The 115,343-nt window shown below is 67.1% G+C and carries 97 protein-coding genes and 1 riboswitch (2 of these 98 running past the window's edge); of the genes, 44 read left to right on the forward strand and 53 right to left on the reverse strand.

Going from position 1 to position 115,343, the window contains the following annotated elements; all coding sequences use genetic code 11:
* Positions 1-456, reverse strand: the 5' portion of a protein-coding gene (locus AC3A5K_RS03865; protein ID WP_487616176.1) for an NAD-dependent epimerase/dehydratase family protein. 426 nt of this gene lie to the left of the window's left edge; only the first 456 of its 882 coding nucleotides appear in the window; its start codon is at positions 454-456; its stop codon lies off the left edge, out of view.
* A 65-nt stretch (positions 457-521) separates the two neighbouring features.
* On the opposite strand from AC3A5K_RS03865, the gene AC3A5K_RS03870 reads away from it, so the two are divergent.
* Entirely contained in the window at positions 522-1,280 is a 759-nt protein-coding gene (locus AC3A5K_RS03870; RefSeq protein ID WP_487616177.1) for an AraC family transcriptional regulator, read from the forward strand.
* Positions 1,281-1,577: 297 nt separating this feature from the next.
* On the opposite strand, the gene AC3A5K_RS03875 is transcribed toward AC3A5K_RS03870, so the two are convergent.
* Complete coding sequence (locus AC3A5K_RS03875; protein WP_487616178.1) at positions 1,578-2,339, reverse strand: class I SAM-dependent methyltransferase; 762 nt, start codon at positions 2,337-2,339, stop codon at positions 1,578-1,580.
* 153 nt (positions 2,340-2,492) lie between these two features.
* The gene (locus AC3A5K_RS03880) at positions 2,493-3,083 is read right to left on the reverse strand and encodes an NADPH-dependent FMN reductase (protein ID WP_487616179.1); all 591 of its coding nucleotides are present in this window, start codon (positions 3,081-3,083) and stop codon (positions 2,493-2,495) included.
* Here AC3A5K_RS03880 and AC3A5K_RS03885 point away from each other — a divergent pair, their 5' ends adjacent.
* Positions 3,084-4,088, forward strand: a complete 1,005-nt coding sequence (locus tag AC3A5K_RS03885) for an FHA domain-containing protein (protein WP_487616180.1) — start codon at positions 3,084-3,086, stop codon at positions 4,086-4,088.
* Between the two features lie 156 nt (positions 4,089-4,244).
* On the opposite strand, the gene AC3A5K_RS03890 is transcribed toward AC3A5K_RS03885, so the two are convergent.
* On the reverse strand, positions 4,245-4,691 hold the full coding sequence (locus tag AC3A5K_RS03890) for a winged helix-turn-helix transcriptional regulator (protein ID WP_487616181.1): 447 nt from the start codon (positions 4,689-4,691) through the stop codon (positions 4,245-4,247).
* Between the two features lie 45 nt (positions 4,692-4,736).
* Here AC3A5K_RS03890 and AC3A5K_RS03895 point away from each other — a divergent pair, with 45 nt between their 5' ends.
* Positions 4,737-5,291, forward strand: a complete 555-nt coding sequence (locus AC3A5K_RS03895) for an FMN-dependent NADH-azoreductase (RefSeq protein WP_487616310.1) — start codon at positions 4,737-4,739, stop codon at positions 5,289-5,291.
* A gap of 122 nt (positions 5,292-5,413) precedes the next feature.
* Here the strand turns inward: AC3A5K_RS03895 and AC3A5K_RS03900 are convergent, their stop codons facing one another.
* From AC3A5K_RS03900 to AC3A5K_RS03910, 3 genes are all read right to left on the reverse strand, one after another.
* The gene (locus AC3A5K_RS03900; RefSeq protein WP_487616182.1) at positions 5,414-5,692 is read right to left on the reverse strand and encodes a hypothetical protein; all 279 of its coding nucleotides are present in this window, start codon (positions 5,690-5,692) and stop codon (positions 5,414-5,416) included.
* Positions 5,693-6,433: 741 nt separating this feature from the next.
* On the reverse strand, positions 6,434-9,316 hold the full coding sequence (locus AC3A5K_RS03905; protein WP_487616183.1) for a S8 family serine peptidase: 2,883 nt from the start codon (positions 9,314-9,316) through the stop codon (positions 6,434-6,436).
* A gap of 283 nt (positions 9,317-9,599) precedes the next feature.
* Positions 9,600-9,872 carry a hypothetical protein gene (locus tag AC3A5K_RS03910; RefSeq protein WP_487616184.1) on the reverse strand — a complete coding sequence of 91 codons (273 nt, stop codon included), beginning with the start codon at positions 9,870-9,872 and terminating at the stop codon, positions 9,600-9,602.
* Positions 9,873-10,213: 341 nt separating this feature from the next.
* Here AC3A5K_RS03910 and AC3A5K_RS03915 point away from each other — a divergent pair, with 341 nt between their 5' ends.
* Positions 10,214-11,143, forward strand: coding sequence for a helix-turn-helix domain-containing protein (locus AC3A5K_RS03915; protein WP_487616185.1), 930 nt, complete (start codon positions 10,214-10,216; stop codon positions 11,141-11,143).
* 49 nt (positions 11,144-11,192) lie between these two features.
* Here the strand turns inward: AC3A5K_RS03915 and AC3A5K_RS03920 are convergent, their stop codons facing one another.
* From AC3A5K_RS03920 to AC3A5K_RS03980, 13 genes are all read right to left on the reverse strand, one after another.
* The gene (locus AC3A5K_RS03920; RefSeq protein WP_487616186.1) at positions 11,193-11,864 is read right to left on the reverse strand and encodes a glutathione S-transferase family protein; all 672 of its coding nucleotides are present in this window, start codon (positions 11,862-11,864) and stop codon (positions 11,193-11,195) included.
* A gap of 404 nt (positions 11,865-12,268) precedes the next feature.
* Positions 12,269-12,640 (reverse strand): YajD family HNH nuclease, encoded by a 372-nt coding sequence (locus AC3A5K_RS03925; RefSeq protein ID WP_487616187.1) that lies wholly within the window; start codon positions 12,638-12,640, stop codon positions 12,269-12,271.
* A 200-nt stretch (positions 12,641-12,840) separates the two neighbouring features.
* On the reverse strand, positions 12,841-13,521 hold the full coding sequence (locus AC3A5K_RS03930; RefSeq protein WP_487616188.1) for a hypothetical protein: 681 nt from the start codon (positions 13,519-13,521) through the stop codon (positions 12,841-12,843).
* A gap of 100 nt (positions 13,522-13,621) precedes the next feature.
* Complete coding sequence (locus AC3A5K_RS03935) at positions 13,622-13,891, reverse strand: hypothetical protein (RefSeq protein ID WP_487616189.1); 270 nt, start codon at positions 13,889-13,891, stop codon at positions 13,622-13,624.
* 661 nt (positions 13,892-14,552) lie between these two features.
* On the reverse strand, positions 14,553-15,086 hold the full coding sequence (locus AC3A5K_RS03940; protein WP_487616190.1) for a hypothetical protein: 534 nt from the start codon (positions 15,084-15,086) through the stop codon (positions 14,553-14,555).
* Positions 15,087-15,319: 233 nt separating this feature from the next.
* Positions 15,320-15,709 carry a hypothetical protein gene (locus AC3A5K_RS03945; RefSeq protein ID WP_487616191.1) on the reverse strand — a complete coding sequence of 130 codons (390 nt, stop codon included), beginning with the start codon at positions 15,707-15,709 and terminating at the stop codon, positions 15,320-15,322.
* A gap of 15 nt (positions 15,710-15,724) precedes the next feature.
* Positions 15,725-16,072: a hypothetical protein gene (locus tag AC3A5K_RS03950; RefSeq protein WP_487616192.1), complete on the reverse strand. Its 348-nt coding sequence runs from the start codon at positions 16,070-16,072 to the stop codon at positions 15,725-15,727.
* A 47-nt stretch (positions 16,073-16,119) separates the two neighbouring features.
* On the reverse strand, positions 16,120-16,446 hold the full coding sequence (locus AC3A5K_RS03955; RefSeq protein WP_487616193.1) for a hypothetical protein: 327 nt from the start codon (positions 16,444-16,446) through the stop codon (positions 16,120-16,122).
* A gap of 60 nt (positions 16,447-16,506) precedes the next feature.
* A complete protein-coding gene (locus AC3A5K_RS03960) occupies positions 16,507-17,403 on the reverse strand; it encodes a restriction endonuclease (RefSeq protein WP_487616194.1) in 897 nt (298 codons plus the stop codon).
* A gap of 217 nt (positions 17,404-17,620) precedes the next feature.
* Positions 17,621-18,841 (reverse strand): phosphorylase family protein, encoded by a 1,221-nt coding sequence (locus AC3A5K_RS03965; RefSeq protein WP_487616195.1) that lies wholly within the window; start codon positions 18,839-18,841, stop codon positions 17,621-17,623.
* Position 18,842: 1 nt separating this feature from the next.
* The gene (locus AC3A5K_RS03970) at positions 18,843-19,304 is read right to left on the reverse strand and encodes a hypothetical protein (protein ID WP_487616196.1); all 462 of its coding nucleotides are present in this window, start codon (positions 19,302-19,304) and stop codon (positions 18,843-18,845) included.
* Positions 19,285-22,236 (reverse strand): hypothetical protein, encoded by a 2,952-nt coding sequence (locus AC3A5K_RS03975; RefSeq protein WP_487616197.1) that lies wholly within the window; start codon positions 22,234-22,236, stop codon positions 19,285-19,287. The genes AC3A5K_RS03970 and AC3A5K_RS03975 overlap by 20 nt, the downstream gene beginning before the upstream one ends.
* 376 nt (positions 22,237-22,612) lie before the next feature.
* Positions 22,613-26,311 (reverse strand): methylmalonyl-CoA mutase family protein, encoded by a 3,699-nt coding sequence (locus tag AC3A5K_RS03980; RefSeq protein ID WP_487616198.1) that lies wholly within the window; start codon positions 26,309-26,311, stop codon positions 22,613-22,615.
* A 579-nt stretch (positions 26,312-26,890) separates the two neighbouring features.
* On the opposite strand from AC3A5K_RS03980, the gene AC3A5K_RS03985 reads away from it, so the two are divergent.
* Positions 26,891-27,085 carry a hypothetical protein gene (locus AC3A5K_RS03985; RefSeq protein WP_487616199.1) on the forward strand — a complete coding sequence of 65 codons (195 nt, stop codon included), beginning with the start codon at positions 26,891-26,893 and terminating at the stop codon, positions 27,083-27,085.
* Positions 27,086-27,095: 10 nt separating this feature from the next.
* Here the strand turns inward: AC3A5K_RS03985 and AC3A5K_RS03990 are convergent, their stop codons facing one another.
* The 3 genes from AC3A5K_RS03990 to AC3A5K_RS04000 form a co-directional block, all read right to left on the reverse strand.
* On the reverse strand, positions 27,096-27,686 hold the full coding sequence (locus AC3A5K_RS03990; protein ID WP_487616200.1) for a DUF488 domain-containing protein: 591 nt from the start codon (positions 27,684-27,686) through the stop codon (positions 27,096-27,098).
* Between the two features lie 551 nt (positions 27,687-28,237).
* A complete protein-coding gene (locus AC3A5K_RS03995; RefSeq protein WP_487616201.1) occupies positions 28,238-30,313 on the reverse strand; it encodes a C1 family peptidase in 2,076 nt (691 codons plus the stop codon).
* Positions 30,314-31,016: 703 nt separating this feature from the next.
* Positions 31,017-31,781 (reverse strand): 3-oxoacyl-ACP reductase, encoded by a 765-nt coding sequence (locus AC3A5K_RS04000; RefSeq protein ID WP_487616202.1) that lies wholly within the window; start codon positions 31,779-31,781, stop codon positions 31,017-31,019.
* Positions 31,782-31,880: 99 nt separating this feature from the next.
* On the opposite strand from AC3A5K_RS04000, the gene AC3A5K_RS04005 reads away from it, so the two are divergent.
* From AC3A5K_RS04005 to AC3A5K_RS04015, 3 genes are all read left to right on the forward strand, one after another.
* Positions 31,881-33,443, forward strand: coding sequence for a phospholipase D family protein (locus AC3A5K_RS04005; protein ID WP_487616203.1), 1,563 nt, complete (start codon positions 31,881-31,883; stop codon positions 33,441-33,443).
* 321 nt (positions 33,444-33,764) lie between these two features.
* Positions 33,765-34,865, forward strand: coding sequence for a Glu/Leu/Phe/Val dehydrogenase dimerization domain-containing protein (locus AC3A5K_RS04010; protein ID WP_487616204.1), 1,101 nt, complete (start codon positions 33,765-33,767; stop codon positions 34,863-34,865).
* A gap of 148 nt (positions 34,866-35,013) precedes the next feature.
* Positions 35,014-36,171, forward strand: coding sequence for an isovaleryl-CoA dehydrogenase (locus tag AC3A5K_RS04015; protein WP_487616205.1), 1,158 nt, complete (start codon positions 35,014-35,016; stop codon positions 36,169-36,171).
* Positions 36,172-36,409: 238 nt separating this feature from the next.
* Here AC3A5K_RS04015 and AC3A5K_RS04020 read toward each other — a convergent pair whose 3' ends face one another.
* Positions 36,410-39,244 carry a S8 family serine peptidase gene (locus AC3A5K_RS04020; protein ID WP_487616206.1) on the reverse strand — a complete coding sequence of 945 codons (2,835 nt, stop codon included), beginning with the start codon at positions 39,242-39,244 and terminating at the stop codon, positions 36,410-36,412.
* A 206-nt stretch (positions 39,245-39,450) separates the two neighbouring features.
* On the opposite strand from AC3A5K_RS04020, the gene AC3A5K_RS04025 reads away from it, so the two are divergent.
* From AC3A5K_RS04025 to yeiP, 14 genes are all read left to right on the forward strand, one after another.
* On the forward strand, positions 39,451-40,626 hold the full coding sequence (locus AC3A5K_RS04025; RefSeq protein ID WP_487616207.1) for a thiolase family protein: 1,176 nt from the start codon (positions 39,451-39,453) through the stop codon (positions 40,624-40,626).
* 125 nt (positions 40,627-40,751) lie between these two features.
* Entirely contained in the window at positions 40,752-41,087 is a 336-nt protein-coding gene (locus tag AC3A5K_RS04030; RefSeq protein WP_487616208.1) for a hypothetical protein, read from the forward strand.
* Between the two features lie 225 nt (positions 41,088-41,312).
* On the forward strand, positions 41,313-41,672 hold the full coding sequence (locus AC3A5K_RS04035; protein ID WP_487616209.1) for a hypothetical protein: 360 nt from the start codon (positions 41,313-41,315) through the stop codon (positions 41,670-41,672).
* Between the two features lie 176 nt (positions 41,673-41,848).
* Positions 41,849-43,456, forward strand: coding sequence for a carboxyl transferase domain-containing protein (locus AC3A5K_RS04040; RefSeq protein WP_487616210.1), 1,608 nt, complete (start codon positions 41,849-41,851; stop codon positions 43,454-43,456).
* Between the two features lie 221 nt (positions 43,457-43,677).
* Positions 43,678-44,265: a bactofilin family protein gene (locus AC3A5K_RS04045; protein ID WP_487616211.1), complete on the forward strand. Its 588-nt coding sequence runs from the start codon at positions 43,678-43,680 to the stop codon at positions 44,263-44,265.
* 2 nt (positions 44,266-44,267) lie between these two features.
* Entirely contained in the window at positions 44,268-44,672 is a 405-nt protein-coding gene (locus AC3A5K_RS04050; protein WP_487616212.1) for a hypothetical protein, read from the forward strand.
* A gap of 38 nt (positions 44,673-44,710) precedes the next feature.
* Complete coding sequence (locus AC3A5K_RS04055; RefSeq protein ID WP_487616213.1) at positions 44,711-45,256, forward strand: hypothetical protein; 546 nt, start codon at positions 44,711-44,713, stop codon at positions 45,254-45,256.
* Between the two features lie 294 nt (positions 45,257-45,550).
* A complete protein-coding gene (locus AC3A5K_RS04060; RefSeq protein ID WP_487616214.1) occupies positions 45,551-46,333 on the forward strand; it encodes an enoyl-CoA hydratase-related protein in 783 nt (260 codons plus the stop codon).
* Between the two features lie 73 nt (positions 46,334-46,406).
* A complete protein-coding gene (locus tag AC3A5K_RS04065; RefSeq protein ID WP_487616215.1) occupies positions 46,407-48,386 on the forward strand; it encodes an acetyl/propionyl/methylcrotonyl-CoA carboxylase subunit alpha in 1,980 nt (659 codons plus the stop codon).
* Positions 48,383-49,288: a hydroxymethylglutaryl-CoA lyase gene (locus AC3A5K_RS04070; protein ID WP_487616216.1), complete on the forward strand. Its 906-nt coding sequence runs from the start codon at positions 48,383-48,385 to the stop codon at positions 49,286-49,288. Before AC3A5K_RS04065 ends, AC3A5K_RS04070 begins: the two co-directional genes overlap by 4 nt.
* A 14-nt stretch (positions 49,289-49,302) precedes the next feature.
* Positions 49,303-51,861, forward strand: coding sequence for a sensor domain-containing protein (locus AC3A5K_RS04075; protein ID WP_487616217.1), 2,559 nt, complete (start codon positions 49,303-49,305; stop codon positions 51,859-51,861).
* Positions 51,862-51,924: 63 nt separating this feature from the next.
* Entirely contained in the window at positions 51,925-52,695 is a 771-nt protein-coding gene (locus AC3A5K_RS04080; RefSeq protein WP_487616218.1) for an SDR family oxidoreductase, read from the forward strand.
* Positions 52,695-53,285: an aspartyl protease family protein gene (locus AC3A5K_RS04085; protein WP_487616219.1), complete on the forward strand. Its 591-nt coding sequence runs from the start codon at positions 52,695-52,697 to the stop codon at positions 53,283-53,285. The genes AC3A5K_RS04080 and AC3A5K_RS04085 overlap by 1 nt, the downstream gene beginning before the upstream one ends.
* A complete protein-coding gene (yeiP, locus tag AC3A5K_RS04090) occupies positions 53,282-53,848 on the forward strand; it encodes an elongation factor P-like protein YeiP (protein WP_487616220.1) in 567 nt (188 codons plus the stop codon). Before AC3A5K_RS04085 ends, yeiP begins: the two co-directional genes overlap by 4 nt.
* Positions 53,849-54,029: 181 nt before the next feature.
* Here yeiP and AC3A5K_RS04095 read toward each other — a convergent pair whose 3' ends face one another.
* The 3 genes from AC3A5K_RS04095 to AC3A5K_RS04105 form a co-directional block, all read right to left on the reverse strand.
* On the reverse strand, positions 54,030-55,913 hold the full coding sequence (locus tag AC3A5K_RS04095) for a DUF7844 domain-containing protein (RefSeq protein ID WP_487616221.1): 1,884 nt from the start codon (positions 55,911-55,913) through the stop codon (positions 54,030-54,032).
* Positions 55,914-56,114: 201 nt separating this feature from the next.
* On the reverse strand, positions 56,115-56,414 hold the full coding sequence (locus AC3A5K_RS04100; protein ID WP_487616222.1) for a DUF2388 domain-containing protein: 300 nt from the start codon (positions 56,412-56,414) through the stop codon (positions 56,115-56,117).
* 70 nt (positions 56,415-56,484) lie between these two features.
* On the reverse strand, positions 56,485-57,873 hold the full coding sequence (locus AC3A5K_RS04105; RefSeq protein ID WP_487616223.1) for an FAD-binding oxidoreductase: 1,389 nt from the start codon (positions 57,871-57,873) through the stop codon (positions 56,485-56,487).
* 127 nt (positions 57,874-58,000) lie between these two features.
* On the opposite strand from AC3A5K_RS04105, the gene serA reads away from it, so the two are divergent.
* On the forward strand, positions 58,001-59,233 hold the full coding sequence (gene serA / locus AC3A5K_RS04110) for a phosphoglycerate dehydrogenase (RefSeq protein ID WP_487616224.1): 1,233 nt from the start codon (positions 58,001-58,003) through the stop codon (positions 59,231-59,233).
* Positions 59,234-59,472: 239 nt separating this feature from the next.
* Here serA and AC3A5K_RS04115 read toward each other — a convergent pair whose 3' ends face one another.
* The gene (locus tag AC3A5K_RS04115) at positions 59,473-60,063 is read right to left on the reverse strand and encodes an NUDIX hydrolase (RefSeq protein ID WP_487616225.1); all 591 of its coding nucleotides are present in this window, start codon (positions 60,061-60,063) and stop codon (positions 59,473-59,475) included.
* 198 nt (positions 60,064-60,261) lie between these two features.
* Here AC3A5K_RS04115 and AC3A5K_RS04120 point away from each other — a divergent pair, with 198 nt between their 5' ends.
* From AC3A5K_RS04120 to AC3A5K_RS04150, 7 genes are all read left to right on the forward strand, one after another.
* Positions 60,262-61,773 (forward strand): amino acid permease, encoded by a 1,512-nt coding sequence (locus AC3A5K_RS04120; protein ID WP_487616226.1) that lies wholly within the window; start codon positions 60,262-60,264, stop codon positions 61,771-61,773.
* A gap of 96 nt (positions 61,774-61,869) precedes the next feature.
* Positions 61,870-63,180, forward strand: coding sequence for an amino acid permease (locus tag AC3A5K_RS04125; protein WP_487616227.1), 1,311 nt, complete (start codon positions 61,870-61,872; stop codon positions 63,178-63,180).
* Positions 63,177-63,425: a hypothetical protein gene (locus AC3A5K_RS04130; protein WP_487616228.1), complete on the forward strand. Its 249-nt coding sequence runs from the start codon at positions 63,177-63,179 to the stop codon at positions 63,423-63,425. The genes AC3A5K_RS04125 and AC3A5K_RS04130 overlap by 4 nt, the downstream gene beginning before the upstream one ends.
* A 29-nt stretch (positions 63,426-63,454) precedes the next feature.
* On the forward strand, positions 63,455-64,102 hold the full coding sequence (locus AC3A5K_RS04135) for a methylthioribulose 1-phosphate dehydratase (RefSeq protein ID WP_487616229.1): 648 nt from the start codon (positions 63,455-63,457) through the stop codon (positions 64,100-64,102).
* 109 nt (positions 64,103-64,211) lie between these two features.
* Complete coding sequence (locus AC3A5K_RS04140; RefSeq protein WP_332077037.1) at positions 64,212-64,766, forward strand: 1,2-dihydroxy-3-keto-5-methylthiopentene dioxygenase; 555 nt, start codon at positions 64,212-64,214, stop codon at positions 64,764-64,766.
* A 344-nt stretch (positions 64,767-65,110) separates the two neighbouring features.
* Positions 65,111-65,800 carry an acireductone synthase gene (gene mtnC / locus AC3A5K_RS04145; RefSeq protein WP_487616230.1) on the forward strand — a complete coding sequence of 230 codons (690 nt, stop codon included), beginning with the start codon at positions 65,111-65,113 and terminating at the stop codon, positions 65,798-65,800.
* Positions 65,801-65,825: 25 nt separating this feature from the next.
* Entirely contained in the window at positions 65,826-66,695 is an 870-nt protein-coding gene (locus AC3A5K_RS04150; RefSeq protein ID WP_487616231.1) for a C13 family peptidase, read from the forward strand.
* A 465-nt stretch (positions 66,696-67,160) separates the two neighbouring features.
* Here AC3A5K_RS04150 and AC3A5K_RS04155 read toward each other — a convergent pair whose 3' ends face one another.
* Together AC3A5K_RS04155 and AC3A5K_RS04160 are read right to left on the reverse strand one after the other, a co-directional pair.
* Positions 67,161-67,748 carry a YdeI/OmpD-associated family protein gene (locus AC3A5K_RS04155; protein ID WP_487616232.1) on the reverse strand — a complete coding sequence of 196 codons (588 nt, stop codon included), beginning with the start codon at positions 67,746-67,748 and terminating at the stop codon, positions 67,161-67,163.
* Complete coding sequence (locus AC3A5K_RS04160) at positions 67,745-69,325, reverse strand: calcineurin-like phosphoesterase C-terminal domain-containing protein (RefSeq protein WP_487616233.1); 1,581 nt, start codon at positions 69,323-69,325, stop codon at positions 67,745-67,747. The genes AC3A5K_RS04155 and AC3A5K_RS04160 overlap by 4 nt, the downstream gene beginning before the upstream one ends.
* 154 nt (positions 69,326-69,479) lie before the next feature.
* On the opposite strand from AC3A5K_RS04160, the gene AC3A5K_RS04165 reads away from it, so the two are divergent.
* Positions 69,480-71,297, forward strand: coding sequence for a sensor domain-containing diguanylate cyclase (locus AC3A5K_RS04165; RefSeq protein ID WP_487616234.1), 1,818 nt, complete (start codon positions 69,480-69,482; stop codon positions 71,295-71,297).
* 18 nt (positions 71,298-71,315) lie between these two features.
* On the opposite strand, the gene AC3A5K_RS04170 is transcribed toward AC3A5K_RS04165, so the two are convergent.
* Positions 71,316-74,102, reverse strand: a complete 2,787-nt coding sequence (locus AC3A5K_RS04170; RefSeq protein WP_487616311.1) for a bifunctional diguanylate cyclase/phosphodiesterase — start codon at positions 74,100-74,102, stop codon at positions 71,316-71,318.
* A gap of 287 nt (positions 74,103-74,389) precedes the next feature.
* Between AC3A5K_RS04170 and AC3A5K_RS04175 the strand changes: the two genes are divergently transcribed.
* The 4 genes from AC3A5K_RS04175 to AC3A5K_RS04190 are packed head-to-tail and all read left to right on the forward strand — an operon-like array spanning position 74,390 to position 78,292.
* The gene (locus AC3A5K_RS04175; RefSeq protein WP_487616312.1) at positions 74,390-74,956 is read left to right on the forward strand and encodes an RNA polymerase sigma factor; all 567 of its coding nucleotides are present in this window, start codon (positions 74,390-74,392) and stop codon (positions 74,954-74,956) included.
* Positions 74,953-75,906 (forward strand): hypothetical protein, encoded by a 954-nt coding sequence (locus AC3A5K_RS04180; RefSeq protein ID WP_487616235.1) that lies wholly within the window; start codon positions 74,953-74,955, stop codon positions 75,904-75,906. The genes AC3A5K_RS04175 and AC3A5K_RS04180 overlap by 4 nt, the downstream gene beginning before the upstream one ends.
* Positions 75,907-75,914: 8 nt before the next feature.
* Positions 75,915-76,517: an IMPACT family protein gene (locus tag AC3A5K_RS04185; RefSeq protein ID WP_487616236.1), complete on the forward strand. Its 603-nt coding sequence runs from the start codon at positions 75,915-75,917 to the stop codon at positions 76,515-76,517.
* Positions 76,517-78,292, forward strand: a complete 1,776-nt coding sequence (locus tag AC3A5K_RS04190; RefSeq protein WP_487616237.1) for an ABC transporter transmembrane domain-containing protein — start codon at positions 76,517-76,519, stop codon at positions 78,290-78,292. Before AC3A5K_RS04185 ends, AC3A5K_RS04190 begins: the two co-directional genes overlap by 1 nt.
* 552 nt (positions 78,293-78,844) lie before the next feature.
* Here the strand turns inward: AC3A5K_RS04190 and AC3A5K_RS04195 are convergent.
* Together AC3A5K_RS04195 and AC3A5K_RS04200 are read right to left on the reverse strand one after the other, a co-directional pair.
* Positions 78,845-82,045: a multidrug efflux RND transporter permease subunit gene (locus AC3A5K_RS04195; RefSeq protein ID WP_487616238.1), complete on the reverse strand. Its 3,201-nt coding sequence runs from the start codon at positions 82,043-82,045 to the stop codon at positions 78,845-78,847.
* A 6-nt stretch (positions 82,046-82,051) separates the two neighbouring features.
* The gene (locus tag AC3A5K_RS04200) at positions 82,052-83,269 is read right to left on the reverse strand and encodes an efflux RND transporter periplasmic adaptor subunit (protein ID WP_487616239.1); all 1,218 of its coding nucleotides are present in this window, start codon (positions 83,267-83,269) and stop codon (positions 82,052-82,054) included.
* A 260-nt stretch (positions 83,270-83,529) separates the two neighbouring features.
* Between AC3A5K_RS04200 and AC3A5K_RS04205 the strand changes: the two genes are divergently transcribed.
* The 3 genes from AC3A5K_RS04205 (at position 83,530) to AC3A5K_RS04215 (ending at position 88,770) form a co-directional block, all read left to right on the forward strand.
* The gene (locus AC3A5K_RS04205; RefSeq protein ID WP_487616240.1) at positions 83,530-84,303 is read left to right on the forward strand and encodes a TetR/AcrR family transcriptional regulator; all 774 of its coding nucleotides are present in this window, start codon (positions 83,530-83,532) and stop codon (positions 84,301-84,303) included.
* Positions 84,304-84,314: 11 nt separating this feature from the next.
* A complete protein-coding gene (locus AC3A5K_RS04210) occupies positions 84,315-85,502 on the forward strand; it encodes an efflux RND transporter periplasmic adaptor subunit (RefSeq protein ID WP_487616241.1) in 1,188 nt (395 codons plus the stop codon).
* 88 nt (positions 85,503-85,590) lie between these two features.
* Complete coding sequence (locus AC3A5K_RS04215; RefSeq protein ID WP_487616242.1) at positions 85,591-88,770, forward strand: efflux RND transporter permease subunit; 3,180 nt, start codon at positions 85,591-85,593, stop codon at positions 88,768-88,770.
* Positions 88,771-88,947: 177 nt separating this feature from the next.
* Here the strand turns inward: AC3A5K_RS04215 and bioD are convergent, their stop codons facing one another.
* On the reverse strand, positions 88,948-89,634 hold the full coding sequence (gene bioD / locus AC3A5K_RS04220) for a dethiobiotin synthase (protein WP_487616243.1): 687 nt from the start codon (positions 89,632-89,634) through the stop codon (positions 88,948-88,950).
* Positions 89,631-90,407: a TMEM175 family protein gene (locus tag AC3A5K_RS04225; RefSeq protein ID WP_487616244.1), complete on the reverse strand. Its 777-nt coding sequence runs from the start codon at positions 90,405-90,407 to the stop codon at positions 89,631-89,633. Before AC3A5K_RS04225 ends, bioD begins: the two co-directional genes overlap by 4 nt.
* On the opposite strand from AC3A5K_RS04225, the gene AC3A5K_RS04230 reads away from it, so the two are divergent.
* From AC3A5K_RS04230 to btuB, 3 genes are all read left to right on the forward strand, one after another.
* A complete protein-coding gene (locus tag AC3A5K_RS04230; RefSeq protein ID WP_487616245.1) occupies positions 90,406-90,888 on the forward strand; it encodes a GAF domain-containing protein in 483 nt (160 codons plus the stop codon). The two genes, AC3A5K_RS04225 and AC3A5K_RS04230, sit on opposite strands and share 2 nt — an antisense overlap.
* Positions 90,885-91,256, forward strand: coding sequence for a TfoX/Sxy family protein (locus AC3A5K_RS04235; RefSeq protein WP_487616246.1), 372 nt, complete (start codon positions 90,885-90,887; stop codon positions 91,254-91,256). The genes AC3A5K_RS04230 and AC3A5K_RS04235 overlap by 4 nt, the downstream gene beginning before the upstream one ends.
* A gap of 84 nt (positions 91,257-91,340) precedes the next feature.
* Positions 91,341-91,567, forward strand: a riboswitch (cobalamin riboswitch).
* Positions 91,568-91,695: 128 nt separating this feature from the next.
* A complete protein-coding gene (gene btuB, locus AC3A5K_RS04240) occupies positions 91,696-93,579 on the forward strand; it encodes a TonB-dependent vitamin B12 receptor (protein WP_487616247.1) in 1,884 nt (627 codons plus the stop codon).
* Positions 93,580-93,646: 67 nt separating this feature from the next.
* Here btuB and AC3A5K_RS04245 read toward each other — a convergent pair whose 3' ends face one another.
* Positions 93,647-93,853, reverse strand: a complete 207-nt coding sequence (locus AC3A5K_RS04245) for a cold-shock protein (protein ID WP_487616248.1) — start codon at positions 93,851-93,853, stop codon at positions 93,647-93,649.
* Between the two features lie 97 nt (positions 93,854-93,950).
* Entirely contained in the window at positions 93,951-94,706 is a 756-nt protein-coding gene (locus AC3A5K_RS04250) for an S-methyl-5'-thioinosine phosphorylase (RefSeq protein WP_487616249.1), read from the reverse strand.
* 400 nt (positions 94,707-95,106) lie between these two features.
* Between AC3A5K_RS04250 and AC3A5K_RS04255 the strand changes: the two genes are divergently transcribed.
* Complete coding sequence (locus tag AC3A5K_RS04255; RefSeq protein WP_487616250.1) at positions 95,107-98,163, forward strand: TonB-dependent receptor; 3,057 nt, start codon at positions 95,107-95,109, stop codon at positions 98,161-98,163.
* A 211-nt stretch (positions 98,164-98,374) separates the two neighbouring features.
* On the opposite strand, the gene AC3A5K_RS04260 is transcribed toward AC3A5K_RS04255, so the two are convergent.
* From AC3A5K_RS04260 to AC3A5K_RS04285, 6 genes are all read right to left on the reverse strand, one after another.
* Entirely contained in the window at positions 98,375-98,935 is a 561-nt protein-coding gene (locus tag AC3A5K_RS04260; protein ID WP_487616251.1) for a hypoxanthine-guanine phosphoribosyltransferase, read from the reverse strand.
* A complete protein-coding gene (gene nagZ, locus AC3A5K_RS04265) occupies positions 98,932-99,918 on the reverse strand; it encodes a beta-N-acetylhexosaminidase (protein WP_487616252.1) in 987 nt (328 codons plus the stop codon). Before nagZ ends, AC3A5K_RS04260 begins: the two co-directional genes overlap by 4 nt.
* Positions 99,919-100,186: 268 nt before the next feature.
* The gene (locus AC3A5K_RS04270; protein WP_487616253.1) at positions 100,187-100,690 is read right to left on the reverse strand and encodes a CYTH domain-containing protein; all 504 of its coding nucleotides are present in this window, start codon (positions 100,688-100,690) and stop codon (positions 100,187-100,189) included.
* Between the two features lie 12 nt (positions 100,691-100,702).
* Entirely contained in the window at positions 100,703-102,040 is a 1,338-nt protein-coding gene (gene rlmD / locus AC3A5K_RS04275; RefSeq protein ID WP_487616254.1) for a 23S rRNA (uracil(1939)-C(5))-methyltransferase RlmD, read from the reverse strand.
* Positions 102,041-102,161: 121 nt separating this feature from the next.
* Positions 102,162-102,761 carry a YdbL family probable chaperone protein gene (locus tag AC3A5K_RS04280; RefSeq protein ID WP_487616255.1) on the reverse strand — a complete coding sequence of 200 codons (600 nt, stop codon included), beginning with the start codon at positions 102,759-102,761 and terminating at the stop codon, positions 102,162-102,164.
* A gap of 38 nt (positions 102,762-102,799) precedes the next feature.
* Complete coding sequence (locus AC3A5K_RS04285) at positions 102,800-104,881, reverse strand: hypothetical protein (protein WP_487616256.1); 2,082 nt, start codon at positions 104,879-104,881, stop codon at positions 102,800-102,802.
* 33 nt (positions 104,882-104,914) lie between these two features.
* Between AC3A5K_RS04285 and AC3A5K_RS04290 the strand changes: the two genes are divergently transcribed.
* Positions 104,915-105,622: a response regulator transcription factor gene (locus AC3A5K_RS04290; protein WP_487616257.1), complete on the forward strand. Its 708-nt coding sequence runs from the start codon at positions 104,915-104,917 to the stop codon at positions 105,620-105,622.
* Between the two features lie 4 nt (positions 105,623-105,626).
* On the opposite strand, the gene recO is transcribed toward AC3A5K_RS04290, so the two are convergent.
* The 10 genes from recO to rpoE all read right to left on the reverse strand — a co-directional run bounded on the left by recO (position 105,627) and on the right by rpoE (position 114,906).
* Positions 105,627-106,349, reverse strand: a complete 723-nt coding sequence (recO, locus tag AC3A5K_RS04295) for a DNA repair protein RecO (protein ID WP_487616258.1) — start codon at positions 106,347-106,349, stop codon at positions 105,627-105,629.
* A gap of 21 nt (positions 106,350-106,370) precedes the next feature.
* Positions 106,371-106,805 (reverse strand): GFA family protein, encoded by a 435-nt coding sequence (locus tag AC3A5K_RS04300; protein WP_487616259.1) that lies wholly within the window; start codon positions 106,803-106,805, stop codon positions 106,371-106,373.
* A gap of 13 nt (positions 106,806-106,818) precedes the next feature.
* Positions 106,819-107,724 carry a GTPase Era gene (gene era, locus AC3A5K_RS04305; RefSeq protein WP_487616260.1) on the reverse strand — a complete coding sequence of 302 codons (906 nt, stop codon included), beginning with the start codon at positions 107,722-107,724 and terminating at the stop codon, positions 106,819-106,821.
* A gap of 63 nt (positions 107,725-107,787) precedes the next feature.
* Positions 107,788-108,471 (reverse strand): ribonuclease III, encoded by a 684-nt coding sequence (gene rnc, locus AC3A5K_RS04310; RefSeq protein ID WP_487616261.1) that lies wholly within the window; start codon positions 108,469-108,471, stop codon positions 107,788-107,790.
* On the reverse strand, positions 108,455-108,835 hold the full coding sequence (locus AC3A5K_RS04315; RefSeq protein ID WP_487616262.1) for a DUF4845 domain-containing protein: 381 nt from the start codon (positions 108,833-108,835) through the stop codon (positions 108,455-108,457). Before AC3A5K_RS04315 ends, rnc begins: the two co-directional genes overlap by 17 nt.
* A gap of 32 nt (positions 108,836-108,867) precedes the next feature.
* Positions 108,868-109,662, reverse strand: a complete 795-nt coding sequence (gene lepB, locus AC3A5K_RS04320) for a signal peptidase I (RefSeq protein WP_487616263.1) — start codon at positions 109,660-109,662, stop codon at positions 108,868-108,870.
* Between the two features lie 60 nt (positions 109,663-109,722).
* Positions 109,723-111,519 (reverse strand): translation elongation factor 4, encoded by a 1,797-nt coding sequence (lepA, locus tag AC3A5K_RS04325; protein WP_487616313.1) that lies wholly within the window; start codon positions 111,517-111,519, stop codon positions 109,723-109,725.
* A 201-nt stretch (positions 111,520-111,720) separates the two neighbouring features.
* Complete coding sequence (locus AC3A5K_RS04330; RefSeq protein ID WP_487616314.1) at positions 111,721-113,274, reverse strand: Do family serine endopeptidase; 1,554 nt, start codon at positions 113,272-113,274, stop codon at positions 111,721-111,723.
* 100 nt (positions 113,275-113,374) lie between these two features.
* Complete coding sequence (locus AC3A5K_RS04335) at positions 113,375-114,283, reverse strand: sigma-E factor negative regulatory protein (RefSeq protein ID WP_487616264.1); 909 nt, start codon at positions 114,281-114,283, stop codon at positions 113,375-113,377.
* On the reverse strand, positions 114,280-114,906 hold the full coding sequence (gene rpoE / locus AC3A5K_RS04340) for an RNA polymerase sigma factor RpoE (protein ID WP_487616265.1): 627 nt from the start codon (positions 114,904-114,906) through the stop codon (positions 114,280-114,282). The genes AC3A5K_RS04335 and rpoE overlap by 4 nt, the downstream gene beginning before the upstream one ends.
* A 260-nt stretch (positions 114,907-115,166) precedes the next feature.
* On the opposite strand from rpoE, the gene AC3A5K_RS04345 reads away from it, so the two are divergent.
* A protein-coding gene (locus AC3A5K_RS04345; RefSeq protein ID WP_487616266.1) for a 3-hydroxyacyl-CoA dehydrogenase NAD-binding domain-containing protein crosses the window boundary here: on the forward strand, positions 115,167-115,343 show its 5' end (the start). It continues 1,905 nt past the right edge of the window; 177 of the gene's 2,082 nt are visible here — the first part of the coding sequence; its start codon is at positions 115,167-115,169; its stop codon lies off the right edge, out of view.

Below are 115,343 nucleotides of genomic sequence, written 5' to 3' on the forward strand. Positions count from 1 at the left end.
ATAGGCGTCCACAGGCGCGCACGCGTCATCCTCGTGCGCCAGGCCGCCGCCCTTCGGGCCGTAGACGAGACATGTACTCGTGAACAGGAATTTCGACACGCCTGCATCGCGGGCACTCAGCGCGAGATGCCGCGTGCCGACTTCGTTCACCGCGTGCGCTTCTTCAGGCGTTGCGCCGCGGAAGAACGCGGCGCAATGCACGATCGTGTCCACCCCGGCCACTGCTACAGGCAGAGACGCAGCCTCCAGCAGATCACCGGTCACGAGCGTCACGCCGTGAGCGGTGAGCGCCGACGCACGCGCCGGGTCACGCACCAGCGCACGCACGCTGTATCCCTGTTCTACCAGCCGCTTTGCAAGCCGGCTCCCTACTTTTCCGGTCGCGCCGGTCATCAGAATGTTCATGGGACGCACGATAGTCGCCACGTACAGCGCCGCATTGGAGAAAACGGCCATCGCCTTGCACCTTGCGAACGCCCGCTGTCGGGCCTAGAACTGTCGGCATGCATCCACGCCCCGCTATGCCCATCCACCGCGCCGCGACGTCCGCTGCGCGCGAGCTGTGTCCGGTCATCGCGACGACAGTGCGTCACTTCCGGCACGACATGCAGCGCATTGCGGTGCCGCAGGTGGAAGCGCAGCTGGTGGTGCGCTTCGGGCCGGGCATTCCGGGCGGGCTCGACATCCATGCGATGGGCGTGCGCCCGCATGTCCAACGCAAGTTCATCCGCGGCGGACAGCGCGCCGTGCTCGCGCGGCTGCAGCCGGGGACCTACGAACGGACGCTCGGGATCTCCGCCGGCGAATTGGCTGGACGGATGTATCCGCTCGACGACCTGTGGACGCGCGCGAACGTGCAGGCGCTGCTTGAACAGCTCGCTGGCGCAGTGGATGCGGACGCTGCCTGTGCGCTGCTGCAAGCGACAGTCTCGGGATACGCCGCGCGCAACACTTTCGCCCGTACCGCATCACCATTGCTGCAGGCCGCACTGGACCAGCTGCAGGTTTCTGACGTGACCCGGTCGGCACGGGCGCTGGGTGTGAGCGAACGGCAGCTGCGCCGGATCCTGCACGAGGGTCTGGGCATCGGCCCCAAGACATTTTCCCGGCTGATGCGGTTCGAGCATGCCGTGCGGGCGGCGCAGTCGGCGCGCACGATCAACTGGTCGAGCATTGCAGTCGATGCGGGCTATTACGACCAGGCGCATCTCATCGCCGACTTCCGCGCCATCGCGGGCAACACGCCGCGCATGTTCATGGCCGAACTGGCGTGCAGCTAGCGTCGGCAGGCATGCCCAGGACGTGTAAGACGATGACGGTTCCAGACTGTTGATCCCGCCTTCCCACGTCGTATGGCGCGCTCCCCGGCTTCGATGGCGCAATCAGCGCACCGCCGATGTCCCAGCGCCGCAGCCCAGACCCTTCCAGAACGGGTCGCCCGGCAATCGCTAGCCCGATGCAGGACAGACCGCTGAGGATTCGTCGCGCACGTGTTTTCAACACAAGCGGCGTTTCGTTGCCCCTGTATCGCACCGTTGCAGCCCGCACAAGTCATACGCCCACGCCTCTCCAGCGCATCAACGCTTGCGAAACACCACCACGTGCTGCCACGGCAAAGTATCGGCCGTGCGCTCCCAGACCAGCGGATGCAGGGCGGCTTCGCGTCGGATCTGCGCTTCGCTCATTTTGTGCAACGGTTTGATCGGTACGTCGTCATCTTCGGCGCGGTATTCGACGAACACGAGGCGGCCGCCCGGACGCAGCGCACGCACCAGCGCGCCCAGCACCTCGTGCGGATATTCCAGCTCGTGGTAGACGTCGACCATCAAGGCCAGGTCCACGGATTCCGGCGCGAGGCCCGGATCGGACGTGCCGGCCTGTACCGGCACCAGATTGTCGAGGCCCGGTTGCGAGGCCAGTTGCGTGAGCATCGCCACCATCTGCGGCTGCACATCCACTGCGTAGACCACGCCATCGGGCGACACCAGCGGCGCCATCCTGCGCGCGTAGTAGCCCGTGCCTGCGCCGATGTCGGCGACTGCCATGCCCGGCTGCAGCGCCAGCTCCTGCAGAAGGACACTCCCGCGCTCTTCGCGTTCGCGTTCCTCGCGCTCCAGCCACGCTGCGCCCTGCCAGCCCATCACCGCCGAAATCTCGCGACCCTGGTAGGTCTTGCCGATGCCGTCCGCGCTGCGACGCACGGTCGAATAGATCGGCGCATCCGCCGGCGTCTGCACGCCTGTCGACGGCGCCGGAACGGCTGCGGACGGTGGCTTCGAACAGGCTGTGCCGACACACAGCAGCAGCGCGACTGCGGCACTCGAGGTGATCTGGCGCATGGACTGTCGCTTCCGGCCGGCGCCGCGCATTGCGGCGCTTCGGAGACTAACCACGCCGTCTGCGCGACGTGGTGATCGCCGCGCGTTCATCGAGCTGAGGCACCGCGCGCAACCGGCGCGGATGCCTGCGCCCACGCGGCGCTGCCCCGCGACTCAGTAAGGCGGCGCCTTGCGCGCCTTCTGCAGACGGGCCGCCTCGGTCCACCAGAGCAGGTCGTCGGCAAAACGCGCAAAGCTTGTTTCGAGTGACGCTCCGGCCGCATCGATCGGCGTGCCGTCAGCGTCCAGCGTCCTGGCGATGGGACCGACGTTCACCGTGCTGGAGATGACCACCATGCCCATCTCCGACAGGGTGCCGTGCCAGGCAACGCTTCCGCGTGCGCCGGCCAGACGGCCTGCCGAATAGCTGACGATGCCGGCGGGACGCCAGAACCATTCTTCCAGGAAGTGATCGGTCAGATTTTTCAGGCCCGGCTGCATGCCCCAGTTGTATTCGCCGGTGACGAAGACGAAGCCGTCGGCATCGCGGATCTTGCCGGCCAGCGCCTCCATCGCCTCCGGCGCCTGGCCCTGCGGATACTCCTTGTACATGCGGTCGAGCATCGGCAGGTCCACGGCCCTGGCATCGATCAGTTCCGCATCGACGCCGCGTGCCTGCAAGCTGCGCACGCAGTAGTCGGCCAGGCGGATGCCCATGCGGTCGGCGCGATAGGAGCCGTAGAACACCAGGATGCGTTCGGACATGTGCGTGCCTCGACGGGGTTGCGAAGATCCGGGCTGCAGCATCGCATCACGGGCAGCGTGCCGGGGCGAAGGCCGCTTGCGGCATCGGCGCGCTTGCGATGCGGACCCCAATCGGCCATCCATCTCGCCCCGGTTTTCACATGGCGCGTGGCTAGAATACGCGCGGTTGTCGGCGCTCCAGCCCTCACCGATTCGCAGGGGGCGAAGATGAAGCTGGTGTTTCCCAACGGTGAGAATGGCCAGGTGCTGCTGAGCGCAGGCGTCAACCGGATCGGCTCGACGCCGGGCAATGCAGTCGTGCTCACTGGAGACGGCATACACGCCCTCCACTGCGAGATCCATCTCACCGGCGCCGGCGCGAACCTGCAGGTGCCACAGGGCGGCGGTCCGGTGTCGGTCAACGGCAGGCCCGTAGCCGACCTCATGGCGCTGCGCAGCGGCGACCAGATCGACATCGGCACCATCGTCGCGAAGTTCGCCCCGCTCGAGCCCGCACGCAGCGCGTCTGCGCCCCGCATGGAGCTGGATGCCGACGACGACACCGGCGCCACCCGCGTGCGCATGGCAGTCCCGAAGTTCGTCCTGCGCGGCATGTCAGGCGCGGTTGCCGGCAAGGTGTTTCCGGTCGCAGGCCCGGTGGTCATCGGCCGTGCGCCGGATTGCGACATCACCGTGCCGGCAGACGAAATATCCCGGCGGCACGCCCGGCTCAAGCCGGTCGGCGATGGCCTGTCGGTCGAGGACCTGGATTCGTCCAACGGCACCTTCATCAACGCCAGGCGCGTACAGCAGGGCTTCCTCAACCCGGGCGACGAACTCCAACTCGATGCCGTGCGCTTCATGCTGATCGCGCCGGGCATGGAAATCTCCCAGCAGAGCCTTCGTGCGCAGCCCGCCGATGCGGTGCCACCGCCGCAGATCGCGGCGAGAAAGTGGTTGCCGGTCATGCTGACGGTCGCAATGGTGCTGGTGGTCGCAGCGCTGGTGGTGATGCCAGGCTGGTGACGCCCCCGGGCGCGTGCGCCCGGCGCCGGGCCGTCGCTGAAATCCGGCGCCACGCCCGACACGAGAACCGCTCAGGTGCGCGTCTGCAGCCGCGGTCGAGATGCACGCTTCAAGCCGTGCACCGCATCCCAAGGCGGAATGCCCGGTCAACCGCGCTCAGTCTTCCGGATCGCGCTCGGGGTGCTGCGCATCGAATGCATGCCGTGATGCTTCCACCACCGCGCGGTTCGCAATCGCCCACTCGCCAAGCGCGCTGACTGGCGCCAGCAGCGACCGGCCCAGATCGGTGAGCGCGTAGTCGACCCGCGGCGGAATGGTCGGAGTCACGGTCCGCAGGATCAGCCCGTCGCGTTCCAGCCCGCGCACCGTCAAGGTCAGCATGCGCTGCGAGATGCCCGATATCTCGCGCTTGAGTGCGTTGAAGCGGCGCGGCCCCTGACCCAGCTTGCCGATGACGAGGATGCTCCACTTGCTGCCCACGCGCGCCAGCACATCGCTGACGTGCATGCAGCTTTCGATGGTGGGTGCCGTCGGGTTGGTCACAGCCATGTGCCTCCGGTTACCGGCCTGTGCCGTCTTGTGGAGGCTCACCTTGTAGCGCATCGTCGCCCCGGGCACAAATCGTAACCGAGGCACAAAATAAAACTACTGCATCTCGACAGCGCTATTACCGGCGACGCGTCCGTCAGCCGCCGACTCACCGCCGGCATCGTGGCGCATCTCGAAGCGGCCAATCCCACACTCGACGTCACCTATCGAGACCTGGGCGCCGACCCGCTCGACCACTTCACGCTCAACGCCCCGCCGCCGACCGATGCGCCCACATCCGAGGTCGCGCAGTTCCTGGCCGCCGACATCGTCGTGATCGGTGCGCCGATGTACAACTTCACCGTGTCGAGCCAGCTCAAGGCCTGGATCGACCGCATCGTGGTCGCCGGCAGCACGTTCCGATACGGAGATGCGGGTGTGGTCGGGCTGGCGGGCGACACGCGCGTCATCGTCGCGGTCGCACGCGGCAACCGTTACGCCGGCGACGCGCCCGCCGCCCATCAGGAGCACGCCGAAACCTGGCTGCGAGCGATCTTCGGCTTCATCGGCGTCACGCCCGAATTCGTCATTGCCGAAGGCCTGCTGCTCGGACCCGAGGCCAAGGACGCGGCAATGACGGAAGCGCGGTCTTCGATCGACGCACTGGCGGCTTGATGCAGGCGACGCGGACCGTTGAACGTCCCTGACGCAGCAGTCATGCACTGAGCGGCTACCCGGCGGGTTCCGCCGGTGAGAACGACGCGCCGGACGCTACCAGCGCCAACCGCATTCGCTCGTCAGTCCCGCCTCAGACGCCGCGCTGCGTCAGCCGCAGTCTGCAGAACGCGCACGTAATCCTCTCTGGCGGCCGGGGCCTGGCTGGCGACGTTCTCTAGCCCCTCGACATACGCCGCCACCAGCGTCGTCGCGTTGTACTGATCGGCCAGCTCGGCCATCGAATGCGCGACGGCATCATTCAAGTGCCAGTGCACGTTGACGCCCTTCTGGGCCTCATTGGCGAGGTCGACGATGCGCAGCAGATGCGGCGTCACCAGGCCAACAACGGTCGTTCTCATTGCTTCAATCCTTCGTCGGAACTGCGGAAGGCTAACCAAACCGTGGCTGGATTGCTCGATCTTGAAAAAGCGAAGCGCGCGGCGGCGCCAGGCTCGCTGATCAAGGGACGCGTCGGTGCAGTTTCGGACGCTGGCGCCCGCACACTGCGGACCCTTCGATTTTCCTGGCGGAAACATGCTGTGCGCGGGGCCGAAAGCGCAACTTGGTGTGCCCGGTGTCCCGCGGCACATCGCGCAGCGTGGGAACAACCGGCTGCCCTGTGTCCTCGGCGACCGGGACCGGCTCGACCTGCTTCATCTGCCGCGGAATCCGTGCCCGCGACTGGCGTGAAATAAATCTCTCATCGGCTCGACTGAAGCTCCAAGCCGGCCTACGCCCCTCAGCTCAGGAACGCGTCTTTTCAAGCCGCGCCTTCAGATCCGCAAACGGATTGGAGGTCGCTGCGGCTGTTGCGTCTTCTGCGTTCCGCGCGCTGACGCCGGTGTGGTCGAGCTGACGCTTGAGGACGCAACCACTTCCAACGATGATCGAAGCCACGCCAAAGCAATTTGCAGGGCTTGGCGAGCCAGGCCGTCGAAGAATTCGGTACAAGTCGGATCCCTGAACCCGATCCCGTTTCTGCCCCGCTTCCCACAAGGCTGACAAGTAATCTGGCGCGTTATTCCGTCATTGACCGAAAAGCCGGCCAGCCGCCGGCACTCAGTTCGGCGAAGCCGGCCAATGGCCGGCTCGCCCCATGATCAGAATGCTGCCGAGTACCGCAGCGCGACTTGCTTCAAATCGCCACGCGGCCCGAACCGCTGGTCGTAGCCGAATGACAGCTGCGAAGCACGGCTGATCCTTGACTGCAGAGAAACACCGAACAGGCCACCGGAACGCGCCGGTTCGAAAGCATCCAGCGGCGACCAGCTGTCCAGCGCCACGAAGCTGGCCTGCGACTGCAGGCCGTCGCTGGACAGCAGCTGCTGCCACTCGGCGTAGGCGCGCAGCGACCAGCTCTGCCAACCGCGCTCTGCACGCAGGCCAGCAAGGGCCTGGCTGCGAGTCGCCACATTGTCCCGCGTGCGCAGACCGAACCCCAGCCCACCCTGCTCGTTGAAGCCATCGCTGGACACACGCGCATACTCCGTGCCCAGATACGGGATGATCGCCCCGCTCAACGCATTGAAGCGATAACCCGATTCCACGCTGGCAGCGCTGAACCCGCCTTCGTAACGCGCATTGACGCCGTACTGGCCCGCGCCAAGAAGAAGCTGGCGCTCGACATCACGCGCGTAGCGGCCAGCTCCGAACTGGGCAAGTGCGTAACCGCGCTGCCCTAGCGACCAGCCTGCATACAGCTGGGCTTGCGACTGGCGGTCCTGGCCGCGGTCATGCCCCCATGCCCGGCTGCTGTGGCTGCGGGTCTCTCCAAAGGCAAAACCCACAACGCTGCTGCCCATCAGTGCGTCCTGGCCGATCATCCAGCCACGCGTATCGCCGTTACTGCCAGCAAAGCTACCCTGTCCCACTTCACCCAGCTGGCTCTGCCAGCTGCCGTGCAGGCGCGGCGTGTTGCGCACGTCATCGAAGCGCGACGAGAGTGCGCGCCGGCTCATGTCGATACTGTCGAAGGTCATCGTCGAAGCGCGTGCATGTGCCTGTCCGGACAAACTGTCCAGGCTGGCCTGCAACGCGCCAGCCCCATGCACTTGCTGCAGCTGCCCAGCACCGTCGGAAAAACTGGCCGGAACGATGCCACCGGCATCACCATCGAGCAGGCCGAAGGCCGACTCCACGCGCGCCGCCGTGCGCAATGCAGCGCCGCCGATGTTGGCCTGCTGAGTGGCCAGGGTGACGTCGATGCGGTCGGTGGTGAGCACGACATCGTTGGGCGAGTACGACAGCGACGCAGAGATCAAAGTACCGGGAAAAAGGCCGCTCGTGACTTCGTCAAAAGTGCCGATCAGGCCTTGCCCAGCGGTCAATACGGTCTGCCTGCGGCCGTCGGCAGCGACGTAGCCGCGAAGAATGTTGGACACGTGGACATCGCCGCCCTGCAGCGTGGCTGTGCCCGTAATGTCGAGCGGACTGCCGCCCAGCGCGACCATCAGACGCGCGCCGCTGCGGTGCAGATAGTTGCCGTCGATTGTGGCCTCGATGTTCGCGTCGTGCATGACCACCGACGCGCCGTTGTCGACGTTGCCCTTGACCCGGCTCGTGCCCATGAACTGCAGCGCAGCGTTGATCGTGTTGGCCGGCTGAGGCACCACCACCACGTCGGACGTGATGGACCCGCCATCGCGCAGCGCTAACGTGCCGCGCTCGATCCGCGTATCACCCGTGTAGGTGTTGGTGCCCGACAACCCCAGCGCACCCGGCCCTTGCTTGATCAAGCCGCCACTGCCGCTGATGTCGTTGCTCCACGCTGAATTCAGGCCGAGGATCGTGTTGTTGACCGTGACGTCGCCCCATTCGAACTTCGCGGGGCCATTGATGGCCTTGGCGATGTTGAGCAAGCCGTAGCCGAAGGTGCTGTCCGCGCCGGGCGCGCCCAGATCGGTGGCGGTGCCCAGCAGGGTCTGACGTACCAGGTCGTTGTCGAAATAGGGGTACTTCTGCCACACCAGCGCCGCAGCGCCGGACACCTGCGCAGCCGCGAACGATGTGCCGTAATTCCACAGATACCTGGGTGTGCCGCCGTTGGCCCCGGTGTACGCCGGGTCGACGAACACGGCCGCACCGGGTGCGGCCAGACAATAGTTGGCGGCCACGCCGCAAGCGTTGGCGTAGGACGCCAGCGTGCCTGGATCGGTGGAGTCCACCGCGGTCACACTGAGCCAGCCGCGCGCCAGGTCGGTTGCGGGCAAACTGCCATTGGCACCGGTTTGGCTGGGCAGCGCCGCCATGCTGGACGGGTCGGCCTTGGATTCGTTGCCGGTAGCGAATACCACCAGCCCGCCGCCATTGATGAACGGCCGATACTCCTGAGCGATGGCCGACGTGGCGGCCGGGTTGGTCCAATACAGACCGCCCCATGAGTTGTTCATGATCTTGACGCCGGCCGCCATGAGATCCGCGTGGACCCGGGCGAGGCCCAAGGCGCCACTGACCTCATTGCCGTTGCCGCTGCCGTCATCGGCGGGCGGCTTGTCAGCGACGATCCGTGCAGAAACGATTTCTGCGCCCGGAGCGATGCCGCCCGGCCACGCGCCCACGGCGGTGCCCGCAGCCAGCTCCGCTACCGAAGTGCCATGTCCAAGCACGTCGTCGACGCCGAGGTTGTTGGTACCCGGATCGACGTAATTGAGATTGCCGACCACGCGTCCAGCCAGAGTCGGATGACCCCGCATGACGCCCGAGTCGATCACGCCGATACGCACGCCCGCCCCGGTCAGCCCGGCGGTCCTGGCGGCCCCCGCCTGGGTGACGGTCAGGTGCGCGTCGATGGCCGGTTCGGCCGGCCTGTCCGGCTGCGGTGTCGGTGTGATGGGCGGCGCCGGAGGAGGTGGCGGCGGCGTAGTGGGAGGCGTCGCCGGCGTGCCCGGATTATCCGCCCGCACGTTGCTGCCACCGCCACATGCGCTCAATGCCACGGCCAGCGCACTGACCAGAACTGCCCTGTTTAAAACAACCTGCTTCATCCTTGCCCCCACGTAGTGAACATCACAGTCAGTGCCCGCCATCCCCGGCGGACACTCGTTTTCAGCTTCCCCCTGCTCGGGGGCATCCGCCGAAGTTTGAACGGAATCGCACCGGCTTCCCGTACTGAAGCTCCGCAGCCGACGCACCGCTAACGGCGCGTCGTCCGACGATGCGGTACACGCATCAACCCAGTCCTACGCCGTCCCCGGGCGAGCCTGTGTCAGCACTGGCGCGGCGTCAGAACAGGAAAGCGCAGCTGACTCCGTTTCTCGGCAGAGTGAATCAGTATCCGGATTGCGAGGCTGCGGCTGCGCCCGGCACGAACTGTTGGCCAATTGCCGTCAGGCGTCGGTTGAACTCGTCCAGCGCGGGTTCGCGAAGATTCCGGCAGCTGCGATAGCTGCACTCCAGCGTCGCGACGATGGCGTATCCGCCCGACGGCAAAGGCCGCTTGATCACGCGGCCGTACATCGTGCCCTTCCGGGATGTGTCACCCGCCACATAAGTCTCGATCACGGAGTCGTTCTGGTTGCTGACCCGCATCCCGGTCGCCACCTCGATTTCCTCGATTGCCGCCAGTCACATCGCCAGGCACTGCCGGTCTTCAACGCACACGGGCGTCGGCTCTGCTGTCTGCGCGTAGGCAGGTGTCGCAACCGACAACAGCCCCACGACCACGGCCGCAGCCAACATTGAAGTCGTCTTCATCGTCATCCCCTGAATTTTTCGCAGGCCTCCCCTTTCACACGCGTGCGATGGCCAGCCGCACCCGGCAGAAGCATAATCCATCGTCGCACTCAAGGAAGCATCCTTTACTCGAGTCGCGCATGTCGGCACGTCGCTCGAACTTGTCACCGCGCTTGGACAGGACGGCATCGCAACCGTATCGTCAGCCGATGCCCGGATTCGAGCTCACAGCTGATGCATTGCGGCCCTATGACCGCGCCAGCCTCGTGGGCCAGCGTGCACTGCCTGGCAGGACGCTGGCGAGCAGCGCCAGCACAGGCTGGCGCTCCGCGCTGATCGAGCAGATGCACTGGCCCGCCGGCACCACCGCGTTCGAGACGCGGCCCTCGTCGGATCTGCGCATTTCGATGGTGCTGCGCGGCGCGCACCAGACCGAGGTGCGCGTGGACGGCCAGTGGTGCAAGACGGAAGCGAACGTCGGCGCGATCGCAGTGACGGCAGCCGGCGATGTGGACGAGCTGCGCTGGCGAAGCGAGGTGCCGATCGAGACCATCCATCTCTTCATCCCGGCCGACACCATCTCAGCAGCGGCCTGTCAGCTCACGACAACGGGTATGCCGCTGCAGCGCGCAGTTCCGTCACTGTCGTTCGCCGATCCCGCAGTCGCGGGCGTACTGACGGGTTTGCTCTCGGCTGCGAAGCGCGGCGCGCCGGATCTGTACGGGCGGGAGACGGTGCGTTGGCTGTCCACGCATCTTCTGCTCACGCACAGGCTTGCTGCGGCAGGCAAGACGGCCGGCCCTTACGATCCCCGCATTGCACGCGCCATCGCCTGCATCCAGCAGAGGTATGCCGACCCGCTGTCGCTGGAACAGCTGGCAGCGGTGGCCTGCATCAGCAAGTTCCACTTCTCGCGGCTGTTCCGGCTTGAAACCGGCATGTCACCCCATGCGTATCTCCTCCGGGAACGCTTGAAAGCCGCACGAACGCTGCTGGCCACCTCCGACACGTCCATTGCACGGATCGCAGTCTGCACCGGCTTTGTTCGCACATCGAACTTTGCGGTTGCCTTTCGAGGCGCAACCGGGATGACTGCGTCCGAGTACCGGCAACGTCGCGCGGAACGCTCGCCCGCCTGATCCGTCCTGGCGGGGATCTGCCGTGCGGCGCTGCCGGCAACCCGCGGTCTCAGTTGTCGACGCGCGAGGCCAGCGATTCCATCATCAGACCACTGCTCGGACGCGCGGCCATGCGCGCCAGCCACGCGGTGACATTGGGGCGCTGCGGCGCTGCGATCCATGGGATCTCTCCGGTCGCAATATTCGCGCCCATAAAGCCATACAGCAGAATGTCGGCCATCGTCACGTCATCGCCCGCGATGAAGTCTCGGCCTCCGAGGTCGTTGTCCAGTTGGTTGAGGCCGCTGTCGGCCAGCAGCCGATGCGAGCGCCGCGCTTCCGGCATCAGGATGCGGTGGCCGCGATACGCGTTTTCCGCCGCCTCGGTGCCGCGCCACCACGACACGAATGGCATCACAATTTCCAGATAGGCCCGACGGGTCCACATGTGGATGACCGCGCGTTCCTCCGGCGTCTCGCCAAACAGGCGTCGACCGCCACGTGCGATCTCGTCCAGGTAGCCGCAGATCGCCGTGATCTCGGTGATGATCGTTCCGCTGTCGAGGCGCAGCGCGGGAACCTCGCCTCTCGCATTGATGTTCCGCAGATACGCCGGGCGACGGTTCTCCAGACCGATGAGATCGATGGTTTCCACGTCGAATCGCAGCCCTTTGCGCTCATGCACGAACAGTCGGACGACGACCGGGTTCGGACCCGGCGCGTTGGCGTCATAGAGGATCATCCAGCTCTCCTGTCAGTGATCGGCCTGCCGGGCTGCGCCTCGGTGCGAGCCACCAGCCTTCAGCGACACGGCCTTGGAGAACAAGGATGGATGCGGCATCAGAATGCCGCGCGGCAGATGGCGGAGAACCGCAAGAATTCGATCAGGATCCGCAACAAATCGAAATGCATCAGGGCTTCGGAGCAAAGACGCCGCAGCGTGGAAGCCTCGGCCCGAAGGACGACTCCGGCAGGACGTGGAAGAAAGCTTCCAAAGCGGAGCGTGCTTTATCGAGTTCCACCGCTTTGCTGCGGATGCAATCACAGCGTTTGGGAGGAGACCGCATGTGCCGCGACGTGCATCAGGTGGACCGGCCACCGGGACATCTCTACCGAAACCCCGGTGCTTATCTTCAGCCTTCCCGGTCAGACGCGGCTCTTTTCAAGCCGCGCCTTCAGATCCGCAAACGGGTTCGACGTCGCCGCGGCTGGTGCGTCCTCCGCGTTCCGTGCGCTGACGCCGGTGTGGTCGAGCTGCCGGGAGTGCTCGTTGTCGTGGCAGTACACGCACAGCAACTCCCAGTTGCTGCCATCGGCCGGATTGTCGTCGTGGTTGTGGTTGCGGTGATGCACCGTCAGCTCGCGCAGATTGACGCGCGTGAACTCGCGCGCGCAGCGGCCGCAGATCCACGGGTACATCTTCAGCGCCCGCTCACGATAGCCGGCGTTGCGCTGCTCGGCACTGCGGCGCGCCTCGGCGACGATGCGGTCTAGCTTGGACGGGTCGGGGGTGGGCATGGGCAGAGTCTAGCGCCGCAACGGCGCCAGGTTCACGCGTTTGCGGAACTGCCTGCCGACGCGGCGCGTTCCCATGCATGCCTCGCGAATTGCGCTCGATCGCTCCGGAGACCTGCGGCCCCAATCCGCGTGTTGCTTTACGCAAAGTCGATCGCGGTCTTTTCGTCGAGTGCACCAAACCCCACGCACTGCTGTCCGAATCAGTCGTCGCCCTTCCCCGCCTCGCGACTCTGCGCAAAATCCGGGAAGGTCTCCGCCATCGAATCCTTGTCCGGCAGGATGTAGAACACGCCGCCCTTCTCGAATGTCGGCTGGACAACCAGCTCGTAGAAGCCGGTGTCGACGTTGATGCAACCGTGGGTGACGCGGTTGTCGTCCGGCGTCGGCGATGCGAGGCGTTCCCCGCGTCGCTCGGCCGGCGTACCGCTCGCGGTGGGGTGCAGCGAGACCGCCGAATCGTAGTCCACCCAGAGCACACGCCCGGCGTCGATCGATGGGCCATAGCCGCCCACGAAGCGACCGGCCGGCGTGGTGCGATCACGCCCCGGAATTTCACGCAGCGCAAGACCTGCGATGCCGGGCGCTGCATGGTCGCCGACCGCCGACCCGAACAGCCCGGGGGCCGCGCCCTGCAGCTTGCCGTCGCCGCCAAATACCAGCACCTGCGCTGCGGCCTTGTCCATCACCATGAACGGATAGCCGTGGTTGTCATTGGCGGCGATGACCCAGCCCGCAAGCTCGATCACCGTGTCGGAGACCTCCTGGCCGGGCGGAAGCTGGTTGGCCGAGGCGGCCTGTGGCGCCACGGTGTCCTCGGCCATCGCCACCCCGACGCTGGCGGATGACAACGCGAGCAACAGCGCCGTGTGGAAGACCCGCATCGCAGGGTGTGTGGACGTGGCGATGGGACAACTCCTCGAAAAGACGGGTGACACACCGGGACCCGTGGCCAGCAGGCCAACGGGTCCCGGTCCGATCAGATCAACCGCGCGGCGTGCGACGCGGTGCGGTTTCAAGCTGCTGGACGCGACGTTCCATCTGATCCAGACGCTGGTTGGCCTGCGTCGCCGACTGGTTGGCGGATTCCGCGCTCTGGGCCGCGCCCTGCACCCGCGTGTCGAGGGTGTCCAGGCGCGAGTCGATGCGTGCGAAGTCTTCCTTGTAGGTGGCGCAACCGCCAAGTCCCACGGCTGCGACAAGCGCCACACCAATCATCTGTGCCGTCTTCTTATGCTGCTGGGTAAGCGACATTCGAGTTCTCCTGCTTCGGGGGGAGACCGGAATATAGCGGCGTTTTTGCCATGAATACCGTGCACCTTCAGGCGAGATTGGAATACATAAACGGCATGTGAAATGTGCTGATTTACGCACCTAGGGCGTCCCCTAGATGCCGGAAATAACGCGTTGTGCTGTGCAATTCGGACAGGAAGGCTGAGCGGAGTCAGGTTCACTTCTCCGACGCTCCGATCATTCGACCGGCCAGCCATCTACAGACCCGACCGATGCGCGCACCGCATCCGGAACGGCACGCTGCGTGCTGACCTGCCAGCGCTACATCGAACTCAATCCGGTACGTGCCCGCATCACCGACGATGCGGCCGCCTGGCGCTGGTCCAGTTACGCCGCCCATTTAGGTGACGCAAAGGATCGATGCTGACGCTCCCCCGGCATGGCTGGCACTCGATTCCGATCCGCTCATGCGCGCACGCCGCTGGCGGGACACTGCTCAATGAAGCCGTGACCGAAAAAGACCTCACCGCGATCCGCGAGCACCCTCAAAAAACAGCACGCTTGGGGCCGCGACGACTTCCGCACCATGGTCGAAGCCAAGAGGAAGCGCTTCGCAGGCGTCCGACCTGCTCCTCGACCAACCAAGACGGATAAAGGAACCTGACCTCGTTCTTGCCCGCTGTCATCGGTAATACCGAGCCAATCTGAGAAAGAAGTAGGCCCCGGGAAGAAGCAGCGCCGATATCCAGAAAGTCAAAAAGAAAATTGCTGCAACAGTTAGATCACTACGCGATGCGAACTCAAGAAACGCGGCCGTTCTTAAACTAGTTGCCGAACTGACGCCAAGCGCCAGAAACAGCATCACAGGCGCGCCTGCGCCCAAAACCAAACACGCCAACGACAGCCGCCAATACTCCATTGGCACCATGCTGGGAGCGGTCCAGGTCAAGCGCCTTCGAAACCATGCAAGATTTGCAAGCAGCACCGGCACATACAGAAAAAGCATCCCAAAGAACAAGCTTGGCATGTAGTCGAGGGCACGATTTCGCGACCAAAGGGCTTGGAACCTCGCCTGATCCGGGAGCAGTGCGTCGTGCACTATACCGGTCAGGTCGATGCCCAATACGGCCATCGCGATAGCGGCCACGAGGTAGAGGTAGAGCGCGATCGCCATGACATCCAACTTTCGATGCGCAAAGGCTTTGAACTTACGCATGTGCTGGCTCAATTCTAGTTTGGCCCGGTTGAGCAAAGCATTTAGGTCACGTGATTCAAGCTAGTGGCTCACTACTTATGAGTGGACTTGCCCTCTATATTGCCGGCCGCATGTCGTCCCCTGACCGGCTTACGTCGCCGCTCGCGCGGCGTCATCCTAGATGAGTGAACTTGACCCCGTTGTTGGATACGGCATGGGTAAGTCAAATCGATTCGGGCGCAAAACGAAGCCGATCAGTCTTCGACGGCGGTGATACGGCCGTCTTCAACTTTCCAGAGGCCGTTCTTTACGGTGGTGACGTAGAACGGCTTCCCCTTCCAGAGACTCCAGAACACGTGGATCTCGGTCGGAGCTGGGTCGAGCAGATGCGTGACGATCATGGCGACTGCGTTGGGTGCTGGATTGAGGTCAATGCAGCTCCGCGTGTAGGGACGCCACGCCGTCACCACATCGCCTTCCGTTTCTACACGGTTCGAGCCGCCCAGCCGCACCACGCCTTGCGAAGGTCGCGGAATCAAGAAGACCACCCACTGCGCCTCCACGCTCGACGGCAGCACCACCGTGTCGTAAGCGTCTCCGCATCGCGGCAAATCGAATGCCAATGCCGTCGTGCGGGCCTGCACGGCCGCTCTCTCGTTCTAGGACAGCTCGGCCGGAGCCGGCAGTGCCTCGATTGGCGCCGCGAGTACGCCGTCGGTCGAGACCGCTGCCCGATAGAGCGCAGCGGATGCGTCATCCAGCAGGGTGACGTGGATCTGTCCCCCGTAGCCCAGGGTGATCTCGCCTGCCACGCGATCGTCCTCGCGCATGGTCTGATCAGCATCCATCGCCGCGCGCACCGCTTCGATCGCTCGATAATGCGTGTAGATCGTCCGGCCGGACGCTTCAGCCGATGCGTTGGCGTCTGCATCGCTGATTTCCGAATCGTCGCGGGCTAGCGCAGGCCAGCACACCAGCAGTGCCCCGACCAGAAGCGCCGTGCGCACGTGCCGGCAAGCGAGCGCAGCCGACTGATCAACGCGGGACCATCTCGTCATCTGGGCAGCCTCATGGACTGGCTGCGCATTGGAAGTCGATCGCCGTTCTCTTCGATGATGGTCCAGCCGTCGATCTGGGACGCCTCGAGCACCGTTACCTTGCGCTGCAACCCCCACCAGCTGGTCTGAGTGACCAGCACACGGTCCGAACCTTCGAACAGAAGATCGCTCGATTGCCACGTCGAGGTCAGCGCAATCAAGCCAACGGCTAGCAGCATGACGAAAATCGTGCCGATCAACGTGTCGAAGAACCTGCCGATGGCGCTACGGCCCTCCGTGGCCGGGGATGCTGCGATGTGACCCTGCTCTGCATGTGCGTTCATCTCGTTTCCTGGGTGAAGCGCTGTGATGCGCCCGGTGGACCGAAGGCGCGGAATCCGTTCTCACATTTCGGGTGTCGAAGCGCGCAGCACCTCCATCGCGGCATCTGCCTTGCGCTGAGACTCGCGCACTTCTGCAAGGGTTGGCTTCGGGCGTGCCGCGTGTTCGACGCAGCGGTCGACACTGGTACCGGTTCGCGGATCGTGGTCGATGCAGAAGCTCGCGACTGCGGGCGTGGACGCGACGGCCGAGCGCGACGGCACGAACTGGGGCGCTGGCGCGGGACGCTGGATGGCCGCTGTCGCAGGTCGGCCGACGGCCTGCAGGCTCTGGTCGAGATTCCGACTGAGCGCCTGGATGACCTGATAGGCGACCAGCAGCATCACTACGAGAGCAAAGCCCTTCAGCGCCAGCGTTGCGGCGGTGGCCTTGGCCCAGGACGTTGCCGCCTTGCGGCCGGCCGGCAAGGCGCGATCCATGGCAGCGTGCAGCAAGTGTTCCCCGACCTGCGCGGCCAGACTGTCGGCGGTGCGTGTTGCGGGCGGCGCTTCCGGCAACGGCCCCAGCATGGCGCGAAGCTCGTCGCCGTCGATCAGCTGCACCAGCCCGTTGCGGGTCGCGGCCTCGATCGCGGCTTTGGTGAACTCACCGCTGGTGACGAGGATCGCGGCATCGGCGCGCGCGTTGACCATCAGCCCGATCAGCTGATGCACCTCGTTGTGCGGCACCTTGTAGGCGTTCCAGTGCTTCACCTGCACCAGGACTACCCGTCCTTCGCGTTGCAGCTTCAGATCGACACCGCCATCGAACCGACCAGCCGATGCGCCCGTCCCCACATGCTCGACCTGATAGCCCGACTCCCGGTAGTACGCGGCGAGCAGATGCTCAAGCCGGTCCCACCGCACCCCTGTCAACGCATCGTCCCGACGATGCGTCACCCGCTTCAATCCCTGTCGCATGCCGTCCCCCTGGCTGGCCTACGTCGCCGCTTGCGCGGCGTCATCCTAAATAAGTGAACCTGACCCCGTCATTTTTCTCGACCAAGCACGACGAGTAAGTGAACCTGTACCGTTATCGATTATTTCCAAAAAATCACTATCGGAACGGCAGCGCCGTAAATGGATAGACCTAACGATGCAATCTCAGATAAAGGACCTCGCGAGATCGGGCTCAGGCTTATGCGAGGAAAGTATGACCGTAACTCCTAAGGATTGTGGCAAGCGCATTCGCACTAGTGAATGCGGCGTAGTGCTGCCAGGAATCCTCTTTATGCTCATCCGCAAAGTCGCAAACCGACTTCACGCAGAAACTTGTGGTGCGACCTCCACTCCAAGAACGAGCAGCGGCCATAACACCAAAAGACTCCATCTCAATGGCTAAAGTCTTCCTGTTGACCTCCACAATCCTCTGCACGACCTCAGCATCAGCTACCACTGGCGCACCGCAAGCCATAGGTGCAATTCGCATATTCAGCGAGTGAGAAGGTTTCGAACCCGGATACTGGCTCTTAATTAAATCAAGTGAAGCGCGATCTTGCTGCAACTGCTGAAAAGCTGCAAGAACCGGCTCAGGTGTAGCTATAGAAACCGGCTCGGGCGCAAAGGGTCTACCACTAGCACCCACCAACTTTCCAGACTCCCAACTCCAAACCTCAGAAGCAGCGACAATGTCCCCCAACTCGCAACCCCCTCTAACGCCTGCGCAAATGCCTGACATGCAAATAATTCGCGGGCGTAATGTAGAAACAAATTTTGACGCGAGAACTGCTGCGCTCACTGGCCCCATTCTCAGCGAACACCCCGCAGCAACTGACAGTCTAGTGCCGTCGACAGTCTCTATCTCGCCTAAGCGATAATACGTAGACTCATCAAGCCTTATGGGCTCCTGCCACTCCAGCGGAAGGCTCAAGATCGCCTCGAGCTCAGGAGCCGCCAACGCGGTCAAGATGCAGACATCTACGAGAGGCGCCCTTCGATAATCAGAGAGGGATCTACTTAGATGCTCCACAAACTTAGAAATACGATCTTTCCAACTGGCGTCAGCCGTGGATAGCAAAGTCCAAAATCTCTCTCTGAAGTCTGCATCGAAAGTTTCAGATAAATCTTGATAACCCGTGACGCCGATTACGTACTTTGGATGGGGGTAAAGGTCATAATCCATAACCTCTCTCAGAAGCGTTGATCCAGCATCCCGAACTAGCTCGCCATCTGGATAGGTAGGCAACGCAATATCAAGCACAAGAAGATCAAAAGAACCCGATGCCAGCTCTTTCCTTGCCTCGATCAGCGACCCTGCCTCGACAACCACCGCGCTCTGATCCCCTCGCAGAACTGATCCAACGACATCTGCACGCTTTGTAAGTTCATCTTCAACAACAAGAACTCTCAATTGCGACATTTTATACACTTCCCACAATTAATTTGAGCTCGTTCGCCAGATCATGCCTCCACTTTTCGGAACCGGCGCCGTATCGAATCAATGCTACGAAGTTATCTGGAAAGTCAGTTCGTATCAGAGCTTCGAGTTTGTCGATATCCAGTGATGCCTCGCCTTCACCGAACTGAAGGAACTGCGTAAGAACCACGACCTTAGTGGTCATATCCAATGATTCTATATGCTGAATCACAGATATCCCTCCAAATCCTTGAGGCCGCCCCCCCGACTCCCCAGGACCGACGTCGAAAGTCGGCAGCGACATATCCAGAATAACCGCCTCTATGTCAGGAAAGGATTCAAGCTCCCGCATGGAGGATGATATAGATCTAGAAAAAATAGTTTCGCAGGCCGGGAATTCCTGTCTGAGCAGGAGATCAACACTCTTCCGCTTAAACTCATCATCTTCAACGACAAGAATCTTCATTCACGAACTCCTCGTAGACATCGCGCAGCAGAAGAGGCATAAGCAAATCAACCCGAAAACGCTCGCCATCCAGATCAAAACTAATATTAGATCGCCCCTCGAAAACAGTCGATTCCCCCAGACGACGTAGCTTGAAAAAACCTGTCCCTCCTTCACCTGCGACACGCTTCCTAAACTCACCTGACTCGAGCTGATTTCTTATCCTCTCTAGCTTCTGCTGTGATTCAGCTACGTCAGATATAGAGACATCATTTTCTATCGAGAAGAAAAGCATTCCTCGATCAGAAATAGAAACATCAATTCTGATTTCGACCGGATTATCAACCCCAGAGTGTAAGTACACATTATCAAAAACAATGAATAAAGCATCAGCAAGAACGAATGCGCCTGACTGAGCTGTGAGAGACGGTATTCTGCCGTCGATCTTTAGGTGAGTTACAGGTTGAAATGTAGGACGAGCATTAGTTGTCAACTTTTCGCCCATCTTGACAATCTGTTCAATCGTATAACTTCTATCAGAGGCTTCCTTTCCTAAAGGCCGGAACCAGATCGAAACTTTGTCCGCAGCGATCGCGAGATTGGTTCGAGCTCTACCAAGCGCATCTGAAATAACACGCATTGCAGGATCCTCGCTGAGAACCTCGAGATTAACTCTCAATTCTTGCAAAGTTCGATCCAAATCCGCCTTAAGGCTTTTCGAAATTTCAGATCTAATTCTGTCTAACGCCGGGTTAAGCGAAGTCTTAAAGTTAGAAACACATATCTCCACTAAATCCGGCAAAGACGTACTCTCTGACATACTTCCCTTCAGCCCGTTTATCAGAACCAACGGGACCGCATCATCAAATGCCCCATCCGGCTTACTTTCCGTTCTGATCTGAAGTAGGTCCTCAACGATAAATCCTATCCGATGATCCACTTCCTCCGAGAATTCGCGGAAAAGATTATCTAGGATCGCCGATTTCTGGGGCCCGATTACATCCCTCGTTTGATCCCAGCGATCGATCTTTGCATAATCAACTCCGTCCACCTTAGAACAGATTACGGAAAGCTCCTCCAAAGCACCTCGAAGGTGACCCGCAAAACTGCCGTGCCTTATCCTCAGACTCAGAAATGCGTTCAGTCCAAAAACTGGGTTTGAGTAGAACTGTCGAGACAACCTTTGCACTATATCTGTGAGCAGTCGGTCAGCTTCGGTTTTCGGCCGCCCCAAGAGAACGGGCGGGATTGCAGCGCCTTCCTCAGCCATCTGGATGCTAAGAAGAGCAGCCTGAATTTCTGCGGCCTCCGGAACTGATGATCCACGTAAGGACATGTATCTTAGGTAGTCTTCTGACAAGTACTCCTGGGCCCACTTAAGCAACCCGTCCGCACTTACGAATAGTCGACTACTGTCGAAGTGACGCACGCCCTCTTCCAACTCGAGGCCAAAAGTAATCTGGCGGATCTCATCCAAGTACTGATTGCCGTGTTCTGGATCTAACAAGGTCAATTCCTGGCAGATTCGCATCCTCTCTTCTGAAAGCGCTCTTGAGCTACCAATATTAGTGTTAACTTCCATCACGCTTTCAACGCAAGCGCGCCTCAGAAAGCAGATCATAAGACCCTCAGAGTCATTTAGTTCTGACAGGTCTGAATAATTTTCAAGCCCACTTACTCTCAGAATTCTGAGGGCGCATTGCTGCAAATGCCTATGCAAACGCTGCCGCTCAGATTCACTATGAATTTGACGTAATGCAAAACTTAAAGATATTGCCAACTCTAAAGTTGAAGACTTTGCTTTTAATTCCCCCCACGCCTTGTTAACCAAGAGCTCAGCCAACGCAAACTCATCCGCGGACCCCGGGTATTTGACAATACAGCTTACGGCTATGCAGATTGCCGACCACCAATCACCGCCATCCGCCTCAACTAAAAACCTAGATTTTGAAGAGGACACCTTATCGAAGTAATCGCCGAACTCAAGCTGAGCACACAGCTCTTTTACAAGTAGAGAATCTGCTCCGGGTGCGGATATTTGATCAAACATCCTTTCGCGGTCTTGCAAACCCTCACTCCAGATTGTTTCGACCCCACATGTATTTCTAAGAGCCTCTCGAAGGCGGCTAGATTGGAAATGCCCCTTCGCGACAACGGCCTCCGAATAGGTTCCGACAATCGTTCCCAGCGGGATGAAGCCGAAGGCCAACGCATACTTTCGAGCCTCTTGAAAGCTATCTGGGGCCGCCTCATCCCTGCTTGAAAGCGAGGTTAGAAGCCTAGAAATCTGAGTTGGTGCCTCTGAACTCGCCGCTTTACTACCAGAGCGAGTGGCAGTTAGCAGCTTAGTAACTTCGCGCGCAGATTGCAGAACCGAAGGAAGATCGCCACTATTCTCGATGTATCTTGCGATTCTCGGATCAGAAATCCCATCAAATCTCGCAAAAGATTTAAGGGATACATCAAAGCCAGACCCGATCCACCCCATAAATCCGCTTTCGACAACAAATACTACTGCTTCGTAAAGGTCAATTATGGAGCCCGTGCCTGCCACGGTAAGAAGAGTTACATAATCATCTTTGCTCTTTGGATGAGTTCCAAGAGCCACCCACCTCAAATATACTTCCCAATCTTGGTCAAGCCGCCAATCGGCAATTATCTCTTCTGCTCTCGCAAGATATCCATTAATGGACACCGCATCTTCATTTCTTTGGCTACACAGGTGAGCGATGGCTATGGGCAGACCTGCATGTGTCTTAATAAGTTCGGCTGTATATTCCTTCTGAGCTTCCTGGCCTTTACATCTATGCAGCACGGCTAATCGTGAGGCAATCAGCCAACCAGAAAGGCCGAATTGCTTTTCTATTAGATCAAGTTCCGCTAATGCTTGGGGCCACCGCTCTTCAATAATCAATGATTGAAGGCGACGCTTCCCCTCCAAGAAACTGTTCAACGAGCTCTTCCATCGCTCGACTTGCGCGAACGCCCACTCGACCTCTAATTTTAGAGGGAGCGATGAATATGGCTTCACAGCGAGAACCGTCTTTGACTGCCTTAAAATCCCAGCCAGAATAGGATATCGAGCTTTTGAGGGAGTGCGGTAAACTGCTGTCACATAAGTCGAGATCTTTGCTAGTGGAGTCCTAGCTCTCAATTCACCTAGAGCTCGCCGTCCTCTGCCGTGGCTTAATGATGCCCTAAGATAATTAAGATCACTATCGACCTTGCGCTTTTTTGCCATCAGTCGTCCCTGAAATTATTATTCAATATTCGTTAGATTGTCCATAAAAGCCCGTTTTCGACAGATATCTGTCTGCACTACTGGGCTCTCACATATTCCTTCGGTACTCCCCACCCACGTCATACAACGCATGGCTGATCTGCCCCAGGCTATGCGTCTTCACTGCTTCCATCAGTGCTTCGAACACATTGCGCCGTTCCCGCGCAGCGTTCTGAAGATACGCCAGACCATGCCCGTCATGGACCATCGGCGCCTGTTCGTCGGCGTCGGCTTGGTGGGCGTGTGAGGTCTCGCCCTTCGGCGCGAGGGCATTGCGGCCTTGCTGCCAGTTGCGGACGTTCTCGATCTGCTGGCCCTTTTCTTCTTCGGTGCTGCGAATCAGTTCGATCTCGGTGGCGATCTCGCCGGCGTGTTCCTTGGGCAGGAACATGTTCACGCCCACCAGGGGCAACGAGCCGTCGTGCTTCTTGTGCTCGTAGTACATGGACTCTTCCTGGATCTTGCCGCGCTGGTACATGGTGTCCATGGCGCCCAGCACGCCGCCGCGCTCGCTGATGGCTTCGAACTCCTTGTAGACGGCCTCTTCCACGATGTCGGTGAGGTAGTCGACGGCGAAGCTGCCCTGCCAGGGGTTCTCGATGAAGTTGAGCCCCATTTCCTTGTTGATGATCATCTGGATGGCGACGGCGCGGCGCACGCTTTCTTCCGTCGGCGTGGTGATGGCTTCGTCGTAGGCGTTGGTGTGCAGGCTGTTGCAGTTGTCGAACAGCGCGTAGAGCGCCTGCAATGTGGTGCGGATGTCGTTGAACTGGATCTCCTGCGCGTGCAGGGACCGGCCGCTGGTCTGGATGTGGTACTTCATCATCTGGCTGCGCTCGTTGGCACCGTAGCGCTCGCGCATGGCGCGCGCCCAGATGCGGCGGGCGACGCGGCCGATGACGGTGTATTCCGGGTCCATGCCGTTGGAGAAGAAGAACGACAGGTTGGGCGCGAAGTCATCCACGCGCATGCCGCGCGCGAGGTAGTACTCGACGATGGTGAAGCCGTTGCTCAGGGTGAAAGCGAGCTGGCTGATCGGGTTTGCGCCGGCTTCGGCGATGTGATAGCCGGAGATGCTGACCGAGTAGAAATTGCGGACCTTGCGGTCCACGAAGTACTGCTGGATGTCGCCCATCATCCGCAGCGCGAACTCGGTGCTGAAGATGCAGGTGTTCTGGGCCTGGTCCTCTTTCAGGATGTCGGCCTGCACGGTGCCGCGCACGGTGGCGAGGGTGCGGGCCTTGATGTCGGCGTAGGTGTCGGCGTCCACCATCTGGTCGCCGGAGACGCCCAGCAGGCTCAGGCCAAGACCGTCATTGGTGGGCGGCAGTTCGCCGTGATAGCGCGGGCGCTCGCGGCCTTCGAACAGCTTGGCGAGTTTGGCTTCGGCCTCCTTCCAGCGGGCGTCGTCCGCCTTGAGGTACTTCTCGATCTGCTGGTCGATGGCGCAGTTCATGAACATCGCCAGGATCATCGGCGCGGGGCCGTTGATCGTCATCGACACCGACGTGGTGGGCGCGCACAGGTCGAAGCCGGAGTAGAGCTTCTTCATGTCGTCGAGCGTGGGGATGTTGACGCCCGAGTTGCCGATCTTGCCGTAGATGTCCGGGCGCGGCGCCGGGTCTTCGCCGTACAGGGTGACGCTGTCGAAGGCGGTGGACAGGCGCGCGGCCGGCTGGCCGACGGACAGGTAATGGAAGCGGCGGTTGGTGCGCTCGGGCGTGCCCTCGCCCGCGAACATGCGGATCGGGTCTTCGCCAGTGCGGCGGTACGGGTACACGCCGCCGGTGTAGGGATAGCTGCCCGGCAGGTTTTCCTTGCCCAGGAAGGTCAGCAGCTCGCCCCAGCTCTTGTAGGTGGGCGCGGCGATCTTGGGGATCTTCTGGTGGCTCAGCGAGTCGCGGTAGTTGTCGACCTTGATCGACTTGTCGCGCACCTGGTACTCGGTGAATTCGTCGGTGATGGATTTCAGGCGCTGCGGCCATTCGCGCAGGAGTTTCAGCGATTCGCTGCTGAGAGCCTGGATGGCGTCGTTGTAGCGCTGGCGCAGGGTGAGCAGCGAACGGTCGACGGTGCTGGACGCGACGACGCCTGCCTGTTCGGGTTCGGCGGGCACGGCCGGAGACGGGCTGTCGACAACGGCAGCAGGCGCCACGCCGCCCGCCCCGTTGACGGGCGCAGGCGCGGCGACACGTTCGGGCGCAACATCATCGGAGTGGTAGAGATCGAGCGCCTTCGGCAGCTGGTCGTCGCCCAGTTCCTGCAAGGCCTGCCACATGGCCTGGGCGCGGTCGGCAGCTTCGGCCTGGCGCTCGATGTCGCTGTTGATGCGGCGGCCTGATTCGGCGATCTCGGCCAGATAGCGCACGCGCGCGCCGGGGATCAGCACGGTGGCGCGCGGCTCCTTGAGCGAGGTGTCGAGGCCGGGCTGGAAGCTGCACTGGCCTGCGTTGCCGGCGCCGGTCTTCTCGCGCAGCAGGCGGCACAGGTTGTCGAACATCCAGGTCACGCCGGGATCGTTGAACTGGCTGGCGATAGTGGGATACACCGGCACGTCGGCATCGGCGGTCTGGAACGCGACGCGGTTGCGCTTCCACTGCTTGCGGATATCGCGCAGGGCGTCCTCGGCGCCGCGCTTGTCGTACTTGTTGAGCACGATCAGCTCGGCGTAATCGATCATGTCGATCTTCTCGAGCTGGCTGGCCGCGCCGTAATCGCTGGTCATGACGTACATCGGGAAATCGACGAGATCGACGATCTCCGAGTCCGACTGGCCGATACCGGCGGTTTCGACGATGACGAGATCGTAGGCGAGGCTCTTGAGAAAGCCGATGCAGTCCTTGAGCACCGCATTGGTGGCGACATTCTGGCGACGCGTGGCCATCGAGCGCATGTAGACGCGATGGCTGCGCAGCGAGTTCATGCGGATGCGATCGCCGAGCAAGGCGCCACCGCTGCGGCGACGCGTGGGATCGACCGAGATCACGGCGATGCGCATCTGCGGGAAGCTGGCGAGGAAGCGGTTGAGCAGCTCGTCGGTGACCGAGGACTTGCCCGCGCCGCCGGTGCCGGTGATGCCGACCACGGGCGTGGTCGGGGGGGATTGGGGATTTGGGATTTGGGATTTGGCAGAGCGGCTTGCCCACCCCTTGCGCATCAGGGCGAGTTCGGATTCGGAGTAGACGCCGTCTTCGAGGGCGCTGAGGACGCGGCCGATGCCGATTTCGTCTTCGATGTCGGGCGCCTGCTCGGCCGAATCCCGGCTTCCGGCCGCCGCATCACGCGCCGCACCTGCGCGGCCCACGACGTCCTCGATCATTTCGACCAGGCCCATCTTCATGCCGTCGTTCGGGTGATAGATACGCTCGACGCCGTAGCCCTGCAGCTCGCGGATTTCCTCGGGCGTGATCGTGCCGCCGCCGCCGCCGAAGACGCGGATGTGGCCGGCGCCGCGTTCTTTCAGCATGTCGACCATGTATTTGAAGTACTCGACGTGGCCGCCCTGATAGCTCGACAGCGCGATGCCGTCGGCATCCTCCTGCAGCGCCGCACGCACCACGTCCTCGACGCTGCGGTTGTGGCCCAGATGGATGACCTCCGCGCCCTGCGACTGGATGAGCCGCCGCATGATGTTGATGGCCGCGTCGTGCCCGTCGAACAGGCTGGCGGCGGTGACGAAGCGCAGCGGCGAGGCGTCGGACTGGGCGGCGGTGGCGGTGGAATCGATCTGGCTGGCCGGCGTGCTCATGGCGCGCTCCTGCGGGTACAAAAGAGGCGTCGATTGTAGCGGCGGGGGCCTTGACGTTTTCAGTTGAAAATATGCTGCGGTGCGGCAATTTTCAGGGATTCGAGGGCGTTGCGGTGTGGGCTGTGTCAGGCCGCCCAGCAAGGGTTCGGCGCCCCGGCGTGCGCCGGTCAAGCCGGTTTGCTTCGCGTGTCTGGCGGGTCGCTGTGCGCTTATGCCGTGAGGTCGCGGTACGTGCGATACGCGACGCGACCCGGCGTGGCGTGGCGTCGAACTGAGGATCAACATGGCCCCCGCTCGACCAGACATGTGTCAGTTGAAGCCGCCGGGGCGACGACTGAAGATGCCAAGGCGCTTTCCGTCATCCAGCGAAAGACGGGATACCGCTTGATGGTGCGCGACTCCCCTCGCAGACGAAGGAAACACGCAAGTTCAGCCCGCCGCCCTGGGCGCTTTCAACAACCGAACGCCTGCTCACGCCAGGTCCCGGCCACTTCCGCGACGACCGCGATTGCGGACGGCATCTCCCCTGGCCTCCCGACAGACGCATCGCGCGCAAAACCCACCCGGCAGACCCCGCCCATGACCCCACTCGACAAACCTCTCAAGCGCGAAGTCCGCATCGGCGAAGACGCCTATTCGCTGACCATCGATCCCGACGGGCTGAAGCTCGTCCCCAAAGGCAAGCGCAAGGGCCTCGAACTGCGCTGGACGGATCTGGTCAGCGGCGATGCCGCGTTGGCGACTGCGTTGCAGGCGTCACTGGACGCGCCCTGAGCCGTCCGACTCAGAACAAGCCCGCCTGCGCCGGCGGATAGACGAGATCAGCCCCGGCAGGCCGCGCATCCGGATGCATCACGTGCGGCTGCACCTTGCCGATGTCCAGGATGTGGCAGACCTCGACGCCGCGATAGGTCAGCAGATCGGCGATCAGACGCCGGTGGCAGCCCCACCACAGCGCCTCGGCGCACATCAGCGCGGTGAGGCTTTGTGCGGCGACGGCGAGCGTCCGCGACAGACCATCAGCGAATTCATCGCTGGTCATGTGATCGGCGTAGCCCTGGAACGCGTTGCTGCGCCATGCGCCGTTCGGTGAGCCCGGCTGGGCGCGGCGACGACCGCCGAGTTGCGGCAGCCAGTGGTAGCCGATGCCGGCAGCCGTCAGCTGCTCCGCCATGGTCTCGCTGGCGAACCAGGGATAGCGACGCGAGCCCGGGAACCGGCGCACGTCGACGATGGCCTCGATGCGCCAGTGGAGGAGCAACGCGAGGAAATCGTCCCAGGACCGCGTCGAGTGACCGATGGTCCAGAGGGTGTCGATGTGGCTGCCTGAATCGGAACTGGGCATGGCAGGGTTGATCTGCGACGGGGGTGCCATTGGACTCGACGGGATGTCTGACGGGCGTCAGTCGGGTGTTGTGCGATGGCCCACGCTGGTAAGGGGCAGCCCGCCAAGGCGGCAGTGTTCTTGACGCAGGCGGCGCCCCGATGCATCTGCGACGCCTCGAAACACGAAAATGAGAACGGGCCCGGCATGGCCAGACATGCGTCTGTTGAAAGCCGCTGGGGCGACGGCAGGAAGACACCAGGACTCCGTTGACTTTGCGCAGACGAACCTTCGGTCTATCCGCAAGCGCTTTTGAAAGCCGGACGGCTGACCGTCCACTTTGGCCTTCACGCTGAAGGCTCTAGCACCACGAATCAACTTGGAGGCAGCGCTGATCGAGTCTGTCCGTTTCATCATTTCCGCAAAAGCAGGAATCCAGGGGCTCCCAGTCCATTGAAAGCGAAAGCACTGGATTCCCGCCTTCGCGGGAATGACGAACTTCAGCATTTGCATTGACCTCCCGTCGCTCCGTCGGCTTTCGACAAGCGCATGTCTGGTCACGCCGGAGCCAGCGACTTGCGCGTCGGGTCAAACGGCCCAGATCATCGCCGGCCCGTTTGCGCTAACGCTTCGTCCAACCGCGCCCGGCAATCCGCCAACCCCGCCTCCGACCGGTGGATCCGCACCGGCGCCGTCGTGCTGCGCTCGCCGAGAATCCGGCACAGCGTCGCCTGCAGCGTCGCAGCGTCATCGTCGAAGCCGCCGTGGCTCGTCGCCGCGCTGCCATCCGCCGCATGCGCGAGATCGCCCTGTACCGGCGCCTGGATCCAGTCGAGCTTGCCGGTCGCCAGCAGGTCGCGGATGGCGCCGTTGGATTCGATGAAGCGCGCCATGCCCAGCAGCGGCGTGCCATGCCGGTATTCGGGGCGCACCCAGCTGCGGGCGCGCGCCTCGAAGGCGTGGGCGATGAGGTACAGCAGCGACTTGTTGTAGATGCGGGCGCAATGGTCGTCCTGTTCCGCGCGGTCGCTCAGGGTGAAGAGTCCGGCGTGCGCGATCCTCCCGTCCGCCAAGGCGGGCGCGAAACTCTCTTCGAACAGCGCCATCGTCATCGCCGGCGCCCACAGGTTGAGGCTGGCGATGCGCTGACCGAGGCCCTGCATGCTGGCGGCGGGGCCTGCGAAGACCAGGCCGTCGGTGGTGAGCAGTTGCGCCAGCGGCGCGAGCAGGATCGCGCCGGCGCTGTGGCCGACGAGATGCAGTTCGACGGTGGGATCGGCCTGCATCCATTCGCCCAGCAGACGCGCGACCTGCGCGGCGCCGCCGGCTTCGGTGAGCTGATCGCCGTTGCGGATGACGGCCGTCGTCGCAAGGCGCGCGTTCTCCTTCATCTCGTCCCACATCGCCTTGCCGCCGAGCGCGCGCGCCAGCGGCTCGATGGTGTCGTCGATGCGATCCAGCAGCAGGCCCTTGGCCTCGTCCAGCAGGCCCTGGGTGCGCGGGCGCACGGCATCGCGCAGCAGATTGCCGAGCGTGCTCCAGACATCGGTCTTCCAGACGAAGCACAGCGGATAGATCTGTTGCGGCAGCATCAGTTCGCGCAGGTCGGCGACGCGCTGGATCGCGGCCTGCTCGGGCACGAGTCCGCCGTGCGCGTAGAGCATGACGCGCTTCTTCGGCCAGTCGCGGGTGATGCGCGGCAGGTCGTCGCGGATGAGGTTGCGTACGGCGTCCTGGCTGGTCCCGAAGCGCCCGCCGGTGCGCAGGCGGCCGTCGTTGCCGAGGCTGACGATGTGCGGCCGCAGGTCGGCCTGCGCGTAGCCGTTCGACTGCCGCGCCAGCGCGGAATTGCTGGCCGCCACCGCCTGCACGCGCTGCAGGCGCACCGGCACGGCGAGACGCGCCACCCAGACGTCGGTGCCCCGCTGCAGCCATTCGTCGTAGCTGATCCAGCCGTAACCGCGTTTGCCCCAGGCGGTGCCCCAGGAATTCTGGATCCAGAAACCGTCGCGGTCGTAACCGACGATGGCGAAGGCGTGATAACCGCTGACCGGCTGTTCGGTCCATGCGACCACCCCGGTTTTCGGCGGCGACAGCCAGCCGTCGTGCACGGCGGCGGACGCGTAGAGCACGCCGACTTCCGCGAACGCGGCGTGCATCGCCACCAGGTCCTTGTGGTTGACGCGGTAATAGGCGCCGAGCGGATGCGCCTGCGCGGCGCGCGCGCGTTCTTCGGTGTAGACCTCGTGCAGCGGGCCGGTGGTGTCCGGCCAGCAGTCTTCGGCGCAGACGCCGTGTCGGTGCCAGCCCTTCATCGCGCCGCGGCAGCTGGAACCGTCGTAGTCCTCGCCTTCCCACTCGTCGTAACGGCGCGCCATGTCGTAGAGCATGCGGGTGCTCATGCGCGCGGTGACCGGCTCGGGCTGGCGCCGGCGCAGCAGCGTATGCGCGACGGTCGCCAGGCCATAGGCGGTGCAGGCGCCCGCTTCGCCCTGGTCGAGCACCGGCACGCCGAGCCGGCTGAAGCGCGCCAGGGGCATCTCGCTGGGCACGTCGACCAGCGTGGGTTCGAACATGCGGTCGCGGAAATCCGCGGTGTCCGGGCGCGCGTCGAGCAGCCGCGGCGTGGGGGTGGAATCGCGTGGCGCCCTGCGTGCGCCGGTCTGTCGGGTCGCCATGCTGCTTCCTCCGTGCCTGCGTTGAACGCAGCCGGCGTCTGACACCGGCCTGACGGATCCCCCGGGCGCAGTGTGCACCCGTTGGATGACGTGAAGCGGACAGGCTGGACCTGGCGGGTCGCAGGTGCCGCGACGGGGGCTGGGAGGCGTGCAGTGGGCGGTGCGGGCGTTTGGGTGGGCATTCGTCGCAGGCTGCCGGCCGTCCTCGGCGCCGATTTCGGGTGCGACTGCGCCTTGGAGATTTCCCCGGAGTAGCCTCTCGTGCGCAAGCGCGCTCCTACAGGCGTGGCGACGGCCACCGGGTCCGAGGGATACGCAGGTCGTGCGGGTCAGCCGTGGGCCTTCGTCCGCCGGACTGGGCGTTGGAGACTTTCTCTTCTGGGACGCGCTGGCGATCCGCGCGGCCCTGGCGGTGCATCGCGAGGCAGCTGCGCGTGAGGCGCCGAGGATCGCCCGTCAGTGCGGAAGATGAAGCGGTGACCTGAGCACCGATGCAGGCGCGCGCTTGCGCGCGATGAGGATTCTCTGAGGAACGCCCTCGCGCGCAAGCGCGCTCCTACCGGTGCGCCGTGCGCGCATCGGGTGGACGCGGGTGGCGACGCTCCGGGCCGCGCAGACAGGACGCCCTCCATTCAACCCATGACGCGCCATCTCGAGCGGCCGACCCGATAACCAGCGTCCGTCAGCGCTTCGGCGTGCCCCGTCAGTCCTTGACCAGCCCGCCATCGACGACCAGATTCTGCCCGGTCACCGCCCGCGCCCAGGGCGAGGCGAAGAACAGCACGGCGTCGGCGAATTCGGCCGGTGTGGTCACGCGGCGCAGCGGCGTGGCGGCGGCGATGTAATCGAACACCGCCTCGGGCGTGACGGCGCTGGCATCGGTGGTGCGCAGCAGGCCGCCAGACACCATGTTGACGGTGATGCCGTCGGGGCCGAGATCGGCGGCCAGGGTGCGAGTCAGCGACAGCAGCGCGGCTTTCGCGGCGGTGTAGTCGTGATACGGCACGACGGGATTCTGGAACAGGTTGGTGCCGATGTTGACCACGCGTCCGCCACCGGCCGCGCGCATGCCCGGCAACGCGGCCTGCACGGTATTGAGCGCGCCGCGCACGCTGCCTTCGAACTGCGCGGCAAACCGCGACCAGATGATGGCATCCGCGTGCGGCCGGGCGTCGCCGTCGAAACGGAAATCCGCCAGCGCGTTGTTGATGACCGTGGTCACGGGCGCGCCGAAGTGCGTGGCCGCCTGGTCGAGCACGGCGCGCACCGCATCGGCGTCGGTGACGTCGCCCTTCACGGCCAACGCACGGCCCGGCCATTCGCCGGCCAGAGCCTCGGCGGCGTCACGGCTGCGATGGAAATTCACCACCACCCGCGCGCCCGCGTCGAGAAAGGTCCGGCTGATGGCCGCGCCCAGTCCGCGCGCGCCGCCGGTCACCAGCACCACCTGTTCCGACACGTCCACCATGGCCCTGCTCCGTCTGCGAAAGCCCGGCAGTATCGCAGCCACCGCACGGCGGCAGGACGAATCTGCGATGCTTGCACGGATGACCCGACCGTCCAGACCATGAAGAAACGCGTCAAGAAAATCGTGGGCTGGGGCCTGTTCACCCTGCTGGTCATGGCGATCAGCAGCATTTTCATTGCAGACCGGCTGCTGCCGCCGGCCACCGGACGACCGAGCACCACGCTGCCACTGGCCGATGACGCCACGGCACTGGACCGCGAACTCGTGCCGCTGCTGGCGCGCAATCCGGAGCACACCGGCGCGATCCTGCTGCCCGATGGGGTCGACGCCTACGCCGCACGCGCGATCTCGGCCCGGCAGGCCGGCCGCAGCCTCGACCTGCAGTACTACATCTGGCACGACGATCTGACCGGCCGGCTGCTGGCCAACGAGGCGTGGAAGGCGGCCGAACGCGGCGTGCGCGTGCGCATCCTGCTGGACGACATCGGCATCGGCGACATGGACGCCACGCTGCTGGCGATGGACTCGCACGACAACATCGAACTGCGCGTCTACAACCCGTTCCGCAACCGCACCGGCGTGCTGCGCCTGCTGGAGATGGTGCAGCGTGCCTGGGGCGTGAACCACCGCATGCACAACAAGGCGTGGATCGCCGACGGCCGCGTGGCGGTGGTCGGCGGGCGCAACATCGGCGTCGAGTACTTCAGCGCCGCCGAAGCCTTCAATTTCCACGACCTCGACATCGTGCTGTTCGGCCCGGCCGTGGCCCAGGCCAGCACGATCTTCGACGACTTCTGGAACAGCGAAGCCGCGATCCCGATCGCCGGGCTCAACCGCAAGCCGCCGGCCACTCTTCGCGAGGTGCTGGCCCGCATCCACGACGAAGCCGACAGCGAGGAAGCCCGTCGCTTCCTCGATGCGATGGATGTGTCGCCCAGCGTGCGCCGGTATTTCTCGCAGGAACTCACGCCGATCTGGACCGAAGGCGTGCGCGTGCTGTCGGACCCGCCGATCAAGTGGCGCGGCGACGACCGCAAGAACTGGCTGGTCGACCATCTGATGGACAACGTCACCTCGGCGCAGCACACCGCGCTGCTGATGTCGCCCTACTTCGTGCCCGGCCAGGACGGCGCCGATGGCCTGGTCGGCCTGTCCGAGCGCGGCGTGCATGTGGGCGTGGTGACCAATTCGCTGGCGGCCAACGACGTGGTGGCCGTGCACGGCGGCTACTCGCGCTACCGCAAGGAACTGCTGGAAGGCGGCGTGCACCTGTTCGAAAGCCGCAGCCAGACCGATGCCAAGGCGGCGAGCAGCGTGTTCGGCAGCAGCGGCGCCAGCCTGCATACCAAGGCGATCCTGGTCGATGGATCGCGCGGCTTCGTGGGCTCGTTCAATCTCGATCCGCGCTCGGCCAACCTCAACACCGAGATGGGCGTGCTGTTCGACGACCCGGCGCTGGGTGCGGCGCTGCTGACCGAGTACCTGCACCTGGCCAGCCCGGACATGAGCTACTGGGTGTATCTGGACCATCGCGGGCGCCTGCGCTGGCTGGACCGCGCAGAAGATCCGGCGCGCGCGATCGCGAAGGAACCGGGCAGCACCCTGCGCCAGCGCGCGACCGCACGCGTGGTGCGCTGGCTGCCGATCGAATCGCAGCTCTAGACGGCGCTGCGCACGGCAGCGTCAGCGCGCGCAGCGGTTCCTGCGTGGCGTTTCTCCGGTCGCCGGACGCGACATCGCGAATGCTGCACTGCGTCAGCCTTTCTGCTCCGCATCGGCTGTTCCAAGTGCCTGATGTGAATGGGATTTGTCCGCAATTGTTGCGTCTTCAACCAATTCCGGAACGACCCGCGTAAAATGCCGCGCTTCTCGCCATCACCGCGGCCCTGTCCGATCCTCCGGCCGCACCGGCCGATCGCATCAGCCCCCTCGCCGCTCCAGCCACCACACGTGCCGGGCCTCACGCCCGCGACGGAGTTTTGAATGATTTTCGAGCACCTCGACACCTACGGCCACGAGCAGGTCGTGTTCTGCCACAACAAGGATGTCGGCCTGAAGGCGATCATCGCGATCCACAACACCGTGCTGGGCCCGGCGCTGGGCGGCACGCGCATGTGGCCGTATGCGTCGGAGCAGGAAGCGCTGAACGACGTGCTGCGCCTGTCGCGCGGCATGACGTACAAGAACGCGGTGGCCGGCCTGAACATCGGTGGCGGCAAGGCGGTGATCATCGGTGATCCGGCGACGGACAAGTCCGAAGGCCTGTTCCGTGCGTTCGGCCAGTTCGTCGAATCGCTGGGCGGTCGCTACATCACCGCCGAGGACGTCGGCATCGACGTCAACGACATGGAATACGTCTACCGCGAGACCCAGTACGTCACCGGCGTGCACCAGGTCCATGGCGGCTCGGGCGACCCGTCGCCGTTCACCGCCTACGGCACGATGCAGGGCCTGCTGGCGGCGCTGAACCGCAAGTTCGGCAACGAGGACGTCGGCAACTACAGCTACGCGGTGCAGGGTCTGGGCCACGTGGGCATCGAGTTCGTGAAGCTGCTCAAGGAGCGCGGCGCGAAGATCTTCGTGACCGACATCAACAAGGAGCGTGTCGAGCGCGCGGTCAGCGAGTACGGCGCCGAAGCCGTGGGCCTGGACGAGATCTACGACGTCGACGCCGACGTCTATTCGCCGTGCGCCCTGGGCGGCACGGTCAACGAGCAGACGCTGCCGCGCCTGAAGGCCAAGATCATCTGCGGCGCGGCGAACAACCAGCTCGCCAACAACGCAATCGGTGACGAAGTCGAGAAGCGCGGCATCCTCTACGCGCCCGACTACGCGGTCAACGCGGGCGGCGTGATGAACGTGTCGCTGGAGATCGACGGCTACAACCGCGAGCGTGCGATGCGCATGATGCGCACGATCTACCACAACCTCACGCGCATCTTCGAAATCGCCGAGCGCGATGGCATCCCGACCTATATGGCCGCCGATCGCCTCGCCGAAGAACGGATCGAGATCATGGGCAAGCTCAAGCTGCCGCTGGGACGCGCGGCACCGCGCTTCCAGGGCCGCGTGCGCGGCGCCTGATCCAGCCGTACAACGCGATGGGGCTTCGGCCCCATCGTCGTATCCGGGCGCGGGCCGTGCTGCAAACGCACATCCCGGCACCCTTGAAATTCCCGCGCGCACGACGCGCACCGGCCGCCATGCGGCCCTGTCCGAACCAGGAGTCCAGATGCGTACTTTCCCGCTCGGCGAAGAACTCGACGCGCTGCGCGATGCCGTGCGCCGCTTCGCGGAGGCCGAGATCGCCCCGCGCGCCGAGGCCATCGATCACGACAACGCCTTCCCGCAGGACCTGTGGCCGAAGCTCGGCGAGATGGGCCTGCTCGGCCTGACCGTGCCGGGTGCGTACGGCGGCAGCGAGATGGGCTATCTCGCGCATCTGGTCGCGATGGAGGAGATCTCGCGCGCGTCTGGATCTGTCGGCCTGAGCTACGGCGCGCATTCCAACCTGTGCGTCGCCAATCTGTATGCGAACGCGACCGAGGCGCAGCGGCAGAAGTACCTGCCGAAGCTGTGCAGCGGCGAGTGGAAGGGCGCGTTGGCGATGAGCGAGCCGGGTGCGGGATCGGACGTGGTCGGCTCGATGAGCTGCCGCGCCGAACTGCGCGGCGACGTGTGGGTCGCCAACGGCAACAAGATGTGGATCACCAACGGCCCCGAGGCCGATGTGCTGATCGTCTACATGCGCACCGCGGGCAAGGATGCGGGCTCGAAGTGCATGACGGCGTTTCTCGTCGAGAAGGGCATGAAGGGCTTCAGCACCGCGCAGAAGCTCGACAAGCTGGGCATGCGGGGTTCGAACACCTGCGAGCTGGTGTTCGAGGACTGCGAGATTCCCGCAGACAACGTGCTGGGCGAGGTCCACGGCGGGGTCAAGGTGCTGATGCGCGGCCTCAACACCGAACGCCTGGTGCTGACCGGCGGCCCCCTGGGCCTGATGCAGGCGGCGCTGGATCTCGCCCTGCCCTACGTGCGCGAACGCCGCCAGTTCGACGCGGCCATCGGCACCTTCGGCATCATGCAGGCCAAGATCGCCGACATGTACACGTCGCTGCAGTCCAGTCGCGCGTTCGCCTACACCGTCGCACGCGACTACGACGCCGGCCACAGCTCGCGTGTCGACGCGGCCAGCTGCCTGCTGCATGCCTCGGAAGCCGCGGTCCAGGTCGCGCTGGAAGCGATCCAGAGCCTCGGCGGCAACGGCTACATCAACGAATACCCGACCGGCCGCATCCTGCGCGATGCCAAGCTCTATGCGATCGGCGCCGGCACCAACGAGATCCGCCGCATGCTGATCGGACGGGAGCTGTTCGACGGCAAGAGTTGATGACGAGGGCTGCGTGTGCAGGTCTGCCTGCACCTGTCGGGCGGGCGCATGGAATCCTTCCGCAGCGTGTGCGAAGTAGGTGCTCGGAAGACCGCCAGTTGTTCTCGAGCACGCGATTGCACAGCTGTGACCACCTGCGGGAGCGCGCTTGCGCACGATAGCCTGTCGCACAAATGCGCTCCCACAGATCAAAAAAAAGGCCGCCCTTGGGGCGGCCTCTTGAGTTCCGGACAGCCGGTCAGAACCCGTAGGCGAGTCGCATCGACGCCATGCGGTCGGTGCCGCGCGGTCCGAACCGCTGGTCGACGCCCAGCATCATCCGCGCGCGCGGCGTCAGCCAGGATTCGAGGCCCAGACCCACCAGCCCACCGGAGCGTGCCGGCGCAAGCCCGGCAATCGGCGCCCAGGCTTCGATGCCGGTGAAGCTGGCCTGCAGGTCGAAGCCGCTCGACGACAGCGTCTGCTGCCATTCGCCGTAGCCGTGCAGCGAGAAGCCCGGCGCGTCCCAACGCGCACGCAGACCGGCGATCGCCTGGCTGCGTTCGATGTCCCAGCCCGCACTGCGCAGACCGAAGCCGTCACCACCGCGCTCATCGAAGCCGTCGCTGCGCAGGCGCACCTGCTCGGCGCCCACGTACGGCCCGAACGCCGCGGCGCCGGCCTGCCATTGATGCCCCAGCTCGACCGCAGCCTGGGTGTAGCGGCCGGCGTAACGCGTCGACACGCCCTGCCACGATTCGCCAGCGAACAGCTGGCGCTGCATCTCGCGATCGAAGCGCCCGTTGCCGAGCTGCGCCATGACGTAGCTGTTGCCGAAGCTGCGCGCGAGGTAGGCCTGTGCCTGCGTCTGACGGTCGCGGTTGCGATCACCGCGCGCTTCCGCGATGCCGTCGCCGCGCACCTCGCCGAAGGCGAAGCCGGCGACCAGTCCGTTCCCGAGCAGGTGATCGCGGCCGATGCTCCAGCCGTCCACGCTGAACCCGTCGCGCGCGAAGCCACCGGTCCCGCCCTGGCCCAGCGATTCCCGCCACACCCCGATACCGGCATCGGCCGATGCGAGCGAGCCGATGCGTGAGGCCACCACGCGGCGTCCCAGGTCGATGGTGTCGAACGTGGACGTCAGCGCCGCGGCATGCTGCGCGCCCGACATGCTTTCCAGCGCCGCGACTGCGGCCGACTCGCTCTGGATGCGCTGGAACGCACCTGCCGCATCGCCGAACGCGGTGCCGGTTGCGCCGCCCACCTGGCCATCGAGCCCCGCGAATGCACCCTCGACACGCCCGGCTGCGCCCAGCGCCTCGGCGCTGACGCCGGACATGGAAGCTGCGGCCGCCGTCACGTCGAGGCGGATGACGTCCAGCCAGACGAGATTGGTGTCGTAACGCAGGGTGCCGTCGAGAAACACACCCGGGCCGCGCGTCATCGTGTCGAAAGCGCCACTGATGCCATTGCCCGCCTCCACCACGTTCTCGCGGCGGGCATGCGTGTAGCCACTGGCGATCCCGGCCACCTGCAGTTCGCCGGCCAACGCAGCGGTCCCCTTGACCTGCAGCGGCGAACCGATCTGCCACGCGAGCCTGCCACCCGAGGCCTGCTGGAAATTGCCCTCGATCACGCGGGCGCGTCCGTTGCCCGCCACCGAGAACGTGCCGCGATTGATCAGATTGCCTCGCACGCCGGGCCCCCGCAATTGCAGGGTCGCGCCTGCGTCCACGGTCGCGCTCCCCGGGATCGACGACGCGAAGACCAGCGTGCCGGCCTCGGCACGCGTCGCACCCGTGAACGTTGCCGTGCCATCGAGGCGCAGCGAACCTGTGCCGCGCTTGATCAGACCGCCGGCGCCGCTGATGTCATTGCCCCATACCGAGGCGCCGTTGCCGACGTTGGCGGTCACGTCACCCCAGTCGAACCGGGCGGGCCCGCGCACTGCCTTGCCCACATTGAGCAGGCCATAGCCGAAGACCGGATCCACCCCGGGCGCACCGAGATCGGTCGCCGTGCCGAGCAGCGTCTGACGCACGAGATCGTTGTTGAAGTACGGGAACGCTTCCCAGACCAGGGCCGCCGCGCCCGACACGAGTGGTGCAGCGAGCGAGGTGCCGGAGTACCGGTAATAGGTCGGTGCGCCGGGCGTATCGTTCGTGCCCGTTACGACCACGGTGCCCGGTGCCACGAGGCAATAGCGCATCGCAACGCCACACGCGTTGGAATAGCTGGCCAGCTGCGTGGTGCTGCCTTCTGCGAGCGCGCCGACCGTGAGCCAGCCGCGCTCCAGGTCCGCTCCGGGCGTGGTGCCGTTGACGCCCGCCTTGCTCGGCAGGGCCGCGGTGTCGGACGGATTCGCGAAGCTCGAATTGCCCGATGCGAACACCACGAGACCGCCATGGTTGTTGATGAAGGGTCGGTACTCGGCGGCGATCTGCTCGGTCACGCTGAGGTTGTTCCAGTACAGCCCGCCCCAGGAATTGTTCATGACCTTGACGTTGCGCGTGATCAGGTCCTGATGGACCCGGGCCAGGCCCAGCGGCCCGCTGATCTCGTTGCCGCCGCCAGTGCCGTCATCTGCCGGCGGCTTGTCGCTGATGATGCGCGCCGACACCAGCTCGGCATCCTGTGCGATGCCGCCGGGCCAGGTCCCGAACGGCCGGCCTGCAGCGGTCTGCGCGATCGCGGTGCCGTGGCCGTCGACATCGTCGACGGACAGATTGTTGCCGGGACCGACGTAGTTGAGGTTCGCGACGACGCGATCCTTCAGTGCGGGATGGTCGCGCTGGATGCCGCTGTCGAGAAATCCGATGCGCACGCCCTTTCCGGTGAAGCCTGCCTGATGCGCCGCAGCGGTATTGGTGTCGACCAGGTGGCCGCTGTACGCCGGGTTCGGCGGCTGCACGGTCGGCGGCGGATTCGTCGTGTCCGGCGGCTTCGGCGAGACCACCAAAGGCGGTGGCGTGGGAATCGTCAGGCCACTGCCCGACCCGCCTCCGCCGCAGGCGACCAACGCGGTGGACAGCGCACACGCCAACGCCGTACGGCGCGCCACGCGCACGCCCGAGAAATGCAACGAATTCCGCATCTTGAACCTCCCCAATCCGTCACGCATGGCACCCATGCGTGATCGCTCCCTGTGGCCGGCATCTATACCCGTATTCCGGGACGCCCGCCATCCTCGGCGGCCCGAGGTGTCGCGGGAAAATGCGCGCGCAGCCTCTTCCGGCACTTCTCCCCGGCGCGATGCGATAATCGCGGACCTGTGCAGTTTCCTCCCGGAGTGTTCCTCCCATGACTGACATCGTCATCGTCGGTGCCAAGCGCACCGCCATCGGTTCCATGCTCGGCCAGTTCACCGGCGTCCCCACGCCGACCCTCGGTGCGGCCGCGATCACCGCCGCCCTCGAACATGCCGGCATCGCGGCCGACCAGGTCGACGAAACCATCCTCGGCTGCGTGCTGCCGGCCGGTCTCGGCCAGGCGCCTGCGCGCCAGGCCTCACGCGCGGCCGGCATCCCGGACAGCGCCGGCTGCGTCACGATCAACAAGGTCTGCGGCTCGGGCATGCAGGCAGTGATGTACGGCCATGATCTGATCAAGGCCGGCACCGCCAAGGTCGTGGTGGCCGGCGGCATGGAGTCGATGACCAATGCGCCGCATCTGCTCAACGGCTCGCGCACCGGCATCCGCTACGGCACCGCCGAATTCCTCGATCACATGGCGCTGGACGGCCTGACCAATCCCTACGACGGCCAGTCGATGGGCGTGTTCGGCGACATCGCCAGCCACAAGTACGGCTTCACGCGCGAGGATCTTGATGCCTACGCGGTCGAAAGCGGCAACCGCGCGAAGCAGGCAATCGCGTCCGGCGCGTTCAAGGACGAAATCGTTCCGGTGACGGTCAAGACCCGCAAGGGCGATGCGACCTTCGACACCGACGAGGCCCCCGGCAAGATCCAGGCCGAGAAGATCCCCACCCTGCGCGCCGCGTTCGGCAAGGACGGCGTGCTGACCGCCGCCAGCTCGTCGGGCATTTCCGACGGCGCGGCGGCGCTGGTGCTGACGTCGTCCGACGAAGCCGCCGCACATGGCCTCAAGCCGCTGGCGCGGATCGTCGCCCACGCCCGCCATTCGCAGGCGCCGGAATGGTTCACCACCGCGCCGGTGACGGCGATCCAGAACGTGCTCGACAAGGCCGGCTGGAAGGTCGAGGATGTCGACCTGTTCGAGATCAACGAGGCCTTCGCCAACGTCGCGATGGCGCCGATGAAGGATCTGGGCATCCCGCACAACCGTCTGAATGTGAATGGGGGCGCACTGGCGCTCGGCCATCCGATCGGTGCGAGCGGCGCGCGTCTCATCGTGACGCTGGTCCATGCGCTCAAGCAGCGCGGCCTGAAGCGCGGCGTTGCCTCACTTTGCATCGGTGGCGGCGAAGCGACGGCAATTGCCGTGGAAATGGCGTGAACTTCGGATAACGTGTTTTTTACGAAAAAACCACGCATCTCCGCTTGACAGCTGTACGCGGCTTGTCATCATGTGGCCGGCGCGCATTAAGCGCGTTGCCCACACTTTCAGACGAGGAAGACACAATGACGATCAACAAGGCTCTGCTTGCCCTGGCTATGGGTTTCGCGCTGGCTGCCTGCAGCAACGCTGACCAGGCGAACAGCTCGGCCGAAGGCGCTGCTGACGCTGCTGCCGACGCGCAGGCTGCTGCCAACGAAGCCACCGACCCGGCCGTTGCCGGCACCGCCCAGGCTGCTGCCGACGACGCCGCTGCTGCTGCTGACGCCGCTGCCGACGCCGCTGCCAACGCCGCTGCCGCCGGTACCGACGCTGCTGCCGAGCACGCTGCTGACACGGCCGACCACGCCGAGCAGAAGGCTGAAGACGCTGCTTCGGCCGCGGAAGAAGTCACGCCGTAATTCACCCCGGTGGCGTTTCGCCACCGTCAGTGAATCTGGAAAGCCGCCGGTCTCCGGCGGCTTTCTTTGTTTCTGGCGCACGCATCCGTGCCGGGTCATGGCCCGTATCCGATCGCATGCAGCCACGCCTGGGACGCATCCGCGCGGGCGCCTTTCGATTCGCACCGCCCTCACGGAAGCGCACTCACCATCCGCGCCACACCCACCGGATACAGGAGAGCTGCCATGCGTTTCACCCTGATGACTGCGACCGCCGTCGCCGCCCTTGCACTGGCGGCCTGCAACAACAGCTCGCCCGATGCACAGCGCGAGCGCGCAGAGGCCGACGCCGCGGCCAGCAACGCCGGCCGTGCGATTTCCGATGCCGCCTCCGCCACCGGCCAGGCCGCGCGCGAAGGCGCCGATGCCGCTGCCGCGGCGAGCGCCGACGCTGCACGCGAGGCCGAGATCCGCGCCGACCAGGCCGCCGCACGTACCGAAGCCGCTGCACGCGAGGCTGCTGCCGCCACCGGTCGCGCCACCCAGCGCGCGGGCGAAGCGATCGAGGAAACCGGCGAGCGTGTGGAAGAGCGCGCCGACCGCTGATCCAGCGCGCGACGTCACTTCGTTCTGGAAGGCCCGCCATTGGCGGGCCTTTTTCATTGTGTCGCCGTGCCGTTACGCAGACCGCACCACTGCGCCCCTGCGTGCACCCGTACGGGCTCGCCTGCGGATATCCGGCCGGTTCCGTATCCTTGCGGTTTTCACTCAGGCGATTTCCGATGCCGGCACTGACCTCGCAGCTCGACCCGCGCTCGGCGGACTTCACGGCCAATGCGGATTACCACCGCGGCCTTGCCGACGAGTTGCGCGCGCGGCTCGAGCGCGCGGCGCAGGGCGGCGGCGAACAGGCGCAGGCCAAGCACACCGCGCGCGGCAAGCTGCTGGCGCGCGAGCGCATCACCACCCTGCTCGACCCCGGCTCGCCGTTCCTGGAGATCGCGCCGCTCGCGGCGGAGGCGATGTACGACGGTGCGGCGCCCGCGGCCGGTGTCGTCGCCGGCATCGGCCGGGTCATGGGCCAGGAAATCGTGGTCGTCGCCAACGATGCGACGGTCAAGGGCGGCACCTATTTCCCGATGACGGTGAAGAAGCATCTGCGCGCGCAGGAGATCGCCCGCGAGAACCACCTGCCCTGCGTCTATCTGGTCGATTCCGGCGGCGCATTCCTGCCACTGCAGGACGAGGTGTTTCCGGACAAGGAACACTTCGGCCGGATCTTCTACAACCAGGCGCGGATGAGCGCGGAGAACATTCCGCAGATCGCGGTGGTGATGGGCAGCTGCACGGCCGGCGGCGCGTATGTGCCGGCGATGTGCGACGAGTCGATCATCGTCAAGGAGCAGGGCACGATCTTCCTCGGCGGCCCGCCGCTGGTGAAGGCGGCGACCGGCGAAGTGGTCGATGCCGAAGCGCTCGGCGGCGCGGACGTGCACACCAGCCTGTCGGGCGTGGCCGACCATTTCGCAGAGGACGACCGCCACGCGCTGCAGATCGCGCGCGACATCGTCGGCCACTGCAACCGGCGCAAGACGCTGCCGGTGGCGACGCGCGAACCGCGCGAGCCGCTGTTCGCGCGCGAGGAGCTGTACGGCATCGTACCCAGAGACACGCGTCGCCCGTTCGACATCCGCGAGGTCATCGCGCGCATCGTCGACGGCAGCGCCTTCGACGAATTCAAGGCGCGCTACGGCAAGACCCTGGTCACCGGCTTTGCGCACATCCACGGCATGCCCGTGGGTATCGTCGCCAACAACGGCATCCTGTTCTCCGAGAGCGCGCTCAAGGGCGCGCACTTCATCGAGCTGTGCAACCAGCGCGGCATTCCGCTGGTGTTCCTGCAGAACATCACCGGCTTCATGGTCGGTCGCAAATACGAGAATGCCGGCATCGCGAAGGACGGCGCGAAGATGGTCACCGCCGTCGCCTGCGCCAGCGTGCCCAAGTTCACCGTCGTCATCGGTGGCAGCTTCGGTGCGGGCAACTACGCGATGTGCGGCCGGGCTTATGGCGCGCGCTTTTTGTGGATGTGGCCCAACGCGCGCATCAGCGTGATGGGCGGCGAGCAGGCCGCGAGCGTGCTGGCGACCGTCAAGCGCGACGGCATCGAGGCCCGCGGCGGCGCGTGGAGCGCGGACGAAGAAGAAGCCTTCAAGGCCCCGGTGCGCGACCAGTACGAATCGCAGGGCAGCCCCTGGTATGCGACCGCGCGGCTGTGGGACGACGGCATCATCGATCCGGCCGATACCCGCCGCGTGCTGGGCCTGGGCATCGCCGCCTCGCTCAACGCACCGATCGAGCCCACCCGCTATGGCGTCTTCCGGATGTAGGGTCGCGGTGACGCGACTTCCGGTAACACTTCGCGAGTACAGGCCAAGTCCTTGCCGGTTCTCGATTCCGCTGCGGCGATCACAGTTGGAAGCGGCGATCTCCGTGCTAGGCTCGACCTCCGCGTCCGCCGGACGACTGCGGCGGCGCGTCTCCCCCGTTCGAACCCCTGTTCGAGCATGTTCGAGCCGTCCACCCTGTCCAATCCGAGGTAACGCGCGACATGGCTATTTTTCCGCAGTCCGGTAACGCCAAGACGAACTCCCCCACTTTCGCCTCCGATCCGCCGCCGCCCGCGCCGCCTGCGCGCGACGCCGCCCCCGCGCCTGCGGTCGCTGATTTTTCCCCGGCCACGGCGCCGCCCGCGCAGCGCCCCGCGCCCGCACCTGCGCCGACGTCCAAGGAATCGGTGATCGCCGCCGATCTCACCATCGAAGGCAAGATCGAAGGTACGGGCGACGTCCGCATCGCCGGTCGCTTCAAGGGTGATGTCAACGTGCAGGGCAACCTGACCATCGAACACGGTGCCAAGCTCAACGGCGGCGTGCGTGCGAAGCAGGTGCTGGTATCGGGCGAACTGGAAGGCAACATCGAATCCGCGTCGCTGGTCGAGCTGCGGGATTCGGCGGTGCTCACCGGCGACCTCAAGGCCGGCTCGCTGACGGTCGCGTCGGGTTCCAAGATCCGCGGCCACATCGAATGCGGCTGGGGCGAGGTCAAGACCACCGCTGCCGGCACGAGCACGAACACCGGCTCGGGTGGCAACGCCAAGGACAAGGCCGCCAACGACAAGTCCAGCGACGCCGCCTGACCGTGAGCAGTCGCCCGGGCGCGGCAGGTGCGACCCGCACCTGCCCGCACTGCAAGACCACCATCCTGGAGAGCGCTGCGCGCTGTCCGGCGTGCCAGCACTTCCTGAAACTGGACGCCCCGTCGGCCTCGCCGATCGTGGCGGGCAACAGCGTGCAGCGCGAGCCCAGCACCACCGCCTTGCAGGTCGAGGGGCGCATCCGCCACCCGGCCGAAGGCGGCGCCTGGGAATACTCGGTCGTGCTGACCATCCAGGACGGCGACGGCAAGGAGATCAAGCGCCAGGTCGTCGGCGTGGGCGCGCTGCTGGTGGGCGACGAACGCACCTTCAACCTGTCGGTGGAAGTGACGCCGACCGATGACAAGCGGCGTCCGACGCGGTCGCCGCTGAGCCGCGGCCGCCACTGAGGCCGCCGGCGCCTCGTACGTCGTCCACTGGAACACCGATGTCCGAACCTGCTTCGCTCTACGCGCGCCTGACTTTCGACGACGGCGCGTACGCCGCGTTCCTGTCCAGCACACCGACACCGCCCACCGCCTATGACGACTGGCAGGCCTGGCTCGACCGGCAGCTGCCGGGCACGGGACCGCTGCCGTCCGAGGTCGTCGGCGCTGCGCCGCTGGCCCCGAGCATCGGCGCCCTGTTGGAGGCATGGCAGGGCAATCCCCGGCTGGGCGCGCCGCCGATCACCGTCGACGCGGCGGGACGCTGCGAGGTGGTGCTGCTGCAGGCTACAGAAAACTACTACGACCTGATCCAGCTGCTGGCCCCGCTGCGCGGTGCCGCGGCCTGGACGCGAGCCGACGCGGACGATTTCATTCTCGTCACCGATTTCCTCTGGGACGAGCAGGCGCCGCCGATGGCAGGCCTGCGCCTGGGCAACGGCGGGAGCCAATTCGTCGAGACCATTCTGGATGCCTGGCGGCAGACGGCGACGGCGTCCTGGGACGCCGCACTGGCCTACATGCAGGCCACGCACAGCGTCGGCTGACCTCACTGCGGGCGTTACACGCGTCGACGCGTGCACATGCGCGACGCGGGCGCGAGCCATGCAGTTGTCCGCAATCGCCGCAGATGTTGCAGGCAGGCCACCGATGGCCACAAAGCGCGCCCAGTGCCGGCGTGCGTCCGACACCACCTGCCTGCGGGATGGATCAGCGCTCGTCGCACCCGCCTGCCCGCAGTGCCCGGAACAACGAGTCGCATCGGTTTTGGGTGCACTGCGACATGGGCCAACGGTGCGAGTCGTTATGATTCCGGCCTGCTTTCGCTGGTCCGCATGCCTATGTCCGACGTCCTGAATCTCGATCGCCGCGGCGCGGTCGCCCGCCTGCGCCTCGACCGCCCTGCGCTGCACAACGCCTTCGACGCCGATCTGATCGCGCGTCTGACGACGTCGCTGGCCGAGCTGGGCCAGAATCCGGACATCCGCGTGGTCGTGCTGGAAGGCAGCGGCCCCTCGTTCTCCGCCGGTGCGGATCTCAACTGGATGCGCGGCATGGCCGCGGCCAGCGTCGACGAGAACCGCGACGACGCGCTCGCCCTCGCCCGCCTGATGCGCACGCTGGACGAGTTGCCGAAGCCGACGATCGCCCGTGTGCATGGCGCGGCCTTCGGCGGTGGCGTGGGTCTGGTTGCGTGCTGCGATATCGCGATCGGCGTGCCGGAGGCGAAGTTCGGCCTGACCGAAAGCCGCCTCGGCCTGCTGCCGGCGGTGATCTCGCCCTATGTGGTCGCCGCGATCGGGCCACGCCAGGCGCGGCGGTGGTTTGCGACCGCCGAGATGTTCGGCGCCGACGAGGCGCTGCGCATCGGCCTGCTGCACGCCGTGGTCGACGCCGCGCAACTCGATGCCGAAGTCGACCGGCAGATCGCGCTGCTGTTCAAGGCCGGCCCCTTCGCCGCGGCCGAGGCCAAGCGCCTGGTCCGCGCCGTGGTCGCCACGCCGGATCGCGATCGGCTGGATCACGACAACGCCAGCCTGATCGCCGCACTGCGCGTGTCGGCCGAAGGGCAGGAAGGCCTGGGCGCCTTTCTCGACAAGCGCCCGCCCGCCTGGGCGCCCTGACCGCACCCGCCCGAGCTGCTGTTCCTTTTCCGGCGCCTGCGACCCGGTCGCGCGCCCCGTACCGGATGTCCCGATGTTCTCCAGCGTTCTGATCGCCAACCGCGGCGAAATTGCCTGCCGCGTCATCCGCACCTGCCGCACGCTCGGCATCCGCACGATCGCCGTCTACTCCGATGCGGACGCCGATGCGCAGCACGTGCGCCTGGCCGACGAGGCCTGGCCGATCGGCGGCCCGCGCCCGGCGGACAGCTACCTGCGCGGCGACGCGATCCTCGAGGTCGCACGCGCCACCGGCGCCGAGGCGATCCATCCCGGTTACGGCTTCCTCAGCGAGAACGCCGACTTCGCCGAAGCCGTCGAGGCCGCCGGCCTGCGCTTCATCGGGCCGTCCGCCGCCTCGATGCGCAAGATGGGCAGCAAGGCCGGCGCCAAGGACCTGATGGCCGCTGCGGGCGTGCCGGTGGTGCCGGGCTACACCGGCGAGGACCAGACCCCCGACACGCTGGCGCGCGAAGCGGCGCGGATCGGCGTGCCGCTGATGATCAAGGCCGCGCACGGCGGTGGCGGCAAGGGCATGCGCATCGTGCGCGCGCTCGAGGAGTTCATTCCCAATCTCGAAAGCTGCCAGCGCGAGGCGCAGAACGCCTTCGGTCGCGACCGCGTGCTGCTGGAGCGCTACATCGAATCGCCGCGGCACATCGAGCTCCAGGTCTTCGGCGACCGGCACGGCAACGCGATCCATCTCAACGAGCGCGAGTGCTCCGCCCAGCGCCGCTACCAGAAGGTGTTCGAGGAATCGCCGTCACCGTTCCTCACCCCCGAACTGCGGGCCGCCATGGGCGAGGCCGCCGTCCTCGCCGCGCGCGCCATCGACTACGCCAATGCGGGCACCGTCGAGTTCATCGTCGCGCCGTCGGGCGATTTCTACTTCATGGAAATCAATACGCGCCTGCAGGTGGAGCATCCGGTCACCGAGATGACCACCGGGCTGGATCTCGTCGACTGGCAGCTGCGGATCGCCGCCGGCGAAGCGCTGCCGCTCGCCCAGGCCGACGTGCCGCAGATCGGTCACGCGATCGAAGTGCGTCTCTACGCCGAAGACCCGGACGCCGGCTTCCTGCCCGGCTCGGGCACGCTGCGCACGCTGCGGCTGCCGACGCCGTCGGCGCACGTGCGCGTGGATTCGGGCGTGATCGAAGGCGACACGGTGACGATCTTCTACGACCCCATGATCGCCAAGCTGATCGTCCACGACACCGACCGACCGCGCGCCCTCGCCCGCCTGCGCGAGGCGCTGGCGGACTGCGCGATCGAAGGCCCGAAATCGAACATCGCTTTCCTCGAACGGCTGGTCCGCCATCCGGCCATCGTCGACGCCACGATCGACACCGGCTACCTCGACCGCCATCTGGACCAGTTCATCGCCGGTGACGATGACGCGGCGCCGGATCCCGCGCTGATCGCGGCAGCCGCCGTGGCCGGCCTGTCGGGCCAGGCGCGCGCGTCCGGCGGCGATGCCTCGCCTTGGGCGATCGACGACGGCTGGCGCCTCGGCGCACGCGCGGCGCGGCGGGCCGTGTTCGAGCATCGTGGCCAGCGGTATCTGCTGGCCGTGACCGGAGATGCCGGCGATTACGACGTCGCCAGCGACAGCGGCCGGATCGAGGTCCGCGGCGCGCGCCTGCACGCGGGCACCCTGTCGGCGCGCTTCGATGGCCGCGCCCGGCAGCTGCAGGTGCACGCGACACGGGATGCGGTTCTGGTCCACGACGGCGTCGCCCGTCTGGAGCTGCGCCGCATCGACGAAGCCCAGCGCAGCGCGGCGGGCGCGGCGGATGCCGACGACCGCGTGCGCGCGCCGATGCCCGGCCGCGTGGTCGCGGTACGCGTGCAGGCCGGCGAGGCGGTCACCGCGGGCCAGGAACTGCTGGTGATGGAAGCCATGAAGATGGAGCTGGCGCTGAAGGCGCCGCGCGACGGCACGGTGGCCGAGCTGCGCGCCCAGGTCGGCGAATTCGTCGAGGCCGACGCGACGCTGGCGGTGCTGGAATGAGCGCGCTGCCGCCGGAGGTCCGCATCGTCGAAGTCGGTCCGCGTGATGGACTGCAGAACGAAGCGACACTCGTCCCCACCGCTGCGAAGATCGAGTTGATCGACCGGCTCTCGGCTACCGGCCTGCAGACCATCGAAGCAACGAGTTTCGTCAGCCCGAAGTGGGTGCCGCAGCTGGCCGACGCGGCCGAGGTCTACGCCGGCATCGCACGCCGACCGGGCATCGCCTATCCGGTGCTGGTGCCCAACGAGACCGGGTATGACCGTGCCCGCGCGGCCGGGGTCGAGGAGATCGCGGTCTTCACCGCCGCCTCGGAGGCCTTCAACCGCCGCAACATCAATGCCGGCATCGAGGAATCGCTGCAGCGCTTCGCGCCCGTGCTGGCCCGGGCCCGCGCCGACGGCGTGCGCGTGCGCGGCTATGTCTCGACCGTGCTCGGCTGTCCCTACCAGGGCGAGGTCCCGGTGGCCGACGTGGTCCGCGTTGCACGTTCCCTCCATGACATGGGCTGCTACGAAATCTCGCTCGGCGACACCATCGGCGTCGGCACGCCCCTCAAGGCGCGGGCGATGCTGCGCGCGGTCGCGAGCGAAGTCCCGATGCCCGCGCTGGCGGTGCACTTCCATGACACCTACGGCCAGGCGCTGGCCAACCTGCTGGCTTGTCTGGAAACAGGCGTCGCCGTGATCGATGCGGCGGTCTCGGGCGCCGGCGGCTGCCCGTACGCGAAGGGCGCCAGCGGCAACGTCGCGACCGAGGATGTGGTGTATATGCTGCAGGGCATGGGCGTGCACACCGGAATCGATCTCGACCAGTTGGCCGACACCGGCCACTGGCTCGCGGCGCGTCTCGGACGGTCCACCAGCAGCAAGGTCGGAGAGGCACTCGCCAAACGCGAATGAACCGGGTGACGGGCATGGACGACCCAGCGCTTCAGGAATCTCCGGAGCACGCGCCACCATTGCCCGGCGCATTGGCCGCCGCAGCCGACGACACCACCCTGCCCGACGCCACGCGCACGCTGCTGCGCCGCGCACTCGACGCGCTGGTGGCGGCCCGCGCCGAAGCCGACGCGGCGCACCTGCGCTACCACGCGCTGTTCGATGCGGTGCCGGATCCGGTCAGCATCCTCGACGCCGACGGCATCGTGCTGGACCTCAACCGCGCCGGGCTGCGCGCCTACCAGCGCACGCGCGAGGCCATCGTCGGCCAGCCCATCGATGTGCTCAATCCGGAGCTGCCGCGCGACCATCTGGCGCCGGTCTGGGACGCGGTGCATCGCGGCCGCACCTATGTCATCGAAGTCACCAACATGCGCGGCGACGGCTCGCGGTTTCCGGTCGAGGTGCACACGGCCGGCTTCGAACACGAGGGTCGCCCCTGCCTGGTCGCGGTGGCGCGCGACCTCAGCGAGCGCCGCGAGGCCGAGGTGCGCTACCGCGAACTGATGGACGTCGTCGACCGCGGCATCGCGATCCACGATGTCGCCGGCCGCTTCGTCTACGGCAACCCGGCCGCGCTGCGTCTGCTCGGCATCCGCCAAGGCACGTCGCTGGGCGACACCGCCAATCTCGGCGACTGGATCGCGATCGCGCCCGACGGCGAGGAACTGCCGTGGCAGGCCCTGCCGCCGGTGCGCGCGCTGGCCGACGGTCGCATCGTCGAAAGCGCCCTGGTCGGTCTGTATCACCGCATGCGGCGCCAGCTGTACTGGCTGATGGTAACCGCGGTGCCGCAATACCCGCCGGGCGGTGACCGTCCGCACCAGGTGCTGTCCCTCTTCAGCGACGTCACCGCGCTCAAGCGCGACAGCGCGATGTTCGACCGTGTGCAGGCGCTGGCGCACATCGGCGGCTGGGAGCTGGACTGCGCCACCGACCGCCTGCATCTCACGGTCGAGGCCGGCCGCATCCTGGACGCCGAGGCGCCGCCCGACACGATGGAAGGCCTGGTGGCACTGCTGCAGCCCGAAGACCAGGCCCGGCTGCGCGACGGACTGGGCGGCGCGATGCTGCAGGCCGCCGGCTTCGATCTCGAACTGCAGGGCCGGCGCCGCGATGGCAGCGCCTTCTGGGTGCGCGCGATCGGCGGGCCGCGGCAGGGCGATCCGGCGACCTCGCGCCTGACCGGCACGCTGCAGGACATCGCCCGCAGCAAGCGCGACGAGGAAATCCTGCGCCTGCAGGCGCGCACGGATCCGCTGACCGGTCTGTTGAACCGCGACGCCATCCTGGGCGAACTCGAGCTGCGCATGGCCGATCCCGTTCGCGCCGCGGCGGCCGTGCTGTACATCGATCTCGACCGCTTCAAGTTCGTCAACGACGCCCTGGGCCACACCGCGGGCGACGAACTGCTGATGGCCGCCGCCCATCGCATCCGGCGCGCGGTCGGCGAGGCCGGCAGCATCGCGCGCTTCGGCGGCGACGAATTCCTCGTGGTCTGCGACGCCGGCCACGACGGCGCGTATGCCGAGCGCGTGGCCAACGCGATCCTCGACAGCTTCGGCGACGGCTTCCGGTTCGACAGCGAGGAATTCGCCATCACCGCCAGCATCGGCATCGCCCGCGCGCCCCAGGATGGCGACCGGCCGCAGACCCTGATCCAGAACGCCGACGCGGCGATGTACGAGAGCAAGCGGCGCATCCGCAACGGCTGGCAGCGTTTCACGCCGGCGCTGTCCCAGAACCAGCAGGAACGGCTGCGCGTGGAAACCCACCTGCGCCGCGCGATCGACAACGACGAATTCCATCTGGTCTATCAGCCGCAGGTCGACCTGCGCAGCGGTCGCATCGTCGCCGCCGAAGCACTGATCCGCTGGCGCAACCGCCAGCTGGGCGAGATGCGTCCGGACCATTTCATCGACCATGCCGAAAGCACCGGCGACATCGTGCGCATCGGGGCCTGGGTCATGCGCGAGGCCTGCCGTCAGGCCGCCGCATGGCGCGATGCCGGACTCGGCGTGGTGCGGGTCGCGGTGAACGTCTCGTTCCGGCAGCTGCTTGGCGACGACCTTGCCGAACATGTGCGCGGCGTGCTGGCCGAGTTCGACCTGCCCGGCACGGCGCTGGAACTGGAATTCACCGAGCGCGTGCTGATCGAGGACGCGCCCGACACCCTGCGCGTGTTCGCCGCATTGCGCGCGATGGGCGTGGTGCTGACCATCGACGACTTCGGCGAGGGCTACAGCGCGCTGAACTATCTGCGCCGGCTGCCGATCCACGGGCTCAAGCTCAGCCAGCTGTTCGTCGGCGGCGTGCCCGGCGACCGCTCCGATGTGGCGGTGTGCCAGGCCGTAGCCGGCATCGCACGCGGCCTGGGTCTGGGCCTGGTCGCCGAGGGTGTGGAATCGGAATCGCAGCGCCGCTTCCTGCTGGATCTCGGGGTGCCGGTGGGCCAGGGCTTCCTGTTCGCCCCCGGCCTGCTGCCGGATGAATTCGCGCGGCGCGTGCGCGCCACTGGCGGCGTGTTCGGCTGAACGGTGCTGCCGGCGGGCGGCGGCGCCCGGTTAAACTTGGCGTTTCCGTCCAAGGAGCCGCAGATGCGCCCTGAAACCGTCCGCGCCGTCGTTACCGGAGGCGTCTCCGGCCTCGGCCTGGCCGTCGCCCAGCAGATCGTCGCCGGCGGCGGCAAGGTCGCCCTGTTCGACGTCAACGATGCGCTCGGCGCCACCGCCGTCGACACCCTCGGCGCGGACGCGGCGCGGTTCTTCCGTACCGACGTCACCGACGAGGCCGGCGTGGCCGCGAACATCGATGCCGCGCGCGCGTATCTCGGCGGACTCAACGCCGCGATCAACTGCGCCGGCATCCTCGGCGCCGGCCGCGTGCTCGGCCGCGAGGCGCCGATGCCGCTGTCGACCTTCAGCACGACGGTCATGGTCAACCTGGTCGGCAGCTTCAACGTCGCCAAGGCTGCTGCCGCGGTGATGCAGCACAACGACGCCGGCGACGACGGCGAGCGCGGCGTGATCGTGAACACCGCATCCGTCGCGGCCTACGAGGGCCAGATCGGCCAGGCCGCGTACTCGGCATCGAAGGGCGGCGTGGTCGGCATGACGCTGCCGATGGCGCGCGAACTCGCGCGCTTCGGCATCCGCGTCAACACGATCGCGCCCGGCATCTTCTGGACGCCGATGGTCGACGGCATGTCGGACGAGGTGCAGCAGTCGCTGTCGGCCTCGATCCCGTTCCCCTCGCGTCTGGGACGCCCGGAGGAATTCGCCGATCTCGTCGCCTACATCCTCGGCAACCGCTACCTTAACGGCGAGACCATCCGTCTCGACGGCGCGGTCCGTCTGGCGCCGAAGTGATGCACCGGACGCGTCTGGTCCGCGCGACCGCGGCCGTCGCGTTCGCGGCGGTGTGTGCGTGTCTGCCCGTGTCCGCGCAGAGCAAGGCATCGACCGGTCCCGCGGCCGCGCTGGGCACCGCGGGCTACAGCGCGGTGCCGATGAAGCGGCACGGCGACAGCCATCTGACGGTGGACGTGCTGGTCAACGGCGTGCCGGGCACCTTCATCCTCGACACCGGCGCAGGCCGCACGGTCATCGACCGCGCCGCGCAGTCGCGCTTCGACGAGGGACGCGAGGTCGTGGCCGGCGGCCAGGCGACCGGCGCTGGCGGCAGCGGACTCGACATCAGCGCCCTGCCCGGCAACCGCCTGCGCATCGGCGACTACCGCGACGAGGCGTTCACCGTGCATTTCCTCGCGCTGGACCACGTCAATGCAGCGTTCCTGCAGCGCGGCGAACAGGCGGTCGACGGCGTCATCGGCGCCGATGTGCTCGAACGCGGCGGCGCGGTGATCGACTATCCCCACCTGCAGCTCCATCTCCGCAACCCGGACGCCGGCGGCAGCGCCCCGGTCCCTTCTTCTCCACCCAGCAGCGAACAACGATGAAAGCCTACGACGTCAAGAAAGGAAACGTGGTCGAACACAACGGTGGCGTGTACCAGGTGCGCGACATCGAGCGCAGCTCGCCCCAGGGCCGCGGCGGCAACGTGCGCTTCCGCTTCACGATGTACAGCGTGCCCGGCGGCAACAAGACCGACGCCAGCTTCGACGGCGACGACGAACTGCGCGAGGTCGATCTCGCCCGCCGCCAGGCCAGCTTCTCGTACAAGGACGGCGACGCGTTCGTGTTCATGGACGACGAGGATTTCACCCAGTACACGCTGGACGCGAACGTGGTCGGCGACGGCGCGGGTTACATCACCGACGGCCTGAACGGCCTGTTCGTGCAGGTCATCGACGACGCCCCGGTCGGCGTGCAGCTGCCGCAGAGCGTGGTGCTGGAAGTCGTCGACACCCCGCCCGAGCTCAAGGGCGGCACCGCGACCAAGCGCCCGAAGCCGGCGATGCTCAACACCGGCATCGAGATCCAGGTGCCCGAGTACATCACCAACGGCGAGCGCGTGTGGGTCAACACGACCACCGGCGAGTTCGGCGGTCGCGCGGACTGAGGCCGCAGGCGGCGGGCCTGTACCGGTCCGCCGCGCATCGACATGAGCGCTGCGCAATCCGCGGTTACGTCTGCGCGCTTTTCGTCAACGCCCGCAGGCCCGGCTGGTGCGCTGCAGTGTGATGACCGCTCGCGCGGTCACATCTGGTCGATCGTGCGACGCGATGGTGCGACGCGCCGCCTTATCGCGTGTCCGACGGCGCCGGCAGCACGAACCCGTCTTGCGCCCGGTGCAGCGTACGAAGACGGTCGCCCAGCAGTGCGATGTTGGCCTCACCGGTCTCCAGGACGTGGCGCTGCGCCGGTGACAACGCCGCGCGGGCCTGGCCTTCCAGCTGACGGGCCAGGCCGCGCATGCGCTGCACGCGATCGTGACTGTCGACGCGGATCGTCTCGCGCTCGCCTGCCTGCGGCAGTCCGTAGCCGGCCGGTTCGTCCAACAACAGCGCTGGCCGGCTCAGGGCATCGCCGGCAATGCGCATCGCACGCAGCGTCTCGACCGGGCTGCCGGCATCGCCAGCCAGTGCGACATCTCCGCGCAGATAGCGACGTTTCAGCACGTCGCGCAGTCGCAGCTCTTCGCGGCGCAGCGCCGCCTGCTCCAGCAGCAGCAGGGCCGCGCTGGCCCGCTGGTCGCCGTCCGCGAGCCACTGCGTGCGGGTGTCCGGCGCGCGATCCAGCCAGTGTTCGACGCGCGCATCGGGAAGATCGAGCGACGCGCGGGCCACGTCGTACAGTGCCTGGTACTCGCGGTTGGCAGGCGCGAAGTAGTAACCATCGCGCAGCGCCGCCGCCGGGTCGTCCAGCACCCCCGCTTCGGCCATGTCGTGGCGCACCAGGCGGCGCAGCAGGCCATTGGGCGTGATGCTGCGCAGTCGCGCAGCGCCCAGGCGGGGCACGCCCGTCTGCAGCAGCTTCCAGGTCTCCACCGCACAGTTGTTGCCGATGAAGTAATAGCGGCCGTCGTAGCTCCAGTGCAGCGTGGCCGCCCGGATCAACAGGTCCGCGATCTCGTCCGGCGACAGGCGCAGCGGGATCGACTGCAGGCCGCGCAGTTCCAGCCTGGTGTATTCCTCGACCACCTGGTCGAGTGGCAGCACGAAGAGCCGCGAGGGATAGCGCCCACTGAGGCCGCGCAGGCTGGAGATCTGCACGTCGTCGACGAAGGCGCGGAACGACAGCACGCGGTGATGGGCGAGATCGAAGCGGCAGTCCGGCCCGGGCGCGCGTCCGGGCGCACAGATCACCAGCCGCAACATGCTGTGGCCCCAGCGGCTCATCGGCCGGGCGTTGCCCTCGGCCAGCAGATACTCGACGGCGTACACGCGGGCGGGATCGAGGTCGAGCAACGGCGGGTCGGTATCGGTGTCGCCCGCCTGCTCGGCCTCGACGAACGGCAGCGCGGGATCGCACGCCGCGGTGGCGGGCGCCCAGCCGAAGTGCGCCGAAAAATAGCCGTGCAGCGCCGGACGACGGCAGGCGTATTCGGGATCGAGCAGGAAGTGTTCGAGGTTGACCGCGACGAATTCGGCCGGCGACGTCAGCTCGTAGGCATCCGGACTGCGATCGGACATCGCGTTGTCGCGCTCGCGCAGACCGAAGCGCAGCGGCCGCACCGGCCAGCCCGCCAGATCGCGCAAGCGCGGATCCCGCGACAGGCCGCCGTGCGGCGAGCGGTCGTAGCGATGCGAGAACTCGTGCAGCGCGGCCGCGAGCGCCGCGCGCCTCGCCGGGTGCGCATCCGGTGCATCGGCGCCGGCGCCGATCCAGTCATCGAGCAGCGCGCGCCGCAGCAGCACGCGATCGCCGCGGGAGTGGCCGTGCACGTCGGCGCGCAGGTCATCGCGCCATTGCACGCGGACATCGAGACCATCGGCCGCGCGCCATGCGGGCGGCAGCGCGGCCATCGCGGCATCGAGCACGTGTGCGGCGGCAGCGCTCTGTGCGGCGTCGAGTCCGGCCGCATCCGCGTCGAGGCGCCAGGTCCAGGACGCAGCGGCATTGCAGGCCACGCCTGCCAGCAGCAGTGCGGTGGCAACGCGGACGGACAGGCGCCGCGCCTTCATCGCGCGTGCAATCGCTGGCTTGCCAATCGCCCAAGCGCGCGCCGCGGCGTTCGTCTGCGGACGCGGCCGTGCGCGAACAACAGACGCGTGCGTCTGCGGATGCAGCCTCCAGCGAACGACCGATGATCCGCGGTGACGCACCGACGCCGGGCAGCGATACGCACCTTGGCGCTCCCGATTGCGTCCAGCCGCGACCCGCGCTTACTGCGCGAGGATCGCCTGCGCGAGCTGCAGATCGCTGGCCGCACGTGCGGATTCGCTGGAGGCGCGCAGATGGCGCAGCGCGGCTTCCAACTGCACGCCGCGGATGCGCCCGTCGCTGGCGACGAAGCTGGCCGCGTCCTCGCGGGCCTGGACGACGACCTTGTCGTTGCCCGAGCTGCTGCCGCTGGAGGCCGACGAGCCCGCCGCAGACGCGCCACCGGTGGTGCCGCCGAAACTGCCGGCGAAGGCCGACGACGACAGGACGATCAGGGTGCAGGCCAGCAACAGACGGGACATCGCGAATCTCCGGACGGGGCGATCGACTTTACACGACGCTCACGCCCCACCGCCCGATGTCGAGCACCGATCAGGGGTCGAACAGCTTGCCCGGATTCAGGATGCCGGCCGGATCGAGTGCCGCCTTGATGCCCCGCATCACCGCGATTTCCGCATCGCTGCGGGTCGAGCGCAGATAGGGCTTCTTGACCAGGCCGATGCCGTGCTCGGCCGAGATGCTGCCGCCATGGCGTTCCAGCGTGGCCGCCAGCAGCTTGGTCACGCGCTCGCACTCGACCACGAAGTCGGCGTTCGCCATCGCCTCCGGCTTGAGCACGTTGATGTGCAGATTGCCGTCGCCGATGTGGCCGAACCAGACCACGTCGAACTGCGGATATTCCGTTGCCAGCAGCGCCTGCGTTTCGGCCAGGAACGCCGGCATCGCCGACACCCGCACCGAGACGTCGTTCTTGTACGGCACGTAGGGCGCAAGGCTTTCGGTGATGCCTTCGCGCAGGCGCCACAACTGCGCGGCCTGCGTGTCGCCGTGGCTGATCACGCCGTCCTCCACCCAGCCCTGCTCCACGCAGTGCTCGAATGCCGACAGCAGCGCGACCTCGCCCGCCTCGCCTTCGCTGGCGAACTCAGCGACCACGTAGAACGGATACGCGGTGTCGAACGGCGGCTGCGCGCCATGCGCGACAACGTGGTGCAGCGCGCGGTCGGTGAAGAACTCGAAGGCTTCCAGCCCGAGGCGGCCGCGCAGCGACTGGAACACCTGCATCAGCACGTCGAACGAGGGCAGCGCGAGCAGCATCACCCGCGTGGCGGGCGCGGGCTCGGCCAGGCGCAACGTGGCCTCGACGATGACCCCGAGCGTGCCTTCGGACGCGACCGCCAGATGCCGCAGGTCGTAGCCGCTGGAGTTCTTGACCAGGCCGCGGTTGAGATCGAGCAGTTCACCGGTGCCGGTGACCAGCTTGACGCCGGCGACCCATTCGCGGGTGTTGCCGTAGCGCACGACGCGGATGCCGCCGGCATTGGTGGCGATGTTGCCGCCGATCGAACACGAACCGCGCGCGGCGAAATCCACCGGGTACTGCAGGTCCTGCGCGCGCGCCGCCTCGTGCACGGCTTCCAGCGCGATGCCGGCCTGCACCTGCAGCAGGCGGTCGACGGGCTCGAAACCAATGACCTTGTTCAGCTTCTGCAGGCTGAGCACCAGCTCGCCGTTCGCCGCGACCGCACCGCCCGACAGACCGGTGCGTCCGCCCGAGGGCACCACCGCGACACCCTCGGCATACGCCCAGCGCATGACCGCCTGCACCTGGGCGACGTCGGCCGGCAGCGCGATCGCCAGCGGCGCGGGCGTCCAGCGCCGGGTCCAGTCGACGCCGTAATGCGCCAGATCGGCCGGATCGGTCAGCAGCTGCAATGCCGGCACGGCGGTCTGCAGGCTGGAAATACGGGCGTCGGACATGCGGGGCAGCGCCGGGAAGCAGGGGGTGGTCAGCCTGCCAGCCGCCCCTGCCCGCGTCCAGCGTCCGGCCGCGGGGCGCGCGCGGTTCTGGCACCATGTGGCGCCCCCTCGCAGGCCCCGTGCACCGATGAAGACTTCGTTCCCCAAGGGCGACATCCGCGTCCTGCTGCTCGAAGGCGTGAGCCAGAGCGCGGTCGACGTGTTCAAGGACGCCGGCTACACGCAGATCGACGTGCATCCCAAGTCCCTGCCCGAGGACGAACTGCGCGCCCGCATCGCCGATGCGCACATCGTCGGTATCCGCTCACGCACCGAACTCACCGCCGAGGTGCTGGGCGATGCCCGCCGGCTGATGGCGATCGGCTGCTTCTGCATCGGCACCAACCAGGTGGATCTGGACGCGGCCGAACGCGCCGGCATCCCGGTGTTCAATGCGCCCTACTCCAACACCCGCAGCGTGGCCGAGCTGGTGGTCGCCGAGGCGATCATGCTGCTGCGGGGGATTCCGCGGAAGAACGCCCAGTGCCATCGCGGCGGCTGGAGCAAGTCCGCGCTGGGCAGCCACGAAGCGCGCGGCAAGACGCTCGGTATCGTCGGCTACGGCCACATCGGCACACAGGTCGGCGTGCTGGCCGAATCGCTGGGCATGCAGGTGCTCTTCCACGACATCGAGACGAAGCTGTCGCTGGGCAATGCGCGCAGCGCGGCGAGCCTCGAGGATCTGCTCGCGCGCAGCGACGTGGTCACCCTGCACGTGCCGGAAACGCCGGCCACCAGGCTGATGTTCGGCGCGGACGAACTCGCGGCCATGAAGCCGGGCGCGCACCTGATCAACGCCTCGCGCGGCACCGTCGTCGACATCGACGCGCTTGATGATGCGCTGCGCAGCGGCCAGGTCGGCGGCGCGGCGATCGACGTGTTCCCGGTCGAGCCCAAGGGCAACGACGACGCCTTCGTCTCGCCGCTGCTGGGCCACGACAATGTGCTGCTGACTCCGCACGTCGGCGGCAGTACGCTGGAAGCGCAGGACAACATCGGCATCGAGGTCGCGGCCAAGCTGGTGCGCTACAGCGACAACGGCAGCACCCTGTCGGCGGTCAACTTCCCCGAGGTCACCCTGCCCGAACACGTCGGCAGCCACCGCCTGCTGCACCTGCACCGCAATGTGCCGGGCGTGCTGTCGAAGATCAACGAGGTGTTCTCGCGCGAGTCGATCAACATCGACGGCCAGTACCTGCGCACGAACGCCAATGTGGGTTACGTGGTCATCGACGTCGCCGCCAGCGAGGCGCAGGCCGCGCACCTGCGCAGCGAACTGACGAAGATCGAAGGCACCCTGCGGACGCGGGTGCTTTACTAGCGGGGATTGGGGGGGCGGGATTCGGGATTCGGGAAAGCCGGGGCGCCACGCAGCTTTGCAGCTTGCGGGATGCGGTTTTTGCGACTCGACGTTCCTGAAGTCTCGCGGCCGGTGCGCGGTCAATCGAAGCACGCGCATGCGCTGGCGGGCGTTATCAGCCGCGCGTCATCCGACAGCGCAGATGCGCTGATCGACCGTCGGCGAGCCGCTCTTTCGAATCACCAATCACCAATCCCCAATCACACGCCCTCGAGCCATCGCACCGCCATACGCCGCAACGACGCGTCATAGGCGCCGTCGTCGACCATCGCCGCGATCGGCTGCCACGCCAGCGCGTGGGATTCCTCGCTGACCAGGAACGTCTCGTCGGCGCCCGCATGGACCAGGTAGCGCACGTCGTAGTGCCAGTGTCCGGGAACGCCCTTGTGCTCCGGGATCCAGTGGCGGTCCAGATCGAAGATCGACGACTCGACGCGCACGCCTTGCAGGCCGGTTTCCTCCTCGGTCTCACGCAGGGCCACACGCGCGAGATCGCGGTCGCCATCCGCGTGCCCGCCCGGCTGCAGCCACATGCCGAGTTTGCGGTGGTGGGTCAGCAGCGTCCGCGCGCCGTCGCCGCTGACGACGAACGCCGAGGCGGTGAAATGGCCCGCGAGACGTGCACGCTCGAAAGGATCTTCAGCATCGCCCAGCAGCGCGCTGAATGCGGCCGCCAGCGTCTGCTGCGCGGGATGCCGCACGCCGAAATCGGCGAACGCACGCTGCAGTGGCTCGATGCCGGGCGCTGCGCCGGCGGCGGATTCGACAGCAGATGCATCGGGGTTCGACATCGGTAAATTTGCTGCATTGAGGCGTGACGGGAGGCGCAGGATCGTCTTTCGCATCCACACGTTCAAGCAGTGCGCCGTTGCTTGTGCCGGAACGCTGCGTTTGGCATGGTAGGGCGATTGCCGCGCGGCCGCGGGGAGACGACGGAACGTCTGTGCGGCCATCCGTATGCGGCGCCGAACGACCAACCGGGGACACCGATGCTCAAGAACCTGATGATTACCAAGCCGATTGCGGCGCAACCGCATGTCGATGCGGGCGAGCCGGTCGAGGGCGGCCTCGGCGGCGAAGTCGGCTTCAAGCGCACGCTGACCGCCAAGCATCTGGTGATGCTGGGTCTCGGCGCAGTCATCGGCGCGGGCATCTTCGTCATTACCGGGACCGCGGCGGCCAACCACGCCGGCCCGGCGATCATGCTGAGCTTCGTCATCGCCGGCTTCGCCTGTGCGATGGCGGGCCTGTGCTACGCGGAATTCGCGGCGATGATCCCGGCCTCGGGCAGCGCCTACAGCTACACCTACGCGACGCTGGGCGAGGCGCTGGCCTGGTTCGTCGGCTGGAGTCTGGTGCTCGAGTATCTGTTCGCCGCCTCGACCGTCGCGGTGGGCTGGTCGGGGTATACGGTCAGTTTCCTCGACAGTCTGGGCGTGCATCTGCCTGCGGCACTGACCCAGGCGCCGATCAACTTCTGTACGCATGAAGCGGCCGTGGCCGGCGCGTGCGAGTTCGGCAAGTTCGTCACCACCGGCGCGCTGTTCAACCTGCCTGCGGTGCTGATCATCGGCGCGGTGGGCATCCTCTGCTACGTGGGCATCACCCAGTCGGCGACCGCCAACGCGATCATCGTGTCGATCAAGGTGCTGGTGATCCTGCTGCTGCTGGCCTTCGGCGCGCAGTACGTGAACGCCGAAAACTGGCTCCCCTTCATCCCGGAAAACCAGGGCGGCGACCGCTTCGGCTGGGAAGGCGTGCTGCGCGGCGCCTCCATCGTGTTCTTCGCCTACATCGGCTTCGACGCGGTCTCGACCGCGGCGCAGGAGGTCAAGAATCCGCAGCGCGACATGCCGATCGGCATCCTCGGTTCGCTGTTCCTGTGCACGCTGATCTACATCGCGGTGTCCGCGGTGCTGACCGGCATGGTGCCGTACACCACGCTGGGCACGGCGAAGCCGGTGGCGACCGCGCTCGAGGCGTATCCGAGCCTGTTGTGGCTGAAGACGCTGGTCGAGATCGGCGCGATCGCCGGCCTGACCACGGTGATCCTGGTGATGCTGATGGGCCAGCCGCGCATCTTCTTCTCGATGGCGCAGGACGGCCTGCTGCCTCGCTTCTTCGGCGCGATCCACAAGCGCTACCGCACGCCGCACAAGGGCACCGTGCTGGTCGCGCTGGTCGCGGCGGTGATGGCGGCGTTCCTGCCGATCCAGCTGCTCGGCGACGTGGTGTCGATGGGCACCCTGGTCGCGTTCGCCACCGTGTGCCTGGGCGTGATGGTGCTGCGTCGTACGCAGCCGAACCTGCACCGCCCCTTCCGCGTGCCGGCCGTGTTCCTGGTCGGCACCCTCGGCGTGCTGGCCTGCCTGGGTCTGGTCGCGACGATGCCGCTGCTGAACTGGATGGTGCTGCTGATCTGGACGATCATCGGCTTCAGCATCTACTTCCTCTACGGCTACAAGCACAGCAAGCTGCGGCAGCAACAGCCGCCGCGCTGATCCGATCCAGACGCACGGCCCGCCTAGCGCGGGCCGTGCGTCCATAGAGCCTCCCGACCTGCGGCCGCGCGCGCCGCCCTCCACGCGGATCGCACGATGTCCACGACTTCCACGGCCAAGAAGATCGGCCCTGTGCTGGCGACCTTCATGGTCGCCAACAACATGATCGGTTCCGGCTTCTTCCTGCTGCCGGCCACGCTCGCGCGCTCGGGCGCGGTGACCGTGTTCTCGTGGCTGATCGGCACCCTGCTGGCGGTCGCACTGGGTGGCGCGTTCGCGCGGCTCGCGCGCCAGTACCCGGATCTCAACTCGCCGGACGACTACATCCGTCCGAGCCTCGGCCGCGACATGGGCTTCCTGGCGACCACGCTGTACTGGCTGTCGTCATGGATCGGCAACAACGCGATCGCGGTCGCCGCGGTCGGCTATCTGGTGATCCTGCTGCCGTTCAACGAGACGCCGGGCCTGCAGCTCGCCGGACAGGTGCTGCTGATCTGGGCAATGTTCGCGCTGAATCTGCTCGGCCCGCGCAACATCGCGCGCTTCCAGTCGTTCTGCGTGGTGTTCGGTCTGCTGCCGGTCGCGGCGATCCTGATCGCCGGCTGGGCCCATTTCGATCCGGGCATCTACCGCGCCGGCTGGAACGTCAGCGGCCAGTCGGATGCGGCCGTGGCGATCGGTTCGCTGGCGACGGTGTTCTGGGCATTCATCGGTCTGGAGACCGGCGCGATGGTGGCCGGCGTCGTGCGCAATCCCGAACGCAACGTGCCGATCGCGACGCTCGGCGGCATCCTGCTCGCCGGCGTGGTCTACATGGTCTCGTCGGTGCTGATGATGGGCATCGTGCCGGTCGACGAACTCGCGACGTCCAGCGCGCCGTTCGCCCTCGTCGCCGGGCAGATGTTCGGCGTCTGGGCGATTCCGGTCATCGCCGCGGCTGCCGCGCTCAAGGCCACCGGCACGCTGGGTGGCTGGATGCTGGTCACCGGCGAATCCGGCGCACGCGCCGCGCAGCGCGGTTTCCTGCCGGCGGTCTTCGGACGCCTGCTGAAGAACGGCGCCGCCGGGCCCGGCCTGCTGATCGTGGTGTCGTCGATGACGCTGATCGCGTTCATCACCGTGACCGACACCGTCGGCAGCCAGTTCGAAACCATCATCAACATGGCGGTGACCCTCGTGGTCATGGCCTACGCCGCCGCCGGTCTGAGTCTGATGCTCGGCAACCGCCAGCATCCGGCCGGGCGACGCGAACGCCTGCTCGGCATGGGCGCGCTGATCGCCTGCGGCCTGCTGGTGTGGTCGACGCCGATCGACACGCTGATGGGCGCGGCAATCATCGCGCTGCTGGCCTGGGCCGCGTATCGCGGCTTTTCATCGCGCCGTCGCGACGCGCCGCCCGCGCCATGAGTGACCGGCGCGACGACTACTGGTTTCAAGCCAAGACGTTCGGCTACGGCTGGGGGCTGCCGCGGCGCTGGCAGGGCTGGGTGGTGCTGCTGGTCTACGTCGGCACGCTGATCGGCTGCGCCGCACGCTTCCCGCCGGGCGACGCGCCGCTGCCCTTCGGCATCTGCGTCGCGGTGGCCACCGCGCTGCTGGTCACGATCTGCGCACTGAAGGGCGAACCGCCATCCTGGCGCGGCAAACGCTGACGCCACACGGGCACGCTAGAATCCGCGCCATGTCCGATACGCCCACGCCCTACGACCTCCACCACCTGCGCGAACTCGCCGGCGAGCTGATCGTCAACATCCGCGAACTCGCCCAGTCCGGCTGGACGCCCGCCACCAGCAGCAACTTCTCGCGACGCCTCGATGATCGCCACGCCGCGATCACCGTCTCCGGCCGCGACAAGGGCAAGCTGAAGGAAGACGACATCATGGTCGTCGACTTCGAAGGCCGCGCCGTCGGCAGCGAGCACCGTCCGTCTGCCGAAACCCTGCTGCATACCCAGCTGTATCGCCGGTTCCCGGAGATCGGCTGCATCCTGCACACGCATTCGCCGACCCAGACCATCGCCTCGCGCCTGTTCGCCGACGCCGGCCACGTGCGTCTGGAAGGCTACGAGCTGCTGAAGGCCTTCGCCGGCAACAGTACGCACGAGATGGCGGTCGACGTGCCGGTGCTGCCGAACAGCCAGGACATGACCGTGCTCTCGGCGCAGGTCGAGTCGCTGCTCGACGCCGGCCCGATGTGGGGCTATCTGATCGACGGCCACGGCCTTTATGCCTGGGGCCGCGACATGGCCGAAGCGCGCCGCCATCTGGAAGCCTTCGAGTTCCTGCTGCACTGCGAACTCGAACTGCGCCGCCTTCGCGCGTCGCACTGAGGCCTCTGGCCGCACCAGCGGTGGAACGACGGCGTTCCGCCGCGGTCAACGTTGCGGACATGCGGCTTTGCTAGGCTGGACGGCCCGCCACGCGCCGAGCCAGACCGCCATGAGCCGCCTCCGCATTTTCGATGCCACCGCCCCCGACACGCCGCTGTTCGACAGCCGCGACGGCGACGCTATCGCCCGCGAACTGCAGACGATCGGCGTCACCTTCGAGCGCTGGCAGGCCGCCAAGCCGGTGGGCGCCGGCGCCTCGCAGGACGAGGTCATCGCTGCCTACAAAGCCGACATCGACCGCATCAGCGCCGAACGCGGCTTCAAGTCCGTCGACGTCATCAGCATCGCGCCCGACAACCCGAAGCGCGAAGAACTGCGCGCCAAGTTCCTCGACGAACACTTCCACAAGGAAGACGAGGTGCGCTTCTTCGTCGACGGCTCGGGCCTGTTCACCCTGCACGTCGAGGGCAAGGTCTACGAGATCGAATGCGTCAAGGACGATCTGATCGGCGTGCCCGACGGTGTGACCCACTGGTTCGACATGGGCAGCGAGCCACGCTTCGTCGCGATCCGCTTCTTCGAGCAGCCGGACGGCTGGATCGGCCATTTCACCGGCTCGGACATCGCGCAGAAGTTTCCGCGTTACGAGCCGGGTTCGCGCTGAGGGTGAGGTCTAGCTGACGCACTGCGCTGGCGTGCCGGCGCTGCGGAAGCGAAGTTCACGCTCAACCGTCATTCCCGCGCAGGCGGGAATCCAGCGCCGTCGTGTCCGCAAGACGGGCCCGCACACTCGATCCGTGTTTCCGTACCGAGTTCTGTTTCAAATACGCCTGGCGCGTGGCCGTCGACGACCGCGAGAGGCACTGGATTCCCGCCTTCGCGGGAATGACGGGTGTGGAGGGCTGCGTGTTCCCGGAGCGCCGAGCCCCCGGGACGAAGCACTCTGCAAGGCATCTCCGCACCCGACGCCTTACACTTCAACGCCCCCGACCACCGGCTGACGCGCGGATGATCCTGACCGACATCGAAGGCACCACCAGCAGCATCTCGTTCGTCAAGGACGTGCTGTTTCCCTATGCGCGCCGCGCCCTGCCCGGCTTCGTCGCTGCGCATCGCGATGATCCCGAAGTGCGCCGCTGGCTCGACGTGGTCGGGACCGAACATGGTGCGATCTGCGACGACAAGGTGATCGTCGAGACGCTGCAGGGCTGGATCGACGCCGACCGCAAGCACACCGCGCTCAAGGCGCTGCAGGGCATGATCTGGTCGGCCGGTTACCAGGACGCCGACTTCACCGCGCACATCTATCCCGACGCCGCCGACGCGCTGCGCCGCTGGCATGCGGATGGCGAAACGCTGGCGGTGTATTCCTCCGGCTCGGTCCCCGCGCAGAAACTGTTCTTCGGCCACAGCGACGCCGGCGATCTGACCGGACTGATCTCGGACTGGTTCGACACCGAGGTCGGCGGCAAGCGCGAGGCGGAGAGCTATGCGCGCATCGCCGATGCGCTCGACGCGGCGCCGGCGGAGATCCTGTTCCTGTCGGACGTGGTCGCGGAACTCGACGCCGCGCGTGATACCGGCATGCGCACCGTACTGATCGACCGTCTCGACGATTATCCGCAGCCGCGCGACGCGACCGCCGCGAACGGTCATACGCGCGTCACCACGTTCGACCAGATCGACGCGATCCGCTGACATGCGGCCGGCGCCCGGTCGGCCCATGCTTCAACAATTTCTACAGACGACGGCGTTGCTGTGCCTGCTCGTCTGTGCGCCGTTACAGGCGACCCAACCGCTGGCGACGCGTGACCACGCGCTGATCGATGCTTCGGTCGCGGCGATGCCATCCGGCACAGGCGATGCCCCGGCGCTGTACGTCGTCGGTGTGGCCGGCGATGCCGGCGAGGACGTGTTCCGCAACGAGGTGCGTTTTCTGACCGAGCGGGTGGCGCCGCGCCTCGGCGCAGGCGCGCGTGCACTCGCGCTGGTCAACCACATCGACAGCCTCAAGGGCGCGGGCACGCCACTCGCGACCGTGCCGAACCTGCGGCATGTGCTCTCAGCACTCGGCGCGCACATGGACCGCGAGCGCGACGTGCTGCTGCTGTATCTGACGATGCACGGCTCGCCCGATCACGCACTCGGACTGGCGCTGCCCGACGGCAGCGAGGACACGATCACGCCCGACGCATTGCGCGCGGCGCTCGACGCCTCCGGCATCGTGAATCGCGTCGTCGTGATCTCGGCCTGCTACTCGGGCGGTTTCGTGCCCGCGCTCAAGGATCCCGACACGCTGGTGCTCACCGCGGCACGTCCCGATCGACCGTCGTTCGGCTGCGGCAGCGAATCGACGATCACCTTCTTCGGCCACGCCTGGCTGCTCGACGGCCTCAACGCTGATCGCGATTTCGCGAACGCCTACCGCTTTGCCGCGCGCGCGATCAAACAGCGCGAACGCAAGCTCGGCTACGAACGCTCCGGTCCGCAGATCGCCGCCGGCGCGCGCATCGGCCAGACACTGTCGCGCTGGCAGGCCACGCTGCCGGCCGATCCTGCCCCTGCCGTGTATCCCTACCCGATCGCGCCTTGAGCGCAGGCGGCAGACATGCGGCGACGGCATTGCCCGTCGGCGGGCGCATGCGACTGCGCGATGGCGCGTTCCGGGAGCGCCGCGTCGCGCCCAAGCGCGCTCCTGCCACTCCGGCCCCGCCGGAAGTTCCAGCATCCGCGGTGTCGCCATCCCGATGAACGCTGCGCGCCGACGGCATGCATGCATTCGCCGCATTCCTTGCAGAAGCGCGCTTGCGCGTGGTCATGCTTTCCAGGGACACCCCGCCACGCGAGCGCTCCAACATCCGAAAGGCAGCGCTGTTCCGGGAGTGATTCTCGTTTCGTCATGACCCGGCGGCGTCCCGCTAAAATCGCCCCGCGTCGCCAGCCAGCCAACGCCAGCCAGCCACGCACATGACCCGCCTGCCAGCCATCGCGCGCCAGCCGGTCATCTTCGAAGAGCCCGCCATGTGCGGGTTTTTTGTTGCCCGCGAATCCGCAGGCGTCAGTCGCGCAGGAATTCGCCGCGCGCGATCATCTCCGCCAGCGCCTGCGCGCGACGCACACGGCCGGCCGCGGTCTTCAGCGTCGCGACCCGGAAGCACGCCGCATAGCGCCGGGTACGGTCCAGGGCATCGAACGCGGCCTGCGCACCCGGCGTGGCCGTCAGCGCATCCGCAAGTTCCTCCGGTGGTGTCATCGACGCCGACCCCGCATAAGCGGCGGTCCAGCGCCCATCCGCCTGCGCCGCCTCGATCTCGCGTCGGCCCGCGGGTCCGATCCGGCCAGCCGCCTGCAGACGCTCGACATGCGCGACGTTCCGCGTCGACCACAGGCTGCGCGCGCGCCGCGGCGTGAAGCGCTGCAGAAACCAGGCGTCGTCGAAGCCGCGCTTCTGGCCGTCGATCCAGCCGTGACACAGCGCGACGTCAAGCGCCTGCGCATAGGTCACCGACGGCGTCGCATTGCCCTGCTTGGCGATCTTCAACCACAGGCCCGCAGCATCCGCATGCGCGAGCAGCCACGTTTCCCACGCCGCGGCGTCGGCGAACGCCTGGACCGGCAGACCGTCGGGCGACGCCGTGTACATCATCTGGACCCGGCGTCGTCGAAACGGTCGAGGCGATAGGTCGTGCGTGCGCGCTGCTCACCCTGCCAGGCATCGAACACGCGCACTTCGACGCCGTGTTCGCCCACTTCGCGATCGGTCGGCAGCGCGCCGCGCCACAGATGCATCGACGGCGTGGCTTCCGGCGAACGGTCCAGACCACGCAGCGTCTCGGCCAGATCGTCACGTGCGTTCTCCAGCAGCAGCCGCGGATCGGGGCGTTCGACGCGGCGCATCGGCGACCACGCGCCCTCGCCCACGCGGAACTCGACGCGGGTGTCGGCCCGGCCCATATACACGTTGGCGTACACGCCCCAGGCCGGATACGCGCCCTGGCGCAGTACGCGCGGTGCATGCAGGGCCATTGCCGGCGTGGTCGCGGCATCGTCGGCCGGCACCCGTGCGGGATGCCAGGCCAGCCGGTAATCGTCCGTGGATTCCACGCGCAGGCTGGCAAACCCGTTGGGGGTGCCATCGGCCATGGTGGCGGCCGGAATTCCCGCGGCATCGGGCGCCCCGCTCCAGAACGCGCCGCTGGCCGCGCCGACGTTGTACTCGTGCAGCGGCTGCGCGCCATGCCAGCCGGTCTCCGGCCCGTGCATCACATGCTGCTGGGTGTGCCGGTGTCCGCTGAGCAGCAGCACGTGCGGAAAACGCTGCAGCAATGCGAACAGACGCGCGCGGTCGGCGCTGCGCATGGTCTCGGGCGCGCCGGCGGATGCGGTGTTGAACCACGGGACATGCGCGCCCACCACCAGCAGGCGGTCGGTCGGTGCCTCTGCAAGATAGGCCTCGACGAAGGCGAACTGGTCCTCGCGCAATCCGCCGACGTAGTCCGGACGCTCGCCGGGCCGGTAGATGACGTTGTCGAGCATCAGCACGCTGGCCCCGGCCTCTTCCCAGGCATAGGTTTCCGGACCGTAGACCGCGCGGTAGCTCGCGGTCGAGCCGTGGTCGTCACGGGCCTCGAAATCGAGATCGTGATTGCCGGGCACGTGCAGCCACGGCACGTCCAGCTGCGCGGTGGCGTCATTGATCGCGGGGTACAGCGCGGGCACGTCGTTGCCGACATCGCCGAGCGTGAGGCCGAGCGCGGCGGGCACGGCGCGCGCGGCGGCGACCACCGAGCGCGCGTAGTAGTCGACCTCCGCCTCGCGACCCGCCTGGGGATCGGCGAAGACCAGCATGTCGAGCGGACCCGTCTGCGCAGAGGGCTGCAACGCGAAATCGCACGCCGCGCCCCGGCTGCCGGCGGCGCGCCAGAACGCCGGCAGTGCGCCGTCGCGGGCGACGCTGTAGCCCGCCGGCTTGATGACGAAGACCACGGCGCGCCGGCCGTCCAGCCCGGAATACCGCCCGTGCGCGTCGGTTTCGACGATCCGGGTGCCGTCCGACACCCGCACGCCGGCCACGCCCGCTTCGCCCGCGTCCTGGCGACCGTTGCCGTTCGTATCCTCGAACACCTGCCCGCGATCGCAGGCCAGCGCCGGTGCGCCGGCCGCGCAGACCACGGCAAGGCACAGCGGGAAGATCGGGCGACGGAAGCGGTACGGCAGCGGCATACGGAGGTCCGGAGATGCGATGGACGGTCGATTATGCGCGCAGGTGCTTTCGGCTGGCCGCTGCCGTACGCTGGCTGCGTTCGATAGGGCCACGGACCGGTCGCAGGCACATGCAGATACGCGCGGAACAGGGATTCTCCACAGGGGCAGCGGCATGACGTCGAACCGTAGGGGGCGATGGCGGTGGGCATTCGGGCTGCTCGCCTGTCTCCTGCTGCCTGCCGCGCTGATGGCCGAGGTGGTCGAGTTGCCCGCCGGCGTCGGCGCGGTACCGCTGTCGCCGCACGTGCGCTACCACCACGATGCCACCGGCAGCGAAGGGATCGAGGCCGCGTGGCGCCGCGTGGATGACGGCGACATGGCGCCTCTGCCGGGTGGCCTCGACACCTTCGGATTCCAGCATGGCGCGTTCTGGTTCCACGCCCGCGTCGCCAACCGCAACGACGATGCGCTGCGCTGGCTGCTGGTGCAGGAATACCCGCTCAGCGACCGTATCGACGTGCATGTGCGGTATCCCGACGGCCGCATCGTGGACTACGCCGGCGGCGACCATCGCCCGTTCTCCGCGCGCAGCATCCGCTATCGCCATCCCAACTTCATGATCGACCTGCCGGCCGGCACCCCGGTCGACCTGCTGGTGCGGGTGGAGAGCCAGAGTTCGATGCAGGTGCCGCTGCAGCTCTATACGCCGACCGCGTTCACCGAGGTCTCGCGCGATGCGCAGCTCGCGATCGGGCTGTACTACGGCATCCTGCTGGCGCTGTTCTTCTACAACCTGGTGCTGTGGCTGTCGCTGCGCGACGCCAGCTACTTCTGGTACCTGTGCCACATCACCGCGTTCGGGCTGGTGCTGTTCACGCTCAACGGCCTGGGCTTCGAATACCTGTGGCCGGGCTCGTCGTGGATGGCCGACCACATGGTGCCGATCTCGATCTGTCTGGCCCTGATCGCGATGCTGCAGTTCTCGCGCACCTTCCTCGAACTGCCCCGGCGCTGGCCGACCGGCAACCGGATGCTGCTGGCGCTGATCGTGTTCTTCGTGCTGTTCGGCCTGGCGTCGGTGTGGCTGCCGCTGCGCATCTCCACGCCGGTCGCCTCGCGCGCGGTCTTGCTGGGCGTGATCGGTATCGTCATCGCCACCGTGGTGGTTCTGCAGCGCGGCTATACGCCCGCCAAGCTGTTGCTGCTGGCGTGGTCGATGTTCCTGCTGGGCACCGCCGTCTTCACCCTGCTGGCCTTCGGCATGCTGCCCAAGACCTTCATCACCGAGTACGGCGTGCAGATCGGTTCGGCGCTGGAGATGCTGCTGCTGTCGGTCGCGCTCGGCCACCGCTACGCCGCGCTGCGCAGCGAAAACCAGCGCATCGTCGCCGAGGTCAACCAGGGCCTGGAACGGAAGGTCGCCCAGCGCACCCAGGACGTGCGCAGTGCACTGATGCAGCTCGAGGAGGCCCACGCCCGCCTGCGCGACTCCAGCCGCCGCGACGGTCTGACCGGTCTCTACAACCGCGCCTGGTTCCACGAGGCGTTCGCGGACCTGTCGGCGCAGTCCAGGCAGCGCAGCACGCCGCTCGCGCTGATGATGATCGACCTGGACCATTTCAAATCGATCAACGACCGCTACGGTCATTTCGTCGGCGACGATTGCCTGCGCTGGGCCGCACATCGCATCGGCCGCAGCCTGCGTCCGCACGACGCCCTGCTCGCCCGTTTCGGCGGCGAGGAATTCGTCGCCGCACTGCCCGGCCAGGATCTCGCAGGCGCAGCCGCGATCGCCGAAACGATCCGCCATGCGCTCGCCGACGAACCCTGCCATTCCGACGACCTGCGCATCCGGGTCACTGCGAGCATCGGCGTGCACGTGCTCTCGCCGACACGCGGCGACACCATCGAACAGGCCTTCGCGGTGGCCGATCGTGCGCTCTACGCAGCGAAGGCGAACGGACGCGACTGCGTCGAAGCCGTGATCTGAACCGGCTGGCCGCGCGGCTCAGGCCTCGACGCGGTGCACCGGCTCGGCCACGGGCCGGCCATAGAGGAAGCCCTGCCCGTACTGGCAACCCAGTTCGTCGAGCAGGTCGCGCTGCTGGCGTGTCTCCACGCCCTCGGCGATGGTGTCGATGCCGAGGGTGCCGGCCAGCGCCAGGATCGCGCGCACCAGCGCCAGACTCTCGGCATGCAGGTCGCTCCCCAGCCCCTGCACGAAGCTCTGGTCGATCTTCAGCGCCTGGATCGGGAAGCGGTGCAGATACGACAGCGCCGAAAACCCGGTGCCGAAATCGTCCAGCAAGGCGAGCACGCCGTGACCGCGCAGGATGTTGAGCGTGCGCAGGGCGCGAGGCGCATCGTCGAGCAGGGCGACCTCGGTGATCTCGATCCGCAAGCGGCCAGGATCCGCGCCCGCGTCTTCGACCAGCTGCAACAGGCGCTCGGCGAAATCGTCGGCGCGGAAATGCCGCGGCGACACATTGATCGACACGTAGCCGGACTGCGGATCGCGCGCCATCCGGGCGATGACCTTGCGGTACATCAGCCAGTCGACCTGCTCGATCAGGCCGCTGTCCTCGCCGACGCCGATGAACTCGCCCGGATACAGGATGCCGTGCAACTCGTGGCGCCAGCGCAGCAAGGCCTCGTGGCCGACGATCCGGGCATCGGACAGGCGCACGATCGGCTGGAAATGCGGCTCGAACGCATCCTGCAGGATGGCGCGGCGCAGGTCGGCCTCGAGGTCCAGCAGACGCGTCGCTTCCGCGCGCATCGCCTCGTCGAAGCACGCGATCCGGTCGCGGCCGCTGGCCTTGGCGCGGTACATCGCCGCGTCGGCGTCGCGCAGCAGGCCATGTCCGTCGACGTAATCGGGATGCGACATCGCGATGCCGATGCTCGCCGACGGAAAGAGTTCGCGCCCGGCCACCCAGATCGGACGGGCCAGTGCCTTGAGGAACGTGGCGGCCGTCGTTTCGGCGACGCCGGGATCGTCGACGCCGGCCAGCATGACCGCGAATTCGTCGCCGCCCAGCCGGGCGATCAGGTCCGAAGGCCCGAGCATTGCCGCGATGCGCTGGCCGATCTCGACCAGCATCGCGTCGCCGGCGGCATGGCCCACGCTGTCGTTGACCAGCTTGAAGCGGTCGAGATCGAGGAACAGCACCGCGAACGGTTCGTGGACTGCGCCCGCGTCGGGTTGCAGCGCGCTGGTCAGACGCTCCAGCAACTGCAGGCGGTTGGGCAATCCGGTCAGTGGATCGTGGCGCGCCTGGTGCACCAGACGCTGCTGCGCGCGCACGCGCTCGCCGATCTGCGCGCGGAGTTCGCGATTGGCCGCTTCGAGTTCGTGGGTACGCGCCTCGACGCGGAACTCCAGTTCCGAATGTGCCGCCTTGAGCGCGTCCTGCGCCCGTTTGCGCTCCAGCGCGCCATCGATGTGATGGGCGACGAAGGTCAGCAGTTCCTGGTCGCTCGGCGCGAACGAGATGCCCGGGTCATAGCTCTGCACCGCGATCACGCCGACCGGCAGATCGTCGCGGGTCAGCGGCACGCCGAGCCAGCACTGCGCCTGGGTGCCGCGGCTGCGCAGCTCACCCGTGGACTCCAGCAGCACGATGCCCTCGCGCCGCGCCAGCAGGGGCTGGCCGCTGCCGATGACGTATTCGGTGAGGCCGTTGCCGCAGGCGCGCGGGCGCCGCACTGCATCGCGCTCGTCGACCGAATACGGAAACTCGATCTGGCGGCCATCCGCGCTGAGCATCGCGATGTAGAAATTCCGCGCGTACAGCAGCTCACCGACGATCGCGTGCAGGTCGGCGTAGAAACGCTCGAGGCTGCCGGCGGCGACCGACAGCTCGCTGATCCGGTACAGCGCACGCTGCAGTTTCTCCGCGCGTTCGCGCTCGCTGATCTGCGCCTGCAGGCCGAAGTTGGCCTCCTGCAGTTCCACGGTGCGCGAGGCGACGCGCCGCTCCAGCTCGGCCTGGGCCTGCTTGCGGTCGAGCGCGGTCAGGATGTGCTGGGCCACGAATTCCAGCAGCGCACGGTCGTCGTCGCTGTAGCGTCCGGGCCGGTCGTAGCTCTGCACCACGATCGCGCCGCAGACGTGCCCGTCCCGGCGCAACGGCACGCCCAGCCAGTCGGCGCTGTCGGGCCCGGTCAGCGACTCGGCATGGTCCACGCCGTAACGACGGCGCAGCTCGACCGACGGGCCGAGCATCGGCTGGCCCTCGCGCAGCAGCGCGATCGTCAGGCTGTGCGGCATCGTGTCGACGCGCAGTTCCTCGTCGGGATCGGCGATCCAGGGATCGCGTTCGTCGACGAAGTACAGGAAGCGCATCGTGTCGCGCAGATCGTCGTACAGCACGATGTAGAAGTTTTCGGCCGTGGTCAGCCCGCCGACGACGCGGTGGATGCGCCCGAGGACTTCGGACATGTCCAGCGTCGAACCGGCGAGATCGGCGATCTCGTACAGGGCCTGCTGCAGGCGTTCCGACCGGCGCAACGCGTCCAGGCGCCGTTCCGACTGCAGGGCGCCGGTGGCGACCACCGCGCTGTGCAGGGCCAGTTCCAGCCAGGCCAGGCTGGCCGCGTCCTGCGCCGGCGGGTCCAGCGCAACCGTGATGCGCATGCCGTCGACGTCGCGGTGCTGCAGCCGCCGCGCACGCGCGGACACGTCATCGCCGATCGCGGCTTCGATCTCAGAGAGCAGGCCGGCCCTGGCACCTGGCGACGCGACTTCGCCCGCGCCGAGCGACGCGCACTTCCAGCGCAGCACGGCCTGCATCCCGGACGGCACCGCGTCGATGATCGGGCGCAGGCTCGCACCGACGTCGACGGGCGACTGCCGGGCGGCCGTCGAAATGCGATGACGTGCAGGCACGATGCTCCCGGATCCCTGGATTCCCCCGGCGGCAGCATACCCAAATCGGAACCTCCGCCGACGGCTTCGACCCCGATTCCCGCGCCTGGACGTTGGCCCCACGCATGCACACGCACGCCGCATGCCCCATCCCGCGTCCCGCCGCGCCTCCAGGCTTCCCGCGCGTCGGGCCAGCACGTAACCTGACCGGCATGGACGACATCGCCCGACCGCAGGCAGATCCCGGCGACGATGCGTTGATGCTGGCCTATGCCGCGGGCGACGTGGCCGCGTTCGAAGTGCTCTATCGCCGCCACCGGGACAAGCTCTACCGCTTTCTCGTGCGCCAGCTGCGCAATCCGGCGCTTGCCGACGAGATCTTCCAGGACATCTGGCAGCGCGTGATCGCAGCGCGCGAGGGCTGGCGACCGGACGCGCTGTTCACGACCTGGCTCTACCGCATTGCCCACAATCGGCTCGCCGACCACTGGCGCGCCGCCAGCCACCGCCCGCCACCGCCCGAAGACGCCGACGCCCGCACGGCGCGTGTTGCGGACCCGGACACCCCCGAACGCAATGCAAGCGCGTTCGAAGACCGGCGGCAGCTGCAGCGCGCCCTGGAAGCACTGCCGGTCGAGCAGCGCGAGGTGCTGCTGTTGCGGCTGGAACAGGATCTGACGCTGGAGGAGATCGGTGCAATCACGGGTGCGGGCCGCGAGACGGTCAAGTCGCGACTGCGCTATGCCATGGACAAACTCCGCGCGATGTTGAACGCATGAACGATCCCCGCGAACCGCTGGATGCCGAGGCGCGTGCGCTGGCCGCGAGGCTGGCGCGCGATCCCGTCGCCGCGCCATCGCCTGCGCTGGACGCGGCGATCCTGGCGGCTGCGCGCAATGCAGCAGCGTCCTCGAACGCGCCGGACATCGGCGCCGTCGATCCGCAGCCGGCGACAGCCATCGCGGCACCGCGTCCGGCGCACCGTCCGCCACGCCGTCGTCGCTGGCCGATGGGCATGGGCGTCGCCGCGGCATTTTTCGTGGCGATCGGCGTCGCCTGGCAGTTGCGGCCGATGCCAGACGAACGGCCCGAGCCTGCCTCGGAAGCGACGATGGCGATGCAGGCCCGACGCGCCGAACCGGCCGCCGAGTCGTCAGCCATGTCTCCGGTGCCGGCGGCAGACGCCGTCGAATCCCCGGTGTCCGAGCCGGACGCCAGCGCCCCCGTGCAGGCGCGGCGCGCGGAGACGCCTGCCCCGGCAGCGGAGGCGCCTTCTCCCGTTGCCGAAACGCCAGCGCTGCCCGTCTCGAGGCAGGCAGCCTCACCGCCTGCACCGATGAACACGCCTTCGCCGCAGTCCCCGGCCGTCGAAGCCGATGCCGCGGCCGTTGCTGCACCGCGCGCGACGGCCTTCGGTTCCGAGGCGATGGACGCCCCGCGCGCGGCCAGCGCGACCTCGGCCAGTGCGGCGCGCGCAGCGCCCGCAGCGGCGCCCCAGGTACTGCGCCAACGCGAGCGCGCGGCGGTCGCGGCGTTCGAGGACATGCCGGACGAAGACCAGCCGCCCGCGTCCGCGGACTCGCCCGAGGTCCGGGATGCCTGGCTCGAACGCGTGCGCGAACTGCTGGATGCCGGCGACATCGCCGCCGCCCGCGCGAGCCTGGGCGAATTCCACCGGCGTCATCCCGATGCCGATCTGCCGCCCGACCTGCGCGCGTTGCTGGACTGACCGACGCGATGCCGCTGGACACCCTGGCCGCGCCGGCTACCCACACGCTCGAGGTCAAGCACAGCCGCTTCATCGCGCACGCGGCCCCGGTCGATGACGAGGCCGCCGCCCTGGAGACCCTGCGCGCGATCCACGTGGCGGATGCCACGCACAACTGCTGGGCTTGGCGCGTGGGCGACCAGTACCGCTCCAGCGACGACGGCGAGCCGTCGGGCACCGCCGGCCGGCCGATTCTCGCCGCGATCGACGGCCAGGGCTTCGACCGGATTCTCGTGGTCGTCGTGCGCTGGTACGGGGGCATCAAGCTCGGCGCCGGCGGGCTGGTGCGAGCCTACGGCGGCTGCGCGGCCGAGTGCCTGCGGGTCGCACCACGTCTGCCGCTCGTCGAGATGGCCACACTCGAACTGCTGGCACCGTTCGACACGCTGGGCAGCGTGCATGCGGCGCTGGCGGCGGTGGATGCGGTCAAGCGCGCCGAGAACTTCGTTCCGGAAGGCGCCACGCTGCGCCTCGAACTACCACGCGATCGGGTGATGGACTTGAAAACACGTCTGCGCGATGCCACACGGGATCGGGTCCAGTTCGCCCCCGACGCGGACGGTAATCCCTGATGGCCTTCCGTTCTCCGCGCGCGCCCGACTCCGGGCAACCCAAGGCGCGCGTCACCGCGCTCAAGACCCTGTGGCCCTTCGTGATGCGTCAGCGCGGCCTGTTCGCCGCCTGGTTGATCGCACTCGCGCTGTCGTCGATCGCGACACTCAGCCTGCCGGTCGCGGTGCGGCGGATGATCGACCACGGATTCGCCGATGCCGACCGGATCGATGCCACGTTCGCCGTGCTGCTGCTGGTGGCGATCGCGCTGGCGCTGTTCACCGCGGCGCGCTTCTTCTTCGTGTCATTGCTGGGCGAGCGCGTCGTCGCCGACCTGCGCACGCGGCTCTACGGGCACATGCTGGATCTCGACCAGGACTTCTTCGAACGCAACCGCAGCGGCGATCTCGTTTCGCGCCTGAGCGCGGACACCGAACTGCTGCGTTCGGTTGTCGGCTCGACGATGTCGGTCGCGCTGCGCAGCACGGTGATGGTGCTGGGCAGCGTCGCCATGCTGGTGGTCACCAGCCCGCGGCTGGCGGCGTTCACCCTGATCGGCATTCCGCTGTTCGTGCTGCCGCTGGTGCTGGGCGGTCGACGGCTGGAAAAAGTCTCGCGGCAGAGCCAGGACCGGATCGCCGATGCGAACGCACTGGCCAACGAGACCCTCGGCGCGATCCGCACCGTGCAGGCGCATGCGCGCGAGCCCTACGAGCGCGGCCGTTTCGAGGACGCCGTCGGACGCTCGGTCGAAACCGCGCGCCGGCGCATCGGCCTGCAGGCGATCATCACCGCGGTCGCGATCACGCTGATTTTCGGCGCGGTGACCGCGGTGCTGTGGTCCGGCGCGCACGATGTCATCAACGGCGACATGAGCGCCGGCACGCTGGGCCAGTTCGTGCTCTACGCCCTGTTCGGCGCCGGCTCGGTCGGCGCACTGGCGGAAGTCTGGAACGAGCTGCAGCGTGCGGCCGGCGGCATGGGCCGCATTTCCGAACTGCTGGTCGAAACCCCGGCGATCCATGCGCCCGCGCATCCCGCCAAAGGCCTGCAGCCGTCGCGCGGCGCACTCGCGTTCGACGCCGTGACCTTCCATTACCCGACCCGGCCCGACGCCCCGGCGCTGGACAACTTCACCCTGGCGGTCGCGCCCGGCGAAACCGTCGCCCTGGTCGGCCCGTCCGGCGCGGGCAAGAGCACCCTGCTGTCGCTGCTGCTGCGGTTCCATGATCCGTCGACCGGCACCGTGTCCGTCGACGGCATCGACGTGCGCACCCTGTCGCCCGATGCGCTGCGCGACGACATCGCGCTGGTGCCGCAGCAGCCGACGATCTTCGCCACCAGCGCGCGCGACAACATCCGCTACGGCCGTCTGGACGCGAGCGACGCCGAAGTCGAAGACGCCGCCCGCGCAGCCGAGGCCCACGCGTTTCTCGCCGCCCTGCCCGAGGGCTACGACGCGCAGCTGGGCGAGCGCGGCGCGCGCCTGTCCGGCGGCCAGCAGCAGCGCATCGCGATCGCCCGCGCCCTGTTGCGCGATGCCCCGATCCTGCTGCTCGACGAAGCCACGTCGGCGCTCGATGCGCAGAGCGAACACGCGGTACAGCAGGCGCTGTCGCGCTTGATGGAAGGCCGCACGACCCTCGTCATCGCGCACCGCCTGGCGACCATCCTCAAGGCCGACCGCATCGTGGTCATGGACCATGGGCGCATCGTCGCCCAGGGCACGCATGCCGAACTGCTGGCCCAGGGCGGCCTGTATGCGGAACTGGCACGGCTGCAGTTCATCGACTGAGGCGCGGCCGCGAGCATCCTGCGACGTCGTTGCCGGGCGTCGCCCCGGCTGCACTGCCGGATGGGCGGACGCGCTGCACGTCCCGTTCTCCTGATGACGATGCGCGCTCCCTTGCGCGCATCGTCCGGATTCCACAGCCATGGTGGCCCCCAGCGCACCCCTTCGCGATGTACTTCGCGCGCGCTGCCGACACGCGCGCCACCGACTTGTTCTGAGCGGGCACCGCCGCTGACAGCGTCGGGTCGACCGATCGCGCCCTTGATGTGCACGGCCCGCATGCCCGATCCCGTGGGCAGGTGAGTCGGATCGACTCGGTAGACATCCATACGGCGCGGACCAGAGCGATAGCACCCCGCTCCGCCTCCACGCGCTGCAAGTCGGTCGGACGTAACGGCAGTCGCACGCTTGACGTCCGCAACGGCACCCGCAGGCAGTCCGTAAGAATCGACCAACGCGATGCACGCAGCGCTGATGCGGTGCGCGTTCGTCTGCCCACACGAAAAAGGCCGCCCCGTTGCCGGAGCGGCCCTTCTCGATCGAACTACGGCGCGGTCAGTGCGCCGGTCGTTCGTCGCCATCCTGTGCCAGCTGGCGGTCGCGCTCACGTTCCGCTTCCAGACGCGGATCCGGCTCGTCGAGTTTGTCGCCCAGCACACGGCGCACGACGATGAAGAACACCGGGATCAGCAGCAGGCCGAGGAACGTCGCGAACAGCATGCCGCCGATGACGCCGGTGGCCAGTGCGTGACGTGCGCTGGAACCCGCGCCACTCGACAGCGCCATCGGCGTGACGCCCATGATGAAGGCGAACGAGGTCATCAGGATCGGACGGAAGCGCAGGTTCGCCGCTTCGATCGTCGCCTCGCGCAGGGTCTTGCCTTCCTTGTACTGCTGCACCGCGAACTCGACGATCAGGATCGCGTTCTTCGCCGCCAGACCGATGACCGTGACCATGCCGATCTTGAAGAAGATGTCGTTCGACAGGCCCGGGCGCAGCATCGTGAAGACCACCGCGCCGAGGATGCCCAGCGGCACCACCAGCAACACCGCGACCGGGATCGACCAGCTCTCGTAGAGCGCGGCCAGACACAGGAACACCACGACCACCGACAGCAGCAGCAACAGCGTCGCCGTATTGCCCGCGATGATCTCCTGGTAGGACATGCCCGCCCAGTCGTAACCGAAGCCGTCGGGCAGGTCGTTTTCGACGATCTCCTCCATCGCGGCCATCGCTTCACCCGTACTGCGACCGGGCGCCTGCGAACCGACGATGTTGACCGCGGCGTAGCCGTTGTAGCGCGTCAGCGATGGCGTGCTGGCGCCCCACTCCGGATTCACCACCGTGCTCAGCGGAATCATCGTCGGCGTGCCGTCGGGATTCGTCGACGTCGCGCTCGGCGTGTAGAAACGGCCGATCGAACCCGGCTCGGTGCGGAACTGCGCATCGGCCTGCATGTTGACGCGCTTGATGCGGCCATCGGACACGTAGTCGTTGACGTAGACCGGCGCCAGCATCAGCTGGATCGCGCCGTAGATGTCGGTCACCGACAGACCCATCGACTGGGCCTGGACGCGGTCGACGTTCAACTGCAGCTGCGGCGCATCCTCCAGCGTGTTCGGGCGCACGCCCTGCAGCACGTCGGTCTTCTGCGCAGCCGCGCCCAGCAGCTGGTTGCGTGCCTGCTGCAGCGCCGCGTTGCCGGCGCCGGTACGGTCCTGCAGATACATGTCGAAGCCGCCGAACTGGCCCAGACCCTGCACGGTCGGCAGGTTCACGACGAAGATCGTCGCGTCCTGCACGCCCTGCAGCGCACCGTTGGCCTCGCCGAGGAAGCCGTTGATGTCGACGTCGCGCTCGCCCCAGTCCTTGAGCTTGATGAAGCCCATGCCGACGTTCTCGCCCTGGCCGACGAAGCTGAAGCCCGCGACCTGCAGCATCGCCTCGTACGACGGGTTCTGCTCCAGGCGTGCACGCACGTCCTCGAACACCGCGTTGGTGCGCTGCAGGGTCGAGCCCGGCGGCAGCTGCACGATCGCCAGCGCGTAGCCCTGGTCCTCGTCCGGTACGAAGCTCGACGGCAGTCGGATGTAGAGGAACGCGCAGACCACGCACAGCACCGCGAACACCGCCATCCAGCGCGGCGCATGCTTCACGGCGCTGCCGATGTGACCGACGTAGGTGCGGTTCACCCGGTCGTAGTACTTGTTGAACGTGCGGACGACGACGTTGTCCTTGCGTTCGCCCGGCGGTGCGTGCTGCTTGAGGAAGGTCGCGCACAGCGCCGGCGTGAAGCCGAGCGCGAGGAAGGCCGAGAAGCCCATCGCGACCGCGATCGTGATCGCGAACTGCTTGTAGATCTCGCCCGAGGCGCCGCCCTGCAGGGCGCTGGGAATGAACACCGCGGCCAGCACGACGGTGATCGCGACGACGGCGCCGGTGATCTGGTCCATCGCCTTCATCGTCGCTTCGCGTGGCGGCAGGTGTTCCTCCGCCATGATGCGTTCGACGTTCTCGATCACCACGATCGCATCGTCGACCACGATGCCGATCGCCAGCACCATCGCGAACAACGTCAGCTGGTTGATCGTGTAGCCGAGCATGCTCAGGCCGAGGAAGGTGCCGAGCAGCGCGATCGGAATGACCAGCGTCGGAATGATGGTCGCGCGCAGGTTCTGCAGGAACAGCAGCATCACCAGGAACACCAGGATCACCGCCTCGATCAGGGTCTTGATGACTTCCTTGATCGACAGCGTCACGAACGTCGTCGTGTCGTAGGGCTTGAACCACTCGATGTCCTGCGGGAACGACGGCTGCAGTTCGTCCATGCGCGCTTCGACCGCGCTGGCCACCGTCAGCGCATTCGCGCCCGGAAGCAGCTGGATCGCGAACGCGCCGGTGGGCTGGCCGTTGTACTTGGTATCGAAGCCGTAACCCGACGCGCCGATCGCCACGCGCGCGACGTCCTTCAGGCGCACGGTCGCGCCGTCGGAGTCGGCACGCAGGATGATGTTCTCGAACTGCTCGGGCGTGCTGAAGCGGCCTTCGGCGGAGACCGTGGCGGTGAACCCCTGGCCTTCGGGCGCCGGGTCGGAGCCGACCGAACCCGCTGCGAACTGCACGTTCTGTCCACGCACGGCGGCCATGACCTCGGTCGCCGACATGCCGTAGCCCTGCAGCTGGTCCGGGTTGAGCCAGATGTTCATGGCGTACTCGGAACCGAACTGCTGGGTGCTGCCGACACCGGGGACACGCGCAATCTGCTCGAGCACGCGCGAACCGATCAGGTCGTTGAGCTGGTTGCGGGTGACCGTCGTGTCCGCCGAGCGCAGGCCGACGACCATCAGGAAGCCTGCGTTGGCCTTGGCCACGACGACGCCCTGCTGCACCACTTCACTGGGCAGACGCGGCGTCGCCAGCGAGACCTTGTTCTGCACCTGCACCTGCGCGATGTCCGCGTCGGTACCGGTTTCGAACGTCAAGGTGACGCTGGCGCGGCCGGATGAACTCGACGTCGAGCTGAAGTACAGCAGGTTGTCGATACCGGTGAGCTGTTGCTCGATGACCTGTGTCACCGCGCGTTCGGTGGTGTCGGCGCTGGCGCCGGGATAGGTCGCCGAGACGGTGACCTGGGGCGGCGCGACGCTCGGGTACGACTCCACGCCCATGTTCAGCAGCGAGATCACACCCGCCAGCGAAATCAGGATGGAGACGACCCAGGCGAAGACCGGGTGGTTGATGAAGAACTTGGGCATGGCGGATCAGTCCTGCGCGTCGTTCGCAGCGGGCGCCTGGCCGGCGGCATCCTGGGCCGGTGCCGCAGTCGCGTCGTCGGTCGCCGCGGGCGCACCGGCGTCGCCGGCAGGCTGGCCTGCGGGGGCCGCACCAGCGGCCGGCGCATTGGCCGCCTGTTCCGGCGTCCAGGGCTTGGGCGTCACGACCGCGTCGGGACGCGCCTTCGGCACGCCGCTGACGATCACGCGATCACCGGCCACCAGGCCGTCGGTGACGACCCACTGGCTCCCCTGCGCACGGTCGGTGCGCACAGCCTTGCGGACGACCTTGTCGCCCTCGCCCACCACCAGCACGTAGGCGCTGTTGGCATCACGCAGCACGGCGGCCTGCGGCACCAGGAACACGCCGGCCTGCTGGCCCATGTTCGCGCGCAACGTCACGTAGACGCCAGGCAGCAGGCGACGGTCCGGGTTCGGGAGCGTCGCACGCAGCTGGATCGCGCCGGACGCCGGGTCGACCACGTCGCCGGAGAAGTCCAGCGTGGCGGTCTGGTCGTGCACCGAACCGTCCGCCAGGATGATCTGGACCTGGCCACCGCCGGCCTCGCGATCGAGCGGCAGCGCGCGGATCCGGGCGAACTCGCCGGCGCTCATCGAGAAGTTGATGTACAGCGGATCGATCTGATCGACCGTGGTCAGCAGCGTGGAATCCCCCTGGCCGACCAGCGCACCTTCCGTGACCTGCTGCTTGCCGGCGCGGCCGGAAATCGGCGCACGCACGGTGGCGTAGCCGAGATTGATCTGCGCGGTCTGCGTCGATGCGCGAGCGGCCTGCAGCGCGGCTTCCGCGCTGCGCTCGGCGGCCAGCGCATTGTCGAGATCGGACTTGGAGATGAAGTTCGTCGGTGCCAGCTGGCGCGCGCGGTCCGCGGCGCTCTTGGCATTGACCGCATTGGCCTGTGCCTGCGCCTGGGCGCCCTGGGCGGTGCCCAGTGCGGCCTGCAGCTGGTCGGGATCGATGCGGAACAGCACGTCGCCTTCGTTGACGTCGCTGCCTTCCTGGTAGACGCGGCTTTCGAGTACGCCCGGCACCCGGGCGCGGACGTCGGCACTGCGGAACGGCGCCAGCCGGCCCACGAGATCCTGCTCGAGCGCGACCGTGGTCGGCTGGATCGTCAGCACCCCCACTTCCGGTGGCGGCGGTGCAGCCTGTTCCTGTTGGGGGCTGCACGCGGAAAGCGCCATGGCAAGCACGGCAAGAGGCAGGATTCGACGCATGGGGAGGACCTGGAAGAGACGAGGGGGAGTGCGGAGGGGTATTTCTATACCGGCCAGTATAGCTAATTCAGATTGCGGCTGACAGCGTGCAGAAGGTCATGCGTCTTCAACGCGGGCAGCCGGCCGATGCTTCGCCGGTGGCAGTGAGCCGGCCGTCAACGCGAACCTTGCTCACGGCGTGAACCAAGTTCATAATCTCGCGCTTCTCGCCCTGTTCAGCGAAGCGCATGCCTCCCGCCTCTCCCGTCGCCTTGCGCCGCCAGCGCGAGATCGCCCTGCGCGAACAGGCGTTCCTCGACCAGGCACAGGCGCTGATCCAGCGCGACGGACTGCTCTCGCTGCAGATGGCCCGCATCGCCGAGGAAAGCGGTTACGCGATCGGCACCCTGTACAAGCACTTCGCCAGCAAGGAAGACCTGCTGGTGGCGCTGGCCACGCGCAACTGCCTGGGCCGCGTGGAGCTGTTCGAGCGGGCCGTCCACTGGCACGGTCCGACACGCGAGAAAATGCTCGCGATCGTGCTCGCCGACATGCTGGTGATCCGCGAACAGCCCGAACACTTCCGCCTCGACCAGTTCGTCTGGACCGATGTCGTCTGGGGCGCCGCGTCGTGCGAAAGCCGGCGCCGGGCACTCGCGGCCAGCGCGCCGCTCGGTGAACTGATCGACAGCGTCGCCAGCGAAGCGCGCGCCCGCGGCGACCTGCCGGACGCCGGCCTGCACGTCAACGCGCTGACCCTGGGCCCGTGGATGATGACGCTGGGCATGCACACCCTGGCGCAGCAGCAGGGCCTGCTCGATGTCGCCCTGATCGGCGATCCGTATCGTCTGCTGATCCGGCAGCTGCAGTACCTGCTCAACGGCTACGGCTGGCAGCCGCTGTTCGACGCCGACGACGATGCCGCGCTTGACTCCCTGATCGAACGGGTCAGCCGCGACGTCTTCCAGACCAGCTGGGACAGCATCGCGCCCGATCTCCCGCCTCCCCTTCCTCTTCCCTGACGGACCTTCCCATGGCCAGGACTTCCTCCGAGCGCGCGCCGCGCCCCCGACTCCGCATGTTCATCGTGCTGCTGGCCACCTTCGTGGTGTTCGGCGGTGTGTTCGCCGCGAAGGCCCTGATGGGCCGCGGCATGAACGAGTTCTTCGACAACATGCCGCAGCCGGCGGTGGCCATCACCACGTTCGATGCCAAAGAGCAGACCTGGCGCACGGGCCTGGAAGCGGTCGGCACGCTGGTCGCCGTCAATGGCACCGACGTCACCACCGAAGCCGGCGGCGTCGTGCGCAAGCTGTCGTTCGAGGCCGGCCAGCCGGTCCGGGCGGGCACGGTGCTGGTGGAACTCAATACCGACAACGAAGTCGCCGTACTGCGCTCCAGCGAGGCCGCGGCCAAGCTGGCCGTCGTCCAGCGCGACCGCTGGGCCGAACTGGGCGCCACCCAGCTCGTCTCGCAGGCCGAAGTGGAGGAACGCGCCACGCAGGCGGCGACTTCGCTGGCCCAGGTCGAGGCGCAGCGCGCCCTGATCGCGCAGAAGACCATCCGCGCCCCGTTCGACGGCGTGCTCGGCATCCGCAAGGTCAACCTGGGCGAGTTCGTGTCGCCGGGTACGCCGATCGTCAGCCTGCAGTCGCTGGATCCGATCTATCTCGACTTCTCGCTGCCCGAGCAGCAGTTGCCGATGATCCGCGAGGGCGCGACGGTCAAGGCCGGCATCGACGCCCTGCCCGGCGAATCCTTCGAGGGCACGATCACCGCGATCGAACCTTCGGTCGATCCGACCACGCGCAACTTCCGCATCCAGGCCACGCTGGCCAATCCCGACGGCCGCCTGCGTCCGGGCACGTTCGCGCGCGTCGGGCTGGACACCGGCGAGGACCAGAAGACCGTCGTGATCCCGCAGACCGCGGTGACCTTCAATCCCTACGGCAATGCGGTCTACGTGGTCACCGAGAAGCCCGCCGCCGAAGGCGCGAAGACCGAGGACGGCACGCCTGCGGGCCCGACGCTCGTCGTGCGCCAGCGCTTCGTGCAGACCGGCGCGGCCCGCGGCGACCTGATCGCGGTGACCGAGGGCCTCGAGCCGGGCGAGCGCGTCGCGACCAGCGGTCTGCTGAAGCTGCGCAACGACGCCGAAGTGACGATCAACAACCGCGTGCAGCCGAGCGCGGACGCCGCGCCGACGCCCGAAAACCGCTGATGCGCATGCGGGGCGTGCGGCCGCCAGCCGGCGCCGCTGCCCCGCCCCCTTTGCCGGATCCCGCGCCTGACGCGGGACGGAGATCCCGATGAAATTCACCGACATCTTCATCAACAAGCCCGTGCTGGCGATCGTCGTCAGCCTCTTCATCCTGCTGTTCGGCCTGCGCGCGTTCTCCGAGCTCAACGTGCGCCAGTACCCCGAGCTGCAGAATGCGGTGGTCAACGTCAGCACCACGTACTTCGGTGCCGACGCCGACCTGATCCAGGGCTTCATCACCACGCCGCTGGAACGCGAGGTCGCCAGCGCCGAGGGTATCGACTACATCACCTCCACCAGCTCGGCCGGCGTCAGCATCATCCAGGCCTATATCCGCCTGGACTACGACCCGAACGAAGCGCTCACGCAGATCGCGGCCAAGGTCAACAAGCTGCGCAGCGAACTGCCCGCGGAATCGGAAGACCCGGTCATCGACCTGCAGCAGGGCCAGCAGGTCGCGGCGATGTACGTCTCGTTCGCCAGCGACGCGCTCAACGATAACCAGATCACCGATTACCTGACGCGCGCGGTGGAGCCGAAGATCGCGACGATTCCCGGCGTCCAGCGCGCCGAGATCATGGGCCCGGGTTCGTTCGCGATGCGCGTGTGGCTCAAACCCGATCGCATGACTGCGCTCGGCGTCACCGCCAGCGATGTGTCAACGGCGCTGCAGTCCAACAACGTGCTGTCCGCGCTGGGCTCGACCAAGGGCCAGATGGTCTCGGTCGACCTGACCGCGCGCACCGACCTGCGCACGCCCGAGGAATTCCGGGCGCTTGTCGTGCGTGAGGCCGACGGCGCGATCGTGCGCCTGGGCGACATCGCCGATGTCGTGCTGGGTTCGGAGAACTATGGTTCGTCGGTGCGCATCAACGGCGCCGCGGCGACATTCATGGGCATCTTCGTTTCGCCCGATGCGAATGCGCTCGACGTGATCGCCGAGGTGCGCAAGGCCTGGGACGAGGAGATCGTGCCGCAGCTGCCCGACGGCATCGAGGCGACGATCCCCTACGACAGCACCGAATCCATCCAGGACGGCATCAACGAGGTCATCCGCACGATCATCGAAGCGGTGATCATCGTCATCGTGGTGATCTACCTGTTCCTCGGCTCGTTCCGCAGCGTGCTGATTCCCGCGGTCACGGTGCCGCTGTCGCTGGTCGGCGCGCTGTTCCTGATGCTGCTGATGGGCTTCACGATCAACCTGCTGACGCTGCTGGCGATGGTGCTGGCGATCGGCATCGTGGTCGACGACGCGATCATCGTGCTGGAGAACATCCACCGCCACATCGAGGACGGCATGTCGCCGCACGATGCCGCGATCCGCGGCGCGCGCGAACTGGCCTGGCCGGTGGTCGCGATGACCACGACGCTGATCGCGGTGTACCTGCCGATCGGCTTCCAGGGCGGCCTGACCGGCGTGCTGTTCACCGAGTTCGCGTTCACCCTGGCGGGCGCGGTGTTCCTGTCGGGCATCATCGCGCTGACGCTGACACCGATGATGTGCGCGAAGATCCTCAAGCCGCACGGCGAGCACACCAAGAGCCGGCTCGAGCAGTGGCTCGACCGCCGCTTCGATTCGCTGCAGCAGGGCTACCAGCGCAAGCTGCACAGCGCCTTGCAGACGCGTGGCGTGATCCTGGTGTTTGGCGCCATCGTGCTGGTGTCGTGCGCCTTCCTGTACATGGGCGCGCCCAAGGAACCCGCACCAGTCGAGGACGAAGGTTTCGTGTTCGCGATCGGTAGCGCCGATGCGGCGAGCACGCTCGACTACGTCGAGTCGTACACCGAGGAGATGACCGCGATCGTCGCCGACATTCCGGAGATCAACGACTTCTTCCTGTTCAACGGCGGCATGGGTGGCATGGGCGGCAGCAACAGTGCGATGGGCGGCTTCGTCATGAAGCCGTGGAGCCAGCGCGACCGCTCGACCAACCAGATCCTGCAGCAGGACCTGCAGCCCAAGCTCGCCGAGATCACCGGCCTGAACATCTTCGCGCTGGTGCCGCCGTCGTTGCCGTCGGCCGGTGGCGACGGCGGTGGTGAGTTCCTGATCGGCGGCATCGGTTCGCTGGAACAGCTCAACGAGCTGGCCGACCAGGTCGTCGCCCGCGCGCAGGAGAGCAGCCGCTTCATCTTCCTCGACAAGGATCTGAAGATCGACAAGCCGCGTGTGGAAGTGCAGATCGACCGCGACAAGGCGGCGCTGCTCGGCATCGACATGCGCACGCTGGCGGCGGACATGAGCGCGCTGCTGGCCGGCGGCTACGTCAACCGGTTCGCGATGGAGAACCGCTCTTATCGCGTGATCCCGCAGGTGCAGCGCAGCGACCGGCTCAACGCCGAGCAGCTGGGCAACTACTACACCCGCACCCGCGACGGCGAACTGATTCCGCTGTCGACGGTGATCACGCTGGAGGAAAGCGCGCAGCCGCAGTCGCTCAAGCGCTTCCAGCAGCTCAACGCGGTGGGCATCACCTTCATGCCGCGCCCCGGCGTGACCAAGGGCGAAGCGCTGCGCGTGCTCGACGAGATTGCCGCCGACGTGCTGCCGCAGGGCTACAGCGTCGACTACGCCGGTGAGTCGCGGCAGTTCAAGCAGGAAGGCACGACGATGCTGATCACGCTGGCCTTCGCGCTGATCATCATCTTCCTGGTGCTGGCGGCGCAGTTCGAGAGCTTCCGCGATGCGGTAATCATGCTGATGACCGTGCCGATGGCGATCAGCGGTGCGCTGCTGGTGGTGAATGCGCTGGCGCTGCTCTCGGGCATCCTGCAGTTCGCCGGCATCGAGGCCTTCCCCGGCATGTCGATCAACATCTACACCCAGGTCGGTCTGGTGACCCTGGTCGGCGTGATCTCCAAGCACGGCATCCTGATCGTGGAGTTCGCCAACAAGCTGCAGCGCGAACAGGGCCTGAGCAAGGCCGAAGCGATCGAGCAGGCCTCGGCGATCCGCCTGCGGCCGGTGCTGATGACCACGGCCGCCCTGGTGTTCGCGATGGTGCCGCTGCTGATCGCCAGCGGCCCGGGCGCCGCGGCGCGATTCTCGATGGGCACCGTGATCGCGTCAGGCATGGCGATCGGCACGGCGTTCACCCTGTTCGTGCTGCCGGCGTTCTACCTGCTGATCGCACGCGACCACAGCCATGATCGCGACACGACCGCAGCATCGCCGGCGGACCATCGCGACGACGACGGTCTGGCCCCGGCGCCGCAAGGGCACTGAGGTCCCGCGACACTGGGACGGACACAGGCGCAGCTTCGGCTGCGCCTGTTTTTTTTTAGAGATCGACACCGATCTGATTGGCGATGACGCGCTGCATCGCAGTGGACTTATGTCAGGCGCGAGACGGCGACTCGCGCGGATCGATGCCGCGCAGCGCGACACACGGGGCACTGCCCGTCAGAGCGTGGCGAGCCAGTCCGGATCGAGCGTCAGCCGCGCGGGCGCAGCGTCCGCGTCTGCGACGAACGGCAGCACGCCCAGACACGGTGCGGGCAATGCGTCCGTCAGCAGGCCGACGTAATCGTCCGCGCGTGCGAACTGCGGATCGATGCGGTTGCCGATCCATCCGACCAGCCGGCAGCCGTCGGCCTCGATCGCGCGCGCGGTCAGTCGCGCATGGCTCAGGCACCCCAACCTGATCCCGACCACCAGCACTACGGCACCGCCGAGCTGCCGCGCCAGATCCTGGTGCTCGAGGCCTTCGGCCAACGGCGCATCCCAGCCGCCGGCGCCTTCCACCAGCACGATATCGGCGCCTGCCGCGAGCCGCGCGTGTGCGGCATACAGATGCGCGACATCGACGCGCACGCCTGCCGCGATCGCGGCCAGTGTCGGTGCCGTCGGCTCCGGCAACGCGACCGGATTGATGTCGGCATAGTCCGGCCGCGGATCGCTGGCCGCCTGCAGCGCCAGCGCGTCTTCGTTTCGCCAGCGCCCGTCGATCCAGTCGCAGCCGCTGGCGATCGGTTTCATGCCGACCGCGCGCAGGCCGGCGCCGCGCAGCGCGTGCAGCAGCGCGACGCTCGAATGGGTCTTGCCGATGCCGGTATCGGTCCCGGTCACCAGCACGGTGCGCGTGCTCATCCCGCCTCCGTCGCGGCGCGCACGCGCGCCAGCTCACGCGCACTGCGCAGGCCGTACCACGGCATCAGCACCGCGAGCGTGCAGTAGATGATGCCCGGCAGGCCCTGCCAGACACTGGCGGCCGGCATCGGCAACAGCGCGAGCACGATCGACAGCGCGCACGGAATCATCAGCCACAGCATCGCGCCGGCATCCTGGCGCAGCAGGCAGCGCTCCACCGGATCCAGTTCCAACACGTCGGCGCGCGCGAGCGCGTGCCGGTTGAGCAGTGCGATGACACTGCACATCGCCGCGAAACCGAGTCCGTAGATCACGTACAGGCTGCGGAACGCGCCGGCCCCGAAATCGATCGGCATCGGCGACGGCGCCCAACCCGCGGTCAGGAAATGCAGCGAGATGCCCATGATCAGGCGCAGCGGATAAACGTACAGCAGCGCCACCGCGATCAGTGCGAGTCCGAGCGTGGTCACGCGCGCATCGGCCAACCCGGTGCGGCGGCTGAAGCGATGGTGTGACGCCCAGAACATCGCCAGGATCGCGAAGCCGGCGATGAAGGCCGGTGCGCGCCGCAGGGCCTCGTGCAGCTCCGGCATGCTGGCCGGCATCGCGTCGAAGGACACGACCAGCAGCGTCACCGCGAACGCGAACGCGGCATCGACGAACGTCTCCAGGCGCGAGGCCTGCATTCCGCGGAGACGGAAGCCGTCGCCATCGCGCGGCAGGCCATCCAGCCGGTCTGGCCCCTGGGGGGCCGCTGCTACACTCCGCGACATGTTCACCTCATCTGCCCTGACCGGCACCAAGCCCGAACAGTATGCCGCGCTCGCCGCGCAGGCCCGCGGCCTGCTGCATGGCGAAACGGACCGGATCGCGAATGCGGCCAATCTTTCGGCCCTGGTCTACCACGCGCTGCCGGACCTCAACTGGGTCGGGTTCTATCTCTATGACGGCACCGAGCTGGTCGTCGGCCCGTTCCAGGGCCTGCCAGCCTGTGTGCGCATCCCGCTCGACAAGGGCGTCTGCGGCGCTGCGGCGCGCACCCGGCAGACCCAGCGCGTCGATGACGTGCATGCCTTCCCGGGCCATATCGCCTGCGACGGCGCGACCCGGTCGGAACTCGTCGTGCCGCTGTTCGACGGCGCAAAGCTGATCGGCGTGTTCGATCTCGACAGCCCCCTGCCCGCGCGCTTCGACGCCGACGACCAGACCGGGCTGGAAGCCATCGCCGCACTGTTCGTCGAGACGCTGCGGTGAGCCTGTCCGACCTGCGCAACATCGGCCCGAAATCCGCGGCCTGGTTGCGACAGGTGGGCGTGCGCACGCGTGAGGATCTCGAGGCCGCCGGACCACTGGACGCGTTCATGCGCGTGCGCCGCGCCGGCTTCAAGCCCAGCCTCAACCTGCTGTACTCGCTCGAGGGCGCCCTGCGCGGCTGTCACTGGCAGGATGTGCCCGAAGACCGGCGCCATGCACTGGTGCAGGCCGCCGAAGCAGCCATCGCGCAGTTGCCCGACCCGCGTGGCCGCCCCGCGGCGGGACCGGTGACGACGACCGTGCACCAGGCGCCGACCGATGCATCGGACGCGCCGCTCGATCGCCTGTTCGATCGCAACGACGACTGAGCCCTCGTCATGACGCATCGATGCGTCGCGTCGATGGCCACCCGCCTCTTGCGGCGCCCGGGTCCAACGCCGGCGGCTGACGTACAATCCCGCCTGCTTCGAGGTGATCCCCCGGCATTCGTCCGGCGGATTGAAACGGGAAGCCGGTGACGACGGTCGCAATGCGACCTCCATTCCGGCACTGCCCCCGCAACGGTAAGCGTGTACAAGGCGTCGCATCCGCCACTGTGCTCCGGCACGGGAAGGCGCGACGCCCGGGCCCCTGCGGCCCACGCGCGAGTCCGGAGACCGGCCCCGAAGTCCACTGATTGCGATGCGGCGGGCATTGCGGCGGCGTTCCGGGCACCTGGTGTCCGGACGGCAGCCGTGTCCGTCCTGCGCGATCTCCATGACCGAGCCGTCGCATGTGCGTGGGTGCACGTGCGCCAAGGAGACAGCAATGCCGTTCCGTACCCTGACCGTGGCGATCGTCGCCGCCCTTGTCTCGCCCGTCGTCGGCGCGGCGACTGCCGCCGATTCGCGCGAACTCGACACCGTGCTCGTCACCGCCAACCGCAGCGCAAGCACGCTCGGCGACACCATCGTGCCGGCCCAGGTCATCGACCGCGCCGAAATCGAACGCACCCAGGCGCGCGACCTGCCCGAACTGCTGCGCGGTCGCGCCGGCATCCAGATCGGCAACTCCGGTGGTCCAGGCAAGCAGACCTCGATCTTCATGCGCGGCAGCGAATCCGACCATGTGCTGGTGCTGGTCGATGGCGTGCGCATCGGTTCGGCGACCGCCGGCCTCGCCGCATTCCAGGACATTCCGGTCGACCAGATCGAGCGGGTCGAAATCGTCCGCGGTCCGCGCTCCAGCCTCTACGGCTCGGAAGCCATCGGCGGCGTCATCCAGATCTTCACCCGCCGCAACACCGGCGCGATCAGCCCGCACGCGCGCATCGGCGTGGGCAGCCATGACCTGCGCGAAGCCAGCGCCGGCATCGGTGGCCGCGCCGGCCGCGGCTGGTTCGGCGTCGATGCCGCATTCCAGCGCACCGACGGCATCGACGCCTGTCGGGGCCGCGGTCCATTGAACGGCGACTTCGGCGCCGGTTGCTCGGTCGACGAGCCCGACCGCGACGGCTACCGCAATCTGTCGCTCAATCTGCGTGGCGGGGTGGAACTCGCCGACGGTCTCAGCCTCGAAGGCAACGCGCTGCATGCCGACGCCTTCAACGAATATGACGGTGGCCCCTTCGGCGGCAACGAAGCCGACATCGTGCAGCAGGTCGTTGGCGGCAAGCTGACCTACGCCCCATCGGACGCTGTGCGTCTGACCGCGCAGGCCGGTCGCAACTACGACAAGGCAAAGAACTACTACCGCGACCAGGACACGCTGGAACGCAGCGACGTCAGCCGGTTCGACACCCGGCGCGACACCGCCTCGTTGCAGGCCGACATCGGCCTTGCGCCGATGCAGCGGTTTACGCTCGGCTTCGACTGGATGTCCGACAACGTCGAAAGCACGACCGATTACGCTTTGACCTCGCGCGACAACTTCGCCGTGTTCTCCGATTACACGGCACGCTTCGGTGCGCACCGCGTGCAGGCCGGTGTGCGTCACGACGACAACGAGCAGTTCGGTGGCCACACCACCGGCAGCCTCGGTTGGGGTCTGGACCTCGACCACGGCCTGCGTCTCAACGCCAGCGCCGCGACCAGCTTCAAGGCGCCGACGTTCAACGATCTCTACTTCCCGTGGGGCAGTGGCAATCCGGATCTCGAGCCCGAACGTGCGAAGACCGCCAACCTCGGCCTCGCGCAGTACGGCGACAACTGGAACTGGTCGATCAACGCGTTCGAAAGCCGCGTCGACGATCTGATCTTCCTCGACAGCAACTTCGTCCCGCAGAACATCCAGGAAGCCCGCATCCGCGGCGCCGAACTGACGTTCGCGACCACGCTCGCCGGCTTCGACCTGTCGACCGAACTGAGCCACGTCGATCCGCGCGACCGCAGCGACAACGCCAACAACGGCAACCTGCTCGCCCGTCGTGCGCGCAACAGCGGCCGTCTCGACATCGACCGCAGCTTCGGCGATTTCCGCATCGGCACCACGCTGCGCGCCAGCAGCAGCCGCTACGACAACGCCGCCAATACGGTGCGCGTCGCCGGCCACGGCACGCTGGACCTGCGCGCCGCGTGGGCGTTCAACCCCGACTGGACGCTGGAAGCCCGCGCGACCAACGTGTTCGACAAAAACTACGAGACCGTGAACTGGTATTACCAGCCGGGTCGCGAGTACGGTCTGGCGCTGCGCTGGTCGCCGGTCACGCGCTGACGCATCTCGATCGTCCACGAAAAAGCCCCGCATTCGCGGGGCTTTTTTGTTGTCAGGTATCGTCGACTCAGGCGGCGGGTGCAACCCCGCTGGCCTGGGCGCCCTTGGGCCCCTGGGTCACCTCGTAACTGACGCGCTGCCCCTCCTGCAGCGAACGGAAGCCCGTCGAGGTGATCGACGAGTAATGCACGAAGACGTCCGCGCTCCCGTCCTCGGGCGCAATGAAACCGAATCCCTTCGCATCGTTGAACCACTTCACTGTGCCGTATTGCATGAACGTCTGACCTCGTCTGGATACGTGATGGCCGACCGGGCATGCAAGGCGCCCGGCCGGCGTCCCGAGTATGCAAAGCAATCGCGACGCCGCGCAATCACCGGGCCAGCAGTGCGCGCAGCAGCAGCGGAATACCGGACGATGCAGCGGCGACATTGGCGAGCACGTCGTCGAACGTGATCACTTCGTCCACCTGCGGGCCGGCGCCGGCCGCCCAGTTGGCGACGATGGCCAGACACGCGTAATCGAGTTCCAGTTCGCGTGCCAGTCCGGCCTCGGGCATGCCGGTCATGCCCACGAGATCGCAGCCGTCCCGGCGCATCCGGGCGATTTCCGCACGGGTTTCCAGCCGCGGCCCCTGGGTCGCGCCATAACAACCGTCTCCCACAAGATCGACGCCGGCGGCGCGCGCAGCGTCGAGGACCTCGCGCCGGAGCCCGGGCGTATAGGGATCGCCGAAGTCGACATGCAGGACATCGGTGCCCGGCTCCTCGCAGAACGTCGACACCCGGCCCCAGGTGTAGTCGATCAACTGGTCCGGACAGGCCAGCACCCGCGGACCGAACCGTTCGGTGATGCCGCCGACCGTATTCAGGGCCAGCACCCGCTTCGCACCCAGCGCCTGCAGCGCCGACAGGTTGGCGCGGTAGTTCACCTGGTGCGGCGGGACCGAATGGCCCTCGCCATGACGCGCGAGGAACGCGACGCGCCTGCCGTCCAATGTGCCGACACGCACCGGCCCCGACAACGCGCCGTATCGCGTGACCGGCTGGTGCGGTTCGACGTCCTGCAGATCGGCCAGTTGGTAGAGGCCGGTGCCGCCGATCACGGCGAAATCGATATCGAGAGTCATGAGGGGTCGCGGGTGCTGTGGACTAGCGTCCATTGTCCGATGTGCAGGCGTCCGAGGCACGTTTTCGCGCAAAACCGCGCACACGATCCTCATGACCTGCCTGGGACCGCGTTGATGGTCACTTCGCAGAGACTCGTCATTCAGCTTTCAAGGCCTATCCATCAGCCCCGCTCCCTGACAAACCCAACGTCCTCCGCATTCATAAAATTCTTTACCACAAAGTCGGGTAACCCTCTTTACAAGCGGAAATCGTTGATCAATCTTTCGTAAACCTAGCGTTAGTTTTTCGTTCAGAAACGTCGACGCATCACAGAAATGCGCGGGCGTACTGCAGACGGTAGGGGGCGTCCGAGCCGGAATCGGCCGGAATCAACATTTCCCTCAGTTGGAAACCCGAAACATGACTCGTCGAGTCCATCGTTCACTGACCAAGCAGCTCAAGTACAGCGCTCTGACCATCGCGCTGGGGATGTGTGTCGCAGGCGGCGCGCACGCGCAGCGCGCCGTGGGATCGATTTTCGGCAACGGAGAGCCAGGCGCGACCATCACCATCCAGAACCCGCAGACGGGTCTGAGCCGTTCGATCACGGCCGCCAACGATGGCCGTTTCAGCTTTGCCCAGTTGCCGGCCGGTCGATATGTGGTCACCAGTGATGGCCAGCGTCGCGAAGTCGAGGTCAAGATCGGCACGGGTTCGCAGGTGGCCTTCACCGGCCCCGCCAGCAGCGGCAGCGCGACCGACCTCGGCACGGTCGAGGTACGGGGCACACGCGCCTTCAATCCGATCGATGTGTCGTCGGTCGAGTCGAATGCGGTGTTCACCGCCGACCAGCTGCGCACGTTGCCGGTCGCGAGCGACGTTTCGTCGGTCGCCCTGCTCGCGCCGGGCACGGTCCGCGGCGACACGGGCCTGGGCGGCGGCAATCTGGCCTCGTTCGGCGGTTCGTCAGTCGCCGAGAACGGCTACTACATCAACGGCTTCGACGTGACCAACATGCGCACGTTCCTGTCGTTCGCCGACACGCCGTTCCAGAGCATCGCGCAGCAGCAGGTCAAGACCGGCGGCTACGGTGCCGAGTATGGTCGCTCGCTGGGCGGCATCATCAGCATCGTGACCAAGTCGGGCTCGAACGATTTCCACTACGGCGGCACCGTGGAATGGGAACCGGAATGGGCGCGCGCTTCGGGTCGGGACGTGCGGCAACGTGATCCGGATGCGCCGAACCCGCTGTACCAGTACCGCAGCGACAACGAGTCCGCCAGCACGGTGTACACGGCCTATGCCAGCGGTCCCATCATCCGCGACAAGCTGTTCTTCTTCGCCCTCGCCGAGGGCCGCAACGACACCACGGATACCTATAACGCCCTTACGAGCGAAAGCACCCGGAACACCAGTCCACAGGGCATGCTGAAGCTGGACTGGTACATCAACGACCGCAACCTGCTGGAATTCACCGGCATCTACAACCAGGGCAAGACGAAGTACCGCACGTTCGAAAACGAACTTACCGCGGACGACGAGCCGCGATACAACGTCGGAAGTCACGAGACCCAGACCGACGAATACGAGATCGAAACCGGCGGCAAGGTCGGCATCCTCAAGTACACGGCGTACGTGAGCGACAACTTCACCGTGTCGGGCCAGTACGGCTACCTGAGCAACCTGATCTCCTCCCGCCTGCCGGCGGCCGGTGCAGGCTCGGAATGCCCCTGGGCCTACAGCTTCGGCCTCACCACCGGCACTTTGGAGCGCTACATCGGCTGTAACCCCGGCACGATCACCACGATTCCGGATCTGGATGCGCCGCCGGACGAAGACGTGCGCAAGGCGTTCCGCGTGGATGCCGAGTGGGTACTCGGTGATCACCGTGTGCGCTTCGGTGTCGACCACGATTCGTATGACTCGAGCCATCGCGGCCAGACCTACGCGGGCGGCATCAACTGGGCCTACTACCTCGTGCCGGCGAACTCCAACGCTACCGGTGCATTCGCAGGCCAGCCGGGACGCACGGTGAACGGCACGCTCGTGCCGCGCGGCGCGCGCTATGCACGCTCGCGTGACTTCCAGAGCAGCAGTTCGAGTTACGAGAACATCAACAGCGCGATCTACCTCGAAGACAACTGGCAGATCACGGACAACTTCCTCGCCTATCTCGGCCTGCGCGGCGAGAAGTTCGAAAGCCGCAACGGTGACGGCATTGCCTGGGTCGAATCCGATTACGAGATCGCGCCGCGTCTGGGCTTCTCCTGGGATGCGAACGGCGACGGCAGCCTGAAGATGTTCGGCACGCTGGGCCGGTACTACATCCCGGTGGCCACCAACTCGAGCATCCGTGCAACGGGCGCGGAATCCACCGTGTCCAACTGGTACTACGTGACGGGCTGGAATGAAGCCGACGGCCGCCCTGTGGGTCAGGGCGCGCAGATCGGCGATACCCAGACCAACGGCTCGCTGGTCGCGCCGGATCCGGCCTCGGTCGCGTCGACCAACCTGTCGCCGATGTACCAGGACGAACTGATCCTGGGCGCGCAGATGCAGCTGACCGAGAACTGGATGCTGGGCGTGCGCGGCACGCGGCGCCAGGTCAAGTCCGGCATGGACGACACCTGCCAGACCAATCCCTGGATCGAATGGGCGGCCGACAACGGCTTCGACGATTTCGACCCGGGCTCGGTGCCGTCCTGCTACTTCGTCAATCCCGGTGAGGACGCCATCCTCAGCGTCGACGTGGACGGCGACGGCACGCTGGAACTGGCGACCCTGCCGGCGTCGTACCTCGGCCTGCCGCGGTACAAGCGCAACTACTCCGCGATCGAGCTGTTCTGGGAGCGCACCGGCGAGCGGTTCAATTTCCAGGGTTCGTACACGATCTCCAAGACGCGCGGCAACGTCGAGGGCTACGTCAATTCCACGCTGGAACAGGAAGATGCAGGCCTGACCCAGGACTTCGACCACCCGCTGTTCACGGACGGCACCTATGGCCCGACGCCGAACGATCGTCTGCATTCGCTCAAGCTGTTCGGTGCCTACCGGATCGCCGAGGAATGGCAGCTGGGCGGTAATCTGGTCGTGCAGTCGGGACGTCCGGTGAACTGCCAGGGCTACATCCCGCTGGAGAGCATCTCGCAGCCCGACCTGGGGACGTTCACGCCCTACAGCGGCTCCAGCTTCTACTGCCTCAACGATGCGGGCGAGCGCGAGTTGCGCCAGCGTGGCGACGAAGGTCGGACACCGTGGGCGTGGACGTTCGATCTGAGCGCGTCGTATGTGCCGAACTGGGCCGACAACCGGCTGCGCCTCAAGCTCGACGTGTTCAATCTGTTCAACAACGACAAGGTCACCGAGTACAACGAGTTCAAGGAACAGTCCCGCGACAACATCAGTCCGAACTATCTGAACGACGTCAACTACCAGTCGCCGCGTCAGGCCCGTCTGACCCTGCGCTACGACTACTGATCCAGACCGCGTTGCGTTTCACTGATCCGGCCCCGTCATGGGGCCGGATTTTTATTGGGAGTCTGCCGAGGTCCTGCACGCTTCAGTCGCGCACCGCGACGCGGAGAATCACGCGACGTCGGTCATAACGGCCCAGGAGCGCAATGCCACATCCATCAGTCCGGCGCGTGACTGGGACCGATGTGTCGCGACCGGGCGCCGATGCCGCGGCTCACTCTGCCAACGCGTAGATCCCCGGCAGGTTCCGGCCCTGCTCGTGGAAATCCATGCCGAAGCCGAAGACATAGCGGTCCGGCACGCTGACGCCCGCGTAGTCGGCTTCGACGCCTTCGACGCCGCGGTCGTGTGCCTTTGTCGCCAGCACGGCGATCCGGACGTCGGTCGCGCCCTGGTCTTCGCACCAGTGCTTGACCGCCTTCAGCGTGTGACCTTCGTCGAGGATGTCGTCGACGAGCAGCACACGGCGCCCCTGCAGCGGCGTGGCCGGACGATGCAGCCAGGCCAGCCCGGAACCGGTCGTGTTGCCGCGGTAGCGCGTGGCGTGCAGATAGTCGAGTTCGAGATCGACCTCGTTCTCGCCCAGCGCGAGCGCGAGCTGCGCGGCGAACGGCATGCCGCCGTGCATGATGGTCAGGAACACCGGCGGCCGATCGTCATCGCCGTAGTCGTCCGCGATGTCGTCGGCCATCGATTCGATGGCGTCCTCCAGTGCGTCGCGGTCGAACAGCAGGTCGGCAGTGTCGAGGACGTCGTCGAGGTCGGGCACGTTCATGCGATGTCTCCAGTACGGGCGGCAGAAGTGCCGTCGGCGAGCGCGCCGTCCCAGCCGAGCGGGCCACGCCCGATCAGTCCGGCCAGCGCCATGGTGTTGAGTGCACGGCCTTCGACCGCGGCCAGTGATTCGGTCACGAGTTCGGGATGGCAGACCAGCACGACATCGCAGCCGGCGTCGAGGTGCGCGTCCACGCGCGACTTGATGCCGCCCGCCGAGAACGCAGCCGCCATGCCGATGTCGTCGGAGAAGACCACGCCGCGGAAGCCCATCTGCTCGCGCAGGATCGTGTTGATCCACAGCGGCGAATAGCCGGCCGGCTCGGGCGCGACCTGCGGGTAGACCACGTGCGCCAGCATCACCGCGTCCGCGCCGGCATCGATGCCGGCCACGAACGGCACCAGGTCGTGTGCGCGGATGTCGTCGAGGCTGCGGTTGTCGATCGCATCGTCGAAATGGGTATCCTCGCGCACCGAGCCGTGACCCGGGAAATGCTTGAGCGTCGCGGCCATGCCAGCGGCGTGCATGCCTTCGATGTAGGCACGCGTCAGCGCGGCGGCCACGTGCGGATCCTCGGAGAATGAGCGGTCGCCGATCGCGAGATTGCCGTGGCCTACGTCGACCACCGGCGCGAAACTCAGGTCCACGCCGCTTGCGCGCACTTCGTCCGCCATCAGGCGCGCATGCGCGCGGGCGGCGTCGCATGCGGCGTCGGGATCGGCCAGGTACTGCGCGCCGAATCCGGCCAGCGACGGCAGTTCGGAATACCCGTCCTGGAAGCGCTGCACGCGTCCGCCTTCCTGATCCACGCAGACCAGCTGCGGACGCGGCGCGGCGGCGCGGATCGCGGCCGACAGCTCGGCGATCTGCGCGCGCGAGGCGAAGTTGCGCTTGAACAGGATCACCCCGGCGCAGGCATCGTGCTGCAGCCAGTCGCGCTCCTGCGCGGTGAGTTCGGTGCCGGCTACGCCGATCACGAGCATTGCGGACCTCTCCAACAGACGCATCGGGCGATGCGGACGGGCATTGTCGCAGAAGCGGTGTGTCCGCCGACCGGCATGCGCGGCGCCCGGTTCATCGGCGATCTCGATCCCCAAACGCAAGGTCACGCGCGGCGACCGGCAGTATCTGTGAGGACGACGCCCGGCATCGCGCCGATGTGCGCAGCTTGAACCGCATCGCGATCATGTGCACGGGCGCTGCCTCGATGGGCGACGCATGCATCGGACGGCAGCCCGCCCTGCCCCGCCCTCAGTCGCGCTCGGTCGCGTCCCAGCGCGAGAACGGGACCGCCGCCAGCGCGAGGTTGTAATAGCGCGGCGCGTCGGTGACTTCATCGCCCAGCCAGTCGGGCCGCTCGAACGCCGCATCGGCGCTGGCGAGCTCGATCTCGGCGACCACCAGGCCGGCGTTCTCGCCCAGGAATTCGTCCACTTCCCACAGGTGCGCGCCGTGCCGCACGAGATGCCGGCGCTTCTCGACCAGGCCGCCGACGCACAGCGCCAGCAGCGCGTGGGCGTCGTCGACCGGCAACGGCAGTTCGAACTCCTGCCGGGTGTGGCCGATCGCACGCGATTTGATGTTGAGGAACGCGGCCGTGTCTTCGATGCGCACCCGCACCGAGGCGTTCTGGGCGCCGCTGGCGAGCGACGCGGCATCGTTGAGATAGCCCTGCGCCATCGGCACGACCCGGTGCGCGGCCGCGCGCCACGCCTCGGAGGTCACCCGGAACTTGCGTTCGATCTCGATGCCCATAGCTGCAAGTCCTCAGCGCTTTTCGAACAGCGCGATCGATTCGACATGCGCGGTCTGCGGAAACATGTCCATCACCCCCGCGTCCGACAACGTCCAGCCGCGCTCATTGACCAGATAGTCCGCATCGCGCGCCAGCGATGCCGGATGGCAACTGACGTAGACGATGCGTCCGAACTGCTCCAGCGGCAGCTGGCGCAGTACATCGATCGCGCCCGAGCGCGGCGGATCCAGCAGCAGCTTGTCGAAGCCCTGGCGCATCCACGCCGTGCCGCGCTGGTCCTGGGTGAGGTCGGCCGCATGGAACTGCGCGTTCGCCAGCCGATTGTGCGCGGCATTCTCCTTCGCCCGCGCCACCAGTCCGGCCTCGCCCTCGACGCCGACGACTTCGCGCACGCGCCGCGCCATCGGCAGGGTGAAGTTGCCGAGTCCGCAGAACAGATCGAGGACACGGTCGTCCGGCTGCAGATCCAGCAGCTCGAACGTGCGCGCGATCATCGCCTCGTTGAGCCGGGCATTGACCTGGATGAAATCCAGAGGCCGGAACTTCAGTTCCACCTCCCACGGCGCCAGCCGGAACGACAGCGCCGGCGCCTCTGGCCACAGCGGATGCACGGTGTCGTGCCCGCCCGGCTGCAGAAAGATCGCCATGCGATGGCGCTGGCCGAACGCCAGCAGGGCGTCGCGGTCCGAGTCGGACAGCGGCTGCAGGTGGCGCAGGACCAGGGCGATACCGTCGAAATCCGCGGTCGCATCGCCGGCGATGAATTCGATCTGCGGCAGCACGCTGCGCGCGTCCAGACCGTCCACCAGCGCCGACAGCGCGGGAATGACGGCGCCGATTTCCGGAATCACCGTGTGGCACTCGTGCAGGTCGGCGACGAAGCGCGGATCGCGCTCACGGAAGCCGACCAGGGTCTTGTCCTTCTTGTCGACCCGGCGCACCGAGAACCGTCCTTTGCGCCGGTAGCCCCAGGCGTGGTCGACCAGCGGCGCCATCCAGCGCTTCGGGGTGACGTGGCCGATGCGTTCGAAGTTCTCGCGCAGCACGTTTTCCTTGGCCAGGATCTGTTGTCCGGTCTCGAGGTGCTGCAGCACGCAGCCGCCGCATACGCCGAAATGCGCGCACCGCGGCGCGACCCGGTGTTCGGACGCGCGCAGCACCTCAAGCGTCACCGCCTCGTCGAAGCTGCGCGAACGCGCGGTGCGCTGGGCGACGACCTGTTCGCCGGGCAACGCGCCGGCCACGAACACGGCCTTGCCGTCGGGCAGTCGCGCAACACCGCGACCGTCATGGGTCAAGCCGAGGACATCGACCTGGAAGGGGGTCTGATCGAGACGTTTACGGGCCACGTGGCGAAGGCTGCGGGCGGAAAGGCCGCGTATTGTCGCAGAAGCCACCGCCACCCTGCCCTTGGCCACAACGCGAGAGGCCGCCCGAAGGCGGCCTCTGCGATGGATCCGGCACATGCGCTTACTTCTGCTGCCAGTTGCCGCCCTGCTGGTACCACCAACCCGGGCGGGCACTGGCGATCCACTGCCGCGAGAACACGTCGCGGATCTGCGCTTCCCATTCGGGATGACCGTTGGCGACGGCGATCTCGCGATACGCCGCCTGGCGATCCCGGTTGTCGTCGGCCACGGCAGCGTTGATCGCCACCCGGTCCTTGATCGGCAACTGCGAGGCATCGCGCACGACCACCTGCCCGTTGCCGCCGAAGCCCAGCGCGCCCGAATCGAAATGCGGGCGCAGCGTGCCGTTGAAGCGCTGCTCCATGCGCGACTGGATCGCCTGCACGGCCGGCGTGCGGATGCTGATGTCGGGCGTCTGCGCCTGCGCACTGCCGATACCCAGCAGCATCCACGCATCGAAGCGCGCACCGCGCTGCGCCATGCCACCACCGGGCACGGTCGACGGCGGGGTCTCGGTCGACGGCACCTGGTCGCCGATCACGTTCTCCACGAATTCGCGCGCTGCTTCCTTGGCCTCCGCGGCGGGAAAGTAGACGTTGATCGTCACGCATGCGGTCAGCGCCAGGGCGGCGACGATCGGAAGTCCGGTCCAACGCGTCATCGGGAATCTCCGTAGAAAAGTGGGGACATGCATCGGCATCATTCGAACACCGGTTCGACCTCGCCGCCGGCCACGGCGACCAGTCGCTCGACCAGCGTGGGCCAGTCGACATCGCGGTTGTGGCCGACGACATCGAGCCTCGGCAGGCCGCTGCCGTCGACGATAGTAAAGGTCGAAGGCCCTGAACGCAGTCCGCCCATCCGGCAGACCTCGTTGCGCAGCCGGCATGAGATGCCGATGGCGCGATAGCCGAAATCGTCGAACAGGCCGATCAGCTGGCCCTGCAGGCTGGTCACGAACGAAGCATCGCCGACGCTGGAAATGTTCTGCACCGCACGCTGGCTGATCCGCTGGCGCACGCCGCGCGCGCGTTCGGTATGCAGCTCGGCGTCGAACGCGGTCGTGCTCCAGTCGACCACACGCAGGCCGTCGATCCGGCCATGCAACCGGCCTTCGATACTGCCGAAGCCAAAGACATTGGTCAGCGCGTGCAGGTCCAGTCCGTGGATGGCGAGGTCGCTCGACACCGTGGGCGCGACCCCGAACGGACGCTCGATCGACAGCGCGGCCACGTCCACGCGGCCGTCGAACAGTTCCATCGAAACGCCGCCATCGAATTCGATGCGGTTGTCGGCGTAGCGCACCGCAGGAATGCGGCCTTCGAGCGTGCCTTCGAATGCCGGCAGGTCGAGCGCCTGCGTCAACGCGCCGATGTCCAGCGCTTCGAGGCGCAGCTCGGTCTGCATGCGCAGGCCCTGGTCGCCCGCAGGCGGACGCAGCACCAGGGCCTCGAAGCCGATCCGCCCGCCGAGGAACGACAGCGCGACCGGATCGCGCAGGCGCAGCCGGCCATCGCCGCTGAGCAGGGTCCAGGCCGCCGCATCGAACGGCATGCCGTACAGCGCGCCGCCGCGCCAGCCGAAGGTGCTGCGCACCGGTGCGTGCGCGGAGTAGCGGATCGCGCCCGCCAAGCGGTCGAAGCGGAAGCGGTCCGCGGCATCGCCGACATCCAGCCGGCGCAGGCGCACGCGCGCATCGCGCAGTTCGCCGGCATCGATCGACAAGCCGCCCGCGAAGCCGCCGTCGAGCGACAGGCCCGACAGACCGGCCTGCCCGAGCCAGCCGGACAGATAGCGCGCCGGCAGTCCGCTGGCATCGGCGCTGTCGACGTCGAGTTCGAGTGCATCGACGGTCAGGTCGGGGCGCAGTCGCGCGCTGCCGTCGACCCGCAGCGTATCGCCGTCGTCCCATTTCAGGCGTGGGAACTGCCAGTCGCCGGCATCCTCGCGCGCGAGCGTCAGGCCCACACCGATGGGCGTGTCGGGCAATGCGACATAGGCGCTGCCGAACAGCAGTTCGCCGCCGGTGAAGTCTCCGTCCAGCGTGACCTCCGTACGCCCGGTGGGCAGGCGGACGTCGAGGTGCAGATCGGCATCTAGGCCGGCGCCGGCGATGTCGCCCGCGTCCGATTCCAGCGCCACCTCGCGCAGGCCCAGCCGGGCGTCGATCCGCAGCGGCCGGTCCGTCGGCGCGTCGATGCGCACCGAGCCATCCAGCCTGCCGCCGCGCAACTGGCCACCCGACCAGCCCTGGCGCACGAGCGCCTCCGCCCACGCGGCCGGGACCGTTGCGAGATCGATCCGGGTGCGGTCCGGCGTGCGCGCATCGCGGGTCAGGGCCAACTGCCCGCCTTCGCCCGACAGCTGAGCGCCCGTCTGCGCGGCATCCAGCGCGACCGCGAGCCGCAACGTTTCGCCCTGCCCGCTGCGCACCGTGCCGTCGCATTGCCAACGGGTGTCGCCGTCCGGCCGGCGCGCGCGGCGCACGGGACACTGCCAGTCGACATCGTCGAAGCGCCAGCCCAGCTCGCCTGCGTCGACACGGGCCGCGCGGAGCCGCAACCGGCCCTCGGGCGCGTCTGTGGGCCAGTCCAGGGTCAGACGGACGTCGTGCAGCGTCGCGACAGGCGTAATCACCCGATCCACGCGCGCGCGGACCGTCGGCGCGGCGGCCGCGGCAAGTGCTGCGGTCGCGGCGGCCGCCGGCGCCGGGATCTGCGCGCGCGCCACAGGCGCGCAGGCCAGCAACAGCGTTAGGATCGACACCAGGCGGTAGGACATCGCCGGAGCATACCTGCACTGCAAGGAGCACCCATGACCCGTTTGCTGCTGGTCGAAGACGACCCCACCAGTCAAGGCTTCCTGCGTGCCGCGGCCCGAGCGCTGCCTGCGGAAGTGGATGTTGCCGCCTCCGTGGCCGATGCGCTGGCGCTGGCGGTCCGCAATCCCTACGACGCCTGGCTCATCGATGCCCACCTGCCTGACGGCACCGGCGCCGCCCTGCTCGACCGGCTGCGCGCCGAAGGCCTCAAGGCGCCCGCACTCGCGCACACGGCGGCGCACGAACGGAGCGCCCTGACCGGGCTGCGCGCCGCCGGCTTCGCACGGGCGGTCAGCAAGCCGGTCTCGGCGGCCGCCTGGCAGGCCGCGATCCGCGGCGTTCTTACGGCGAGACGCGCCCCGGCGCCGCCGGTTCCGCCGCAGTGGTCGGGATCCGAACCCCCGGCGGTCTGGGACCGGGCGGCTGCGCTGGCGGCCATCGGCGGCGATGCGCGCAACGCCGATGCGCTGCGCGCACTGTTCCTGGCCGAACTCCCGGCGACCCGCGACACCATCGTGCGCGCCGCCGCCGGCGATCTGCCCGCCATGCGCGACGCCCTGCACCGGCTGCGCGCCAGCTGCGGATTCGTCGGCGCGCTGCGCCTCGGCGCCGCGGTCGTCGCGCTCGAAACCGCGCCCGACGCGCCGGACCGCCTGCAGGCCTTCGCCGAATCCGTCGACACCACCCTCGCCCAGCGCTGAGGCGTCAGCGGCCGGCGAGGTCGCTGGCCAGTTCCCAGGACTTGAGGCCGCGAGGCCCCAGGTGATGCACCAGCACCGCGCGCAGCGCACGCCGCAGTCCCGCCAGGTCGGAGCCTTCCGGCGGTGCGGCATCGGCAGCCAGGGCGAGCAGGCCGCGCCCGGTCGCCGCGGAATTGCGGTCGCCTGCGCCGCTGTCGCGCTGCAGGCGCCGCGGACCGTGTTCGGCTTCCAGACGATAGCGGGCGGCGGGATCGATGGGTTCGCCGTCGCCGTCGTGATCGAGCGCGAAGCCGACACCGAGCGCCTCCAGCAGATCGCGTTCGAACCGGCGCAGCGTCCACGCAAGCGCGACGGGCGTGCGCAGGCGATCGCGCACGACGCCATAGGCCTCGTAGAGCTCGGGCGCGGGATCCTGTCGCGGCGCCAAGCGCAGCACCAGTTCGCTGACGTAGAAGCCGGCCAGCATCGCGTCGCCGCTCAGGCGCGGCGCAGCGTCCAGCGCCTCGGCCGTGCGCAACTGCGCGAGTTCGCCGCGCAGCACGGCGGACAGGCGGATGTGCTGCAGGGGTTGCAGCGCCGCGCGTAGTACGTGGCGTTTGGGGCCCTGCACGCCCCGCGCGACCAGACCGATGCGCCCGTGATCGCGGGTCAGCACTTCGACCAGAAGACTGGTCTCACGCCAGGCACGTGCATGCAGCACGTAGGCGGGTTCGTCATCGATGCGCATCGCGCGCCACGGGCTGCCGACTCAGTCGGCAGCGCCGACCCGGGCCATGAACTCGGCGCCGGTCAGGCGTTCCCGCTCGTCCGCGAAGTCGTACCAGACCGGCTTCGCGTCGACGAAGATCTCGGACTGCAGCTGCGCGCCGGGAATCGCATCGAACAGGCCGGCGGCCACGAAGTGCTGGCCGTCGCCGGTGCTGTGGAAGAACAGCGCACTGCCGCAGACGCTGCAGAATGCGCGTTCCGCCCACTCGGACGACACGAAGCGGCGCACCAGCGCGTCGCCGGTGTCGATCCTGACATTCCCGGCGTGCAGCACCATCGCCGGGCCACCGTGCCAGCGACGGCAGGCGCCGCAGTGGCAGGCGTGCACGTCGCGCGCATCCGCCGACACGCTGAGCGAGACACCGCCGCACAGGCAATGCCCGTGCAGGCGGTCGGTTCCGGTGGCTTCGCGCATGCGGGTCTCTCCCTCAGTCTCCGTAACCGAGCGCCTTGAGCGCGGCTTCGTCGTCCGACCAGCCTTCACGCACGCGCACCCAGGTTTCCAGGAACACCTTGGCGTCGAACAGCCGCTCCATGCCCATCCGCGCCTTGGTACTGATGTCCTTGAGGCGCGTACCGGCCTTGCCGATGACGATCGCCTTCTGTCCTTCGCGCTCGACCCAGATCACCGCGCCGATGCGCAGCATGGTGCCGTCGAGCGTGAAGCTCTCGATCTCGACCGTCGTCGCATACGGCAGTTCGTTGCCGAGCTGACGCATCAGCTGCTCGCGGACCAGTTCACCGGCGAGAAAGCGCTGGCTCTTGTCGGTGATCTCGTCCTCGCCGAACAGCGCGTCCTGCGCCGGCACCAGCGGCAGCACGGTCGACTTCAGCTGCTCCAGGCCCTTGCGCTTGAGCGCGGACAGCGGCACGACGCCTGCGAAATCGCGGCCTTCGGTGACCTTCTGCAGGTACGGCAGCAACAGGGATTTGTCCTTGATCCGGTCGACCTGGTTGACGACCAGCACCACCGGCACGCCGGCTTCGTGCAGCGCATCGAATGCCAGGCTGTCCTCGTCGTCCCAGCGACCGGCGACCACGACCAGCAGCGCCGCATCGACGCCTTCCAGCGCGCCACGCGCCGCCCGGTTCATGATCCGGTTCATCGCGCGCTTCTGCTCGTGATGGATGCCGGGGGTATCGACCAGCAGCAGCTGGCCTTCCGGGAACGTCGCGATGCCCAGCAGGCGGTGACGCGTGGTCTGCGGACGGTTGGAGACGATGCTCACCTTGGCGCCGACGAGGGCGTTGACCAGGGTGGACTTGCCGACGTTGGGTCGGCCGATGACGGCGACATAGCCGGCATGGTGGGGCGTGGTGTGGGGTTCGGTCATGCCCGCATTCTACGGAAATGCCGACCGCCCGATGCGCAGCGTCCGCGCATCGGCGTCATGGATTCAGCGCGCGGCCTCGAGCAGGCCGATCACGGCCTCCGCGGCCTGCTGTTCCGCCGCCCGGCGCGAGCTGCCCTGCCCCTCGGCGGCCACGCCGCCGTCGGACAGCGCACACCGGACCAGGAAGGTCTTGGCATGCTCCTCGCCGCTTTCGCCCAGCAGTTCGTAGCCCGGCAGCGGCAGCTGCCGCGCCTGCAGCCATTCCTGCAGACGGGTCTTGGCGTCCTTGGCGACCCGGCCGCCGGACAGCGCGGCGATCGGACGCTCGAACAGCGGCAGCATCACCCGCCGGCAGGTGTCGAGGTCGGAATCGAGATAGACCGCGGCAATGACCGCTTCCAGCGCGTCGGACAGGATCGAGTCCCGACGGTGTCCGCCGGACTTCATTTCGCCCGGGCCCAGCACCAGCCGCGCGCCGAGGTCGAGTTCGCGGGCGATGGCGGCGAGCGAGGACTCCCGCACCAGTTCGGCGCGTGCGCGCGTCAGCGTGCCCTCGTCGGCGGCCGGCCACTGCGCGTACAGCGCCTCCGCGATCAAGGCACCGAGGATCGCATCGCCGAGAAATTCGAGACGTTCATTGTGCGGCGTGCCGGCGCTGCGATGCGTCAGCGCCTGCGCAAGCAGGGCGGGATCCCGGAACACATGCTCCGCGAACCGCCCCTGTTGCCGGTCAAATACCGTCGCCACCGCGTGTCAGCGTCTGCGTGGCGTGGAACTTGCCCACGACATCGAGGTTGCCGACCAGCGGCCGGCGCACCTCGTACTGCACGTCGATCTGCCACCCGTTGTCGGCGCGGCGGATCTTGACGTCCTTGGGCTTCACGTTCTCCGAGTAGCTGATGTACAGCCGGCGGAAGAACAGGTCCTGGATGCGCGCCGGATCGGACGCCGCGACGCCCGATTCGCTGGCCAGCCCCTTCAGGGCCGACTTGACGCTGTAGTACTCCGAATACATCGGAAACAGCTTCATGCCGATGTAGGCGAAGAAGCCCACGACCGCCAGCACGATGATGAAGCTCAGCAAGGTAATGCCGCGTTGTGTGCGTTTCATGGGACGTCCCCTCAGATGTCCAGCCCCGTTGCTCAGCGGATCGGGTTACCGATCCGTCCCCAGTCGACCCAGCCGGGCGCGGCGGTATCGACGTTCATCCAGATCAGGAACGCCTTGCCGCGCAGCTGGGTCTCGGGAAGCGTACCCCAGAAGCGGCCGTCGTCGCTGCGGTCACGGTTGTCGCCCATGACGAAATAATGGCCCTGCGGCACGTGGAACGTGCCCTCGCCCAGATGGAACGGCGCGGCCTGGTCGATGTGCAGGATCTCGTGGCTGCGGCCCGGCATCTGCTCGGTGTAGAGCGATGCGCCGGTCATCTCCGCGCCGCGTCCCTTGCCCTCGTAGGTGCCCAGACGCTCGTAGCCGAACGGCGTGCCGTTGACGAAGACCTGGTTGTCGCGGAACTCGACGGTGTCGCCCGGCAGTCCCACGACCCGCTTGATCCAGTCCTGGTCGGGATGCTGCGGCGGACGGAACACCACCACGTCGCCGCGCACCGGCTCACCGATGTCGATGATCTTCTTGTTGGTGATCGGCAGACGGATGCCGTAGCTGAACTTGTTGACCAGGATGAAATCGCCGATCAGCAGCGTCGGCATCATCGAGCTGGACGGAATGCGGAACGGTTCGGAAACGAAGCTGCGCAGGATCAGCACGACGAACAGCACCGGGAAGAAGGCCTTGGAGTAGTCGACCAGGACCGGCTCCTTCGCCTCGATCAGCCCGCCGCGGCGCGCGCGTGCCTTCGCCAGGAACAGCCTGTCCAGCAGCCAGATGACGCCGGTCAGCAGCGTCAGCACGACCAGCGCGGTCTCGAACCATTTCATGCAGGATCCTCGAAGAAACTCGAACAGGCGGCGCGTGGGCCGGCGCTATGAAACCACGAATCAGGAGTCGCGGGAGGTGCTCAGCACCGCCAGGAAGGCTTCCTGCGGAATCTCCACACGGCCGACCTGCTTCATGCGCTTCTTGCCTTCCTTCTGCTTTTCCAGAAGCTTCTTCTTGCGCGAGATGTCGCCGCCGTAGCACTTGGCCAGCACGTTCTTGCGCAGCGCCTTGACCGTCGTGCGGGCGATGACCTGCGCGCCGATCGCGGCCTGGATGGCCACGTCGAACTGCTGGCGCGGAATCAGGTCCTTCATCTTCTCGGTCAGCTCGCGGCCGCGGCGATCGGCGTGGCTGCGATGCACGATCAGCGACAGCGCGTCGACCTTGTCGCCATTGATCAGCGTATCCACGCGGACGAACGGGCCGGCGTCGAAACGCACGAAGTGATAGTCCAGCGAGGCGTAGCCGCGGCTGGCGGATTTCAGCTTGTCGAAGAAGTCGAGCACCACTTCGGCCATCGGCAGCTCGTAGCTGATCTGCACCTGGCTGGCGAGGTACTGGATGCCGATCTGCGCGCCGCGCTTGTCTTCGCACAGCTTGATGATCGCGCCGATGTAGGCCTCGGGCGTGAGGATGTTGGCGCGGATGATCGGCTCGCGCACTTCCTGGATCAGGTTCGCCTGCGGCAGCTTGGCCGGGTTGTCGAGCGGCATCACTTCGCCGTCGGTCTTGAGCACCTCGTAGATCACCGTCGGCGCGGTGCTGATCAGGTCGAGGTCGTACTCGCGCTCCAGACGTTCCTGCACGATCTCCATGTGCAGCATGCCGAGGAAGCCGCAGCGGAAGCCGAAACCCATCGCTTCCGAACTTTCGGGCTCGAAGCGCAGCGCGGCATCGTTGAGGCGCAGCTTGTCCAGCGCCTCGCGCAGGTCCGGATAGTCCTCGGCATTGACCGGGAACAGGCCCGCGAACACGCGCGGCTGCATTTCCTGGAAACCGGCGAGCGGCTTCTCGGCCGGCTTGGCGGCCAAGGTCAGCGTGTCGCCAACCGGCGCGCCGTGCACGTCCTTGATCGACGCGGTGATCCAGCCCACTTCGCCCGCGCGGAGCGCCGGCAGTTCCTTGCGCTTGGGCGTGAACACGCCGACCTTGTCGACGTCGTGCGTGCGCCCGGTCGACATCACCAGAATCTTGGTCTTGGGCGTGATCTCGCCCTGCATCACGCGCACCAGCGACACCACGCCCAGGTAGTTGTCGAACCAGGAGTCGATGATCAGCGCCTGCAGGCGATCGGTATCGCGCGGCTTCGGCGGCGGGATGCGATGCACGATCGCCTCGAGCACCTCTTCCACGTTCAGGCCGGTCTTGGCACTCACCGCAACGGCATCCGCGGCATCGATGCCGATCACGGCTTCGATCTCGGCCTTGGCCTTGTCGATGTCGGCCGTCGGCAGATCGATCTTGTTGAGCACCGGAATCACTTCCAGACCCTGCTCGATCGCCGTGTAGCAGTTGGCGACCGACTGCGCTTCCACGCCCTGCGCCGCGTCGACGACCAGCAGCGCGCCTTCGCACGCGGCCAGCGAGCGGCTGACCTCGTAGCTGAAGTCGACGTGGCCGGGCGTGTCGATGAAGTTCAGATGGTAGATCTGACCGTCGCGCGCCTTGTACGGGAGCGAGACCGACTGCGCCTTGATCGTGATGCCGCGCTCGCGCTCGATCGGATTCGAGTCGAGCACCTGCGCCTCCATCTCCCGCGCCTGGAGGCCGCCGCAGAGCTGGATGATGCGATCGGCGAGCGTCGACTTGCCGTGGTCGACGTGGGCGATGATGGAGAAGTTGCGGATGTTCCGCATCGGATCGTGGGTCATTGGGCGGCGGCCGGGCCGTCGTCGAAAAGGTAACGGGCGATTATCGCATAGCGCCCCATCCGGGCGGGGACCGGTGCGCCGGGCCGCCCGGCAATGGCAGTCCGGACATGCAACGGCCCGCAGCGGCGGGCCGCTGCGGGCCGTCTAACCGGCCGGAAAGCGCGGCGATTGCCGCGCTCCAGGTCTTCAGCGGGCGTCGCCCTGCGGCACCGTGACCGCGCGGTACTGGGTCGCGCCACCGCGGCCGCGCACGAGCAGCATGACCGTATCGCCGGGCTGGACGTCACGCAGCGCCCGATCGAGCGCGGCCGCACTGCCCACCGGCGTACGACCGACGCGCAGGATCACGTCGCCCGGCGCGACGCCGGCGCCGGCCGCGGCGCCCCGTCCTGCATTCGCCACCAGCACGCCTTCGTCGCCGCCCAGGCCGTACTGGCGACGCTGCGCGGCGTCCAGATCACGCCCCGTCAGGCCCAGCGCATTGCCCGACGACTGCGACGGCGTCGCCGCGGACGGCGCTTGGGTACCTGCACGACCGGCCACCGACTCGTCCAGCTGGCTCAGCGTCACGTCGATATCGCGCGTGCGACCTTCGCGGAAGACCGACAGCTTTACCTTGGTGCCCGGCGCCTTGTTGCCGATCAGCGGCGGGAGATCGCTGGAGGTGTTGATGCGGGTGCCGTCGACCGAGAGGATGACGTCCAGCGGTTCGATGCCCGCCTTCTCGGCCGGGCTGCCCGGCTGCACGTTGTTGACAAGTGCGCCGCGCGTATCCGACAGACCGACCGCCGATGCCTTCTCGGCGGTCAGCAGCTCCACGATCACGCCGACCTGGCCGCGCTGCACCGAGCCGGTCTTCTTGATCTGCTCCGCGACGTTCGCGGCGATATCGATGGGAATCGCGAAGCTCACGCCCATGTAACCGCCAGAGTTGCTGAAAATCTGCGAGTTGATGCCGATCACTTCACCCGAAACATTCAGGAGCGGACCACCGGAATTGCCCCGATTGATCGGCACATCAGTCTGGATGAAGGGCACGTAGCGCTGGTCGGCGTACTGGTTGGCGCGCGCCACCGCGCTGACGATGCCGGCCGTCACCGACTGCTCGAAGCCGAACGGCGAACCGATGGCGACCGCCCACTGGCCGGGCTTGACCGCATTCGCGTCGCCGTAGCGCAGCATCGGCAGACCACTCGCCTCGATCTTCAGCACGGCCACGTCGGATTCGGCATCGCTGCCGACGACCTTCGCAGTGAACTCGCGACGGTCGGACAGCCGCACCTTGACCTCGTCTGCGCCATCGATGACGTGGTGGTTGGTCAGCAGATAGCCGTCTGCAGAGATGATGAAACCGGTGCCCATGCCCATGCCGCGCGGGGCGTTATCGGGCGCGCCCTGGCCACCCGGCCCGCCCGGGACGCCCGGAAACTCAAAGCCCGGGCCGAAGAAGCGGCGGAAGATTTCCGGGATCTGGGCGTCGTCGGGCATCTGCTGGCCACGGCCCTGACGCGCGCCCATCGTGGTCTCGATGCTGACGACCGCGGGCCCCACGCGTTCCACCAGCCGGGTGAAATCGGGCAGGCCGGACACCAGCGGCGCCTGCGGCGTGGAGGACACGCTCGTCGCGCTGTCGGCCTGGGCCGCCTGGCCCGACTGCGCGATCGCGACCGGCAACACGAAGGCGGTGGTCGCCGCGGACAGCACGGCAACCAGGGACACGGCAAGCAGGGATTTCTTCATCGACGTCATGGACAGCACTCTGGAAAGCGGAAGAACGTGAAAAGCGGACGGCATGCACACCGCGTCACGCGCGCACTCTCACGCGTGGCGCGGCCGGCCTTCAGCGCAGCGCGCGAGGCTGCGCGCTCGACTGGACATCGGCGGGATCGACCGGGAACCGCGGCAGTACTGCGCTGCCCACCGGCTCCGGCTCGCTCCACGACGGCGCAGCAAACCCCTCGCCGTAACGCACCGAGAAACTGCTGCTGGCCGACAGCGCCGATGCCTTCGGCCACGGCCGCGTAGTCACGCCGGATTCGGGCAGCCCGGTCGCAACCGGCGCCGCGGCCAGCGCGATGTCGGCCTGACGTCCCGCGTCGGCGGGAGCGGATACCGAAGCCACGCGCAGCTCGGCCTCCTGGCGCGCCTGCGCATTGCGAAGGGCCGCACGTTGCGCCTGGCTGCGCGTGCTGCGCTCGGCGTTGTCACGTCGAGGCAGCGCGGCGCTCGCGGTATCGACCGGTGTCACGGAAGCCAGCGCGGACGCATCGGCTGCCGCGTCGGTCGCGGGTGGATCGACGGGCGGGCCTGCGACATCGGCCACCGGACGCGCCAGCGTCGTATCGACCTCATCCTGGAAGGCGCCCGGCCGGCCGACGAACAATGCGACCAGCGCGACCGATGCGGCCAGCGCAGCACCGCCCCCCCAGCGCAACAGCCGCGGCCGGCGCGTCGCCGCCACCGGCGCCACGGTCACGCCATCGTTGGCAACACCTGCAGCCACGCGCGCAGCGAAATCGGTCGGCAGCAGCGAGACCTGCCGGCCACGCAACACGTCGCCGCAGACCTGCCAGCGTTCGAAACACGCGGACAGTTCGGCGTCGTGCTGCAGACGGCGGCGCAGGAAACGCGCCTGGTCCTGCGACAGCTCGCCATCGAGCATCGCCGACAGCTGCTGTCGGTGGTACAGCTCGAGCTTGTCCGGATCCGGACCGAGCTGGAGGGTATCGAGTTCGTCGGCTGGGCTCATCGGGTCACGCGCTCCACGGGTCGTTCGTTGTCCATCAGGGGTCTGAGTTCGCGATCGATCGCATCGCGCGCCCGGAAGATGCGGGAACGCACGGTGCCGATCGGGCAGCCCATGCGTTCTGCGATGTCCTCGTAGCTGAGGCCGTCGACCTCGCGGAGGTTGATCGCCATGCGCAGTTCCTCGGGCAATGCTTCGACCGCGCGGACGACCGTTTGTTCCAGCTGCTGACGCATCAGTTCGCGTTCGGGTGTATCGCCGTCGCGCAGACGGATGCCGCTTTCGAACTGTTCGGCGTCATCGACGTCGATGTCGTCGGTGGGCGGCCGGCGGTTGTGGGCGACCAGATGGTTCTTGGCGGTGTTGACCGCGATCCGGTGTAGCCACGTATAGAACTGCGCATCGCCGCGGAAGTTGCCGATCGCGCGATAGGCACGGATGAACGTTTCCTGCGCGACGTCCTGCACCTCGCTCCAGTCCGAGACGTACCGTCCGATCAGGGCGGCGATCCGGTGCTGGTATTTGCGCACCAGCAGATCGAAGGCCGCGGTGTCGCCGCGCTGCACGCGTCTGACCAGTTCCTCGTCCAGATTCAGGCACTCCTGGCTGTCGTGTTCCTCTGCCATCGAGCCGATCTCCTTCAGGGGCCCGGCCTGGCACGGGCGTTAGGACAGGCAGTCAGTGCGAAAAGTTCCGTCACGACCCGTATGGCATCGTGCGCCACACCATGCAGCATTCCTTGAGGCGTCGCCTGCGCCCTGCAAGCCGGACCTTCGACACGGTGGACGCATCACACCCGACACCACGTGCCCGGCGTCGATTTGACGCCGCGGAAGCAACCTCGGGATCATAGGCGGATCCCCCATACCCTAACGGATGGTGCCGTATGTTCGCAGGCCTCGACGGGCTTCGCTTCAGTCACTGGCAAGCCGAATCGCGCGAGGACGGCGTGCTCGTGCTGTCGTTCGATCGCGCCGGCGAGTCGGTGAACACGTTTGCCCAGGATGTGCTGATCGAGCTCGATGCATTGCTCGAACGCCTCGCGCTCGATCCGCCCAAGGCG

The sequence above is a fragment of the Luteimonas sp. Soil_C_5 genome, assembly GCF_057656615.1.

What these genes read in the sequence shown, in the direction of transcription:
- AC3A5K_RS04185 (WP_487616236.1), top strand. Translation starts at nt 75,915, where the DNA reads ATGCCGCTGGACACCCTGGCCGCGCCGGCTACCCACACGCTCGAGGTC.
- AC3A5K_RS04060 (WP_487616214.1), top strand. Translation starts at nt 45,551, where the DNA reads ATGTCCGACGTCCTGAATCTCGATCGCCGCGGCGCGGTCGCCCGCCTG.
- AC3A5K_RS04200 (WP_487616239.1), bottom strand. Translation starts at nt 83,269, where the DNA reads ATGGCGCTTTCCGCGTGCAGCCCCCAACAGGAACAGGCTGCACCGCCG.
- AC3A5K_RS03930 (WP_487616188.1), bottom strand. Translation starts at nt 13,521, where the DNA reads ATGCGGGTCTTCCACACGGCGCTGTTGCTCGCGTTGTCATCCGCCAGC.
- AC3A5K_RS04125 (WP_487616227.1), top strand. Translation starts at nt 61,870, where the DNA reads ATGTCCACGACTTCCACGGCCAAGAAGATCGGCCCTGTGCTGGCGACC.
- nagZ (WP_487616252.1), bottom strand. Translation starts at nt 99,918, where the DNA reads ATGCTCGTGATCGGCGTAGCCGGCACCGAACTCACCGCGCAGGAGCGC.
- AC3A5K_RS04330 (WP_487616314.1), bottom strand. Translation starts at nt 113,274, where the DNA reads ATGAAGAAATCCCTGCTTGCCGTGTCCCTGGTTGCCGTGCTGTCCGCG.
- AC3A5K_RS04105 (WP_487616223.1), bottom strand. Translation starts at nt 57,873, where the DNA reads ATGTCCGACGCCCGTATTTCCAGCCTGCAGACCGCCGTGCCGGCATTG.
- AC3A5K_RS04180 (WP_487616235.1), top strand. Translation starts at nt 74,953, where the DNA reads ATGAACGATCCCCGCGAACCGCTGGATGCCGAGGCGCGTGCGCTGGCC.
- bioD (WP_487616243.1), bottom strand. Translation starts at nt 89,634, where the DNA reads ATGAGCACGCGCACCGTGCTGGTGACCGGGACCGATACCGGCATCGGC.
- AC3A5K_RS04025 (WP_487616207.1), top strand. Translation starts at nt 39,451, where the DNA reads ATGACTGACATCGTCATCGTCGGTGCCAAGCGCACCGCCATCGGTTCC.
- AC3A5K_RS04150 (WP_487616231.1), top strand. Translation starts at nt 65,826, where the DNA reads ATGCTTCAACAATTTCTACAGACGACGGCGTTGCTGTGCCTGCTCGTC.
- AC3A5K_RS04225 (WP_487616244.1), bottom strand. Translation starts at nt 90,407, where the DNA reads ATGTCGCGGAGTGTAGCAGCGGCCCCCCAGGGGCCAGACCGGCTGGAT.
- AC3A5K_RS03870 (WP_487616177.1), top strand. Translation starts at nt 522, where the DNA reads ATGCCCATCCACCGCGCCGCGACGTCCGCTGCGCGCGAGCTGTGTCCG.
- AC3A5K_RS04205 (WP_487616240.1), top strand. Translation starts at nt 83,530, where the DNA reads ATGCCTCCCGCCTCTCCCGTCGCCTTGCGCCGCCAGCGCGAGATCGCC.
- AC3A5K_RS04115 (WP_487616225.1), bottom strand. Translation starts at nt 60,063, where the DNA reads ATGTCGAACCCCGATGCATCTGCTGTCGAATCCGCCGCCGGCGCAGCG.
- AC3A5K_RS04165 (WP_487616234.1), top strand. Translation starts at nt 69,480, where the DNA reads ATGACGTCGAACCGTAGGGGGCGATGGCGGTGGGCATTCGGGCTGCTC.
- AC3A5K_RS04040 (WP_487616210.1), top strand. Translation starts at nt 41,849, where the DNA reads ATGCCGGCACTGACCTCGCAGCTCGACCCGCGCTCGGCGGACTTCACG.
- AC3A5K_RS04120 (WP_487616226.1), top strand. Translation starts at nt 60,262, where the DNA reads ATGCTCAAGAACCTGATGATTACCAAGCCGATTGCGGCGCAACCGCAT.
- AC3A5K_RS03900 (WP_487616182.1), bottom strand. Translation starts at nt 5,692, where the DNA reads ATGAGAACGACCGTTGTTGGCCTGGTGACGCCGCATCTGCTGCGCATC.
- AC3A5K_RS04245 (WP_487616248.1), bottom strand. Translation starts at nt 93,853, where the DNA reads ATGCAATACGGCACAGTGAAGTGGTTCAACGATGCGAAGGGATTCGGT.
- AC3A5K_RS04250 (WP_487616249.1), bottom strand. Translation starts at nt 94,706, where the DNA reads ATGACTCTCGATATCGATTTCGCCGTGATCGGCGGCACCGGCCTCTAC.
- mtnC (WP_487616230.1), top strand. Translation starts at nt 65,111, where the DNA reads ATGATCCTGACCGACATCGAAGGCACCACCAGCAGCATCTCGTTCGTC.
- yeiP (WP_487616220.1), top strand. Translation starts at nt 53,282, where the DNA reads ATGAAAGCCTACGACGTCAAGAAAGGAAACGTGGTCGAACACAACGGT.
- AC3A5K_RS03985 (WP_487616199.1), top strand. Translation starts at nt 26,891, where the DNA reads ATGACCCCACTCGACAAACCTCTCAAGCGCGAAGTCCGCATCGGCGAA.
- AC3A5K_RS04230 (WP_487616245.1), top strand. Translation starts at nt 90,406, where the DNA reads ATGTTCACCTCATCTGCCCTGACCGGCACCAAGCCCGAACAGTATGCC.
- AC3A5K_RS04055 (WP_487616213.1), top strand. Translation starts at nt 44,711, where the DNA reads ATGTCCGAACCTGCTTCGCTCTACGCGCGCCTGACTTTCGACGACGGC.
- AC3A5K_RS04020 (WP_487616206.1), bottom strand. Translation starts at nt 39,244, where the DNA reads ATGCGGAATTCGTTGCATTTCTCGGGCGTGCGCGTGGCGCGCCGTACG.
- AC3A5K_RS04170 (WP_487616311.1), bottom strand. Translation starts at nt 74,102, where the DNA reads ATGCAGGCCGTGCTGCGCTGGAAGTGCGCGTCGCTCGGCGCGGGCGAA.
- AC3A5K_RS04315 (WP_487616262.1), bottom strand. Translation starts at nt 108,835, where the DNA reads ATGAAACGCACACAACGCGGCATTACCTTGCTGAGCTTCATCATCGTG.
- AC3A5K_RS04195 (WP_487616238.1), bottom strand. Translation starts at nt 82,045, where the DNA reads ATGCCCAAGTTCTTCATCAACCACCCGGTCTTCGCCTGGGTCGTCTCC.
- AC3A5K_RS03960 (WP_487616194.1), bottom strand. Translation starts at nt 17,403, where the DNA reads ATGCGACAGGGATTGAAGCGGGTGACGCATCGTCGGGACGATGCGTTG.
- AC3A5K_RS04100 (WP_487616222.1), bottom strand. Translation starts at nt 56,414, where the DNA reads ATGTCCCGTCTGTTGCTGGCCTGCACCCTGATCGTCCTGTCGTCGTCG.
- AC3A5K_RS04335 (WP_487616264.1), bottom strand. Translation starts at nt 114,283, where the DNA reads ATGAGCCCAGCCGACGAACTCGATACCCTCCAGCTCGGTCCGGATCCG.
- AC3A5K_RS04075 (WP_487616217.1), top strand. Translation starts at nt 49,303, where the DNA reads ATGGACGACCCAGCGCTTCAGGAATCTCCGGAGCACGCGCCACCATTG.
- AC3A5K_RS04005 (WP_487616203.1), top strand. Translation starts at nt 31,881, where the DNA reads ATGAAGAAACGCGTCAAGAAAATCGTGGGCTGGGGCCTGTTCACCCTG.
- AC3A5K_RS04190 (WP_487616237.1), top strand. Translation starts at nt 76,517, where the DNA reads ATGGCCTTCCGTTCTCCGCGCGCGCCCGACTCCGGGCAACCCAAGGCG.
- AC3A5K_RS03890 (WP_487616181.1), bottom strand. Translation starts at nt 4,691, where the DNA reads ATGCGCTACAAGGTGAGCCTCCACAAGACGGCACAGGCCGGTAACCGG.
- AC3A5K_RS04290 (WP_487616257.1), top strand. Translation starts at nt 104,915, where the DNA reads ATGACCCGTTTGCTGCTGGTCGAAGACGACCCCACCAGTCAAGGCTTC.
- rpoE (WP_487616265.1), bottom strand. Translation starts at nt 114,906, where the DNA reads ATGGCAGAGGAACACGACAGCCAGGAGTGCCTGAATCTGGACGAGGAA.
- AC3A5K_RS03905 (WP_487616183.1), bottom strand. Translation starts at nt 9,316, where the DNA reads ATGAAGCAGGTTGTTTTAAACAGGGCAGTTCTGGTCAGTGCGCTGGCC.
- AC3A5K_RS03920 (WP_487616186.1), bottom strand. Translation starts at nt 11,864, where the DNA reads ATGATCCTCTATGACGCCAACGCGCCGGGTCCGAACCCGGTCGTCGTC.
- lepA (WP_487616313.1), bottom strand. Translation starts at nt 111,519, where the DNA reads ATGCGGAACATCCGCAACTTCTCCATCATCGCCCACGTCGACCACGGC.
- lepB (WP_487616263.1), bottom strand. Translation starts at nt 109,662, where the DNA reads ATGAAATGGTTCGAGACCGCGCTGGTCGTGCTGACGCTGCTGACCGGC.
- AC3A5K_RS04255 (WP_487616250.1), top strand. Translation starts at nt 95,107, where the DNA reads ATGACTCGTCGAGTCCATCGTTCACTGACCAAGCAGCTCAAGTACAGC.
- AC3A5K_RS04030 (WP_487616208.1), top strand. Translation starts at nt 40,752, where the DNA reads ATGACGATCAACAAGGCTCTGCTTGCCCTGGCTATGGGTTTCGCGCTG.
- recO (WP_487616258.1), bottom strand. Translation starts at nt 106,349, where the DNA reads ATGCGCATCGATGACGAACCCGCCTACGTGCTGCATGCACGTGCCTGG.
- AC3A5K_RS04285 (WP_487616256.1), bottom strand. Translation starts at nt 104,881, where the DNA reads ATGTCCTACCGCCTGGTGTCGATCCTAACGCTGTTGCTGGCCTGCGCG.
- AC3A5K_RS03955 (WP_487616193.1), bottom strand. Translation starts at nt 16,446, where the DNA reads ATGAACGCACATGCAGAGCAGGGTCACATCGCAGCATCCCCGGCCACG.
- AC3A5K_RS04080 (WP_487616218.1), top strand. Translation starts at nt 51,925, where the DNA reads ATGCGCCCTGAAACCGTCCGCGCCGTCGTTACCGGAGGCGTCTCCGGC.
- AC3A5K_RS04260 (WP_487616251.1), bottom strand. Translation starts at nt 98,935, where the DNA reads ATGAACGTGCCCGACCTCGACGACGTCCTCGACACTGCCGACCTGCTG.
- AC3A5K_RS04130 (WP_487616228.1), top strand. Translation starts at nt 63,177, where the DNA reads ATGAGTGACCGGCGCGACGACTACTGGTTTCAAGCCAAGACGTTCGGC.
- AC3A5K_RS04280 (WP_487616255.1), bottom strand. Translation starts at nt 102,761, where the DNA reads ATGACGCGTTGGACCGGACTTCCGATCGTCGCCGCCCTGGCGCTGACC.
- AC3A5K_RS04015 (WP_487616205.1), top strand. Translation starts at nt 35,014, where the DNA reads ATGCGTACTTTCCCGCTCGGCGAAGAACTCGACGCGCTGCGCGATGCC.
- AC3A5K_RS04210 (WP_487616241.1), top strand. Translation starts at nt 84,315, where the DNA reads ATGGCCAGGACTTCCTCCGAGCGCGCGCCGCGCCCCCGACTCCGCATG.
- AC3A5K_RS04300 (WP_487616259.1), bottom strand. Translation starts at nt 106,805, where the DNA reads ATGCGCGAAGCCACCGGAACCGACCGCCTGCACGGGCATTGCCTGTGC.
- btuB (WP_487616247.1), top strand. Translation starts at nt 91,696, where the DNA reads ATGCCGTTCCGTACCCTGACCGTGGCGATCGTCGCCGCCCTTGTCTCG.
- AC3A5K_RS04065 (WP_487616215.1), top strand. Translation starts at nt 46,407, where the DNA reads ATGTTCTCCAGCGTTCTGATCGCCAACCGCGGCGAAATTGCCTGCCGC.
- AC3A5K_RS03935 (WP_487616189.1), bottom strand. Translation starts at nt 13,891, where the DNA reads ATGTCGCTTACCCAGCAGCATAAGAAGACGGCACAGATGATTGGTGTG.
- AC3A5K_RS03980 (WP_487616198.1), bottom strand. Translation starts at nt 26,311, where the DNA reads ATGAGCACGCCGGCCAGCCAGATCGATTCCACCGCCACCGCCGCCCAG.
- AC3A5K_RS03995 (WP_487616201.1), bottom strand. Translation starts at nt 30,313, where the DNA reads ATGGCGACCCGACAGACCGGCGCACGCAGGGCGCCACGCGATTCCACC.
- AC3A5K_RS04135 (WP_487616229.1), top strand. Translation starts at nt 63,455, where the DNA reads ATGTCCGATACGCCCACGCCCTACGACCTCCACCACCTGCGCGAACTC.
- AC3A5K_RS03970 (WP_487616196.1), bottom strand. Translation starts at nt 19,304, where the DNA reads ATGAAGATTCTTGTCGTTGAAGATGATGAGTTTAAGCGGAAGAGTGTT.
- AC3A5K_RS03875 (WP_487616178.1), bottom strand. Translation starts at nt 2,339, where the DNA reads ATGCGCCAGATCACCTCGAGTGCCGCAGTCGCGCTGCTGCTGTGTGTC.
- era (WP_487616260.1), bottom strand. Translation starts at nt 107,724, where the DNA reads ATGACCGAACCCCACACCACGCCCCACCATGCCGGCTATGTCGCCGTC.
- serA (WP_487616224.1), top strand. Translation starts at nt 58,001, where the DNA reads ATGAAGACTTCGTTCCCCAAGGGCGACATCCGCGTCCTGCTGCTCGAA.
- AC3A5K_RS04215 (WP_487616242.1), top strand. Translation starts at nt 85,591, where the DNA reads ATGAAATTCACCGACATCTTCATCAACAAGCCCGTGCTGGCGATCGTC.
- AC3A5K_RS04000 (WP_487616202.1), bottom strand. Translation starts at nt 31,781, where the DNA reads ATGGTGGACGTGTCGGAACAGGTGGTGCTGGTGACCGGCGGCGCGCGC.
- AC3A5K_RS04035 (WP_487616209.1), top strand. Translation starts at nt 41,313, where the DNA reads ATGCGTTTCACCCTGATGACTGCGACCGCCGTCGCCGCCCTTGCACTG.
- AC3A5K_RS04095 (WP_487616221.1), bottom strand. Translation starts at nt 55,913, where the DNA reads ATGAAGGCGCGGCGCCTGTCCGTCCGCGTTGCCACCGCACTGCTGCTG.
- AC3A5K_RS03965 (WP_487616195.1), bottom strand. Translation starts at nt 18,841, where the DNA reads ATGTCGCAATTGAGAGTTCTTGTTGTTGAAGATGAACTTACAAAGCGT.
- AC3A5K_RS03880 (WP_487616179.1), bottom strand. Translation starts at nt 3,083, where the DNA reads ATGTCCGAACGCATCCTGGTGTTCTACGGCTCCTATCGCGCCGACCGC.
- AC3A5K_RS04140 (WP_332077037.1), top strand. Translation starts at nt 64,212, where the DNA reads ATGAGCCGCCTCCGCATTTTCGATGCCACCGCCCCCGACACGCCGCTG.
- AC3A5K_RS04155 (WP_487616232.1), bottom strand. Translation starts at nt 67,748, where the DNA reads ATGATGTACACGGCGTCGCCCGACGGTCTGCCGGTCCAGGCGTTCGCC.
- AC3A5K_RS03915 (WP_487616185.1), top strand. Translation starts at nt 10,214, where the DNA reads ATGCCCGGATTCGAGCTCACAGCTGATGCATTGCGGCCCTATGACCGC.
- AC3A5K_RS03940 (WP_487616190.1), bottom strand. Translation starts at nt 15,086, where the DNA reads ATGCGTAAGTTCAAAGCCTTTGCGCATCGAAAGTTGGATGTCATGGCG.
- AC3A5K_RS04175 (WP_487616312.1), top strand. Translation starts at nt 74,390, where the DNA reads ATGGACGACATCGCCCGACCGCAGGCAGATCCCGGCGACGATGCGTTG.
- AC3A5K_RS04085 (WP_487616219.1), top strand. Translation starts at nt 52,695, where the DNA reads ATGCACCGGACGCGTCTGGTCCGCGCGACCGCGGCCGTCGCGTTCGCG.
- AC3A5K_RS04045 (WP_487616211.1), top strand. Translation starts at nt 43,678, where the DNA reads ATGGCTATTTTTCCGCAGTCCGGTAACGCCAAGACGAACTCCCCCACT.
- AC3A5K_RS04010 (WP_487616204.1), top strand. Translation starts at nt 33,765, where the DNA reads ATGATTTTCGAGCACCTCGACACCTACGGCCACGAGCAGGTCGTGTTC.
- AC3A5K_RS04070 (WP_487616216.1), top strand. Translation starts at nt 48,383, where the DNA reads ATGAGCGCGCTGCCGCCGGAGGTCCGCATCGTCGAAGTCGGTCCGCGT.
- AC3A5K_RS04270 (WP_487616253.1), bottom strand. Translation starts at nt 100,690, where the DNA reads ATGGGCATCGAGATCGAACGCAAGTTCCGGGTGACCTCCGAGGCGTGG.
- AC3A5K_RS03925 (WP_487616187.1), bottom strand. Translation starts at nt 12,640, where the DNA reads ATGCCCACCCCCGACCCGTCCAAGCTAGACCGCATCGTCGCCGAGGCG.
- AC3A5K_RS04160 (WP_487616233.1), bottom strand. Translation starts at nt 69,325, where the DNA reads ATGCCGCTGCCGTACCGCTTCCGTCGCCCGATCTTCCCGCTGTGCCTT.
- AC3A5K_RS03990 (WP_487616200.1), bottom strand. Translation starts at nt 27,686, where the DNA reads ATGGCACCCCCGTCGCAGATCAACCCTGCCATGCCCAGTTCCGATTCA.